This window comes from Thalassospira sp. B30-1 (assembly GCF_015767575.1).
Classification (GTDB): domain Bacteria; phylum Pseudomonadota; class Alphaproteobacteria; order Rhodospirillales; family Thalassospiraceae; genus Thalassospira; species Thalassospira xiamenensis.
The window spans coordinates 3,841,917-3,957,259 of the sequence record NZ_CP065232.1; the positions used below are offsets into that span (position 1 = coordinate 3,841,917).

At 55.9% G+C, this 115,343-nt stretch carries 110 protein-coding genes and 2 tRNA genes (2 of these 112 cut by a window edge); 50 read left to right on the top strand and 62 right to left on the bottom strand.

Annotated features, from left to right (window positions below):
* Together IT971_RS18040 and IT971_RS18045 are read right to left on the bottom strand one after the other, a co-directional pair.
* Window positions 1-827: the 5' portion of a bifunctional riboflavin kinase/FAD synthetase gene (locus IT971_RS18040; protein WP_065701772.1), read on the bottom strand. 130 nt of this gene lie to the left of the window's left edge; 827 of the gene's 957 nt are visible here — the first part of the coding sequence; its start codon is at window positions 825-827; its stop codon lies beyond the left edge, outside the window.
* A 121-nt stretch (window positions 828-948) separates the two neighbouring features.
* The gene (locus tag IT971_RS18045) at window positions 949-1,377 is read right to left on the bottom strand and encodes a MaoC family dehydratase (RefSeq protein ID WP_007090161.1); all 429 of its coding nucleotides are present in this window, start codon (window positions 1,375-1,377) and stop codon (window positions 949-951) included.
* A gap of 242 nt (window positions 1,378-1,619) precedes the next feature.
* On the opposite strand from IT971_RS18045, the gene IT971_RS18050 reads away from it, so the two are divergent.
* The gene (locus tag IT971_RS18050) at window positions 1,620-2,411 is read left to right on the top strand and encodes a class I SAM-dependent methyltransferase (protein WP_065701773.1); all 792 of its coding nucleotides are present in this window, start codon (window positions 1,620-1,622) and stop codon (window positions 2,409-2,411) included.
* 12 nt (window positions 2,412-2,423) lie between these two features.
* Here IT971_RS18050 and IT971_RS18055 read toward each other — a convergent pair whose 3' ends face one another.
* A complete protein-coding gene (locus IT971_RS18055) occupies window positions 2,424-3,230 on the bottom strand; it encodes a sterol desaturase family protein (protein ID WP_065701774.1) in 807 nt (268 codons plus the stop codon).
* A 195-nt stretch (window positions 3,231-3,425) separates the two neighbouring features.
* Between IT971_RS18055 and IT971_RS18060 the strand changes: the two genes are divergently transcribed.
* The 5 genes from IT971_RS18060 to IT971_RS18075 all read left to right on the top strand — a co-directional run bounded on the left by IT971_RS18060 (window position 3,426) and on the right by IT971_RS18075 (window position 6,360).
* Complete coding sequence (locus IT971_RS18060; protein WP_037987483.1) at window positions 3,426-4,454, top strand: M23 family metallopeptidase; 1,029 nt, start codon at window positions 3,426-3,428, stop codon at window positions 4,452-4,454.
* 28 nt (window positions 4,455-4,482) lie between these two features.
* Window positions 4,483-4,665, top strand: coding sequence for a hypothetical protein (locus IT971_RS18065; RefSeq protein WP_110252548.1), 183 nt, complete (start codon window positions 4,483-4,485; stop codon window positions 4,663-4,665).
* Window positions 4,666-4,770: 105 nt separating this feature from the next.
* Window positions 4,771-4,893: a hypothetical protein gene (locus IT971_RS22550; RefSeq protein WP_255414996.1), complete on the top strand. Its 123-nt coding sequence runs from the start codon at window positions 4,771-4,773 to the stop codon at window positions 4,891-4,893.
* A gap of 196 nt (window positions 4,894-5,089) precedes the next feature.
* Entirely contained in the window at window positions 5,090-5,416 is a 327-nt protein-coding gene (locus tag IT971_RS18070; protein WP_007090166.1) for a hypothetical protein, read from the top strand.
* 80 nt (window positions 5,417-5,496) lie between these two features.
* The gene (locus IT971_RS18075; RefSeq protein ID WP_065701775.1) at window positions 5,497-6,360 is read left to right on the top strand and encodes an NUDIX hydrolase family protein; all 864 of its coding nucleotides are present in this window, start codon (window positions 5,497-5,499) and stop codon (window positions 6,358-6,360) included.
* Between the two features lie 38 nt (window positions 6,361-6,398).
* On the opposite strand, the gene IT971_RS18080 is transcribed toward IT971_RS18075, so the two are convergent.
* The 3 genes from IT971_RS18080 to IT971_RS18090 all read right to left on the bottom strand — a co-directional run bounded on the left by IT971_RS18080 (window position 6,399) and on the right by IT971_RS18090 (window position 8,244).
* Complete coding sequence (locus tag IT971_RS18080; RefSeq protein WP_065701776.1) at window positions 6,399-6,878, bottom strand: hypothetical protein; 480 nt, start codon at window positions 6,876-6,878, stop codon at window positions 6,399-6,401.
* A 106-nt stretch (window positions 6,879-6,984) separates the two neighbouring features.
* Window positions 6,985-7,446, bottom strand: a complete 462-nt coding sequence (locus tag IT971_RS18085; RefSeq protein ID WP_065701777.1) for a hypothetical protein — start codon at window positions 7,444-7,446, stop codon at window positions 6,985-6,987.
* A 135-nt stretch (window positions 7,447-7,581) separates the two neighbouring features.
* Window positions 7,582-8,244: an NnrU family protein gene (locus IT971_RS18090; RefSeq protein ID WP_007090170.1), complete on the bottom strand. Its 663-nt coding sequence runs from the start codon at window positions 8,242-8,244 to the stop codon at window positions 7,582-7,584.
* Window positions 8,245-8,468: 224 nt separating this feature from the next.
* Here IT971_RS18090 and IT971_RS18095 point away from each other — a divergent pair, with 224 nt between their 5' ends.
* A complete protein-coding gene (locus IT971_RS18095; RefSeq protein ID WP_007090171.1) occupies window positions 8,469-8,909 on the top strand; it encodes a GcrA family cell cycle regulator in 441 nt (146 codons plus the stop codon).
* Between the two features lie 96 nt (window positions 8,910-9,005).
* Here the strand turns inward: IT971_RS18095 and IT971_RS18100 are convergent, their stop codons facing one another.
* Both IT971_RS18100 and IT971_RS18105 read right to left on the bottom strand, forming a co-directional pair.
* Window positions 9,006-10,988 carry a bifunctional 2',3'-cyclic-nucleotide 2'-phosphodiesterase/3'-nucleotidase gene (locus IT971_RS18100; protein ID WP_065701778.1) on the bottom strand — a complete coding sequence of 661 codons (1,983 nt, stop codon included), beginning with the start codon at window positions 10,986-10,988 and terminating at the stop codon, window positions 9,006-9,008.
* A 170-nt stretch (window positions 10,989-11,158) separates the two neighbouring features.
* Entirely contained in the window at window positions 11,159-12,445 is a 1,287-nt protein-coding gene (locus tag IT971_RS18105; protein ID WP_139189975.1) for an MFS transporter, read from the bottom strand.
* 138 nt (window positions 12,446-12,583) lie between these two features.
* Between IT971_RS18105 and IT971_RS18110 the strand changes: the two genes are divergently transcribed.
* The 3 genes from IT971_RS18110 (at window position 12,584) to IT971_RS18120 (ending at window position 14,898) form a co-directional block, all read left to right on the top strand.
* Window positions 12,584-13,375, top strand: a complete 792-nt coding sequence (locus IT971_RS18110; protein WP_007090174.1) for a helix-turn-helix domain-containing protein — start codon at window positions 12,584-12,586, stop codon at window positions 13,373-13,375.
* A gap of 14 nt (window positions 13,376-13,389) precedes the next feature.
* Window positions 13,390-13,749 carry a GFA family protein gene (locus IT971_RS18115; protein WP_063094715.1) on the top strand — a complete coding sequence of 120 codons (360 nt, stop codon included), beginning with the start codon at window positions 13,390-13,392 and terminating at the stop codon, window positions 13,747-13,749.
* Between the two features lie 219 nt (window positions 13,750-13,968).
* Window positions 13,969-14,898, top strand: coding sequence for a DMT family transporter (locus IT971_RS18120; RefSeq protein ID WP_083195719.1), 930 nt, complete (start codon window positions 13,969-13,971; stop codon window positions 14,896-14,898).
* 37 nt (window positions 14,899-14,935) lie between these two features.
* Here IT971_RS18120 and IT971_RS18125 read toward each other — a convergent pair whose 3' ends face one another.
* From IT971_RS18125 to IT971_RS18160, 8 genes are all read right to left on the bottom strand, one after another.
* Entirely contained in the window at window positions 14,936-15,826 is an 891-nt protein-coding gene (locus IT971_RS18125; protein WP_065701779.1) for a ketopantoate reductase family protein, read from the bottom strand.
* A gap of 93 nt (window positions 15,827-15,919) precedes the next feature.
* Window positions 15,920-16,849, bottom strand: coding sequence for a nitrilase-related carbon-nitrogen hydrolase (locus IT971_RS18130; RefSeq protein ID WP_065702141.1), 930 nt, complete (start codon window positions 16,847-16,849; stop codon window positions 15,920-15,922).
* An 88-nt stretch (window positions 16,850-16,937) separates the two neighbouring features.
* On the bottom strand, window positions 16,938-17,978 hold the full coding sequence (locus IT971_RS18135; RefSeq protein ID WP_065701780.1) for an extracellular solute-binding protein: 1,041 nt from the start codon (window positions 17,976-17,978) through the stop codon (window positions 16,938-16,940).
* A 90-nt stretch (window positions 17,979-18,068) separates the two neighbouring features.
* Window positions 18,069-18,863, bottom strand: a complete 795-nt coding sequence (locus tag IT971_RS18140; RefSeq protein WP_065701781.1) for an ABC transporter permease — start codon at window positions 18,861-18,863, stop codon at window positions 18,069-18,071.
* Entirely contained in the window at window positions 18,860-19,750 is an 891-nt protein-coding gene (locus IT971_RS18145; protein ID WP_065701782.1) for an ABC transporter permease, read from the bottom strand. The genes IT971_RS18140 and IT971_RS18145 overlap by 4 nt, the downstream gene beginning before the upstream one ends.
* Window positions 19,751-19,752: 2 nt before the next feature.
* The gene (locus IT971_RS18150; protein ID WP_065701783.1) at window positions 19,753-20,871 is read right to left on the bottom strand and encodes an ABC transporter ATP-binding protein; all 1,119 of its coding nucleotides are present in this window, start codon (window positions 20,869-20,871) and stop codon (window positions 19,753-19,755) included.
* A gap of 233 nt (window positions 20,872-21,104) precedes the next feature.
* Window positions 21,105-22,328, bottom strand: a complete 1,224-nt coding sequence (locus IT971_RS18155) for a CaiB/BaiF CoA-transferase family protein (RefSeq protein WP_065702142.1) — start codon at window positions 22,326-22,328, stop codon at window positions 21,105-21,107.
* A 75-nt stretch (window positions 22,329-22,403) separates the two neighbouring features.
* Entirely contained in the window at window positions 22,404-23,594 is a 1,191-nt protein-coding gene (locus IT971_RS18160) for an acyl-CoA dehydrogenase (RefSeq protein ID WP_065701784.1), read from the bottom strand.
* 224 nt (window positions 23,595-23,818) lie between these two features.
* Here IT971_RS18160 and gcvA point away from each other — a divergent pair, with 224 nt between their 5' ends.
* On the top strand, window positions 23,819-24,724 hold the full coding sequence (gene gcvA, locus IT971_RS18165) for a transcriptional regulator GcvA (RefSeq protein WP_007090180.1): 906 nt from the start codon (window positions 23,819-23,821) through the stop codon (window positions 24,722-24,724).
* A gap of 9 nt (window positions 24,725-24,733) precedes the next feature.
* On the opposite strand, the gene IT971_RS18170 is transcribed toward gcvA, so the two are convergent.
* The 6 genes from IT971_RS18170 to IT971_RS18195 all read right to left on the bottom strand — a co-directional run bounded on the left by IT971_RS18170 (window position 24,734) and on the right by IT971_RS18195 (window position 31,088).
* Window positions 24,734-26,179 (bottom strand): hypothetical protein, encoded by a 1,446-nt coding sequence (locus tag IT971_RS18170; protein WP_065701785.1) that lies wholly within the window; start codon window positions 26,177-26,179, stop codon window positions 24,734-24,736.
* On the bottom strand, window positions 26,176-27,342 hold the full coding sequence (locus IT971_RS18175) for a hypothetical protein (protein WP_065701786.1): 1,167 nt from the start codon (window positions 27,340-27,342) through the stop codon (window positions 26,176-26,178). Before IT971_RS18175 ends, IT971_RS18170 begins: the two co-directional genes overlap by 4 nt.
* Window positions 27,343-27,638: 296 nt before the next feature.
* Window positions 27,639-28,796 (bottom strand): homogentisate 1,2-dioxygenase, encoded by a 1,158-nt coding sequence (locus IT971_RS18180; protein ID WP_065702143.1) that lies wholly within the window; start codon window positions 28,794-28,796, stop codon window positions 27,639-27,641.
* Between the two features lie 331 nt (window positions 28,797-29,127).
* The gene (locus IT971_RS18185) at window positions 29,128-29,424 is read right to left on the bottom strand and encodes a putative quinol monooxygenase (protein ID WP_065701787.1); all 297 of its coding nucleotides are present in this window, start codon (window positions 29,422-29,424) and stop codon (window positions 29,128-29,130) included.
* Between the two features lie 104 nt (window positions 29,425-29,528).
* Window positions 29,529-30,422: a hydrolase gene (locus IT971_RS18190; protein WP_196871089.1), complete on the bottom strand. Its 894-nt coding sequence runs from the start codon at window positions 30,420-30,422 to the stop codon at window positions 29,529-29,531.
* Window positions 30,423-30,434: 12 nt separating this feature from the next.
* Window positions 30,435-31,088, bottom strand: coding sequence for a hydrolase (locus IT971_RS18195; protein ID WP_065701788.1), 654 nt, complete (start codon window positions 31,086-31,088; stop codon window positions 30,435-30,437).
* A 141-nt stretch (window positions 31,089-31,229) separates the two neighbouring features.
* On the opposite strand from IT971_RS18195, the gene IT971_RS18200 reads away from it, so the two are divergent.
* Both IT971_RS18200 and IT971_RS18205 read left to right on the top strand, forming a co-directional pair.
* Window positions 31,230-32,111 carry a LysR family transcriptional regulator gene (locus IT971_RS18200; protein WP_065701789.1) on the top strand — a complete coding sequence of 294 codons (882 nt, stop codon included), beginning with the start codon at window positions 31,230-31,232 and terminating at the stop codon, window positions 32,109-32,111.
* Between the two features lie 30 nt (window positions 32,112-32,141).
* A complete protein-coding gene (locus tag IT971_RS18205) occupies window positions 32,142-32,534 on the top strand; it encodes a GFA family protein (RefSeq protein WP_007090184.1) in 393 nt (130 codons plus the stop codon).
* 11 nt (window positions 32,535-32,545) lie between these two features.
* On the opposite strand, the gene IT971_RS18210 is transcribed toward IT971_RS18205, so the two are convergent.
* From IT971_RS18210 to IT971_RS18225, 4 genes are all read right to left on the bottom strand, one after another.
* Window positions 32,546-32,622 (bottom strand) — tRNA-Arg (locus IT971_RS18210).
* A 142-nt stretch (window positions 32,623-32,764) separates the two neighbouring features.
* Complete coding sequence (locus IT971_RS18215; RefSeq protein ID WP_007090185.1) at window positions 32,765-33,289, bottom strand: acyloxyacyl hydrolase; 525 nt, start codon at window positions 33,287-33,289, stop codon at window positions 32,765-32,767.
* 83 nt (window positions 33,290-33,372) lie between these two features.
* On the bottom strand, window positions 33,373-34,335 hold the full coding sequence (gene pip, locus IT971_RS18220; RefSeq protein ID WP_139189976.1) for a prolyl aminopeptidase: 963 nt from the start codon (window positions 34,333-34,335) through the stop codon (window positions 33,373-33,375).
* A gap of 73 nt (window positions 34,336-34,408) precedes the next feature.
* Entirely contained in the window at window positions 34,409-35,233 is an 825-nt protein-coding gene (locus IT971_RS18225) for a hypothetical protein (protein WP_065701791.1), read from the bottom strand.
* Window positions 35,234-35,388: 155 nt separating this feature from the next.
* Here IT971_RS18225 and IT971_RS18230 point away from each other — a divergent pair, with 155 nt between their 5' ends.
* Complete coding sequence (locus IT971_RS18230) at window positions 35,389-36,870, top strand: M48 family metalloprotease (protein ID WP_037987239.1); 1,482 nt, start codon at window positions 35,389-35,391, stop codon at window positions 36,868-36,870.
* Window positions 36,871-36,932: 62 nt separating this feature from the next.
* Here IT971_RS18230 and IT971_RS18235 read toward each other — a convergent pair whose 3' ends face one another.
* From IT971_RS18235 to fdxA, 3 genes are all read right to left on the bottom strand, one after another.
* Window positions 36,933-37,739, bottom strand: a complete 807-nt coding sequence (locus IT971_RS18235) for a hypothetical protein (protein ID WP_065701792.1) — start codon at window positions 37,737-37,739, stop codon at window positions 36,933-36,935.
* Between the two features lie 92 nt (window positions 37,740-37,831).
* Window positions 37,832-38,332, bottom strand: a complete 501-nt coding sequence (locus IT971_RS18240) for a CarD family transcriptional regulator (RefSeq protein WP_007090190.1) — start codon at window positions 38,330-38,332, stop codon at window positions 37,832-37,834.
* Between the two features lie 297 nt (window positions 38,333-38,629).
* On the bottom strand, window positions 38,630-38,965 hold the full coding sequence (fdxA, locus tag IT971_RS18245) for a ferredoxin FdxA (RefSeq protein ID WP_007090191.1): 336 nt from the start codon (window positions 38,963-38,965) through the stop codon (window positions 38,630-38,632).
* A gap of 373 nt (window positions 38,966-39,338) precedes the next feature.
* Here fdxA and IT971_RS18250 point away from each other — a divergent pair, with 373 nt between their 5' ends.
* From IT971_RS18250 to IT971_RS18270, 5 genes are all read left to right on the top strand, one after another.
* Window positions 39,339-41,768 (top strand): bifunctional diguanylate cyclase/phosphodiesterase, encoded by a 2,430-nt coding sequence (locus IT971_RS18250; protein WP_065701793.1) that lies wholly within the window; start codon window positions 39,339-39,341, stop codon window positions 41,766-41,768.
* 65 nt (window positions 41,769-41,833) lie between these two features.
* On the top strand, window positions 41,834-42,208 hold the full coding sequence (locus IT971_RS18255; protein WP_007090193.1) for a response regulator transcription factor: 375 nt from the start codon (window positions 41,834-41,836) through the stop codon (window positions 42,206-42,208).
* Entirely contained in the window at window positions 42,205-42,831 is a 627-nt protein-coding gene (locus tag IT971_RS18260; RefSeq protein WP_007090194.1) for a hypothetical protein, read from the top strand. The genes IT971_RS18255 and IT971_RS18260 overlap by 4 nt, the downstream gene beginning before the upstream one ends.
* A gap of 14 nt (window positions 42,832-42,845) precedes the next feature.
* Complete coding sequence (locus IT971_RS18265; RefSeq protein ID WP_065702145.1) at window positions 42,846-44,447, top strand: ATP-binding protein; 1,602 nt, start codon at window positions 42,846-42,848, stop codon at window positions 44,445-44,447.
* A 37-nt stretch (window positions 44,448-44,484) separates the two neighbouring features.
* A complete protein-coding gene (locus tag IT971_RS18270; protein ID WP_065701794.1) occupies window positions 44,485-44,868 on the top strand; it encodes a MerR family DNA-binding transcriptional regulator in 384 nt (127 codons plus the stop codon).
* A gap of 34 nt (window positions 44,869-44,902) precedes the next feature.
* Here IT971_RS18270 and IT971_RS18275 read toward each other — a convergent pair whose 3' ends face one another.
* The gene (locus tag IT971_RS18275; protein WP_037987237.1) at window positions 44,903-45,325 is read right to left on the bottom strand and encodes a YbaN family protein; all 423 of its coding nucleotides are present in this window, start codon (window positions 45,323-45,325) and stop codon (window positions 44,903-44,905) included.
* Between the two features lie 164 nt (window positions 45,326-45,489).
* Here IT971_RS18275 and arfB point away from each other — a divergent pair, with 164 nt between their 5' ends.
* Window positions 45,490-45,906: an alternative ribosome rescue aminoacyl-tRNA hydrolase ArfB gene (arfB, locus tag IT971_RS18280; RefSeq protein ID WP_007090198.1), complete on the top strand. Its 417-nt coding sequence runs from the start codon at window positions 45,490-45,492 to the stop codon at window positions 45,904-45,906.
* A 14-nt stretch (window positions 45,907-45,920) separates the two neighbouring features.
* Here arfB and IT971_RS18285 read toward each other — a convergent pair whose 3' ends face one another.
* The gene (locus IT971_RS18285) at window positions 45,921-46,514 is read right to left on the bottom strand and encodes a TetR/AcrR family transcriptional regulator (protein WP_065701795.1); all 594 of its coding nucleotides are present in this window, start codon (window positions 46,512-46,514) and stop codon (window positions 45,921-45,923) included.
* Window positions 46,515-46,797: 283 nt separating this feature from the next.
* Here IT971_RS18285 and IT971_RS18290 point away from each other — a divergent pair, with 283 nt between their 5' ends.
* Window positions 46,798-47,580 (top strand): acyl-[acyl-carrier-protein] thioesterase, encoded by a 783-nt coding sequence (locus tag IT971_RS18290; protein WP_065701796.1) that lies wholly within the window; start codon window positions 46,798-46,800, stop codon window positions 47,578-47,580.
* Between the two features lie 2 nt (window positions 47,581-47,582).
* On the opposite strand, the gene IT971_RS18295 is transcribed toward IT971_RS18290, so the two are convergent.
* The 16 genes from IT971_RS18295 to IT971_RS18370 all read right to left on the bottom strand — a co-directional run bounded on the left by IT971_RS18295 (window position 47,583) and on the right by IT971_RS18370 (window position 64,794).
* Window positions 47,583-48,197, bottom strand: a complete 615-nt coding sequence (locus IT971_RS18295; protein ID WP_065701797.1) for a ribonuclease HII — start codon at window positions 48,195-48,197, stop codon at window positions 47,583-47,585.
* Between the two features lie 58 nt (window positions 48,198-48,255).
* On the bottom strand, window positions 48,256-48,771 hold the full coding sequence (locus IT971_RS18300) for a GNAT family N-acetyltransferase (RefSeq protein WP_065701798.1): 516 nt from the start codon (window positions 48,769-48,771) through the stop codon (window positions 48,256-48,258).
* Between the two features lie 85 nt (window positions 48,772-48,856).
* Window positions 48,857-49,261, bottom strand: a complete 405-nt coding sequence (locus IT971_RS18305) for a Na+/H+ antiporter subunit G (RefSeq protein ID WP_007090203.1) — start codon at window positions 49,259-49,261, stop codon at window positions 48,857-48,859.
* Between the two features lie 11 nt (window positions 49,262-49,272).
* On the bottom strand, window positions 49,273-49,542 hold the full coding sequence (locus IT971_RS18310; RefSeq protein ID WP_007090204.1) for a K+/H+ antiporter subunit F: 270 nt from the start codon (window positions 49,540-49,542) through the stop codon (window positions 49,273-49,275).
* Window positions 49,539-50,033 (bottom strand): Na+/H+ antiporter subunit E, encoded by a 495-nt coding sequence (locus IT971_RS18315; RefSeq protein ID WP_223304866.1) that lies wholly within the window; start codon window positions 50,031-50,033, stop codon window positions 49,539-49,541. The genes IT971_RS18310 and IT971_RS18315 overlap by 4 nt, the downstream gene beginning before the upstream one ends.
* A gap of 20 nt (window positions 50,034-50,053) precedes the next feature.
* Window positions 50,054-51,586 carry a monovalent cation/H+ antiporter subunit D gene (locus IT971_RS18320; protein ID WP_065701799.1) on the bottom strand — a complete coding sequence of 511 codons (1,533 nt, stop codon included), beginning with the start codon at window positions 51,584-51,586 and terminating at the stop codon, window positions 50,054-50,056.
* Window positions 51,586-51,942 carry a Na+/H+ antiporter subunit C gene (locus tag IT971_RS18325; RefSeq protein ID WP_065701800.1) on the bottom strand — a complete coding sequence of 119 codons (357 nt, stop codon included), beginning with the start codon at window positions 51,940-51,942 and terminating at the stop codon, window positions 51,586-51,588. The genes IT971_RS18320 and IT971_RS18325 overlap by 1 nt, the downstream gene beginning before the upstream one ends.
* Window positions 51,943-51,946: 4 nt before the next feature.
* Window positions 51,947-54,817 carry a monovalent cation/H+ antiporter subunit A gene (locus IT971_RS18330; protein ID WP_007090208.1) on the bottom strand — a complete coding sequence of 957 codons (2,871 nt, stop codon included), beginning with the start codon at window positions 54,815-54,817 and terminating at the stop codon, window positions 51,947-51,949.
* 181 nt (window positions 54,818-54,998) lie between these two features.
* Complete coding sequence (locus IT971_RS18335) at window positions 54,999-56,225, bottom strand: MFS transporter (RefSeq protein WP_223304868.1); 1,227 nt, start codon at window positions 56,223-56,225, stop codon at window positions 54,999-55,001.
* Window positions 56,226-56,414: 189 nt separating this feature from the next.
* A complete protein-coding gene (locus IT971_RS18340; RefSeq protein ID WP_065701801.1) occupies window positions 56,415-57,650 on the bottom strand; it encodes a phenylacetate--CoA ligase family protein in 1,236 nt (411 codons plus the stop codon).
* Window positions 57,651-57,696: 46 nt separating this feature from the next.
* Window positions 57,697-58,518, bottom strand: coding sequence for an ABC transporter ATP-binding protein (locus tag IT971_RS18345; protein WP_139190050.1), 822 nt, complete (start codon window positions 58,516-58,518; stop codon window positions 57,697-57,699).
* Between the two features lie 109 nt (window positions 58,519-58,627).
* Window positions 58,628-59,872 carry an ABC transporter substrate-binding protein gene (locus IT971_RS18350; RefSeq protein ID WP_065701802.1) on the bottom strand — a complete coding sequence of 415 codons (1,245 nt, stop codon included), beginning with the start codon at window positions 59,870-59,872 and terminating at the stop codon, window positions 58,628-58,630.
* Between the two features lie 105 nt (window positions 59,873-59,977).
* On the bottom strand, window positions 59,978-61,051 hold the full coding sequence (locus IT971_RS18355) for a branched-chain amino acid ABC transporter permease (RefSeq protein ID WP_037987222.1): 1,074 nt from the start codon (window positions 61,049-61,051) through the stop codon (window positions 59,978-59,980).
* Window positions 61,052-61,069: 18 nt separating this feature from the next.
* The gene (locus IT971_RS18360) at window positions 61,070-61,963 is read right to left on the bottom strand and encodes a branched-chain amino acid ABC transporter permease (protein ID WP_037987219.1); all 894 of its coding nucleotides are present in this window, start codon (window positions 61,961-61,963) and stop codon (window positions 61,070-61,072) included.
* A gap of 69 nt (window positions 61,964-62,032) precedes the next feature.
* Window positions 62,033-63,982 (bottom strand): long-chain fatty acid--CoA ligase, encoded by a 1,950-nt coding sequence (locus IT971_RS18365; protein WP_065701803.1) that lies wholly within the window; start codon window positions 63,980-63,982, stop codon window positions 62,033-62,035.
* A gap of 2 nt (window positions 63,983-63,984) precedes the next feature.
* Window positions 63,985-64,794 carry an ABC transporter ATP-binding protein gene (locus tag IT971_RS18370; protein WP_065701804.1) on the bottom strand — a complete coding sequence of 270 codons (810 nt, stop codon included), beginning with the start codon at window positions 64,792-64,794 and terminating at the stop codon, window positions 63,985-63,987.
* Between the two features lie 804 nt (window positions 64,795-65,598).
* Here IT971_RS18370 and acnA point away from each other — a divergent pair.
* Complete coding sequence (acnA, locus tag IT971_RS18375) at window positions 65,599-68,286, top strand: aconitate hydratase AcnA (protein ID WP_065701805.1); 2,688 nt, start codon at window positions 65,599-65,601, stop codon at window positions 68,284-68,286.
* A 229-nt stretch (window positions 68,287-68,515) separates the two neighbouring features.
* Window positions 68,516-71,080 carry an EAL domain-containing protein gene (locus IT971_RS18380; RefSeq protein ID WP_065701806.1) on the top strand — a complete coding sequence of 855 codons (2,565 nt, stop codon included), beginning with the start codon at window positions 68,516-68,518 and terminating at the stop codon, window positions 71,078-71,080.
* Between the two features lie 75 nt (window positions 71,081-71,155).
* Here IT971_RS18380 and IT971_RS18385 read toward each other — a convergent pair whose 3' ends face one another.
* Window positions 71,156-72,493 carry a sodium-dependent transporter gene (locus tag IT971_RS18385; RefSeq protein ID WP_007090220.1) on the bottom strand — a complete coding sequence of 446 codons (1,338 nt, stop codon included), beginning with the start codon at window positions 72,491-72,493 and terminating at the stop codon, window positions 71,156-71,158.
* A 281-nt stretch (window positions 72,494-72,774) separates the two neighbouring features.
* Between IT971_RS18385 and IT971_RS18390 the strand changes: the two genes are divergently transcribed.
* From IT971_RS18390 to IT971_RS18435, 10 genes are all read left to right on the top strand, one after another.
* Window positions 72,775-73,518, top strand: coding sequence for a thioredoxin family protein (locus tag IT971_RS18390; protein ID WP_065701807.1), 744 nt, complete (start codon window positions 72,775-72,777; stop codon window positions 73,516-73,518).
* A 179-nt stretch (window positions 73,519-73,697) separates the two neighbouring features.
* Window positions 73,698-74,420, top strand: a complete 723-nt coding sequence (ccmA, locus tag IT971_RS18395) for a heme ABC exporter ATP-binding protein CcmA (RefSeq protein WP_007090222.1) — start codon at window positions 73,698-73,700, stop codon at window positions 74,418-74,420.
* Complete coding sequence (ccmB, locus tag IT971_RS18400) at window positions 74,417-75,082, top strand: heme exporter protein CcmB (RefSeq protein ID WP_007090223.1); 666 nt, start codon at window positions 74,417-74,419, stop codon at window positions 75,080-75,082. Before ccmA ends, ccmB begins: the two co-directional genes overlap by 4 nt.
* 49 nt (window positions 75,083-75,131) lie before the next feature.
* A complete protein-coding gene (locus IT971_RS18405) occupies window positions 75,132-75,923 on the top strand; it encodes a heme ABC transporter permease (RefSeq protein ID WP_037987206.1) in 792 nt (263 codons plus the stop codon).
* Entirely contained in the window at window positions 75,920-76,123 is a 204-nt protein-coding gene (gene ccmD / locus IT971_RS18410; protein WP_007090225.1) for a heme exporter protein CcmD, read from the top strand. The genes IT971_RS18405 and ccmD overlap by 4 nt, the downstream gene beginning before the upstream one ends.
* 31 nt (window positions 76,124-76,154) lie before the next feature.
* On the top strand, window positions 76,155-76,643 hold the full coding sequence (gene ccmE / locus IT971_RS18415; RefSeq protein WP_007090226.1) for a cytochrome c maturation protein CcmE: 489 nt from the start codon (window positions 76,155-76,157) through the stop codon (window positions 76,641-76,643).
* A gap of 141 nt (window positions 76,644-76,784) precedes the next feature.
* Window positions 76,785-78,839, top strand: a complete 2,055-nt coding sequence (locus tag IT971_RS18420) for a heme lyase CcmF/NrfE family subunit (protein WP_065701808.1) — start codon at window positions 76,785-76,787, stop codon at window positions 78,837-78,839.
* The gene (locus IT971_RS18425; protein ID WP_007090228.1) at window positions 78,836-79,372 is read left to right on the top strand and encodes a DsbE family thiol:disulfide interchange protein; all 537 of its coding nucleotides are present in this window, start codon (window positions 78,836-78,838) and stop codon (window positions 79,370-79,372) included. Before IT971_RS18420 ends, IT971_RS18425 begins: the two co-directional genes overlap by 4 nt.
* Window positions 79,369-79,860 (top strand): cytochrome c-type biogenesis protein, encoded by a 492-nt coding sequence (locus IT971_RS18430; RefSeq protein WP_063094197.1) that lies wholly within the window; start codon window positions 79,369-79,371, stop codon window positions 79,858-79,860. The genes IT971_RS18425 and IT971_RS18430 overlap by 4 nt, the downstream gene beginning before the upstream one ends.
* Window positions 79,861-79,912: 52 nt before the next feature.
* Window positions 79,913-80,671 (top strand): cytochrome C biogenesis protein CcmI, encoded by a 759-nt coding sequence (locus IT971_RS18435; protein ID WP_065701809.1) that lies wholly within the window; start codon window positions 79,913-79,915, stop codon window positions 80,669-80,671.
* 18 nt (window positions 80,672-80,689) lie between these two features.
* Here IT971_RS18435 and IT971_RS18440 read toward each other — a convergent pair whose 3' ends face one another.
* A complete protein-coding gene (locus IT971_RS18440) occupies window positions 80,690-81,448 on the bottom strand; it encodes a DeoR/GlpR family DNA-binding transcription regulator (protein WP_007090231.1) in 759 nt (252 codons plus the stop codon).
* Window positions 81,449-81,707: 259 nt separating this feature from the next.
* Between IT971_RS18440 and deoC the strand changes: the two genes are divergently transcribed.
* The 7 genes from deoC to rbsK all read left to right on the top strand — a co-directional run bounded on the left by deoC (window position 81,708) and on the right by rbsK (window position 89,184).
* A complete protein-coding gene (deoC, locus tag IT971_RS18445) occupies window positions 81,708-82,379 on the top strand; it encodes a deoxyribose-phosphate aldolase (protein WP_037987192.1) in 672 nt (223 codons plus the stop codon).
* 136 nt (window positions 82,380-82,515) lie between these two features.
* The gene (locus IT971_RS18450) at window positions 82,516-83,562 is read left to right on the top strand and encodes an autoinducer 2 ABC transporter substrate-binding protein (RefSeq protein ID WP_007090233.1); all 1,047 of its coding nucleotides are present in this window, start codon (window positions 82,516-82,518) and stop codon (window positions 83,560-83,562) included.
* Between the two features lie 86 nt (window positions 83,563-83,648).
* The gene (locus IT971_RS18455; protein ID WP_065702147.1) at window positions 83,649-85,151 is read left to right on the top strand and encodes a sugar ABC transporter ATP-binding protein; all 1,503 of its coding nucleotides are present in this window, start codon (window positions 83,649-83,651) and stop codon (window positions 85,149-85,151) included.
* 11 nt (window positions 85,152-85,162) lie between these two features.
* Window positions 85,163-86,140, top strand: a complete 978-nt coding sequence (locus tag IT971_RS18460; protein ID WP_007090235.1) for an ABC transporter permease — start codon at window positions 85,163-85,165, stop codon at window positions 86,138-86,140.
* 10 nt (window positions 86,141-86,150) lie between these two features.
* Window positions 86,151-87,143, top strand: a complete 993-nt coding sequence (locus IT971_RS18465; protein WP_037987469.1) for an ABC transporter permease — start codon at window positions 86,151-86,153, stop codon at window positions 87,141-87,143.
* A gap of 13 nt (window positions 87,144-87,156) precedes the next feature.
* On the top strand, window positions 87,157-88,242 hold the full coding sequence (locus tag IT971_RS18470; protein WP_065701810.1) for an aldose 1-epimerase family protein: 1,086 nt from the start codon (window positions 87,157-87,159) through the stop codon (window positions 88,240-88,242).
* 15 nt (window positions 88,243-88,257) lie between these two features.
* Window positions 88,258-89,184 carry a ribokinase gene (rbsK, locus tag IT971_RS18475; RefSeq protein ID WP_007090238.1) on the top strand — a complete coding sequence of 309 codons (927 nt, stop codon included), beginning with the start codon at window positions 88,258-88,260 and terminating at the stop codon, window positions 89,182-89,184.
* A gap of 94 nt (window positions 89,185-89,278) precedes the next feature.
* On the opposite strand, the gene IT971_RS18480 is transcribed toward rbsK, so the two are convergent.
* The 3 genes from IT971_RS18480 to IT971_RS18490 all read right to left on the bottom strand — a co-directional run bounded on the left by IT971_RS18480 (window position 89,279) and on the right by IT971_RS18490 (window position 92,538).
* Window positions 89,279-89,551: a hypothetical protein gene (locus tag IT971_RS18480; protein ID WP_007090239.1), complete on the bottom strand. Its 273-nt coding sequence runs from the start codon at window positions 89,549-89,551 to the stop codon at window positions 89,279-89,281.
* Window positions 89,552-89,560: 9 nt separating this feature from the next.
* Window positions 89,561-91,417 carry a lytic transglycosylase domain-containing protein gene (locus tag IT971_RS18485; protein ID WP_065701811.1) on the bottom strand — a complete coding sequence of 619 codons (1,857 nt, stop codon included), beginning with the start codon at window positions 91,415-91,417 and terminating at the stop codon, window positions 89,561-89,563.
* A gap of 227 nt (window positions 91,418-91,644) precedes the next feature.
* A complete protein-coding gene (locus tag IT971_RS18490) occupies window positions 91,645-92,538 on the bottom strand; it encodes a uracil-DNA glycosylase family protein (RefSeq protein ID WP_065701812.1) in 894 nt (297 codons plus the stop codon).
* 245 nt (window positions 92,539-92,783) lie between these two features.
* Between IT971_RS18490 and IT971_RS18495 the strand changes: the two genes are divergently transcribed.
* A complete protein-coding gene (locus tag IT971_RS18495; protein ID WP_065701813.1) occupies window positions 92,784-94,421 on the top strand; it encodes an electron transfer flavoprotein-ubiquinone oxidoreductase in 1,638 nt (545 codons plus the stop codon).
* Window positions 94,422-94,482: 61 nt separating this feature from the next.
* On the opposite strand, the gene IT971_RS18500 is transcribed toward IT971_RS18495, so the two are convergent.
* Window positions 94,483-96,012, bottom strand: a complete 1,530-nt coding sequence (locus IT971_RS18500; RefSeq protein WP_065701814.1) for an aldehyde dehydrogenase family protein — start codon at window positions 96,010-96,012, stop codon at window positions 94,483-94,485.
* Window positions 96,009-96,908 (bottom strand): NAD(P)-dependent oxidoreductase, encoded by a 900-nt coding sequence (locus tag IT971_RS18505; RefSeq protein WP_223304870.1) that lies wholly within the window; start codon window positions 96,906-96,908, stop codon window positions 96,009-96,011. Before IT971_RS18505 ends, IT971_RS18500 begins: the two co-directional genes overlap by 4 nt.
* Window positions 96,909-97,166: 258 nt before the next feature.
* Between IT971_RS18505 and IT971_RS18510 the strand changes: the two genes are divergently transcribed.
* The 4 genes from IT971_RS18510 to IT971_RS18525 all read left to right on the top strand — a co-directional run bounded on the left by IT971_RS18510 (window position 97,167) and on the right by IT971_RS18525 (window position 100,890).
* Window positions 97,167-98,096 (top strand): LysR family transcriptional regulator, encoded by a 930-nt coding sequence (locus IT971_RS18510; RefSeq protein WP_065701816.1) that lies wholly within the window; start codon window positions 97,167-97,169, stop codon window positions 98,094-98,096.
* 222 nt (window positions 98,097-98,318) lie between these two features.
* Window positions 98,319-99,149 (top strand): DUF3100 domain-containing protein, encoded by an 831-nt coding sequence (locus IT971_RS18515; RefSeq protein WP_065702149.1) that lies wholly within the window; start codon window positions 98,319-98,321, stop codon window positions 99,147-99,149.
* A gap of 2 nt (window positions 99,150-99,151) precedes the next feature.
* Window positions 99,152-99,640, top strand: coding sequence for a hypothetical protein (locus IT971_RS18520; RefSeq protein WP_065701817.1), 489 nt, complete (start codon window positions 99,152-99,154; stop codon window positions 99,638-99,640).
* 65 nt (window positions 99,641-99,705) lie between these two features.
* Window positions 99,706-100,890, top strand: coding sequence for a M20 aminoacylase family protein (locus tag IT971_RS18525; protein WP_065702150.1), 1,185 nt, complete (start codon window positions 99,706-99,708; stop codon window positions 100,888-100,890).
* 26 nt (window positions 100,891-100,916) lie between these two features.
* Here IT971_RS18525 and IT971_RS18530 read toward each other — a convergent pair whose 3' ends face one another.
* Both IT971_RS18530 and IT971_RS18535 read right to left on the bottom strand, forming a co-directional pair.
* Window positions 100,917-101,183 (bottom strand): hypothetical protein, encoded by a 267-nt coding sequence (locus IT971_RS18530; protein ID WP_139189977.1) that lies wholly within the window; start codon window positions 101,181-101,183, stop codon window positions 100,917-100,919.
* Window positions 101,184-101,191: 8 nt separating this feature from the next.
* Entirely contained in the window at window positions 101,192-101,542 is a 351-nt protein-coding gene (locus tag IT971_RS18535) for a hypothetical protein (RefSeq protein WP_139189978.1), read from the bottom strand.
* 305 nt (window positions 101,543-101,847) lie between these two features.
* Between IT971_RS18535 and IT971_RS18540 the strand changes: the two genes are divergently transcribed.
* The 5 genes from IT971_RS18540 to IT971_RS18560 all read left to right on the top strand — a co-directional run bounded on the left by IT971_RS18540 (window position 101,848) and on the right by IT971_RS18560 (window position 109,231).
* Window positions 101,848-102,471 carry a DJ-1/PfpI family protein gene (locus IT971_RS18540; protein ID WP_065701820.1) on the top strand — a complete coding sequence of 208 codons (624 nt, stop codon included), beginning with the start codon at window positions 101,848-101,850 and terminating at the stop codon, window positions 102,469-102,471.
* 166 nt (window positions 102,472-102,637) lie between these two features.
* A complete protein-coding gene (locus IT971_RS18545) occupies window positions 102,638-104,404 on the top strand; it encodes a tetratricopeptide repeat protein (RefSeq protein WP_083195720.1) in 1,767 nt (588 codons plus the stop codon).
* A gap of 28 nt (window positions 104,405-104,432) precedes the next feature.
* Entirely contained in the window at window positions 104,433-105,359 is a 927-nt protein-coding gene (locus IT971_RS18550; RefSeq protein WP_065701821.1) for a 4-(cytidine 5'-diphospho)-2-C-methyl-D-erythritol kinase, read from the top strand.
* A gap of 78 nt (window positions 105,360-105,437) precedes the next feature.
* Window positions 105,438-105,512: transfer RNA gene (locus IT971_RS18555), tRNA-Gln, on the top strand.
* A 227-nt stretch (window positions 105,513-105,739) separates the two neighbouring features.
* Window positions 105,740-109,231: a hypothetical protein gene (locus IT971_RS18560; protein ID WP_065701822.1), complete on the top strand. Its 3,492-nt coding sequence runs from the start codon at window positions 105,740-105,742 to the stop codon at window positions 109,229-109,231.
* Between the two features lie 19 nt (window positions 109,232-109,250).
* Here the strand turns inward: IT971_RS18560 and IT971_RS18565 are convergent, their stop codons facing one another.
* From IT971_RS18565 to IT971_RS18590, 6 genes are all read right to left on the bottom strand, one after another.
* Window positions 109,251-109,973, bottom strand: coding sequence for a copper homeostasis protein CutC (locus tag IT971_RS18565; protein ID WP_065701823.1), 723 nt, complete (start codon window positions 109,971-109,973; stop codon window positions 109,251-109,253).
* Entirely contained in the window at window positions 109,970-110,902 is a 933-nt protein-coding gene (locus IT971_RS18570; protein ID WP_065701824.1) for an ROK family protein, read from the bottom strand. The genes IT971_RS18565 and IT971_RS18570 overlap by 4 nt, the downstream gene beginning before the upstream one ends.
* Window positions 110,903-111,022: 120 nt before the next feature.
* Entirely contained in the window at window positions 111,023-112,282 is a 1,260-nt protein-coding gene (locus IT971_RS18575) for a pitrilysin family protein (RefSeq protein ID WP_065701825.1), read from the bottom strand.
* 47 nt (window positions 112,283-112,329) lie between these two features.
* On the bottom strand, window positions 112,330-113,727 hold the full coding sequence (gene thrC, locus IT971_RS18580) for a threonine synthase (RefSeq protein WP_065701826.1): 1,398 nt from the start codon (window positions 113,725-113,727) through the stop codon (window positions 112,330-112,332).
* A 171-nt stretch (window positions 113,728-113,898) separates the two neighbouring features.
* The gene (locus tag IT971_RS18585) at window positions 113,899-114,318 is read right to left on the bottom strand and encodes a cyclic nucleotide-binding domain-containing protein (protein ID WP_063092049.1); all 420 of its coding nucleotides are present in this window, start codon (window positions 114,316-114,318) and stop codon (window positions 113,899-113,901) included.
* A gap of 120 nt (window positions 114,319-114,438) precedes the next feature.
* On the bottom strand, window positions 114,439-115,343 hold the 3' portion of the coding sequence (locus tag IT971_RS18590; RefSeq protein ID WP_065701827.1) for a carboxypeptidase M32. The gene runs 583 nt beyond the window's last position; 905 of the gene's 1,488 nt are visible here — the last part of the coding sequence; its start codon lies beyond the right edge, outside the window — the gene reads right to left on this strand; it ends in the stop codon at window positions 114,439-114,441.

Here is a 115,343-nt window from a genome sequence, read left to right on the forward strand (position 1 = left end):
TAGATGTCCTGATCGAAATCGAACAGGTGGGCTTCAAGCCCGGCATCCGCATCCCCGCCAAAGCTGGGGCGAACACCAATATTTGCGACTCCGTCGATCCAGCGTTCAACGGTTTCGTCATTTGCGTCCGATATCAGGCCAAGCTGAACGGCATAAACACCAAATTTCGGACGCAGATGATTGCCAAGTGCAACATTGGCAGTCGGGAAACCAATCGTCCGGCCGCGCTGATCGCCCTTGATCACCACACCGGCTACTTCCCACGGGCGCCCCAGCAAATGGGTCGCATCCTGCGGGCGGCCATCGCGCAGCGCCTGTCGGATCGCGGTCGAGGAATAGATGATCCCGTTATCATGCGTCACCGCCTCAATCGCCGTCACGCCGAAACCGGACTTTTCGCCAATTGCACGCAGCAGATCGACATTTCCCGCCCGGCCCTTGCCAAAGCAGAAATCCCAGCCAACGACGACATGGCGCACACCAAGCCCGTTCACCAGAATGCGCTCGATGAATTCTTCGGCGCTCATGGCGGCAAAATCGCGGTCAAAGCGGGCTTCGAAAAACAGCTCAATATCCAGATCAGACGCCGCCGTAATCCTGTCATCAGCCGATGTCAGGCGGAATTCCGGTTCGCCCGCCCGGAACAGCATCCGGGGATGGGGCTCAAACGTAAGGATCCCCAGCGGCGCATCCAGATCGCGGGCGATTTCGCGCGCATGATCAAGCAATGTCTGATGGCCTAGGTGAAGGCCGTCAAAATTACCAATCGCAACGACCGCACCGCGTGCGTCATCTGTCAGATTGTCAAAAGATCGAAAAACGCGCATCCGCGCCGGTCTCTCTTTTTTTGCTCGTCATCATGCCGGCAGATCGCATATCCGCACGGTCCAGCGGGCAGCTATAAAGCGCGCAAGCCCGAAGCGTAAAGACTTTTCCGACAAAAGATGCTTATTGGCGTGACGGCACCATCACCATCGCCTCGCCCGCAATCACGCATTTATCGCCGACATAACAATTGGTTTCCAGAACCACACGGCGCTTGGGCGCGATGATTTCGCGCACCGTGACCTTTGCGGTAACGGTATCGCCAATGCGGACCGGTGCCTTGAACTGCAAATTCTGCGACAGGTAAATCGTGCCCGGCCCCGGAAGACGCGTGCCCAGAACGGTTGAAATAAAACCGGCCGACAGCATGCCATGCGCAATGCGGCCTTCAAACATCGTGGTTTCGGCAAATTCCTGATTAAGATGAACCGGATTTGTATCGCCGGACAATCCGGCAAACATCACGATATCGGTTTCGGTGACGGTTTTGGCGTAGCTGCCGACCATGCCGATCTCGATATCCTCAAGATACAGCCCTTCCAGTCCGTTCATCTCTCTCATTTCCTGACTTTCCTTGCCTGTTTTCGATCGCCACGTCTGACTTCTGATTTATTTTTGCGCCGCAGCATTCGCAATATTATTTCGTGTTTTCTTTTTTCGGCAATGGATAATTGGTTGAACAGGGTAATTTAACCGGCTTGCCATATCGGCTATGCCTGCCCAAATGGGAACTTCCGTCACGCCCCGTCACGGTGCAAACTGCCTCTCAGAACAACAAATTGCGGAAAACGTCCATGAATGCGACCACTGCTGACATCTATGAAATCGCCATGGGCCGATGGAGCCGCCGCCTGTCGCGCAGCTTCCTTGATTTCGTTGCCGCCCCATCCTGCGGTGCGCTGATTGATGTCGGTTGCGGTACCGGGAGCCTCACACTTGCCGCCGCCACGCGCTATCCCAAGGCCCGGATTGTCGGGGTGGACCTGATCCCCGATTACCTGTCCGAAGCCCTTCTCAGCGCTGCCGAGAATGTCAGCTTTGAAACCGGCGACGCCAGCAACCTGCCCTTTGCCGATGACAGCTTCGACACCGCCTTTTCGCAATTGCTGTTAAACGATCTGGATGGTCCGGCGGGTGCTGTTTCGGAAATGGTCCGGGTCACGAAACCGGGCGGGCGGATTGCGGCAAGTGTCTGGGACCGTGCCGGGGGATTATCTTTTATCCGGCTGTTTCTGGATGCTGCCGCGGTTGTCGCCTATCCATCAGGCGATGAATTGCGCAGCAGGATTTTTGATATCCCCTATCAAAGCGAAGACGCCCTGTTTGATCTTTGGTCCGATGCGGGTTTGGGCGATGTTGATACCGCAACCTTGTCGATCCGCATGGATTTTCTGGATTTCGAGGATTACTGGCAGTCGCTTCTGGGGGCACACAGCCTGATCCGCGATTTCTTTAACGATCTTGATCCGGAACTGGCCCTGCAGCTGCGCACCGCTACCGAACGGTCCTATCTGGGGGGCAAGGATGATGGCCGCCGGTCGCTGGTCGCATCCGCCATGGTTGTGCGTGGCATCGTCGGGGAATAGGCGACGATTACATCAAGACCGGCGAAACGGCATCCACAATACCGACCAAAGGCTTTGACTGCGTTTGTCGCGAAATTCCTCAAGTCCGATCTGCATGTCATGATCATTGGTTTGCGTGTGATCGACATAGCTGACAAACAGCCGGTCCCAAACTGACAGGATATTTCCGTAATTGCTGTTGGTTTCGCCTATCAGGCTGGAATGATGGACCCGGTGCATATCAGGCGTCACAATCAATCGGCGCAATAACCGGTCAAACCCGCCGGGCAAATGAACATTGCCGTGATTAAACAGCGCAAATCCGCTTAGCATGCTTTCATAAATCACCACCGCCCAAGGGTCGGCCCCCAGCAAAACAACAAACAGCGATTTGTAGATTGCGGATGCCAAAATCTCGAATGGGTGAAACCGCACCGCGGTCGAGACATCAAATTCGATGTCGCAATGATGCACCCTGTGGAACCGCCAGAAAACCGGCACGATATGCGTCAGGCGGTGCTGCCAGTAAACTGCACAATCAAGCGCGACGATTGCAATCAGGCCACTCAGCCACCCGGGCAGGCTCATCAATTCCTCGCCCTGATTGATCACGCCCCAGCCCTGCTGCCCGGCCAGAATGGCCGCGGCAATCATCGCGGCCCCGATGGTGAAACGGGTTAATGCAGCCCCCATCAACAGCAAACCAAAATTGGTCAGCCACCGCCCCGGGTTGCGCAACCCACCCGCCGGACGATAAGGCATTAACGCCTCCCACATTGCCATCACGACAAGGATGGCGGCAAAGATGCCCAATCTTAAAAACCCTGCCTGTTGATCCATCTTGTTCCTGCCAAACACCACGCACTGCAACGACGACTGTGTCTTTATGGTCATAGTCGATGATATTGAAACAATACAGTACCTTGCCCATCGCAAGTCCATCACCATTATGTTAGATGAAGGATGTGTGACGAAGCAGTCCTGCCAAAAACCGTTTCTGAACCGGTTGTCGCGGGGCACCGGCAGGAGGATTTGATGGGTCAGGCGACAGGACGTATTGCGGCAATGCTATTCGGGGTTCTGATCCTCGTGCCGTTCGCGACCATCGCCCGCGCTGATGGCCCGCCTTTTGACCTGCCGGTCGATTGCCTTTATGGCCAGTGCGATGTGGTTCATTATGTCGATCACGATCCCGGCCCTGAAATCCGTGATTTTGCCTGTGGCACCACCACCTATGAAGGCCATCGCGGAACCGATTTTTCCATTCCTGACGAAGCCACCATGATTGGCGGGGTCGAGGTCAATGCAGTTGCCGCCGGAACCGTGATCGCCACCCGCGACGGGGTCGAGGATATCGACGCCGGCCGTCTGGTCGGGGATGCGCTTAAGGGGATCGAATGCGGCAATGGCATTCTGATCAACCATGATGACGGCTGGCAAAGCCAGTATTGCCATCTGCGCCGCGGATCGCTGGCGGTGAAAAAAGGTGATACGGTCGAACGCGGTCAGACAATCGGACTGATCGGCATGTCCGGTCAGGCCACCTTCCCGCATCTTCATTTCAACCTGCGCAAGGATAACCAGCTGGTCGATCCGTTCAGCGGTACTCCGATGGGTGCCGTCACCCCGCAGGATTGCAATGCCAGTAACGCCGTTCTTTGGACCGAGGCCGCCAAGGAACAGATGTCCTATCGCGCCATAACGCTTTATGCGTCGGGATTTTCGTCGGCCAAACCCAATGCCACCGACATTAAACGCGGCTATGGCAAAAGCAGCGAACTCCCCGCCTCAAGCCCCGGCCTGTTTTTCTGGGCTTATCTGATTGGTGCCAGCAACGGCGATATCATCCGATTAAGCATGGATGGCCCGAACGGCATTGGCGGACACCGCGATTTCACCATCAATGTCGAAAACGATAACGGCCCGCGCGCCAAGTGGTTTTACGTCAATATCAACCGCCCCGGTGATCGCTGGCCCGCAGGGGCCTATCGCGGTGAAGTCACCTTTACCCGCCCCGGCCAACCACCCAGGGAAATCGGCATCACCGAGCTTGCCATTCGCTGACAACGCCGCCGATAACGCTGCGGATAACATGGACATTGCCGACGGGTATCGCAGCACAGCATGCCAATATCGCGGGAATCGGCAGCAACTGAGCCACGTGCCAATTCCGATTCTCGCGTTTTTCATGCGCCGCACCATCAACCTTTGGTTATTTGTGACCAAAACAGGTGCAGAAAAGCTGGCCTTTTCCATCAGGTTGAAAGTTTTTTGACGTTTTTATCAGGACAGCACTTGTATCGGGACCATATGCCTGCATATATTTCAGTCGTGCACCGTGTGGTGCATTAAAAGATACCTGTCATAAGACGGAGTAAAAATGATGAATAAGCGCAAAGCCGTTGCTATCGCCATTGCCCGTGAACAGCAGATCGCCCGTTCGATGGAAATCCTGTTTGCTGGCACCATTCTGGCCCTGATTGCATCGCTCCTGATCCTCTGATCTTTATCCAAGCGCTTTGTCATTTTACCGGTCGTTAGCCAATCGGGGATAACGACCCGAAAGTTCAAGAACATCTTCATGAACAACCGCCGCCTTTTCATCGTTGCCATTACGCGAATTACCAGCCCGGTGGTCTGAGGACCCCGGGACGTGTCTTTTCGCCTACTGGATGCAATGAAAATGTGTGTGCATTGTCATGACCGATCATGCCTTTCTCGCGCCGCTTGAAAGCGCGCAGCCGACCAAATCCGTTTATTGTTTCGCCGTTCACGCCGCCGCAGAACCCGATGTTATGCCGCGTGTGCTGGAACTGTTTTCCAAACGCAATCTTGTCCCCGCAAGCTGGCATTCCACCGTCGCCGACAGCCATGCCGGTTTCAGCGAATTGCAGATCGATATCCAGATTCAGCAACTCGAAACCAAAGTTGCCGAACATATCGCGCGTTGCCTGCGTCAGATCGTGCATGTGAATACGGTTCTGACATCGGAAAAGGGTTATTCCAACTCTGCCCTTGGCGCTTAGGCCTTGGACGCTTAGTCTGTCTGGGTCGCGGCACTGCAACATGATCGTGTTGCAGTGCGCCCCAACCGACGGAGCCCGTCTTGACCTATCTTGACCATATCAAAGCCTGCAACAACGCCAATCCATCGCGCTATGTGCCATTCCGCATTGATGGAATGTCTCTGGGTGCCTTGCGTCCGGACTTTGCCACCGCCCTGTCCGCACTTGGCCCGGACTTTGTCCGCGATGAAAATGGCGAATTTTGCTTTGCGTCACATATCGGAACCCTTGATGATCGCAACCGTTCGCTCGATACCGCCACCAAGGCGCTTTGCGATCAGGGCGTCATCCGTCGTCTGCATGGCGAACGGTTCGATATTCGCCCGACACTGGGTCACGATCCCCTGTGTCAGTTGGATCGGTCCGCCATGCCCTATTTCGGGTTCCGGTCCTGGGGGGTGCATATGAACGGCTATGTGCAAAAAGATGATGGCATCCATATGTGGATTGCCCACCGCGCCAAGGACAAACCGACCTATCCCGGCATGCTCGACAATATGGTTGCAGGCGGCCAGCCGACCGGACTTGGTTTTCTTGAAAACATGATCAAGGAATGTGCCGAAGAAGCCGCCATCCCCGAAAACCTCTCCAGAAATTTGAAACCGGTCGGTACCGTTTCCTATCTTTACGAAACCACCGAAGGGCTAAAGCCCGATGTCATGGTCAATTATGATCTGGAATTGCCCGCCGATTTCGTGCCGCGATGTGCGGACGGCGAAGTCGAACGGTTTGAATTGATGCCTTTGGCCGAGGTTGCCGAAATCGTACGCAGCAGTTTTGATTTCAAATTCAATTGCGCGCTGGTGATCATCGATTTCCTGATTCGCCACGGCTTCCTGACCGCCGACAATGAACCGGATTACAGCCAGCTGACCACCGGGCTGCATCGCAATATTTTCCGATAGGGATTTGTTGATTTGTCCCGCGCAAAAGCGCCCCAAACTTACTGTTTGGTCGGCGGACCGCCCATAAGCGCCCCAACCGCCATCAGGGTCAATTTGGCGCGCAATTCCGGATCAAGCTTGTCCAGATCTTCCTGCTTGTTGCGGATGGCAACCAATGCTTCGGAAATCAGTTTGGCGCGCGCATCGTCGGCTGCACTTGGCATCCGGCTTTTCTTTTTGCCGATCTTGGCATCGGCGGCTTCAAGAGCCTTAAGGATCGCGGCCTGCGGATTATCCGACTGTTCTGTCAGGGTCTCGGCCAAGGCCTGTGCGCGGGCCTCCTCAAAGGACATGCCACTTTCCTGATAGGCCATCGCGCGGTCTTCGATCCGGCGTGCCTGTTTGGCCTGGGCAGCACTGCGTGCGGCCAGTTCGGGATCATTGAGTTGAAGGGACTGTGCATCGCCATAGGCCTTAAGGGCCTCCCGTCCGCGTTTTCCTACGAAAACGCGCAGCAGCGTCTCCTTGAGCATTCCCATCAATCGTTCCTGCTATGGTTTGGTTGCCCGCATCACAAGGCAACCATCATGCACCCAAAGGGTTTCAAAATCATTGCCTGCGGCCGGCAAGCAATATCGCAACGCCTTATATATGTTGCGCAACCCGGTCTTCTTCAATCTCAAGAATGTAACCGACCAGCGCCTCGCAATCATCCGTTCCCAGATGTTCAAGATCAAAGACGAAATCAACATTGTCACGCGCCGGGTCATCGGTTTTCCCGACAATGCCGAATTTGATATATTCCGCATCAAGGGCGGCCAGCGACGATATCACATCGGCTACCCCCACCCGGTCTTCAGCCGTCAGCGACAAACGGATCAGAACCAGAATATCGGCATCGCAATCAACCGCCTGACGGGCAATCGATTGTGCGTCGGAATTTTTCGGGGCGATATCAACGTCAAACCCGCCATCGGCAAACAGGGTCGCGACATGCTTGTGATGGGATTCTTCCGCCGACGATGCCGTCGCCAGAAGCAGTCTGGGGTGGCGGCCTTCCATCTCGGCGAAACGGGCAAGATTGGTCGCAAGTTCAGGAGACGTCATAACACCTCACAGAAATAACCTGTCCAGGATGGACATTCTGCGAACCAGTATTCCAATGAAACCTTGGAACTTCAAGCATTGCGGCAAGGTTTTCTGCATCAGACCTCACAACCGCAAAATGCGGTCAATGGTGGTTCAGCCGCCGATTACCGCCGATGGATCAACCCCGATGACATAGGGATGCGCCCAAAGGAGCACGACATAAAGCAGAATTCCCAGCCCGATATCGCGCCAGCCAAGCGCGCCTTTGGCAAGCCCCGCGACATCAAACCGTCGAGTCCCGTCAAGGATTGCCTTGTATTCGGCCACGTCCATGTGGCGGGCGCGGATTTTTTCCATACGCCAGAACCCGGCAATGGCAAAAACCGTCGCCCCGCCGAAGAACATGAAAGCCACCAGATCACCATTGGGCACGATATGCCCAAGTCCCCACAACATCATGCCCAAAAGCAGCGGATGACGGGTCAAACGATTGATCCCCGGTCGCGCCGGATCAAAGCCCTTTTTTCGTCCTATCGACAACGGACAGGGTTGAATAATCGCCGCAGCCCACAAAATACAGGCAGGCAGCATGAAGGTCAGCGTCACATGGTTTTGCCAGATTTCGTAGGGCCACAGCGCGATGAAGTCCGCATGACGCACTTCATAAATCACCCATCCCAGCAGGAACAGCGACGTGACCGAAAACGTTATAATATATGCCGTGTGACCGATCCTTGCCGTGATCGCACCACGCAGAAGACCGGGCACGATATGCCCCGCCATAAACACCGCGACTGAAACGAAAAACCATGTCAAATGACGATCTCCCCTTTACATTGACGCGCTGTCATGCAAATTGCGCATCTTTCCGCGTGCAGCAAACCGGTCGTCAAACTGGTCCCGATTGGTCCAAAATGGCTAAGACCCTTGCGCCGCGTGATATTAGCGGATACGTCTGTATCCCTGTTTGACTTCGGACAATAAGCACCTGCCTATGGATTTTCCACCGGGCAGACAAAGAAACACGGAATATACTCGAAATGAGCTGGACGCCGGAAAAGATTGAACTGCTGACCTCGCTCTGGAATCAGGGCTGGACCACAGCACGCATCGGTGAAGAACTGGGCGTTGGCAAAAACGCCGTCGTTGGCAAGGCGCACCGCCTTGGCCTGCCCAAGCGCCCCTCCCCGATCCAGCGCCGCGCCGAAGAGAGTGAGCCGAAAAAGGCACCGACCCCGAAAGTACAGAGCAAAGGTATCAGCATCTTTGATCTCGGTGCCGGTATGTGCCGCTGGCCGTTCGGTGATCCGGGCGATGAAGACTTCCATTTCTGCGGCAAGAAATCTGTGCCGAGCAAACCTTACTGCGACGAACATTGCGCAGCCGCCTATCTGAACGGCAAAAACCCGCGCGAAGACGGCCCGCGGAATGTTCCGGGTCGCCCGAATGCGCCGCATATGTCGCACGGTCCCAAAAAGTAACAGTCTGGCTGTCGCTGACCTTCACGGTCTTCGCGCACGCCCAATTAAAAAGCCGCCCTCTTCCGATGGGCGGCTTTTTCTGTTTCGGGTCCAGTCCTATTTCGACTGAAGGACATATTGGGCAAAGCCGTTTTCGTCCTCGCCGACAAAGCTGATATTGTCGGGTGCGTTCATTGCAGAGGATGCCTTGGGACTGGTGACAAACGTCACCTTGGATGCCTCCCCGATGGGGGCCAGGCTCCAGTTGCCATCGGCCTTCGGATCGATTTCCTTTTCCTCAAGGATATAGTTCGCCAGAACCGTACGGTTTTCATCGGGTGCTTCGATGATGATGCTTGATCCATCAAGTCCCGGGAAATTGCCCCCGCCACCAGCACGGTAATTATTGGTCGCAACCACGAATTTCTGATCGTCGGCAACCGGCTTGCCATCATAGGTCAGATTGATGACGCGGTGCGCGTCCTTGTTTACCACCTCGCCTGATGCGTTGTATCTGGCCGGTTGGGTTACATCGATCTGGTAATTGACCCCATCAATGACGTCAAAGTTATAGGTCGGGAATGTCTCGTTGATCAGCGGCTGCTCTTCCCGGCTGTTCGGGTCAATCTGATTGAACTGTACGGCCGACATTTCCAACCATTCACGGACCTGCGCACCATCAAGCAGCACCGCCCGCAATGTATTGGGATAGATATAAAGATCGGCAACGTTCTTTAGTGCGATCTTGCCTTCGGGGATGTCGGTGAAATATTCCGGGCCGCCACGGCCACCGGCCTTGAACGGTGCACCCGCCGACAGGATCGGCATCCCGTCATATTCCGAGCCCTTCAGGATACGTTCCAGATACCATTTCTGGGCATTGGTCACGATCTGGATCGACGGATCATCGGCCACCAGTGCAAAGAAGCTGTTGATCGGGGCGACCGTCGTACCGACACCTTCGCGCATATAGGCAATGGTTGCCTCGTGCTCTTCTTTAACCGCCTCTATCACTTCCGGGTCGGCATCGACCAGCGGGGTGATATCACGGCCTTCTCGGTGATAAATCGGACGTGCTTCCGAAAAGCTGTCGGTCACCTTCCATTCCCCGGCATCATTGACCGAAAGTGTCAGGTCAATCACGCCAAGGTGGCTGCCCCAGAAGCCCGGCATAACGGCGGCCACACCATTGATCGTGCCTTTGGCAAGGTCGACACCGTCTATATTTGCATAGGCATCGGACGGGAACACCGTATGGGCATGGCCAAACAGGATGGCATCAATGCCGTCAACCTGGCTCAGATAATAGGTGGCGTTTTCTTCCATACCTTCACGTGCCAGTGTCGACAGGCCCGAATGCGGCACCGCAATCACGATGTCCGCGCCCTTTTCGCGCATTTCCGGCACGTATTTTCTGGCCATTTCGACAATGTCCTTGGTCACGACATTGCCTTCCAGATTGGCCTTGTCCCACTGCATGATCTGCGGCGGGACAAACCCGATCACGCCGACCTTGGCCTTGTGCTTTTTGCCGTCGCCATCGGTAAATTCACGATCAAGGATCACATAGGGCTGGAAATACGGTTTGTCATTTTCGGCATCATTATCGCCGTCATCGGCAAACACATTGGCACTGACATAGGGGAATTTGGCCCCCGAAAGACTTTTGCCCAGGAAATCGAGACCATAGTTGAATTCATGATTGCCGATATTGGCCGCGTCATAACCCAAAAGGTTCATCGCCTTGTAAACCGGATGCACCTCGCCCTCTTTCAGGCCGTGGCGCTTTGCCATGTAATCGCCAAGCGGGTTGCCCTGGATCAGGTCACCATTATCGATCAGGACGACGTTTTCGGCCTCACCGCGCGCGTTTTTCAACAGGGTCGCGACCTTGGCCAGACCGACCGTATCCGACGAACTGTCACGATAATAATCGTAATTGACCAGATGCGTGTGGATATCGGTGGTTTCCAGAATGCGCAACGATACGGCGCTGTCGGCCAATGCCGTGCCGCTGGCAAGCGCGACCGTCAGTGACAAGACTGATCCCGCAACTGCGCGACCAAAAAATGCACGACCGGCCAGACGAAAATATGACATGTGAAAGGGTCCCTGTTGAAGCGATGCTCGTGCCTGACATTATGATTGTTCGTTTGGTCAGGATTTGAAGATTTTGCGAAAATAGCAAGGCAAACACAAATGAAAACGCCCGCAAGATGATCGCGGGCGTTTTCCATATTGAAATTCTGCACCAGTTCAGGCGGCTTTTGTTACTCCGCCGGGCGCAGCATTGGTTGATCGGACTTATATCCCATAACCACCTCTTTCCCCGGCTCCGGGTCATCGGGCACATTCAGCGCCAGAACCAGTGACACCAACGCCATCGCCGCCCCGGCCAAAAACACCGCTGACGGCGAAATCAGCCACAACAACCCGAACGCCACCGGGATGAACACTGCGGCAATATGGTTGATGGTAAAGCTGACACCCGCCGTGGATGAAATGTCGGCCGGATCGGCGATTTTCTGGAAATAGGTTTTGATCGCAATCGCCATCGCAAAGAACAGATGATCGATGACATAAAGCGCCCCGGCCAGCTTGTCGCTTTCGACAAAGGCATAAGACACAAATACAATGAACAACCCTATATATTCAAATGTCAGGGCCTTGCGTTCGCCCCACTTGCCGATCAGCTTCCCGATCTTGGGGGCCATCACCATATTGATCGCATGGTTCAGAAGGAACAGAAGCGTAATGGTGGCGGCATCATAACCAAACTTCTCGACCATCAGGAACCCGGCAAACACCGTGAAAATCTGGCGGCGTGCCCCGCTCATGAAGGTCAGGGCGTAATAAAGCCAGTACCGTTTACGCAGGATCAGTTTTTTGGTCTGCGGGTGGGCATCGGCAAATTTCGGGAAGGCCATCCAGGCAAACAGCGCGGCAATAACCGTCAAGGCCCCGCCAAACAGATAGACATAGCGATATTCGACATCGAGAAGTTCCAGCATCGCCCAGACAATGCCGAACATCACCAGCGACGATAACGATTTCGCCGAAAGCTGTCGGCCCATCACCATCGCGGTGCGGTCCTTTTTCACCCATTGCAACGACAATGCCTGCTGCATGGTTTCAAAATAATGGAACCCGATCGACATCAGAACCGTCGTGCAATAAAGCCCGACGACGGTGGGGAAATAGCCCGAAATCGCCACCCCGATGCCCAGCACCAGAAGCGAGATCAGCGCAAAGGTCTGCTCGCGCAGGATGATCAGCACAAAAATCGCGGTAAAGGCCATAAAACCCGGAATTTCACGTAACGACTGCAAAATCCCGATCTCTCGACCGGTAAAATCCGCCATCTCGACCGAAAAATTGTTTAACAACGCCATCCATGTCGAAAACGACAACGGCATCGCAGCCGCCATGAAAATCAGCAGCACTTCCGGGTTGCGCCATCCCTTATGCGCAACCGCCCCACCCGACAGATCGGGATTGCCCGGCACCTCGATGGGGGCGGCATGGGTGCTTGTTTCCGGTTGTAAATCCTTGGACATGATGTTTCCCCGCACGGAACCGGTGGCAATTGGGGCACGTGCTTTTATCTGTTTGGTTGGAAGGACTTCAAACTAGCGTTGCCGCACACGTCTGTCTTGCGATAATCTGCCATCATATATTGCAAACAGGACATTCTTATGGATGGATCACGGGATATCCCGAAATATCCGCAACATTCCCGTCCCCGGCCCGATCACCTGCCGCGTCCGGTTTATGTCCGCATGAGCGACCTTCCCGCCGGGTACAGCATCGGCGCGCACAGTCACGACTGGCATCAACTGATTTTTGCCATCGAAGGCACCATGACCGTCACCACCAAAGCCGGCATCTGGGTCGTCCCGCCCCAGCGCGCGGTCTGGGTGCCGCCGGGCGTTGAACATGCCGTCAGTCACGCCACCTTCACCCGTGCGCGCCATATCTATATCGATAAAAATGCCCCGGTCGATTTGCCGGATCGCTGCACGGTGCTGGATGTAAGCCCGCTTCTGCGTGAACTGATCCGGGCCGCAACCGAAATCCCGATTGAATATGACGAAGCCGGGGCTGAGGGGCGGCTGATCCGCGTGCTGCTTGATCAGCTTAAACCGCCCAGAGACGATAACCTGCATCTGCCCGCCCCCAAGGATCCGCGCCTGGCGCGCATCTGCGAACAGTTGCAGGCCAATCCGTCTGATAACCGAACCCTTGATAACTGGTCGCGCGATTGCGGTGCATCGTCACGCACGCTGGCCCGCCTGTTTCAACGCGAAACCGGCATGCCGTTTCGCGACTGGCGGCAAAAGCTGCGCCTGCTTTACGCGCTTGAAAAACTGGCCCATCATCGACCGGTCACCGAGGTCGCTCTTGATCTCGGTTATGAAAACACCTCGGCCTTTATCGCGATGTTTCGCAAGGCCACCGGCAAAACGCCGGGTGGGTATTTCCGGTAACGCAGGAGGATGAAATGAGCGAAAAATCATACAATGGCGGCTGCCAGTGCGGTGCGGTGCGTTATCGTGTCGACAAGCTTGATCTGGATAAATCGATCACTTGCAATTGTTCGCGCTGCCAGAAACTCGGATCGGTTCTGGCCTTTACGCCGCGCGATAATTTCGTACTGAAATCCGGCGGGCAGAACCTGACCGAATATCTTTTCAACGATAAAAAGATCAGTCACCAGTTCTGCAAAACCTGCGGCATCCAAAGCTTTGCCTATGGCCAACTGCCCGACGGCAGCAAAATGGCCGCCATCAACGTCAACTGCCTTGACGATGTCGACCCGCGCAGCCTGACCCCGCATCATGTCGATGGCAAAAGCCACTAATTACCCCCCTCACAATCATCATTCCTGCGAAGGCATGAATCCAGACGGGTCCGCGAACAGATGACAAATTGGTGTATCGACTGCGCGCGATCCCTAAAATCGACCACTGAGTTTCGCTCGACCCTGATATGAAAAAATCTCAGTATTTCATACGACTTATTCAGGGTACTGCTTGATAAGCGGGACATCCTTCCCGCCAAATGCAGGGTAATCCCGAAAATGGGCAGTGTATGGTCCGGGATCGGCTTGCGGCTTGCCGCCACCGGTCTGTTTGCAGTGATGAGTTTGTTTGTCCGTCTGGCCTCGTTCGAGGCACCGGTCGGGCAAATCATGTTCTGGCGAAGCTCTGTCGCCCTGATCCCCATCGTCCTGTATCTGATGTGGCGACGCCAGTTTCCGCGCGGCCTTCGCACCGCCCGACCGTTCGGGCACCTGAAACGCAGCACCTTCGGCCTTGTGTCGATGTTCTTTTCGTTTCTGTCGCTCGCCTATCTGCCGCTTGCCCTTGCGACGGCTCTTGGCTTCCTCGCCCCGCTTCTCGTCTTGCCGGTAGCGATGATCATGTTGCGTGAAAAGCCCGGCATGGCGGTCTTTACCGCGACCTTTGCCGGTTTTGGCGGGGTGTTCCTGATGCTGTGGCCAACATTCTCGACACCGGGGATCGATACCGGCGTTCTGATCGGCATCGGGGCGGGTCTTGCCATGGCGGTCACCACCGCCTTTGCCAAGGTGCAGATCAAGGCCCTGACCAGCACGGAATCATCGGGCACCATCGCATTTTATTTTGCCGTGATCTGCTCGCTTGGCGGTTTGCTGACCCTGCCGTTCGGCTGGGCCGATCCGTCGCCTGAAATCCTGATGTGGCTGATCGGAGCGGGTCTTACCGGCGGTCTTGCCCATATCTTCATGACCGAGGCACTGGCACGTGCGCCCGCATCCACATTGGCGGCATTCGAATATACCGCAATGATCTGGGCGTTGTTGCTGGATGTCACGGTATTTGGCCTGCTGCCCGAACCGGTTTCCCTGTTTGGTGCCTTCCTGATCGTGCTGGCCGCCGCCATCGTGATGTTTGGGGACAAGCTCGGTGTGCCCGTTCCCAAACCCGATATCACTGCCGCCCAGGCACAGGGAAAGCCGGGGGAATAGCCCCCGAAATAGCCCCCGGCCCATTACAAAGCCCGGATCAATCCCGGCTTTCGCGCAATTTGGTCATCGCATGCAGGGCAAGATTGGTGGGAGTTGGAATGCCAAGTTCCGCCCCCTTGCGCACGATATAGCCGTTCAGGAAATCGATCTCGCTGGTTTTGCCCCTCGCCAGATCCTGTGCGGTGGATGAATATTGCCCCGGCATGGTTTCGGCGATCTTTTCAATCGCCCCCCAGACATCGCCGGGTACGGTCACCCCGCATCCCTTGGCGACCGCAAGGCATTCATCAACCGCATTGCGCATGACATCCCAAATGCCTTCGCCCTGAACCAGACGGCCATAGGGCATCTGCGATATTGCCGATAACGCGTTATAGGCACAGTTCAAAATCATCTTGACCCAAAGCGCACCTTGGGCATTATCCGAAATCTCGACCGGGATATGCGCCGGGCGCAGCGTTTCGGCAACGGTTGCACTTTGCGCAGACTGCCCGATTACCAGTTCACCGCGACCATGATGTTTGACATGACCTGGCCCCTCCATGCTGGTCGCGACATACACCACGGTCGGGATCACCGGCAATCCAATGACGGCCGATAAACGTTCGGCGTTATCAACCCCGTTCTGAAGACTCATGACGATGGTATCAGGGGCCAGAAACGGCTTGATCTGCGCCCCGGCATCATTGGTATCGGTGGATTTGACGCAAAACAGAACCAGACCGGCACCAGCAATTGCCGCCACGTCGGCGCTGGCATTCATTTCAATATACTGCTGCGTTCCACCAAATTCCAGAAGCAGTCCATCTCGATTGACAGCATCGACATGGGCTGGCCGTCCGATCAGGGTCACATCATGCCCGGCCCGCGCCAGCATCGCCCCGTAATAACAGCCAACAGCCCCTGCCCCCATCACCGCGATTTTCATGTCTGGTATCCTGCATGTGGTTTTACCAATCAAAGCTCTTGCGCCGATCAGATGTCAAACGCGGCATCAATCGACGACACTTTCCGCCACAGATCAAGCCCCCAACGTCACAACCGACACATGATCGGCCTTCCAGCCCCCCGGCCAAACTTCCGCATCCCCGCCGCGAAGCTCGCGGATCAAACCGATAGGAACATCACGCGCCAGCAAAAGCGGCCCGTCACCCCCATCGTCAAAATCCGGCGCGACATGGGCAAAAACCCCGGTATGGCCAAGCTGCGGCTCGCAAGGAGTAAATACCGAACAGCCAGAATAATTCGTCGGGTTCTGGGTGGTCTGGTTGGCGGTTCCCGTCGTGCCGCATACCGCAATGCTGCACATCAATTCAACCGCACGCGCCTTGGCACAGCCAAACACGCGATGATATCCCGATGGCGTTGCCGTCATGGAAGGCACCAGCAATACATCGATATCAAGCGGTGCCAGCAGACATGAAAGCGCTGGCATTTCGATATCAAGGCAAATCAGCACCGCAATCCGCAATCCCCGCCAGTCAAATGTCGCAAACCTGCTGCCCGGTGTCAGGTTCCAGTTATCGGGTTCCTGTTCACCCGGCGTCAAAGACATTTTATCCTGAACAATGCGCGTGCCTTCGGGTGTGAAAATCATCGCGCTGTTGGTCTGGCCCCGTTCCGGTTTTGCCGGATCGACATGATGGGGCATGCTGCCTGCCACCAGAACCATGTCATGCTTTATTGCCAGTTTTGCCGCGTGATCGCAGGCCGCACTGGCATGATCGGCCATCCATGCCATTTCCTGATCGGTGCGCAAGCCGTCGGGCTTGAACGCCAACCACTGTTCTGATGCATATTCCGGCATGACAAAGATATTCGCCCCGTCCGCCTCGGCCATTTTGTGATCGATGTGATCAACCCAGTCCTGCAAACCGTTCAACGGCACCCCCAGATTGGTCGCCCAAAGGGCAATCGAAACGCTATCGCGGTTTGGCATATCGGTCGTCATGTCATCTTGTCCCATTTGTCGCAAATGTCACCGGACCGGCACAAAGCCGCCCGGTGACACATCTTTTCTTAAGGCAGCTGCCTCACCCCTAGTTCTTGAGCTTGGTCCAGACACGGTTGCGCAAATCGCGCGCCTTGGCCGAGCAATTCTGCCCCGGTATCAGAAGGTCGGCATATTCTTCGGGCATATTGACCGCCGGATCATTTTTCAGCGACTCATCCATGAAGGCGTCTGCGCCCCTGATCCCGTTCATGTAACCGGCATAGTTCGACGCGGCGGCGGCGTTTTCCGGCTGCATCATCCAGTTGATAAAGGTTTTCGCATTCTCAAGGTTCGGCGCACCAGTCGGCACGACGAAATGATCCGACCAATAAGTCAGGCCTTCTTTGGGATACACAAACACTGCCTCGGGAATGGTTTCCTTGGTTCGGTGTGCCGCCCCGTTCCACTGCATATGCATCTGCACTTCGCGGGCCGACATGCGGTCAATCGTGCCTTCAGAGCTGTAAACCGCAATATAGGGTTTTTGTTTCAGCAACACGTCGAGAACCTTTTGCGCCTCGGCCGGGTCTTCCGTGCATTTTTTGACCCCGATATAATACGACGCCGCATTATACATTTCGACTTCGTCATTCAGCGCGCCGATCTTGCCCTGAAACTCTTCGCGCGGCTCGAAAAACTCTTTCCAGCTTTGCTCTATCTCGGCATCAGTCCCAGCCGCGTCGTAGGTAAAGCCGGTGGTGCCCCACAAATAGGTCACCGAATATTTCCGGTCCGGGTCGTATTGCATCGTGTCATGCGGTTTGGCGACATTCTTGAAGTTTTCAAGGCTCTTAGCGTCAAATTCGGTCGCAAGCCCGTCTTTGATCATGGTGTCGACCATATAGTCCGATGCCACCGCGATATCATATCCCGATGCCCCAGCCTGCAATTTCGCCAGCATGGTTTCATTGGAATCATAGACATCAAGCGTCACCTTGATCCCGGTATCGGCTTCGAACTTTTCAATCAGTTCCGGCGGAAAATAGTTCGACCAGTTATACAGGAACAACTCGCCGTCGGCCTTCGCCGCCCCGGCAGACAACAACGCAAGTGCCGATGCTCCCAGAAGTACAGAACGTATGTTCATCCTAAGACTCCCTGTTTTGGACGGTCCTATGTTGATTATTTGCGACCGGCCCGTCCGTAAAACGGTCGCGTTCTGGGGAATGGTCCCTCATCAGTAACGAATGCGGTCAATCAGGAACGAAACGCTGACAAACAGGATCGACACGACCAGCATCAGGGCCGAAACCGCGTTTACCTCTGGCGTGATACCAATACGGATCATGCCAAAAATATAGATCGGCAATGTTGTCGCCCCGGCTCCGCCGACAAAATAGGAAATGACGAAATCATCCAGCGAAATGATGAAGGACAACATCGCACCCGACATGATCCCCGGCCACAATAACGGCAATGTCACACGCCGGAACGCTTTCCATTCATTGGCATAAAGATCAGTTGCCGCCTCGACCAGGGATGGGTCCATTCCTTCAAGCCGGGCTCGAATCGGCAGATAGGCAAACGGAATGCAAAACACCGTATGTGCGGCAATCACACTGATCAGGCCAAGCTTTACGCCCAGCGCCACAAAGAATAGCAGGGTCGCAATCGCGGTCACAATTTCGGGCACCAGCAAGGGCAGCGCCAGCATCGCCGCCACGCCGGTTTCGCCGCGAAACCGCCTGCCCGACATGCCCAATGCCGCCAGTGTCGCGGCAAGGGTCGCAACCACGGTTGCCGAAACAGCAATGATCAATGAATTTCGCGCCGCGCGCAACATATCGTCATTGCCAAGTGCCACCACATACCAGTCGGTCGTAAAGCCGGTCCAAATCGTCGCCAGCCGGTTTTCGTTAAACGACAAAACAATCAGCACGACAATCGGCAGATACAGATAGGCAAAGAAAAAGATCGCCATCGGCGTCACGCCGCGAAACCGCCATAACGGGCTGGAGGAATCAACTTTCATGATTTTTCCTCCGGCAGGGATTTGAACTTCATCGAATAGGCCATCATCGCCAGCAACACCACCGCCAGCAGAACAAAGCCAAGCCCCGCCCCAAACGGCCAGTTACGCGCTGATCCGAACTGACTGCCGATCAGATTGGCGATCATCATGAATTTGCCACCGCCCAGAAGCTCCGGCGTGACATAGGCCCCAAGACAGGGCACGAACACCAGAATACATCCGGCAACAATCCCCGGTGCCGCCAATGGCAAGATCACCCGTGTCATCGCGCGCAGCTTGTCCGCGCCCAGATCGAATGCTGCCTCGATCAACCGATGATCAAGCTTTTCCAGACTGGCATAGATCGGCAAAACCATGAATGGCAGATAGGTATATGTAAGCCCGATCGACACGGCATAGGGCGTGTAAAGGATATCAAGCCCTCCGGTTTCCAACCCCAATGCGCCCAGCAGATTGTCAAACAGCCCGCCATTGCGCAGCAACAGGATCCACGCATAGTTGCGCACAAGGATGTTGGTCCAGAACGGAATGGTCACCAGGAAAATCAGAAAATTCCGGCGGCTTTGCGGTTGGATCGAAATGTAGAAGGCGGTGGGAAAACCCAGAACGAGGGCAAAGACCATGGTCATGGCCGAAAGGCCGAACGACCGCGCGAAGACCTGAAGATAATCGGTATTGATCATCAGGTTGTCCATCAGGTCGCGTTCAAAGATGAAACTGATATAGGCATCAAACGAAAAGACGCCCCAGTTCACCCCGCCATATTCCCCGCGTTCAAGGATCGACACATAGGCCATCTGCATCAGCGGCACGGCCATAAAGAACCCGATATAAACAACCGCCGGAGCAATCAGCCAAAATCGTTTACTACGAAACAGATTGCCCATGATCAATCCACCAGCACGCGGGCGGCATCGGCCGGGATAGTCACCGAAACGGGGTCACCCTTGGCAAAATTGCGGGTTTCGGTCTGGGCATCTGCAGTGCCGCCGGAATTCTGCATCCTGACCCGCAAGGATTGCTGCCCGCCGCCCAGTTCAATGTGATAGGCCGTATCTGTCCCGATATAGACCACACCGGAAACCAGGCCTTCCAATCGGCCTTCTTTGGACTCGCCAGCAGGATCAAGGCTTAACCGTTCCGGGCGGATGGATACCGTTACCTGGCCGGATTTCTGCGGCGCGGTTATCGCTTCGCCAAGCGACACGTCCCCGACACCGTCAACCCGCAACATCAGATCGCCCTGCGCCGACGTCAAAAGCTCCCCGGTCAGGAAATTGCTTTCGCCAATGAAATCGGCAACGAAGCGATGGGTCGGTTGTTCGTAAATCTCGCGCGGGGCACCGATCTGTAAAATGTGACCGGCCTGCATCACTGCAATCCGATCAGACATCGCCAACGCTTCTTCCTGATCATGGGTGACAAAGACAAAGGTGATGCCGGTTTCGGTCTGCAATCGTTTCAGTTCGATTTGCATTTCCTTGCGCAATTTCAGATCAAGGGCGGACAATGGCTCGTCCAGCAACAGAACCTTGGGGGCCGGAGCAAGGGCGCGTGCCAGCGCAATCCTTTGCTGCTGCCCGCCAGAAAGCTGGCTTGGACTTCTGTCGCCATATTGTGCAAGCTGCACCAGTTCCAGCATCTCGTCTGCGCGCGCATTGGCCTGCTTGCGATCAATGCCCTTCATCTCAAGCCCGAATGTGATGTTCTGGCGCACGGTCAAATGCGGAAACAGCGCATAGGACTGGAAAACCGTATTGATCGGCCGCTTGTAGGGCGGCAAGTCCTGCAAGGCCGCACCTTCGAGCAGGATTTCACCCGATGTCGCCTGCTCGAACCCGCCGATCAACCGCAGCAAGGTGGTCTTGCCACAACCCGACGGGCCAAGCATCGTAAAAAATTCGTTATGGAATATATCAACAGAGACATCATCAAGCGCCTTGACAGCGCCTGTGCCACTGCCGAAAGACTTGCTGACAGATCGTGCCGCAACAACAATTTCTGGCATATGCACCCCTGATTTGATTTTCTAAAAATCATACAGGAAGGGGGATGTCATGCAACGCTGTGGCGCATATTACCCGCCCGACACAGGCTATTCCGCAGCTTCTGACAAAAATGCGAAGTCAAACCGTCGAATATTCAATCTGAAATCATAAATCCGTGCAATTGTTCCAACCAATTCAGAGGGATATCGCCGAAAAGCAGGTCAAAACGCGAAATTATCAGATCATTTCTTGATCAGATAATTCCACTGGCGCGCAATTTGGCAATCTGCGCGTCGCTCAGATCCGCCACCTGACGCAGGATGTCATCGCTATGCTGGCCCAGCATCGGCGGCGCGGTTTCACCGGCAATTGGCGTTTTGGAAAATTTGATCGGATTGGCAACTGTGGGCACCTTGCCCGCGGTTGGATGATCAAGATATCGCACCGTATCGCGATGTTTGACCTGCGGGTTATCAAACACCCGATCCAGCGTATTGATCGGACCGCATGGTACATTTGCGGTTTCCAGAATGGCGATCCAGTCATCGGTGGTTTTCATCACCATCGCCTGACGAATTTGCGGCACCAGCGTTTCGCGGTTGGCGACCCGGGACCGGTTGGTGGCATATCGTGCGTCATCGGGCAAATGCCCGATCCCGGCAACGTGGCAAAAGCTTCTGAACTGGCTGTCATTGCCGACCGCAAGGATGATGTAACCATCCGCCGTCGGGAAAGCTTCGTAGGGCACGATATTGGGATGCGCATTGCCAAGCCGCCCAGGCGCCTTGCCCGTCGTCAGGTAATTCATCGCCTGATTGGCAAGGATCGCGGTCTGAACATCCAGCAGAGCCAGATCGACATGCTGTCCCTCGCCCGTCGCATCACGGTGGCGAAGGGCGGCAAGGATGCCAATCGTCGCATAAAGCCCGGTAAAGATATCGGCAACCGCCACACCAACCTTCATCGGCTGGCCGCCCGGTTCCTGATCGGGTGCGCCGGTAATGCTCATAAGCCCGCCCATGGCCTGGATCATGAAATCATAACCCGGCCGGTCCTTATAGGGGCCATCCTGCCCAAAACCGGTGATCGAACAATAGACGATCTTTGGATTGATTTCCGACAGTGATGCGTAATCCAGCCGATATTTGGCAAGCCCGCCGACCTTGAAATTCTCGATCACCACGTCGCATTCAGCGGCAAGTTTATGCAGGATTTCCTGCCCCTCGGGCTTGGTCATATCAATCGTCAGCGACTTTTTGCCGCGATTGGCCGACAGGTAATAGGCCGCCTCGCTGGTATCTTTACCTGTAACGTCCTTGGCATAGGGCGGCCCCCAGCCACGCGTGTCGTCGCCCGCACCCGGACGTTCGATCTTGATCACCTCGGCACCCATATCGGCCAGTGTCTGGCTGGCCCAAGGCCCCGCCAAGACACGCGAAAGATCAAGCACACGAAGTCCAGAAAGCGCGCTGGTCATCATTCCATCCCGGGATCGTCATCAAAAAGGAAAAAGGGCGACACCAAAGATCGGTGCCGCCCGTAATCGAAGTCCTCAGCCCTCGGCGCTGAACGCCTGAATGCCGGTCTGGGCACGTCCAAGGATCAGGGCATGCACATCATGCGTACCTTCATAGGTATTGACCGCTTCAAGGTTCATCACATGGCGGATGACATGGAATTCATCGGCAATGCCGTTGCCGCCATGCATGTCACGGGCAACACGCGCGATATCAAGCGCCTTGCCGCAGTTATTACGCTTCATCAGGGAAATGGCTTCCGGTGCGGCTTTTTCTGCATCCAGCAAACGGCCCAGCTGAAGCGCGCCCTGAAGACCAAGGGTGATTTCGGTCTGCATGTTTGCCAGTTTCAGCTGGATCAGCTGATTGGCGGCCAGCGGACGACCGAACTGTTTGCGATCAAGGGTATATTGACGTGCCGCATGCCAGCAGAATTCAGCAGCCCCCATCGCCCCCCATGCAATGCCGTAACGTGCCTTGTTCAGGCAACCGAACGGCCCGCCAAGGCCCTTGGCATTGGGCAACATGTTTTCCGCCGGGACAAAGACGTTATCCATCACGATTTCACCGGTGATCGACGCACGCAGCGAAAACTTGCCTTCGATCTTTGGCGCGCTCAGGCCCTTCATGCCTTTTTCAAGGATGAAACCGCGAATGACACCTTCGTCATCCTTGCCCCAGACGACAAACACATCGGCGATCGGGCTGTTGGTGATCCACATTTTCGATCCCGACAGGGTGAAACCGCCGTCGGCCTTGCGGGCGCGGGTTTTCATGCCGCCCGGATCGGACCCGTGGTCCGGCTCGGTCAAACCAAAACAGCCAACCCATTCACCGGTCGCCAGTTTCGGAAGGTATTTCTTGCGCTGTTCTTCGCTGCCATAGGCATAGATCGGATGCATCACAAGCGAGCTTTGCACCGACATCGCCGAACGATAACCGCTATCGACGCGTTCGACTTCGCGCGCGACAAGGCCATAGGCCACATGGTTGACACCCGGTCCGCCGTATTCTTCGGGGATGGTCGGGCCAAGCAGGCCAAGTTCGCCCATCTCGGTCATGATTTCGCGATGGAAAATCTCGTGCCGGTTGGCTTCGAGAACACGGGTCTGAAGGTTTTCCTGACAATAGGCGCGCGCCGCGTCACGGATCATGCGTTCTTCTTCGCTCAGCTGATCTTCAATCATCAGCGGGTCTTCCCAGTGAAAAGGTGCGCGGCTTGCCATCGTCCTGATCCCTTATGAAATTTTTGAAACCAAAGCAGGGATGACGCCATAGAAGGGCGAGACGGCATCATCCCTGAAAGCTTATCGCTTCTGGGCTAAAGCTAGGGATTGGCAGGCAAGCTTGCAAATGATAAATCGGATATAGTTTATGCGTAAAACTCATAAACTAGCGACAACAAGCCCAGATAAAGCGCAAATATCGCCATATTTCGAGCAATCAGATCATGAGCCGCCGCATCCCGAGCCTTAAAGCGCTGAGTTGTTTTGAGCAGACCGCCCGCTTTGGCAGCGCATCACGCGCCGCCGAGGAGCTTTACCTGACGCAAAGTGCCGTCAGCCGCCAGATACAGGGGCTTGAAGACTGGCTGGGCTGCAAACTGTTTGCCCGCCAGAAGCAGCGCCTCGTCCTGACAGTCGAAGGCGAAAGTTATTTACAGGCAATCCGCCCGGCGCTGGATCAGCTTGAAACCGCCACCCTGACATTCCTGTCTGGCGGAGCCGAGGGCGGGGTTTTGACCATCGCCGCCCCGCCGACTTTCGGGTCGCGCTGCCTGATCCCGTTGCTGCCCGATTTTCGCGGCCGCCATCCCGATATCGTCATCAACTTCATTTCACGGATCGGCATTCCCGATTTTGACCGTGAACAGATCGACATTGCGGTGCTGTTTGGCGATGGAAACTGGCCCGGGCTGGATGCGCATTTGCTGCATGGCGAGGAAATGGTCCCGATCTGCAGCCCGAAGCTGATCGAGAATCTGGATTACTCACCAAAACCAAATAATCTTCGTGATTATTCACTTTTACACATAGCCACCCGCCCCCGCGGATGGAGCGACTGGCTGGCAGCGAGTGACCTTACCGATATTGATGGGGAAAACGGTCCGAAGTTCGAACATTTCACCATGGCGATGCAAGCCGCCATCGCAGGCCTTGGGGTGGCGTTGCTGCCGACATTCGCGATCGAGGATGAATTGGCCAATGGCCGGATCGTTGCCCCCTTTGGCCCGCCACGCGCAAGCCCGTTTCATTATTACGCGACAAGCCCGGTCGGCCGGTCACGCAATCCGAAAATCCGGGCTTTCATGACCTGGCTTGATCAGCGCAAAAAACAGGAAGAACTGACGGCATAAAAGGCAGGCTCAACTTGCCTTTCTGCCTTCAAGCGCGCGCAGTGCATTCATGCCGCGACGGCGCAGAAGATCGGCTTCTTCGGGACCATCGATGATTTCAAGCAGCCGGACAATCGCCATCATGTTGCGCTGGGCATTATCCAGTTCGTCGGCATCAAGCCGCCCCATGCCATCCACCCCGGCACGCCCGATCTGGTTAAGCTTTTTCTTGAGCTCCACCACCGCCTTTGTCGCCGAACTTTGCGCGGCCAGAACATGCGAAATGCGCGCGGTTTCGGCAATCGCCTCGGCTGATTGTTCAGCGGCCAGAACCTTTTCCTCGTCAAAGGGCTGGGCAAAAATCGGGCGCACACCCTGCCGGCCGGACCCCGGGCCCTGCTTGGTTTCGATCTGCGGCAGGGCATCGATGATGCGATCAGGGCTGGCACCAAACATGGTATTGGCCATCGCCTTGGACACCCGACGGCGCGTTTCCAGAAGCTTCTCGCCCCAGCGGCCATCCTTGCGGATGTTAAATTCACGCGTGATGCGGGTAAATTCCGACGCATACCAGCGCGCAAGCGACAGGATGTGATGTTCGCCCTTGCCCGCACCGACCCCCTGTTCGATCTCGATCACGGTTTCCGCCAGAAGATCAATGATCAGATCACCGGTGGTCGCAAGATTGGTGCTGGAAATCGTTCGGTCATCGGCCTTGCTTGATAGCACGCGGATCAGTTTGAAAAGTTCGCTTGGCCGAAGCAGCCGGGCCAGAACAGCCAAAAGGTAAACCGGCTCGTATCCCGGTTTTTCTTCGGAAATCTCAACAAACCGGTCGCGCAGCCAACTGATATCGGCCGTGCCCAGACTTCTGATCGGGGCCGATGGGAACCGTTTGCGCATCGCAGTGATTTCTTCGCCAACATTCAGGATTTTGCCGATCTGCTCGAATGCGGGAAGATGGCTGCGCGAACCAAGCCGCGTTGCCAATGCGCGTTCGGTCTTGACCCCGTTCAGCGAATTTTCGATTTCCTGCGCAATGCACACCGACGCCAGCTTCCACATCCGGCGTTCTGCCTGCTCAAGCATATCCTGATCACGTTTGGCCGCCGCCTTTTCGATATCGGCAATCGCCTTGGTCATTTCAGGGCCGCCCGTGGCCTCGACCACCTTCCAGATCGGCATCAGGGATGAACGGCTGATACGGATACTTTTCTCGACCGGTGGTGCCGAAGTCAGCAGATCTTCGAAAGGATCGCAGAACTGGCGCATCGGCGTCGGATAGCGTTCAGGCTTCAGCGACGCCAGACGCGGGCGCAGGATTTGCAAAATCTGTTCATGCGGCAACGGCAGCTTGGGATCGGCGCGGTCACTTTCGATTGCGCGGGTAAAGCGGGCAATTTCCGAACTGCTCAGCGATTCAAACAGATCACCAAGCTGGGAAACACCCATATTAGCGGCATTTTCAACCTTCACGCCGACTGCCTCCGGAACCGCTCCAGCCGGTCGACCATGTCGGCGTCAATTTCACCACTGCCCAGTTTGCGCAACTCGGACGCCCACAACATCTGGTTAACACGGACATCGACCCAGAATTCATATTCAATTTTCTCTAGTGCCTCGATCGGCAGGACCGGCGCAAAACTTGCGATTTCCTCGACAATTTCACGCTGCCGAACCCGATCATGTTGCGGACGCGACCGCCACAGATCAATCAGCTCCTGCCACCCGTCAAGCACCCACCACAAGCGGTCAATATGCTTTTGCATATCTTCCTTGGCCTTGGCCCAGTCTTGCAGGACCTTGCCCAGTTCATTGTTCCACAAATCAATCTTGCGCAGCAACCGCAAGGCATGGTCCTTGGTGGCACTGGCGGCATTGATCACGCGTGTCGCCATAAAGCGGAAATCGGATTGTTCGGAAATCGACCATTCCTCGACATCGCCGGCAAGTTTCTGCAAACCGAATGTCAAATGACGCAGCGGCCCTTCGCACCCCTCTATCGCAAGGCCTACCGGCGCGCTCAGGATGCTCCAGTCACCCAGGGTATCGATGATCGAATCATTTTCCAAACCGGTCGATGTCGCAAAACGGTTCAGCGCCTTGCGCGCCCTGATCTGACCATCCATGGTCAGCAGGTCTTCGCGCTTCATGTCCTGAACGTCATTACCGCCAAGCTGGCGCAGCGCCTGATAAAGCAGCGTCAGTTGCCCCAGTTCACGTGCGGCCTTTTCGTCCTTGTTGCCGGTAATCCCGGCACGAGCCAGCGCAACACCGCCAACACCAGTCACCGCCACCGCGCGCGCATGCTCGCGCACCATTTCCGGGGTGAATTTTTCAAGTGTGATCAACCGGTCAAACAGCATCCGGTCATGAACCGACAGATCAAAAACCTCGCGCAGGGTTTCAAGCGGCATTTCATAGGTGCCAAGCCCGCCCGAAAGCCCCGGAAGACTGACAAGCGTGCGACCGCTTTGGCCGATCAATACGCGCGAATAGCGCAAGCTTTTGGTCGTGAATGGTGTCCGCACGCCGCGCGACGCAAAAGATGCGGGCAAACAGGACAAGGCATCGGGCTGCCCTGCACCGATTTTGGGGGAACTACCTGCCCCTTTATTTGCAAGCTGCTGTCTGGTCATTCTCGGCTTTGATCAACCCATCCCGACTAATCTATTCTTCGGTCCATCTGCTTTTGGCCTTTCGCGCTCTCAGCTCACGCCATCGGTACCGCTGCCAAGCTTATACTAACGCGCAGGCCAGTCCACGACAAAGGAACCGGTTTTGCGAACTTGCAGGTTACCGGGACAAGCTGATGAAACCCTTAACGCTTCGGATAGGTCAAACAGGCCGGAAGATCAATGCTCAATAACCGCAAAAGTGCAGAAACCCGCCCCAAAACAACTTTTGCCCCCTGCGCCCGGGGTCAGATCGAACATCAAAGTGTTTCCTTCGCCTTTTCCCAGGTATTGACATAAGCCTTCCATTCCGCGCCATCGGGGATGCTTTCATCGATATTGACCATGTCGGCACAGTCGATCATCACCGCCACCTCGTCGGTTTCAACCGGCACCTTGATCATGGTTTTCTGATAGGAACACGGATGCGGACCATGCGGGAAACCGCTGGGGTGGAAGGTTGCCATACCGGGCTTGATATTGCCCCGGCTGTAAAACTCGCCCCGGTGATAGAAGATGAACTCGTCGAAATCCTCGTTCGAGTGATAGAACGGCACGCGAAGCGTCCCTGATTCACCTTCGCCAATTTTCGGCACAAAGGTACTAATGGCAAACCGGTTGGCGACAAAGGTGCTGTGTGCCGCGGGCGGCACTGGCTGATCCGGTTGACGATCCTGTCGCAAGTCGCGCCAGTTCAACCTTACGACACTCAGGTCGCCCTGCCAGCCCACCGCATCCAGCGGATTATAGGGATAGGTCAGGGTCGAAATTGCATTGCGACGCTTGATGTGAATTTCCCAATAGGCTTCGTCCTGCTGGGCACGGAATTTGTCATCAAGTCGCGGCACTTCGAAACTGGTCGGGTTGATCGACGGATGACCTGCCGACTGGGTGTCGTTTGGCAGGCCAAAGGCATCGTTGGTGGCCTCGATAAACAGGAATTCGGACGGATCGGTTGCCTCGAACCGCCAGGCCGTGCCGCGCGGCAGCAGGATGTAATCCCCATCACGATAGGGCATGTGGCCGTAATCGCAATAAAGCGCGCCGCTGCCATTGTGAACAAAAGCAAGCGTATCGCCATCGGCATTGCGCGCCAGCGCATGCATTTTGCCATCCAGCCGCCAATAGCGGACTTCCATCACGGCATTATGCACAATACGGCGCGCCTGCAACGGGCAATCCGGCCCGGCGGCCAACTTGTTCAGATCGAACGCCCGCGGTCGAAGCGGCCCTTCGAAAGAAGCCCAGCCTGCCGGTGGGTGTTTATGATAAATGTGTGCTGATGGCCCAAGGAACCCGTTACGCCCTATTTCGCGTTCATGAACGGTAACGGATGGGGAATTTGTTGAACCTGCGGCATTCTTGGACGCTGCAACGCAATTGCCTTCGCTGTTCGGAAGACGAATCCAGTTCTTCACCTGACACCTCCCGGCCGGATCGGCCATATAAAAGGGCTTGTCGGATTTGCCCGTTATATAAGGATATGTGCAGGTCAGCAGACCTTTTCAAGCCGGGTATACATTTGGAAAAGTACAACTTTCAGATGTGTCCTGCGATATCCGCTGCTTTCCATCAAAAGGGGAAACATCAATTCCCCCGTTCCGATATCCAAACCGGGTGGCAGCGAAGGCAATGATGAAAGCAGCCAGGCGCTGTCCGACGGAATATTGACGTCGTTGATGTGGCAACAACGTCAAATGCACGATGCTTTCACCCCTGTTGCCACCATTCGGACGGGGCAAAGTGGTATCAGACGACCCGTTTTAACAGGCGTGCGAATTCCGTTTTTTCGACATTGCGCACACCATTGGCGTGAAAGTGCTGAATGTGGGGACCCTGTTCGTGATGTTTGCTACGTGCTTCCATCGACTCCCATTCTTCAACGAACACAAAGCATCCGGGCTCGTCCCGATCTTCAAACAGGTCATAGCGGATATTGCCGTCTTCTTTGCGCGATGGTTCGACGACTTCCGCCAGATCGCGACGCAGTTCGTCCTCTTTTCCCGCCTTGGCCTTCAGCCCGACGACGATAAACAGGTTGCTCATTTACTGATTTTCTCCTTGATCGAATGGCGACGAACAGGTTTCTGGTCGCCGCCATCGTTTGCCAACCGTTTTTGACAGATGCCTTAACAGACGCTTTGGCCTATTTATTTCTCGGTCGCCTTTTCGACGTTGAAACCGTCAAAATTGTCAAAAACGCCCATGAAACCGGGAACCGTTGCCTCGCGCGCCCAGTCCCGCTGGAGTTCGCAATACATTTGCACACGGCTGATAAGCTTCACCCCGGCCTGCTCCATACGACGAAGTGCAGCTTCGTGGGCGGCAAGCGACGTACCGCCAACCGCATCAACCGGTACATAGATTTCATAACCTTCCTGAATGGCATCAAGTGCCGGAAAGGTCAGGCAGGCCTCGGTCCAAAGGGCGGTCATGATCAGTTTAGGACGCCCGATTTCCTTGACGGCTTCCTTGAACCCTGTGTCCTCCCAGCTGTTGATCGAGGTACGATCATAGGTCGGCAAATGCCCAAGCACGTCCTGAAGTTCCTGAATCGGTGGCTTGTTGCGACCGGTTTCGACATTGACGGTCGAATGAACGATCGGCAGGTCGTAATTGACCGCAGCCTTGGCAACACTGGTGATGTTGAAGACCAGTTCTTCGCGGGGCATCGAACGGATCGAAGACACCTGGATCGGCTGATAATCAATGACGATCAGGGCCGAATTTTGCGGCGTCAGAAGTTGGTCGGTATGGGGATTACGGATTTTCTCGCTTGCCATCTGGCAGGTCCTTTCCTTGGTTAAAAACGCGCTTCTGTTTGGGCAAAGCCCGCTTTTGGTGAATGGGGTAGCGCGCAGCCCCTTCACGATTTCGGCAGATTGCAGCCATGACTGCGGGCGTGGTCCTGCCAATCGATGGCCAGCGGAATGAAGTTCGATGCGTCGGCAATGCCCGTTAAACTGATCACCGGTCAGGCGGCGGAAACAAAAGTGGGGATGACGAAACAGGCCAAAAGCCAGCTTTGCGGGGGCATTCGTCATCCCCGCCCCGGATCAGCCCCGGGTGTCTGTTACCGGCGTGTTAAGCAATTGCTGTTCCCACAGGAAAGCACTACCGCTTGCGCCGGCGTGGTCCTTGAGTATCTCTGCCAGCTCGACAATATGTTCGGTCCGGGCCCAGTCGCGTTGCCATTCGGATGCAACGGCCAGCCAGGTCATCATATTTGCCCCGGCAGCAATCATGCGCTGGATCGCGACCTGATGCGCCTCGACCGAAACACCGCCACAGGCATCGGTCACCACAGTCACATCCCAGCCTTCGCCAAGCGCCTGTATGGTTGGCATCGCGACACAGACTTCGGTCCAAAGACCGGCAATGATCAGCTGCCTGCGCCCGGTTTCCTTGACCGCATCGACCACTTTCTGGTCCTGCCAAGTGTTGATCAATGTCCGATCAATGATTTCTTGCCCGGGGAAGACATCGGTAATCTGCGGGAAAAGACGACCGCCTTGGGCGGCAATCACGGTTGTCAGGATGGTTGGCACACCAAACGCCTTGGCAACCTTTGACAACCCTGCTGTATTGTTGATCACCATATGGGGATCGTGACTGTTCAGGTTTGCAAGCTGATAGGGCTGGTGATCGATAAGAACGAGCACCGAATCTTCGGGGCGAAGAAGCGAATCGAGGCCATTGCGAAAAGTCATGACGATCCTTTGCTGCCATATTGAAGGTGGTTTACCGAAAGGCTTCTTTTCGGTTGCTGCACTGCCAAAACTGTCATACCGGTCAGGGTTGCACTACCGACCAAGTTTGCTACGCAGTGTCGCAAAATCAGGGACGCTAAATTGGATTTAGATGATTTACAGACTTTTGTAGAAGTTGCTGATGCTGGTGGTGTTTCACCTGCCGCACGGCGGCTTGGCGTGTCCAAATCCGTCGTTAGTCGGCGGCTGATCCGGCTTGAAGCCGAACTGGGTATCCAGCTTCTGACGCGCACAACACGCGGGGCTTCTTTGACCGAGGCCGGGGCCATGTTCCGGGACCATGCGGCCAAAGCCTGCGCCGAGATTAATTCGGCCAGAGAAGTGCTATTACCCTCGGGTCAGCTATGTGGCGTGCTGCGCGTTTCGGTGCCGCTTTCCTTTGGGCCAGATCACTTTGCTCCGGTGCTGGCGGAATTGGCTGTGCGCCATCCGCTGCTTCATCTCCATACGTGTTACAGCGATCAGGTCGTCGATCTCATATCGGGAGGATTTGACTGCGCGATACGCCTCGGATTTCTTGAAGATTCAAACCTGATCGCACGGCGTGTTGGCCCGATTTACGGAACGGTTGTCGCAAGCCCGGCCTATATCAAAGAACATGGCGCGCCCGATACGCCGGAAGAATTGCAATCCCATCAGGCTCTTATGAAGGGAAATGAGGCATGGCAGCTTATGGATGGTGACAAGGTCATCACGGTTCGCCCGCAGGGGCGCTTCAAAGCAGACAACGGAACCGCACTTGTCGCCGCAGCCCTTGCCGGACTTGGCGTCGCCTACCTTCCGGATGGCCTTATCGCCGGACATATTGCATCGGGGGCGCTGGTTCGCGTGATGCAACGTTATCCTATTCCAATGGCGGGAATGTACGTTGTCCGCCCGCCATCACAGCATCCCGACCGGAAAGTCCGCGCATTGACCGAATTGCTGATCGAACATTTCGGATCAGTCTCGTGCATCGCCTGAATGCAACAGCTCGCAGCAAGGGAGAAACCTATGGATAAAATCACCGGTGGCTGCCTATGCGGCAAAGTCCGGCTTGTGGCAACGGGAAAGCCGTACCGGGTTGGCCTGTGTCATTGCCTTGATTGCCGGAAACACCATGGCACGCTTTTTCACGCGTCGGCGGTTTATCCAAAGAACGCGGTAACGGTCGAAGGCGACGTGCGTGATTATCAGGGGCGCTATTTCTGCCCGACCTGCGGATCATCGGTTTTCGGCCATAGCGGGGACGAGATCGAAGTGAATATCGGGTCGCTCGACGCGCCCGATCAGTTAAAGCCCACCTACGAGCTTTGGACCATTCGCCGCGAGGGGTGGCTGCCGGAATTTCCGCTTGCGAAACACTATGAGCGGGACCGGGAAGGCACGGATCGTTCGGAGGAATAGGGGAACAGAAATGGTGCGCCCGACAGGATTCGAACCTGTGGCCCCCAGATTAGGAATCTGGTGCTCTATCCTGCTGAGCTACGGGCGCACTTTATCGGCAAGAGGCATTCAATTAGCAGCTTCGATAGCTGCGATCAATCCGCCAGCGCCGCAAATATGTCGTACCATGGCCAGAAAAGCAAAAAGCCCCGCAAAATGCAGGGCTTGAAGCGGCGTTCCGGAACGTCGGATCACTCAAAGATCGCGTCGATCGGAATGGCATAGGTCAGAGACAGGATTTCCGTGCCCGGGTTTTCGTCGCCGATGCTGGCGTTCGAAATGTGGGCGATACCGAGGCTCAGACGTTCGCGGCTGTCAAAGCGGAAGCCGAGCTCAAGACCGGAACGGAATTCGATCCAGTGACCAAGGTCTTCGCCGTCACCCTGATGGTAGGCTCCGACCGAGGTATAGATGCTGGAAACGAAGTGATCGCCCCACAGCACATCCATCGCCAGACCGCCATAACCGTGTGCTGCCTTGTCGCTGGTGACCATCACGCCGGTGATCGGGCGCAGAACGCCAAACATCGCGTGCTGGAAACGGTAATCAAGACGGAATTCAGCGGCTTCTTCATCCTGCGTGATATCGACCATACCGGTCGAGAATTCCAGCAGGCCGCTGTCATTGTTATTGCCAAGAAACTGCTGCGCGTTTGCCGCACCTGCAAATCCTGCGACCAAAAGCAGGGCCAGGATTTTCCCCAAAACCAACCGCATTAACCTAAGTCCCCTCTAGGATAAATTTGGGCATATACTACCCAACCGTATGATATAAACAACAAAACAATGACACGACTGTTTTAATTTTTATCAAAGCCGGTGCCATTAAAGGAATTCGTGGCACGCACAAGTTCGCGCACGATCCCCGGTTCACTTGCCGCGTGACCGGCATCCTCAACGATATTCATTTCAGCACCCGGCCATTGCGCGTGCAGCTCAAACGCGGAAACCGGCGGACAGACAACGTCATAGCGGCCCTGAACAATGCGGGCCGGCAGATGACGGATTCGATCCATATTCCGAAGAAGCTGGTCAGGGGCAAAGAACCCCTTATTGACGAAATAATGATGTTCAAGCCGCGCCAGCGCCAATGCGATCCCGTCACCTTCGAAATCCGCGACCAAGCCATCATCGGGCAGCAACGTGCAGCAGGTCGCCTCGAACCCGGACCATGCGCGCGCCGCTGCAACCGCGGCAGCTTCGCCGTCCCTGCCGGCAAAGACATCGCCATAGCGATCCAGCAGGGCAGCACTTCCGGGGTTGCGATCAAACCCGACAGCGGCGAGGAATTTTTTCTCGGCCTCGGCAAAGAATTTGCCCATGCCATCCATGAACCAGTCGATTTCCCGATCCCGGCACAGGAATATCCCGCGCAGAACAAAACCAAGCACCTGTTCCGGGTGGGCCTGCCCATAGGCAAGCGCCAGCGTTGACCCCCATGACCCGCCAAACACCAGCCATTTATCAATGCCGCGATCCTGACGGAGCGCTTCGATATCGCCAATCAGATGGTCGGTGGTATTGTTTTCAAGGCTGCCGAACGGGCGGGATTTACCGGCACCGCGCTGGTCATGCAGGATCACCCGGTATTTTTCGGGATCAAAGAAGCGGCGCGACTTGGGCGATATCCCACCGCCGGGCCCGCCATGCAGGAAAATCACCGGAATGCCGTCGGGATTGCCGACTTCCTCCCAATAGATCGCATGCCCGTCGGGCCGTTCCAGCCAGCCGGAATAAGCAGGTTCGATCTCGGGATAAAGCATTGGGGAGCCTCTTGGAATCTAGCGGTTCATTCTTCTACACGTCCAGAGTGTAATTGGACAAGTCCAAAGCCGTTTACGGTTGACCGACAGACTGTTCCACACATAGGGACGCCGGATTGGTCAGTTCCAGGTACGGTCCGCCGCGATCTTCGATCATGCCGCGCACACGGATTTTATCGCCAATCCAGTCTTCCATATGCTGTCCGGCCGTTTTGATCGCATCGCGCAGATCGCGATCGACCATCACGGTGAAATCGTTGCGCCAGTCGGAACCAAAATTAAGGTAGCTGCGCCATTCGCGGTCTTCGATGCGTTGAAGGATGCCATCAATTACGGCAAATCTTCCGACGGCCCGCGCCGCATCGGGAAGATCACCATCAATTTCCGAGGACCCGGCATAATGATAAGCCGGGCTCTGGCCCGGTGCCCAAAGCCCGATTTGCTGCGACATGGCCGATTGCTCGGCCGCAAGCCAAGCATCAATCGGACGGCCTGTTTCGGGCAAAAGCATCACAAGCCCTGTTTCAAGCAGCTTTTCCTGCCAGAGTTTACCAAAACCATCCCGCATATCGGCCAGATGCCGCCCGGCGAAATCGGGCGTTTGATCATAGGCAACAAGATCGGTGATGGCAGAAGACCCGTTTTGCATGGCACTTAAAGCCGCATCCTCGAATTCAGGAACAAAGGCGACATCGGCCAGCCGCCAAAGGATATCTGGCCGGGAGGTCGCAATCAGCGCATCGACGGTTTCGGGCTTTGCCAACCGGATCGGTATCGACCTGACATCACTTCCACGAGCATTGACGGAACCAAAGGACGGCCCGCACAGCCATTGATCCGCCTTTGCCGGGATGCCAAAGGCCAGAATTCCGGCAATCAGACACAAAAACAGCGACATACGGCAGATCGCCGCAAAATTTCCCGATTTTTGCGAATAGGTTTGATTGTTGCGAGATATTGATTGGCAAGCCAACACGCGCTACCACATCGTAAGGGATAAAATTGCGGTTCCGGCAAAGGATACGCATCGCGGGCACAAGAGGAAAGACTTCAATGAGCTGGCTTTTTCATCGCAAGACAAGACGATTGGCAACCGCCCTTGGCGCGCTGGGTCTGGTGGCAACCCTTGCGGGCTGTTCGACCAACCGCGCGACCGGCGAGGACAGCTTTACCGCCTTTATGTCCCCCGATCAGGAAAAACAGGTCGGCGCGGAAGAACATCCGAAAATCGTGCGCGAATTTGGCGGCGATTATGACGAGAAGAATATAGAGGCCTATGTGACCGAAATCGGCAACAAGCTGGTGGCGGTTTCCGAAGCCCCCGACGAGAAGTTTACCTTCACCGTCCTTGATTCACCCGTGATCAACGCCTTTGCCTTACCGGGCGGCTATGTTTACATCACGCGCGGACTGGCTTCGCTTGCCTCGAACGAGGCGGAGCTTGCCGGGGTTCTCGCCCATGAAATCGGCCATGTCGTTGCACGCCATTCCGCCCAGCGTTACAGCCGCGGTGTCCTGACCCAGATTCTGGCCGGTGGCCTTTCGGCGGCCCTTGGCAATGGGGCCGGCGATATCGTCGGTGTCGGCGCGAACGCCTATCTGAAGTCGTTTTCGCGCGAACATGAATTCGAAGCCGACATGCTGGGCGTGCGTTACATCACGCGCGCCGGATACGACCCCGAAGGCATGGCGTCATTCCTGAAAAAACTGCGCGCCCATTCGCGCCTTCAGGCAAAACTGGCAGGCCGGTCGCCCGATGAAATCGATCAGTTTGATTTCATGGCCACCCACCCGCGCACCGTTGACCGCATCGAACAGGCCCACAAGGCCGCCAATGTTACACCGGTCGCAAATCCCGAAGTCGGCAGTGTCCGCTATATGCGCGCCATTGACGGGATTATTTACGGTGACGGCCCTGATAACGGTTATGTCCGTGGAACGTCGTTTATCCATGTGCCGCTTGATTTCCGGTTCGAGGTGCCCGACGGATTTTCGATGATCAACCAGCCCGATGCGGTGATTGCACAGGATGAGGGCGGCGCACAGATCGTGTTTGAAGGCGCACCAAAGGCCAAGGGTGTCGCGCTTGATCAATATCTGGCGCGCGGTTTTTCCAGCAAGATCGCCATCACCAATATCGAAAAAATCGATATCAACGGTCAGGAAGCCGCCACCGGATATGCCGATGTCAACCTGAATTCCGGTGGCAAGGCGCGCCTTCGGGTGGTTGTCATCCGGCACGGCGATAACGCCTATCAGTTCCTGTTCATCATGCCGCTTGATCAGGTTGATGCCTATAACGTTGCACTTCGCCGCACAACATACAGCTTTCGCCCACTGACCCGCGAAGAGCAGCAGAAATACCATCCGCTGCGCATCAAGGTGCGCGCCGTGAACCCGGAATATGATCTTTCGACCTTTGTCGGCCAGATGGCGGTATCACGTGAACCGGCCGAAACCTTTGCCGTACTGAACGGGCTTGAACCCGGGCAGCCACCGGCAACCAATTCGATGGTCAAGGTTGTCATCGACTAACCAGAACAAAGGGGCAGCAAATCCGGTTTGCTGCCCCTTTTGGTATCGAATACCCTGAAAAATCAGCTTTCGATCTGATCGACAATCCTGCCGTCGCGCCCGATCGCAACCGCGATCAATGGGCCACCGCGCCCTGCCCCGCCGTCAATCGACAGGGTAAATTCGCGTTCCTGAAGGCCAAGATTGGCCAAGGCAGATCCCCGCACGATCCGGCGGCAATCGTAATAACGATCCGTGATGCTTTCAAACATCGACCCGCCCCACCAGAAGGTATCGGTCTGTCCGGTCAGCGGACGCGACGCATCAAGCCCGGCATGCACAAAGATCAACGAGCCATCCGTGGCATAGGCCGCGTGCTTCAGGTCCGACAAAAGCGAACTGTGACCAGGCCTGCGACGAAATGCTTCGCCAAACTGGCCGGTCCATTGCGAAATCGCATGCGCCCCCTGCCGCATCAGCGATTGGGTATGCGACGGATCAAAGCCATAGGCGCGCAGCGTCCCGGCAATACCGCGCGACAGCATCCAGTCGAATACCTCGCCCGGGTTCGGGGCAAAGTGAATCTGTTGCAGTTTGCTCAGCATTTCTTCGGTGGAACCGCGCAAAAAGGCGATATCGGCAATATCAACGCCTTCTTTCGCCAGGAAGTAACGCCGGAACAGCAGTAATTCATTGATAGCACCCGATACGGCCTCGGCCGTGCCATCGCCCCAGTAATTGCCAAGATAGATCAGGCGATCACCGGCTGTGATTTTGCCCCGAAGCTTGCCATGAACGGCTTGCAGCGCGGCAAGATCGCCATTGATCGCCCCGACGGTCCATATTTTGTCCGCCGGTTTTATCGGTGCCAGAACTGCGCTCATCGCCATAACGTGCCCAAAATAAACAAAACCGGCCCAAGATTACCTTGTAGGCCGGTTTTTAAAAAGAGGTCTCTGTATAACAAAGCTGTACAGGCGTATCAGGCAGCTTTCTGCAACAGTTTTTCAAGCTTGCCCGAAGCCTTGTCCTTGTCGATCTTTTCGATCGCGGCCAGTTCATCAACAAGGCGTTCAAACGCTGCTTCGTAAATCTGGCGTTCGGAGAACGACTGTTCAGGCTGGGTGGCGGTGCGGTGCAGGTCACGAACCACTTCGGCGATCGAAACCGGGTCACCGGAATTGATCTTTGCCTCATATTCCTGCGCACGGCGCGACCACATGGTGCGTTTGACGCGCGCACGGCCTTTAAGGGTGATAAGCGCCGAGTCCATCTGTTTTTTCGAGGACAGCTTGCGCAGCCCGGAGTTACCCACCTTGTTGACCGGCACGCGCAAGGTCATGCGGCTCGAATCAAAAGTGATGATGTAAAGGCGTAATTCCTGACCCGCGATTTCCTGGGTCTCCAGGCCATCAACACGGCCAACACCGTGTGCGGGGTAAACAACGTAATCGCCAACAGCAAAGGGCAACTTATCCGACATCAAGCTTCCTTCCGGCCCAAACAGGCCTGGTCATTCAACTGTAACACTATAGACCCAGCGACACGAAGAGCTGCACACGACGATGCTTTTGGCGAAGTCGCGGTTTTTGACAGGATATAATAGCGGAGATCCGACTGCGCGGAGCGAGCCTGCCGAGCCCTTGAACGCGAGTTGCCCACAATAACACAAAGAGCCGGCCTATCACAGATTTTTTCCGTGCGACCGGCTCAATGCAGCCATGCGCCAATAAAATCAGGGTGCAAAAACAGTGGTTTTACAAGCGTTTAACGCGTTTTATCAATCACCGGTTCCCGGTGCTTCGCTGAGCAATTCAGTCTTGCCCGACTTGCCATTCCATTCGTCGGCATCGGCCGGTGCATCACCCTTGCGCGTAATATTCGGCCAGACTTCCGCGAATTTGCGGTTGATCTCAAGCCAGTTATCCAGATTCGGTTCCGTATCGGGAATAATGGCCTCGGCCGGACATTCAGGTTCGCAGACACCGCAATCAATGCATTCGTCCGGGTGAATAACCAGGAAGTTTTCACCTTCATAGAAGCAATCGACGGGGCAAACCTCGACGCAGTCCTGATACTTACACTTGATGCAGTTTTCTGTCACCACATAGGTCATGGTGTAACTCCGTTCAGGTTGCGAGGCCGTGATGCGGCTGCGCCCGCGCTCGGCCTTGTTCTCTCTCGGGGCATTGGGTTATCACGCAGTGCGGTTGTGTGCAACTCCAATAAAATCCCATTTTTTTTAGTAGTATTGCCGTTTCGGTGCATTGCGATATCGCAGTTAAACAGACCGCATCGGACGTTCAAACCGGCTTTGGCGGGAAAATACATAAATCCCGGCAATTTTCCAGTATTAGAACCCGCGCAACAATTGCTTTTGCGGTGCCAAGCACATAGTCTGGACTGTGAAACATGGTCATAGAGCCATGCAGGGGTGTGGATTGGCGGAGGGTAGCCTGAAAACACAACGGCTCAGATGGCGTGACCGCTTGTCTGTCAAACAGGCACGTGCCGCTGTCGTTATCACCCTTCTGATTGGCCTGTTTTTCAGCGTCGTACAGATTGTCTGGGATCTTTATGAAGAACGCAGCCTGATTGACCGAACCGTTAATCAGGTTTTGTCGACGTTGCGCGAATCCGCAACACAGGCGGCCTATGGCCTTGACGAAACGCTTGCCGCACGCGTGGTGTCGGGCCTGTTTGAATATGAACCGGTTTACAGCGCGACGCTGCGCGACAATTTCGGAAATGTTCTGGCGCAAAAATCGCGCGCCCCCTCATCATCGGGGCGATCCGCATTTAGCGAAGTGATGTTTGGCAACAACCAGCAATATAACGTGCCGTTGCTGACCGGTGAAAGCCGTGATCTTGTCGGCCATCTGATCGTTCGGATCGATACCGACCTGATTGCCGATGGTTTCATCAATCGCGCCACCCGCATCCTGACGTCGGGCATTTTGCGCAACTTCCTGCTGGGGCTTGCGCTGGTTGTATTCTTTTACCTGACACTCACCAAACCGCTTTTGCGCATTTCACAGGCCGTCACCGGCATTGATCCAGACAGTCCCGATGCAACGGGGCTGACCGTTCCCCGTCATCATCAACGCGATGAACTGGGCCTTTTGTCTCGGTCCGTTGCCACACTGGTCGAAGGGATTGCATCAACACTTGGCAAATTGCGCCAGGCCGAACAGCAGATGCGTGATAACGAGTCCCGCCTGCGCGCGATTGTTCAGAACGTGGCCGATGGCATTCTGACCATCACGCCGAACGGCACCATTGTTGAGTTTAACAATGCATCCTATCCCCTGCTGGGCCTGAAAGAAGGTGAAACGCCAAAGGGACGGTCGCTTCTCGAATTTATCGCCCCGCGCGCCATTCCGAATTTCGAGGAAAGCCTTGCCGAGCTCTCGGGTCTGGACCTGCGTCATCATATCGCAGAGCAGCGCCTGACGCTGCCGCTGGTACGGATGGACAAGACCGAGATCGAAGTAAGCGCCGCGTTTCGCCCGATCCCCGATGCGCAAACACCGCTGATTACGGTTGTTCTTCACGATATCACCGCGCGCAAACGCTATGAGGAACAACTGGTCTATATGGCCAATCACGATGCGCTGACCAACCTGCCCAATCGCAGCATGCTGGAATACAGCCTTAAATCAGCGCTTGAGAATCACAAACGTGATGCCGCCAGCCCGCATGACCGGGCAACCGCGATCCTGTTTATCGATCTGGACCGGTTCAAGCTGATCAATGACAGCCTTGGTCACAATGTCGGTGATTTACTGCTTAAGGCCGTGGCGGACCGTTTGCGCCGGGTGATCAGCCGACAGGAAATCATCGGCCGACTGGGCGGGGACGAGTTCCTGATTATCATCCCGCGGCTGCGCGAAACGCAGGATGCCGCCACACTTTCGCAGGCGGTTCTGGATGCGCTGGCCCCGGCCTTTGACATTCAGGGGCGGCACTTGTTCATCACACCGTCAATCGGCATCGCCCTTTGCCCGGCGGATGGCGATGATTTCCCGACCCTGATGCGCAATGCCGATACGGCGATGTATAGTGCAAAGGCCCGTGGCGGCGGGACCTATCACTTCTTTACCAAGACGATGAATGAAAGTGCGGTTGCGCGGCTTGCCATTGAAAATGACCTGCGCGAAGCCCTGAAAGAGGGACAGTTCGAACTTTATTACCAGCCAAAGATCGAACTGCTATCAGGCAAGCTTGCCGGGCTTGAGGCCTTGATCCGCTGGAACCAGCCGGGGCGTGGCTTTATATCACCAATGCAGTTCATCCCGGTGGCCGAGGAAACCGGACTGATTGGCAAGATCGGCGAATGGGTATTGCGCCGGGTCTGTGATCAGATCCGCGAATGGGATCTGCTGGGTCTGCCGCCGGTCAGCATTGCGGTCAATCTGTCCCCCAGACAATTGATCGAAGGCCGCATTACCGAAACGATTTCGCGCATCCTTGATGAAACCGCAACACCGGCATCACGCATCGTTCTTGAAATCACTGAAACCGTGATGATGCATGAAATCAAACGATCGGCATCCATCCTTGATGAATTGCGCAAGCTTGGCCTGCAGATCGCAATTGACGATTTCGGGACGGGTTATTCGTCGCTGGCCTATCTGAAACGATTGCCGATCAATTCGATCAAGATCGACCGGTCGTTTGTCCGCGATGTGACGACCGATCCCGACGATGCGGCGATCACCAACACGATTATCATCATGGGGCACAATCTTGGCCTGAAGGTGGTTGCAGAAGGGGTTGAAACACAGGAACAGCTTGAATTCCTTCGCGAACATGGCTGCGACGAAATCCAGGGCTTCCTGATTTCCGAACCACGACCGGCCAATATCACAGCCAGACAGATCGAACAGCTTTCGCGCACGGTTGCGTCTATTCTATAATCGGCCCTATCCTTGCGGATGATGCCTGATACAACAAGAACACAAACCGAAAATCAGAGAAAAACATGTCCCAGAATCGATCCGTCCTGCTTGTCGATGACAGCAAATTTGCCAGACTGCTGGTAAAGGCCTTTATCACCAGCAACTATGCCGACTGGCGGGTGGACGAGGCCGAAGAAGCCGAAAAAGCCCAGGCAATGGCCGCCGAGCATGCCTATGATTACCTTTTGATCGATTTCAACATGCCGGGCATGAACGGGCTCGAATTGGGGGAAAAGCTGCGCGCGGCTTATCCCGATGCTGCAATTGCGCTTCTGACGGCCAATATACAGAAGGAAATCCAGAACAAGGCCCACGGGCTTGGCATGGACTTTCTGGCAAAACCGCCAACCGAAGAAAAGATTTGCGATTATCTGAAGGGCAAGGAAGCCGGGCGATGATCGACCTTAGCGAGCTTGAACACGACACAATCAGCGAATTGATCAATATCGGGGTCGGCCGTGCTGCCGCGTCCCTGTCGGAAATGGTTGATCAGCCGGTGGAACTGACAGTTCCGACGATCACCTTTGTCGAAAGGTTTTCCGATTCAAACCTGACATCTTCGCCCGAAGAAGTGGTTTCCGCCGTCAGCCAGTCATTCGATGGCCCGTTCAAGGGCGAGGCGATGCTGGTTTTCCCGGAAAAGCGCAGCCTTGAACTGGTGCGGCGGTTGCTTAAGGTCGATGTGCCGCTCGATACCCTGACCGATCTTGAACAGGAAGCCCTGATGGAGGTCGGCAACATCATCCTCAATGCCTGCCTTGGCAGCATTGCCAACGTGCTGGGCGAGCCGATCAATTGTTCGATGCCGACATTTCGCAAACGCGAAACCCGTGCATTGTTAAATGAAGACACCGCATTTGATGCCGCGTCTGGCAAGATGCCGGTTCTGATGATCCTGCATGTGCAATTCATGCTGCGCCAGAACGATATTGATGGCTATGTGCTGTTTGTCATGGATCTTGACTCCATCCAAACCCTGAAGGAACTGGTACGACGCTTCCTTGAAAACGCACTTGGTTGACGGGCAGCGCCAAGATGACAAACCCTACCCCCCCGATTGTCGATATCAAGAATGCCGCCGAGGCCGCCGACCTATACAGCAATCTGCTTGATACTGCCGATGTCGGATTGGTGGTGATCGGGTCGGATCATGCCATCTGTCACTGGAACCAGTGGATGCAAAGCCGGTCGGGTATTCCGGCCGATCAGGCAATTGGCAAACGGCTGAGTGCGGTTTTCACCGAAACACGTTTGGGGCGGCTCTGCCAAGCAATCAAGGATTGCCTGGAATTCGGCATGCCTGCGGTAATTTCGCCGTCACTTAATCAAGGTGCGCTGCCGCTTCGCCCATTGCCACAATTTGCCGCAACATTTGACCGCATGGAACAATCCATTCGCGTTCATCCGATTACGACATCGCGCGGCGAAAAGCTGTGTTCACTGACCGTGCGCGATGTGACCCTTGCGGTGCAGCGTGACCGGCTTTTGCGCCAACAGGCTGCCGAACTGGCCGAACTGGTCACCCAGACCCGACGCAGCGAAGACCGCACGCGCGCGATTTTGCAAAACACCATTGATGCCATTCTGGTCGCATCTGATGACGGCAACATAGAACCGCTGAATGCCCGCGCACAGGAACTTTGCGGCCCGGAAGGCGACCCGGAACTCAGCAACATTATCCGGTTTCTGCTGCCTGATAGCGAACATACCCCACCACAACGCCCGACAGCCGACAGGTTACTGACCGATCTGGGGACCGGCGTGATCGAGGTTCTGGCATGCACCCCAAATGGCCGCAACGTGCCGCTTGAAGTTGCGATCAGTCATTTTTCGGCAGACGGACGCTATCATTACATCATCACGCTTCGCGATATTTCCCAGCGCAAACGCCATGAAATGGAAATCCAGCGCACCATGGCGGAACTGGAACGTTCCAACAGCGAACTTGAACAATTCGCCTATGCCGCGTCCCACGATTTGCAGGAACCGCTTCGCATGGTGTCAAGCTATACACAGCTGATTGCGCGGCGATACAAGGATCAGCTTGACGAAACCGCAGATGAATTCATCCATTATGCGGTTGATGGCACCCAGCGCATGCAGCGCATGATCGACGACCTTCTGACCCTGTCGCGGGTCGGACGGCATGGCAAACCGTTCAATGCGGTCCCCCTTGATAGTCTGTTTGATGCGATTGCCGCCAATTTCCGGCGCGCAGGCCTTGGCCCGGCGGGCAATATCGTGCGTGACGGCTTCCTGCCAACCGTAACCGGGGATGCCAGCCAGCTTTTGCTGCTGTTTCAGAATCTTGTTTCGAATGGCCTTAAATACAGCGACCCTGACAAGGGTGAAGTCCGGATTTATGCCACCGAAACCGATGAAAGCTGGAAGGTTTTCGTTGCCGATAACGGCATCGGGATCGAACCGCAATATCACGCAACAATCTTTGAAATCTTCAAACGCCTGCACGGTTATGGTGAATATGCCGGGACAGGGATCGGTCTTGCGATCTGCAAAAAGATCGTCGACCGGCATGGCGGAACGATTTCGGTAGAAAGTGAACCGGGCAAAGGCAGCACGTTCTGCGTTGAATTGCCGAAAGAATTGCCGATTGTGATCCCGCCAGAAAGCATGTAGCTTTCGTTTACGTAAGCGTAAACCTGAACGGGATGTCATGAGCGACAATTATTCCATCACCGACCTTGCCCGCGAGTTCGACGTCACGACCCGTACCATCCGTTTTTACGAGGATCAGGAACTGATCGCCCCGGCTCGTCAGGGGCAGACCCGCATTTACAGCCATCGCGACCGGGTGCGCCTGCGCCTGATCATGCGGGGCAAGCGGCTTGGCTTTTCGCTTAAGGAAATCCGCGATCTGCTTGATCTTTATGACACCGACCGCAGCGAAATCATGCAGTTGACCATCCTTGTCGGCAAGATCAATGAACGCCGCGACACGCTGCGCAAACAGCGTCAGGATATCGATGCGACACTTGATGAGCTCGATAAGCTTGAAGAAACCTGTCAGGAAGAATTGACCCGCAAATCGGGGAACTGATCTGCACTGTTGTGTGCCTTGACGTGGTCAGGAATCAGGAGCCTGCACCCGGCTCCCCGCCCTGCGTCTGTACCTGCGCCATCGGCATCGATGCGGGCAGACGCGACGGGCGCGACAGGATAAAACAGCTGACCGGGATCGCGACAAGCAACTGGATCATCACCACCCAGCGGTTTTCGACAAAGATCAGGGATGCGGCAATCACCACGACAAAGGCCGACATCGCCATGATCTTGGCCCGGCGATGGATCACGCCATGTTCGTTCCAGTGCCGGATCGACGGACCAAAATGCGGATGATTGTAAATCCACGCATGCAGGCGCGGTGACCCTTTGCTAAACAGCCAGGCGGCCAGCAGCATGAAGGGGGTGGTCGGCAGAATTGGCAGAAATGCGCCAACAATTCCAAGCCCTACCGAAAGCCAGCCCAAGGCCAGATAAAGATACGATACCTGCACGTCTTATTTCCTGTTTACAGCCCTGCCCGCCCCTGACAGGGTAAGTGCCTTCAATGTAGGTGGAATGCCATTGTTTTTCAATCAACAGCACCCACCGGCTTTCGGGCTTCTGCCGTGCGGGATCGCCGCACAACTTGCCGCCCCTATTACTTAGACGATCCGCCATGCTCGAAATCTCAAATGATCTTTATCTTGATGAACGCCATCTGCAATTCCAGTTCGTGCGCGCATCCGGACCGGGCGGCCAGAACGTCAACAAAGTATCGACCGCGGTACAGATGCGCGTGCGTATTGATGACCTGACGGAATTGCCGCAACGCGTGCGTGATCGCCTGCGTGAACTGGCGGGCAGCAGGCTGACCAATGACGGGGAAATCATCTTTGACGCGCAGCGTTATCGCACCCAGGAACGGAATAAACAGGATGCCATCGAACGGCTTCTGGCCCTGTTGCGCAAGGCCGCAGAACGCAAGAAATTCCGCGTCAAAACCCGCCCGTCTCTATCGGCCAAACGCAAACGGGTCGACACGAAAAAGAAACGCGGCGACGTAAAGAAAATGCGCCAGCGACCGATGGATTAGGCCGCAGATACCGGTCAGGACAACGGGCATTTATGCAGCCAGTCGTCCATCAAGGCGGCCATTTCCGAGTTTTCCACACCCGCCTGTGACAGCGATTGCCAGGTCGAAAACTGCACCGCATGTCGCGCAACCGCTTGGCACATCTTGCCCTTGCGTCGTTCGGCAGGCAGGCTTGCCAGTGCATCGGCAGACAACATGTCGAGATAGCCATCAAAGCCCTTCATCTGTTCATGAAGGGCTGGGACATTTTCCCGATCACGATAGCAATGATCCCACATATAAGCCGTTTCACCATAATAGTGATAAAGCATGCTCAGTATCGCGAGGCCCCAGTCACCCTCTGCTACCGACTCGCGCCATGATGCGGGATCGGGTGGCGGGTTAAGGCTCAGCCAATGTGACGAGCACGCATCAAGCAATTCATTTTCTTCGGGAAAATGCCGATAGACCGTCAGGCGCTGCACCCCGGCGCGGTCTGCAATCGCGCTGATGGTTGTGCGTGCCGGGCCGACTTCGCCATGCAATTTCATCGCAGCTTCGAGAATCTTGAGGCGCGTTTCGTCTTCTTTTTCCGCGCGTAACGTCTTGTTGTATTTTCGTTTTTCCATTTAATAAAACATCACTGTTCTTTTAAATTTAAACCAAAGGAACTGCGTTCTTCATTTTAAATGAACACATGTGATCATTCACTTTCTTGGTAGTTCCCCAAAGAGCCACAAAATACACATGATGCAGCCCAACCCTGAATTTAACCATCATCACCAGCTTTGCCGAAATGAGCAAGATGAACCTTCGGGACATCCCGGTTCGTATTGCGGATTTCCAATCCGGATTTGCACACAGCCAACCGGGTTTCTATAACTGTCATGGAATGACACAGGATTTGCCAACATGACAATCCAATGGAACGAAATCGCCAAGCCCGCCCTGCCCGCCAATTGCGGATGGCGCGGCATCTACCGGGTGCGTTATTCGGAAATTGGCGATAACGGCCTTGCGATGTTGCCGGCCCTGGCCGATTACATGCAAGACGCCGCTGGTTGGGGGGCACGCATCCTGAAACTCGCCTATGACGACACGGTTGATAAAGGCATGGCATGGGTGCTGGCGCGGATGGTCATTCATGTCCGACGCTATCCCGGCAATGGCGAGGAAATCATTGTCGAAACATGGCCATCGGGCGTTGCAAGGCGTGTGGCCACCCGCGATTTCCGTCTGATCGACGGCAAGGGTGATGTAATTGCGGTCGCGCAAAGCTTCTGGGTGATGTTTGACCTGCTGGAACGCCGTGCCGCAAGCTGGCCGGACTGGATCGAAGAACGGCTGCCAAAACCGCCCGGCCCGAAACTGATCGAACCACCATTCCGGCCGCCCTTCACCACCGACCCGTTACCCGAAATCGACAGCATAAAGGCCCGCCCATCCGATCTTGACCTGTATGGGCATGTCAATAATGTGCGCCTGATGCAGTGGGTGCTTGGCGCAACCGGTGCGGATGCAAAACCGGACTTCCAACCCGAAAGCATCGATATCCAGTTCCGCACCGAATGCCGGGTTCACGAACGGGTAAAGGTTCGCCAGACGAACGGGTTTTCCGCGATTACGCGCGATGGCGACGGGGTTGATCTTGTCCGTGCCCATGTGGTGGCACGAAACCAGACCGCTCTGGCCTAGGATCAGGACAGAATTCCGAGCAGTTCGGCAATCGGTCTGAAACTGCGGCGGTGATGCAGGGTCGGCCCGACAATGCCAAGCCCCTCCATATGCTTTTTCACGCCATATCCCGCATTGCCATCCCATCCGAAATGCGGATAGCGCGCGGCAAGGCGGGTCATGGCGCGGTCGCGCACGACCTTGGCAACGATGGATGCCGCCGCGATGGATAATGATCTGCCATCGCCCTTGATGACCGTTTCCACCGCGCACGGCAGCCCCGGGTCACGATTGCCATCCACCAGCGCCTGATCAGGGCATTGCGGCAAACGCGCCACTGCACGGCGCATCGCAACATAGGTCGCCTGAAGGATATTGATCCGGTCGATTTCACGGACCGATGCCGCGCCAATACCAACCTCGGCACATCCCATGATCAGGTCAAACAACAGATCGCGTTTCTTGACCGACAGCTTTTTGGAATCGTTGAGTTCCGCCAGAAGGATTTCAGGCAGCCGTTCATCACGCGGCAGGATCACGGCCGCGGCAACCACCGGCCCGGCAAGCGGCCCGCGGCCGACCTCGTCGATCCCGGCAATGCGTCCGCGATATTGATCCTCGATGCTGAAATCCGGCATGTAAAACCTGTCCCTCCTGCCTTGTCCTCATAGCAAGGATGTGGGGCGGTCGACAATGTCATCTGTGATGACGTCTGGCAAAATCATCCGCCGTGATGGCATATCGCACGCCATCACTATCGGTCTTGTGATGGCGCATGCCGATCTTTCGTGCGACCGCAAGTGACCCGATATTGCGTGCATCGATACAGGCAATGAAACTGTCCAGTTTCATTTTTTCAAACCCGTGCGATAACACGGCGTTGGCGGCCTCGGATGCATATCCCCGCCCCCAGAAAGCCGGTTTCAGACGCCAGCCGATTTCGATTTCGGGTCCAACGGCGTCCTCGGGGATCAGCAGAACCCAGCCAATGAAACTGTCCGGTTCCGTTTTTCGAAACAGCGACCAATATCCCAGCCCCGGCCCGTAATCCATGGTGATGCGATCATGGATAAAGGCGCGATGTTCGGTTTCATCGGCCCAAGGCCCCTGAACGAAATCGGTTACGCCGGGTTCGCGATCCATCGCAAAACAATCGTCAAGATCATCCAATGTCCGCGGGCGCAGCCATAGACGTTCGGTTTCCAGTATCATTCGGTTTTCCTGCTATTCGAGCACCGCAACAGCATAACAAAACGGCACCGCTTGAACGGTGCCGTTTTAAGGTTTGCAAACCCGGCTATTTTTCGTCGGGTTTATATTCTTCGCTGGGGTCATAGCCATCCGGGCCAACCGGATCAAAGGTCGCCCAACCTTCGTCCCGACCACTTTCCGGAAGGTCCTTATGCGGGTCAACATGACGCAGCAAATAGGCCTTGGCGATCAGGTTCGCGGTGATCGGTGCCGTCAGGAACAGGAACAGCGTGATCAGCAATTCATGAATGGTGAAATGCCCGCGTTCGATCCAGAAGAACAGCATCGAAGCAATCAGAATGGCACCAACACCCACGGTGGTTGCCTTGGTCGGCGCATGGAGCCGCGGCAGCAATTCACGCAGCTTGATCATCCCGAACGACCCGACCAGCAGGAAAATCCCGCCAATCACGATCAGAACAGAAATGACGATTTCAGCAATAAACGGCATCCTGTCTCTCCCTATTCGATGATGTCGCCACGCAAGACGAACTTGCAATAGGCAACGGTGGAGACAAAGCCGAACATGGCAAACAGAAGCGCGCCTTCGAAATACATCGAGGTCGCGCGGCTGATCCCGTACAGCACCAGAAGGGCAATGGCGTTGATCGCCATGGTATCAACCGCCAGAACACGATCAGCAATGGTCGGCCCCTTGGCCAAACGCCACAGATTCATCAACAGGGCCACCGCCACACAGATAAAGCCGAAATTCAGTGCATATTCGATCATTCGAAAATCTCCTTCAGACGGCCTTCGTAGCGGGTCTTGATATCATCAACCACGCCCTGCGGGTCCGGCGCATGCAGGCAATGCACCAGAAGGCTTTTGGCATCCGCACTCAGATCGATGGTCACCGTGCCCGGCGTCATGGTGATCGTCCCGGCAAGGGTCGTGATCGCCTCGGGCGAGGTCAGATCAAGCGGCACAACCACGCTTTTGGATTCAAGGCTTTCGGTCTTGCGAAACAGGATCAGTCCGGCAACCACAACATTGGCGACCAGAATGTCCCACAACACGATCAACCCGTATTCGCAGATGGCATAGGCATTGCCGACCTTTGGGCGCGCGGGCCAGAAGTTTGACGTGATCAGCGGGATGGCAATCGCCAGGATCGCACCAAAGACCACGGCACCAGCCGATATTTCATTGACCAGCAACACCCAGACAACCAGCAGGGCCAGCGAGAGCAGCGGGTGGGGAAGACAACGTTTCAACATCATCACTATCCTTTCATCACCGCTTACTGGCCAGACTGTGTGGCGGGTATTTCACCCAGCACAGCCCGGATGTAATCCGTGGTGTCAAACAATTGCGCCGCCGTTCCCTGCAGGTAATCCGTGATCGGGGCGGCAAAGACCGTCAGCACAACCAGCGCACCAAGCATGCCGCAGGCGGCAATGATCGGAAGAACCGGCCAATTGGCGCCTTCGACCTCAATCACGCCTTCGGCAGACGCGCTTTTCCAGAACAGCACACTGCCAGCCCGACCGAAACCGACAATCCCCATCAACGACGTCACAAGGATCACCGCCCAGATCCAGACGCCGAACGCGCTATCGCGCGCAGCATCAAGGATAAGAAGCTTGCCGATAAAGCCACTAAGCGGCGGCATCCCGGCCATGGCGATGGCGGCAATAAAGAACAGAACCGCCAGCAATCCGGACTGATGGAAAACCGGCGCGGTGTTCAGGCGATCGCCATACTGGCCACGGCGCGATGCCACAAGATCACCGATCAGGAACAGGGCCGCACCGGCAAAGGTCGAATGCAGCAGATAATAAAGACCGGCCGAAATGCTTTCGGGCGTAAACAGCGCGATGGAAATCAAAAGCGTTCCCATCGATCCGATCACGGAAAAGGCAATCAGACCATTAAGCCGCTTGGCCGCCAGAACCCCGATCATGCCAATCGCCAGTGTCACAATCGCGGCTGGCAGGATATAGGGCTGTGCGAGCCACGCCATATCACCGGCATTTTCACCAAAGCCCAGCGAATAGACGCGCAGGATCGAATAGGCCCCGACCTTCGTCATGATGGCAAACAGCGCCGCCACCGGGGCCGGTGCATTTGCATAGGTGCCCGGTAGCCAGAAATGAACCGGCACAAGGGCCGCCTTCACACAGAACACCAAAAGCAGGATCAACGCCCCGGCACGCAGCAGCGCGGCATCACCAGCCGCCACCAGCGGCACCTGAACGGCAAGATCAGCCATGTTCAGCGTACCGGTAACGGCGTAGATCATGCCGACCCCGACAAGGAACAGCGACGACCCCGTCAGGTTGATGACGATATATTGCATGCCCGCCTTAAGGCGTTCCGCCCCGGCCCCATGCAGCATCAGACCATAGGATGCGATCAGCAGGACTTCGAAGAAGACAAACAGGTTGAACACATCCCCCGTCAGGAAGGCACCATTGACCCCCATCAGCTGGAACTGGAACAGGGCATGGAAATGCTGGCCGCGCTTGTCCCATTCGCTGGATGCAAACAGGATGACGCCAAGACCAAGGATCGAGGTCAGAAAGATCATCATCGCCGACAGACGATCCAATACGATCACGATCCCGAACGGTGCCGGCCAATCGCCAAGCGCGTACATTTCCGGGTTGTTGTTATTGGCAAAAATCACCAGCGACAGGGTAACCGCCACAAGGGCGACGGTCGCGGTGATCGAGAATATGCGCTGCAAGACAATGTCGTGACGCACCGCCAGAACAATCAGGGCGGCCATCACGGCAGGCAGCAAAATGGGGACGACAATCCAGTGACCCATCAGTTTTCATCTCCTGCTTCGGATGGTGCGCCTTCCGGGCGACCGTCAACATGGTCATTACCGATTTCAAGATAGGCCCGGATTGACAGCACAACGATCAGTGCGGTCATCCCGAACGAAATCACGATCGCTGTCAGGACAAGCGCCTGGGGCAGCGGATCGGTATATTCGGTAACACCATCACGCAGGATGGGCGGCATATCGATGGTCAGGCGTCCCATGGCGAACAGGAACACGTTCACCGCATAGGACAACATCGCCAAACCGATCACCACCGGGAAAGTACGACCGCGCAGCAACATATATGTCCCGCACATGGTCAGAAGCCCGATACTGCTTGCTACAAGAAACTCCATGATATCAGGCCTCTTTCTCAGCTGTCGCGACCTTCGCGGTCGCGGCGGACGGATCATGGTCCATCGGCTCGGGATTGATGTCGACATGTTCGGCCATGCGTTCCACCTGCGACAGTTTGGCAAGCGCAAGGGTCACCGCCCCCACCACCGTCAGGAACACACCAAGATCAAAGCCCATGGCAGATGCCAGCTCAAATTCGCCGACAATCGGCAGATGAACATGGACAAAGCCACTGGTCAGGAACGGCAGCCCCGCCACCCAGGCCGAAAGCCCCGTAATGGCCGCGGCAATCACGCCAAGCCCGATCATGCCGTGGTAATTGGCCTTCATGCGATTCTGGGTCCAGCCAAAGCCCGACGCCATATATTGCATGACCAAGGCAACCGAAACGACCAGACCGGCAATAAAGCCACCACCTGGCTCGTTATGACCGCGCAGGAAGATGTAAACCCCCACCAGAAGCGACAGCGGCAGCATCACGCGCGTTGCAATGACCATCATCATCGGATGACGGTCTGCCGACCGGCGATTATCGACCACCCAGCTTGCAAGGCGTTTGGCGGCCTCGCCCTGGGTGACGGTTTCAATCAGGGCAAAGATCGACAATGCGGCAATGCCAAGAACAATGATCTCGCCAAAGGTATCAAAACCACGGAAGTCAACGAGGATCACGTTGACCACGTTGGTGCCGCCACCTTCGGTTTTCGAATTGGCCAGATGAAACGCCGAAATCGAATTGGGCAGTTCACGGGTCATGATCGCCCAGACAGCCCCACCCATGCCAAGACCGGCCGCGATTGAAATCACCCAGTCGCGGAATTTGCGCCCCGGCTGGCTTTCTTTCGGGGTTTCCTTTGGCAGGATGTTCAACGCCAGCAACATCAGGATGACCGTTACCACCTCGACCGAGATTTGGGTCAGGGCAAGGTCAGGTGCCGACAGATAGATGAAGCCAAGCGAGACAATCAAACCGATGACCCCCACCAGAAGAAGGGTCAGAAGCCGGTTATGATGCATCGCGACCGCCGCGATACAGGTCCCGACCAGAAGCACCCAACCAATGGCGGCAGGCGGCGAAACGGCCAGAAGTTCGCGCGTACCAGCGGTGTGATCGGGTTCGGCATAGAAACCCGAAAGCCCGATGGCTATGGCGGCAAAGATCATGATCGCCAGATAACGTTGCAGCGATCCGTTCTGAAGATTGTCGGAAATCACGCGACTAAGCGCCACGACCTTGACGATCAGACAATCAAACATTGCCTTTGCATCCGGCCGCGACAGGTTGGAGGTTACCGACATCAGGCCGCCATGACGCAGAAGAATAAGCGCACCGGCAATCAGGGCAATCACGCTCATGCCAAGTGCCGGGGTCAGGCCGTGCCAAAGTGCCAGATGATATTCCGGAAGGTTCCCCCCCGTGACCGCATTGGCCGTGGCCGCAACCAGCGGTCCGGCAATGGCCGCCGGGAACAGACCGATCAGAACCACCAGAACCGTCAGAAATGCGGGCGGTGCCCACATGCCAAACGGCGGGTCATGGGGATGATGGGGCAGTTCGTCACGGGTTTTGCCAAACCAGACATGGAAGATAAAGCGCAACGAATAGGCGACCGAGAACACCGCACCAATCGTTGCCAGCAACGGTACAAGCCAGTTCTGATCGAACCAGACGGTATGCCATGCTTCTTCCAGCATCATTTCCTTGGACAGGAACCCGTTCAGCGGAATGATCCCGGCCATCGATGCCGCCGAAATGATCCCGATGGTCCCGGCAATCGGCATCAGGTTCAGCAACCCGCCCAGACGGCGGATATCGCGCGTTCCGGTCTCATGGTCAATGATCCCGGCGGTCATGAACAGGGCCGCCTTGAAGGTTGCATGGTTGATGATATGAAACACGCCCGCAACGGCGGCCATCGGCGTTCCGAAACCAAACAGCATGGTCACAAGACCAAGATGGCTGACGGTGGAGTACGCCAGAAGCCCCTTAAGGTCATGTTTGAAAATCGCAATCCAGGCGCCCAGCACCATGGTCACGAGGCCCGCACTCGCCACGATATAGAACCATTCCTCCGTTCCCGAAAGAACCGGCCACATGCGCGCCATCAGGAAGATACCCGCCTTGACCATGGTCGCCGAATGCAGATAGGCCGAAACTGGGGTCGGTGCGGCCATGGCATGCGGCAGCCAGAAATGGAACGGGAACTGTGCCGATTTGGTAAAGCAGCCCAGCAGGATCAGAACAAGGGCTGGCACATAAAGCGGCGACGCCTGGATCAGGTCGGCATTTTGCAGGATCACCGTCAGATCATAGGACCCGACGATATTTCCAAGGATCAGCATCCCGGCAATCATCGCAAGTCCGCCTGCCCCGGTCACGGTCAGCGCCATACGCGCGCCCTGACGACCTTCGGGCAGATGCTTCCAGTAACCGATCAGAAGGAAGGATGACAGCGACGTCAGTTCCCAGAAAATCAGCAGAAGCAGGATGTTGTCGGACAGAACAATACCGACCATCGCGCCCTGGAACAGCAGCAGGAACACATAAAACCGCCCCATCGGATCGTCTTTCGACAGATAGAACCGGGCGTAAATGATGATTAGCAAACCAATCCCGAGGATCAGGGTCGCAAACAGCAAACCCAGACCATCAAGAAAGAAGGTCACGTTCAATCCAAGATCGGTCAGCCAGTCATAGCGGACCTGAAACACTTCGCCGCCAATGACGGCGGGTGCCTTGGCGATAAGCAGGATCAAGGCAAGCAGCGTGACCGAGCCGGTAGCTGTGGCGCACGCATTGCGCCCGGCCCTGATCATGACGGCGGGTAACACCGCCCCAAGGAAGGGAAGCAAAACAATGAGGGTGAGACTCATGAAAGACCCTTATTTTTGGAAAACGCCGCAGCGCCCCCAATTTGCGCAACAGCAAGAAAATTCTGGCAGAAAGTAATATTTGTACTGAAAATGGTCAAGAAAACCCAACCGGCGCAGTTTTTTACCTTCCGGTTGTCAAGTGAAGCGGATCACCGCCCATTTTCATTGTTTCAGTTCAAAATTATCGCCGCCCCCCTGCCAGACGGATCGCTTCGGGCATGTTGCGCAACCGGCCCATGGCAATGAAACCCAGTAACGGCCCCACCGCCAGCATGGCAAACGCCCCCCACCAGCCAGACGCGTCGGCAATCACCGGCACCAGATGGATGGATCCCAGTGCAATGATAAAGCCGATGGCATTTTGCAGGGTCAACGCTGTTCCGACCTGATGGGGATCGGCCAGCTCGATCACGCAGGATGAAAATTGCGCAGAATCGGCAATCACCGAAATGCCCCAGACGATACAGACAACAATCAGGATCGGGATCGACGCATCGCCAAGCGCACCGGCAACAAGTGCGCAGATGCCACTGATGGCCATCGCCGCCATGGTCACCGTCGTCCGGCCGATCCGGTCGGCCAGCAAACCGCCCGCAAGGCTTCCGAACGCGCCGATACCAACAATCGCAAATGTCAGAAGAGCCGCCCAGATACCGGGATTATCAAATTCCCGCCCGGAAAGCGCCCCATACAGGAACAACCCGATCCAGCCCCACATGGCATACAGTTCCCACATATGCCCGAAATAGCCATAGCACGCATGACGCAATGGTTTGTTCGCCCAGATGTGCCCGACCATACGCGGATCAAATCGCGGGGATTTGCACGGTGTCCCGCCCAGTTTGACAAACAGGATCGCCACACCCGCGATATAGGCCGAAATACTAGCTGCCACGATCACCATGCGCCAATCGAGTGGCACCGCCACCGCAAACAGATGCGGCAGAGCCGACCCCATGGTCAATGCCCCAACCAGCAAGCCGACCAGAAACCCGGTATCACCGCGAGACCAGGTAGCGACCATTTTCATGCCAATGGGGTAAATCCCTGCCATGCAGATACCGGTAATCAGGCGAAGCCCGATCACAACAACCCCGTCGACGGGCACAGCAAGGATCAGGATATTGGCCGTCGCGGCAATGAATGCCGATGCCGCCCAGAAATGCCGCGCTTCGACCCGGTCGGCCAGACCGAAAAAGGCGCTGATCAAAGTCCCCAATACAAACCCCAGCAAGACCGAACTGGTAAACAGGGATGATTGAATGGCACCAAGGTCAAACTCGGCGCGCAATTGCGGCAATACCGCCGTTGCTGAAAACCACAGCGAAAGCGCCATCAACTGGCAAATCGTAATCATGCCAACGGCAAATGGCTTGCCTGCCTGCGCCATGCTTTCCCCTGTAATCATTCAAACTTATGCGCCATCATACATTCCCAAAGGGCGATGAACAGTGTCCCCATGCACAAAACAAAAAAATGCCGCCCGAACGAAGCCGGACGGCATCAAGTTTCCCGAGCGGGAATGAAAAATATCGAAGCCCTCTTGACGGGTCCGGTCCCGTGACGGGACAGCGTCAAAAAGGGTTCTGGCGCTTGCTCAGGAATAGTCGCGCTGGTCGTCGATCACCTTGCCATCATTGGGCAAGCTGCCCGGTGTTGCGATTTCGACCTTGCCGCGCAGCTTGCAGATCGAATGCAGGCTATCCATCACCGCATCGGCACTGAACCCGGCGGCATCGGTTTCACAGGCCAGCGTCATGACATCGACATCATTTTCACGGGTCACGATCAGGCGCGCCTTGCCGATATCAGCATGTCGTTTGACGACCTCCGCAATCTGATGCGGATGAACAAACATGCCTTTGACCTTGGTAGTCTGATCGGCACGGCCCATCCAGCCTTTGATACGCATATTGGTCCGCCCGCACGGGCTTGGTCCGCTTGCAATCGCCGAAAGATCACCGGTGGCAAACCGGATCAGCGGATAATCCATATTAAGGCTGGTAACGACAACCTCGCCCACCTCGCCCTCGGCCACCGGGTCGCCGGTGCCGGGCCGCACGATTTCAAGGATGATGTCCTCGGCAACGATCATGCCGCTTTTGGCATCGCTTTCATAAGCAATCAGCCCCAGATCCGCACTGGCGTAACATTGCAGCATGGCAACACCGCGTTCGGCAAACCAGTCGCGCAACGACGGTGGCAATGCTTCGCCTGAAACAAGTGCACGGGTGATGGATGAAACATCCCCGCCCAGTTCGTCGGCCTTTTCCATCAGGATTTTCAGGAACGACGGCGTCCCTGAATAACCGGTCGGTTTCAGGTCGCTGATCGCCTTGATCTGGGCTTCGGTCTGGCCAACACCGGCTGGGATCACCGCACAGCCACACGCACGTGCGCCGCTGTCAAAAATAAAGCCCCCCGGCGTCAGGTGATAGGATAGGCAGTTATGGATGATATCGCCCGGCCGGAACCCGGCAGCAAAAAACGCGCGCCCCATCCGCCACCAGTCATCCCCCTTGCCTTCGGGATCATAAATCGGGCCCGGACTTTGGAAAATACGGCCAAGGGCCGGAACCGGTGTTGCATTCAACCCGGCAAAGGGCGGGTTTTCCGCCTGCATGGTGATCAGATCGGATTTGCGCGTCACCGGCAATTTTGCCAGTGCCTCGCGACTGTTGATCGTCTGCGGATCAACACCTTCAAGGATACGGCCAAACCCGGCGGCCTTGCTTTTTGCGTGATGAATAACCCGCGGCAATGCCGCCATCAAACCGGTTTCACGGTCTTTGGGGCTTCGGGTTTCACTGGCATCGAAGAAGGTATTGAGCATGATGGCCGGGTCCGTTTTCTGGTCATTGAAAGGCGGCGAACACGTGTTAAAGCCAGCGTTTGCGGCGCTTGTATGATTTGATGTTCTTGAAGCTTTTGCGTTCTTCCGAACCACCGCCAAGATAGAATTCCTTGACGTCTTCGTTGTTCAGAAGTTCGTCACGGGTACCATCCAGAACCACCTTGCCGCTTTCCATGATGTAACCGTAATCGGCAACCTTCAGCGCAAAATTGGCATTCTGTTCCACGATCAGCATGGTAATGCCCTGTTCGCGGTTGATCTTTTCGATGATCCCGAACACTTCTTTCACCAGCAAGGGTGACAGACCCATCGACGGTTCATCAAGCAAAATCATTTTCGGGCGGGCCATCAAGGCCCGGCCGATTGCCAGCATCTGCTGCTCCCCGCCCGAAAGGTAACCTGCAAGTCCGGTCCGTTCGCGTAGGCGCGGGAAATATTCAAACACCATGTCGATATCGTCCTTAACGCCCTTGTCCTTGCGGGTATAGGCGCCAAGCCGAAGGTTTTCGACACAGGTCATGTCTTCGATGATGCGGCGGCCTTCCATGACCTGAAACAGGCCGGAACGCACGATATCCTCGGGATTGCCATTGGCAATCTGCTGCCCCATGAAATTGATATCGCCGCGGGTCACCTTGCCATCCTCGGTCTTGAGCAAACCGGAAATAGCCTTCAGCGTCGTCGATTTCCCCGCACCGTTCGGGCCCAGAAGGGTCACGATCTTGCCTTGCGGGACTTCAAGCGACACCCCGCGCAGGACAAGGATCACCTCGTCATACACGACTTCGATATTATTGACCGACAGCAACGATTCTGCGGTTTCGGTTTTGCGGACCGGCTCTGCCATGGTGTCCCCTTCGATCACGTTCTGATTACATCCCCCGGTGCCGGGGCGGGCGCGCTTTTCGCCACCCCGCCCCGGCACCATCGGGAGACATCCGTCTTCTGACTACGACTTAATAGCCAAGCCAGTCGTCACGGCGCGGCAGGGTCACGGTTGCCGCCTTGGTTACGGTCGGCTCACCGCCTTTGGCACTGCCGTTATAGATATTAACGGTGTTGATGCCGCGATGGTCTTCGGCAGTCCAGGTTGCAGGCATGCAAACGCCTTCAAGACCGGCAGGCACCCAATCCGTACGGGCATACATGCCGGCCTTGATGTTTTCGCCGGTGATGCCGCCATTGGCCTTGGCCCATTCCATGGCTTCTTTCATGTAATAGGCCGAGCAAATGCCGCGGATATAGTGATGGGTGCGGAACTGTTCGCCCGAACTATCGGACATTTTCGAAATTTCGCGCACAAGATCCATGCCCGGTACGCCCTCGTCGGTCCAGAAGCTGGTCATGGCCGGGAAGACATAGTTTTCAACATCACCGATGGTTTTCAGCGTTTCGTAGTCACCTGCCCAGATATTGGCCAGCCATTTCGGGCTTGCACCAACCGTATCGCAGGATTTGACCAGCGAAACGACCGACGGGCCGAGGTTGCCAAGGTAACCATAATTGGTTCCGGCTTCCTTGATCGTCAGGCACTGCGCCTTGAAGTCGCCCGGCTTCATCGAAACGACGACCGGCTCGGTCACGTCAAAGCCAAGTTCGGTTGCGTATTCGGCACAGGCTTCTTTCGGTGCATTCGGATAGGGATGGTTATCCCCGATATGCGAGAAGACCGGTTTGCCCGAACCACCCGATGCTTTCCAATCCTCGGCGGCCCACTGAACCAATGCACGGCAGGCGTCGGAATAGGATGCGCCATAGAAGAAGTTATAAGGTGCCGGTTTCGCGGTTTTCGGGTTTTTGCCGGTCGGGTCGGTCAGATGGCCGGAATAGGACGCGGAATAAACCGGGACCTTGTCCTGGGCCACAAAGCTGATCAGGGCTTCGGTGTCGCCCGTGCCCCAGCCCTGCATGGCGACCATGTTGTTGCGCGAACGCCATTTTTTGTAGTTCGCAATCGCCTGCGGAACCTTATAGGCGTAATCGACCGATTCTGAATCCAGAACCGTCCCGTCAATGCCACCGTGGGTATTGATATACATAAGCGCGTCACGGACACCATCGGCATAGAATTTGCCAATGAACCCGGTCGCCCCGGTGATGTCCATCAGATGACCGACAAAAACCATGTCGTCATCTGCTTTGGCTGCCGAAACCGACAGGCCGGTTGCAACAATCGCTGTCGCAGCAATCAGTCTTTTCATCACGACGTCTCCCTTGGACGTTTTTCTAAACAAAGTAGCCTCCCGGCCTTCGCCGATTTTCGTCCCGATCTTTGTTTTTAAGCGACCGGGTTTCGGCGATATTGATCAGTACGAGAAGGGATAAAGCTTCCAGTACGCCCTGATCTGCTGCCAGCGGTGCGCGAGCCCATCCGGTTCGAAGATCAGGAAAAGGATGATGGCCAGACCGATCGCCATCTCCTTGATATAGGCCAGCCCGTCGGTCACAGCCGTCGAATTGGCCCAGTCGAAAACACTTAAAAGCCCGACACCGTTTTCCATGACTTCGGGCAGCAGAACCATAAAGATGGTCCCCATCAGCGTGCCCTTGACCGAGCCAAGACCGCCAATGATGATCATGCCCAGAAACTGGATCGACAGCAGGATGGTAAAGCCCTCGGCGGAAACGAAGCCAAGGTAATGGCCATACATTGCCCCGCCGATCCCGGCATAGAAGGATGAAATCGCAAAGCTCATCAGACGGTATTTCGTCAGATTGATGCCCATGATTTCCGCCGACAGATAATGATCCCGTACCGCAACAAAGGCGCGTCCGTCACGGGTCCGCATCAGGTTGGTGCCCAGCAAGTACATGATCACTAGGAAGAACAGGCAGACATAGAAGAAGCTGAAATCATCGAGCACTTCATAGCCAAACACATTGACCGGATTTGCCGCCGCCCCATAAGACCCGCCGGTAAACCAGTCAGCCCGGGCAAAAAAATCTTCCAGAATGAACTGGGCGGCCAATGTTGCAATCGCCAGATAAAGGCCCTTGATCCGGGCCGCAGGCAGACCGAACAAAAGCCCGACAGCCGCCGTCATCAGACCGGCCAGCGGGATCGACAGCAAAACCGGAATGCCGGTCGTGTTGTTGATCCAGGCCGATGCAAAGGCACCAAACCCAAAGAATGCCGCATGACCCAATGAAATCTGCCCGGTGAAGCCGACCAGAATATTCAGACCAAGGGCGGCGATGGCAAAGTACGAGATCTGAATGAACAGGTTAACGTAATAGCCGTCCAGAACAAACGGGATCAGCGCGGTTGCGATCACACCCAAAATCGCGGCATTGCGGACAAAGGTGGTATCAAAAATCCGCGTATCCTGTCGGTAGGTGGTGCGAAAATCACCGCAGGGACGCATCGAAAATCCAGCCATAACCTATTACTCCGCCCCTTAGATGCGTTCGATGTCTTTGGTGCCAAACAGACCGTATGGCTTGATGCAAAGAATGATGATCAGCACATAGAACGGTGCGATCGAAAACAGGTTGCCCCAGTGCAGGTACTGACCGTCGACAAACTCGGCGGTGTTTTCCAGAAGTCCGATGATCACACCCCCGACAATCGCACCGATGATTGAATCAAGCCCGCCCAGAATAACCGCCGGGAACACCTTGATCCCGATCACCGAAAGCGCGGATGAAACCCCGTTGACCATCCCGATCACGATACCGGCAACCCCCGATACCAGGGCCGAAATCGCCCAGGACATCGCAAACACGGTTTTCACCGAAATACCAAGGCTTTGCGCGACCTGCTGATCAAAGGCCGTGGCCCGCATCGCAAGGCCCAGCTTGGAATATTTGAAGAACCAGTAGAACGCCGCCATGATCACCAGCGAGATCACGAAACTCATGATATAGGCGGTTTCGATCTGCATCCCCATCAGGTTGACCGACCGTGTTTCAAACACCTGCGGATAGGTCGCCGTGGTCGCACCGAATATCCATTTGGTCGCCGCCTGGAAGAAAATCGAAAGCCCGATCGTCACCATGATCACCGAAATGATCGGCTCGCCAATCATCGGGCGCAGAACCACCATTTGCAAAATGATGCCAAACGCCATCATGAACAGTAATGTAAAGATAAAGCCCAGCCAGAACGGCATATGCATTTCGACAAGGAATGCGTAACAGACCCACGCCCCGATCAACAGGAACTCGCCCTGTGCGAAGTTCACGATCTGGGTCGATTTGTAGATCAGCACGAAACACATGGCGACGACGCCATACAATGTTCCGACAATCAGCCCGTTAAGCAGAAGCTGAAACAGAAGTTCGAAATTCATGTTGCCATCCCTGTAATGGCGGCCCCGCTGCCGATCAGGCAATCGGGGCGCACAGTTTTTATCGCTGCCTTACTCGGCGGCTTTGGGTGCCGTCTTTGCGGCATTGTTCCCGTCCAGATCGACAACCCTGACACTGGTCTGGATGCGGGTTTTTGACCCGTCCTGGAAGGTGATCATGGTGTCGATATCAACCTTGTCATTGCCGGCATAAACCGCATCGATAATGTCGGCATATTTTTCGGCAACCACACTGCGGCGTACTTTGCGCGTGCGGGTCAATTCGCCGTCATCGGCATCAAGTTCTTTATACAGCAGCAGGAAACGCTTGATCCGCTGGGCCTCGGGCAGGGTTTCATTCACCTGCCGAATTTCATCAACGATCATGTCATAAACCTGCGGCTGGGCCGACAGATTGGTATAGTTGGTAAAGGCAATCCCGCGCTGCTCGGCCCATTTGGCCATGATCGAATACCGGATACAGATCATGGTCGACAGGAACGGCAATCCCTTGCCAAGGATGACGGCCTCGGCGATGAATGGCGAGAATTTCAGTTTGTTTTCAATAAATTGCGGCGAGTACCGCACCCCGGTCGATGTTTCCGCCAGATCTTTAAGACGGTCAATCACCACAAGGTGCTGATTGCCTTCCTTAAAGTACCCGGCATCCCCGGTATGCATCCAGCCGTCATGGACATCCTCGTCATAGGACGCCTGATTTTTATAATAGCTGGTGAACATGCCCGATGTCCGGGCAACGATTTCGCCAACCCCGTTTTCATCGGCATTGATGACCCGGATTTCCGAATTATCAAACGCCTTGCCGACCGTATCAAAATCAATGTCGTCGGGCTGATGGATGGTATAGGCCCCGCACAGCTCGGTCTGACCGTAAAGCTGGCGCAACGGAACGCCCATGGCATGAAAGAACTTGAAGGTTTCCGGCCCCATGGCCGCCCCGCCGGTCGCCGCCGAGCGCAAATTGGAAAAGCCCAGCCGGTCCTTAAGCGCATTCATCAGGATCACATCGGCAAATTTCGAATGCCCGCCGTTATCAAGCGCGGTCCGGGCCAAGGCCATGCCGAAATCATACATTTTCTGTTTGAACAGGGTTGAATCCATCATCCGTGCCCGCACATCGGCCGCGATGGATTCCCATACACGCGGCGCCAGCAGGACAAAGTTCGGTCCGATCTCGCGAAGATCGGCCATCATGGTTTCCTGTTCTTCAACAAAATTCACGATCTGGCGGCTGATCAGCGACTGACCGACCACATAAACCTGTTCCATGATCCATGGCAGCGGCAGAACCGAAACATAATCATCCCCGGGATATTTCGGGTCAGCGCGCAAATAGGCTGCGCAATGATCCAAAAAATCACCGGCATTGAGCATCGCCATTTTCGGTTTGGACGTCGTGCCCGATGTGGTGCACAGAATGGCGCATTCATCACCGCGCGTATCAGCCACCATCGCATCATAGGCACCGGGGTCCCTGGCCTCGATCGACCGGCCCAGTTCATAAAGTTTTTCGACATCCATCAACCGCGGATCATCGTATTTCCGCATACCGCGCGGATCGCAGTAAACAATATGCTCAACCGTCGGAATCTGGTCGGCCAGCTCAATCAGCTTGTCACATTGTTCTTCGTCTTCAGCGATCAGAACCCGTGCGCCGGAATAGGTGATCAGATAGGCAACCTCTTCGTGCAGGCTGTCCTGATACAGCCCGACCGACATGGCGCGCAGGGCATGGGCGGCAACTTCGCCCCAAACCCATTCCGGGCGGTTTTCACCGATCAGGCCGATCACATCGCCGGGTTTGATGCCCATGTCGCGCAGGCCAAGCGACATCCACTTGACCCGGTCATTGTAATCTTTCCAGCTAAATTCCTGCCAGATGCCGAATTCCTTTTCGCGCATCGCAACTTCATCGCCCCAATGGCGCGCATTATAGGCCAGCACTTTTGGAAAGGTATCGAGCGCCTGGACATCGGCATATTCCGGGGTATTGCTGCTCATCTTCAGGCCACCTGCTCGTCTTCGTCGGTCACGTCGTCGTCTTCGCCCAGATAGGCTTTTTTGACATGGGCATTGGCCATGACTTCGTCAGGCAACCCTTCGGCAATCTTGCGCCCGAAATCCAGAACCATGACCCGGTTGGAGATATCCATCACAACCCCCATGTCATGCTCGATCATCACCACCGTCATGCCCCATTCTTCATTGAGGTCGATGATAAAGCGCGCCATGTCCTCTTTTTCTTCAAGGTTCATGCCTGCCATCGGTTCATCCAGCAGGATCAGATCAGGGCGCAGCGCCACCGCACGCGCCAGTTCGACCCGTTTGCGAAGGCCATAGGACAGCGTGCCCGCCGTCGCCTTGCGAATATGGGAAATTTCCAGAAAATCAATCACATCCTCGCAGAAACGACGATGTTCAAGCTCTTCCTTCTGCGCCCCGGAAAACCAGTAAAGCGGCCCGGTCAGAAAATTGTTCTTAAGCAGGTGATGCCGCCCGACCATGATATTGTCCAGAACGTTCATATGGCCAAACAGCGCCAGATTCTGGAAGGTACGGCCAACGCCAAGCTCGGCCCGGTCATTGGGCTTAAGCCCCGTGACATCCTGCCCCTTGAAGGACACTGACCCGGTGGTTGGCTGATACCGACCCGAAATGCAGTTCAGCATCGATGTCTTGCCGGCCCCGTTCGGGCCAATGATTGAAAACAGCTCGCCGGGCTGGACGGAAAAGCTGACGTCGCTTAGCGCGCGCACGCCGCCAAACACAAGCGATACGTCGCTGATCTGCAAAATGGGACCCTGTGACGTCATAACGTCGCTTATCCTCCCTGACTTGGGCCGCAGGCACCCCTTTTTCCGGTTGACCGGATTTTAAGGTGGATACCCCGTGCCTCTTGTTCAGTTTCCCTGATGATGTACCGGTTTTTATCTGACCCGGACCTTACGGAAACCGGGCTTGGCACATTTAATACGTATTTAAGTACCAATTTCAGCAAATGACGTCAACGTGTTGCACAGCAACGGATTGACACTTTTCACAAATTCGCGCCGCACAATTTTTGCGTTCTGGTCTGATGAATGCACTTCTACCTATAATTCCGTAAGGTCATCACGACACAACCCGCATACTGAAAGGCTGAAAATTATTGCATCGCAACATTCAGGTTCCTGTTCGCGCTGCACCAACTGTGTTCTGACAAATGCCGAAATTGTCCCCTGTTGCATTCAGGCGATCACCCGATTCGTTCCCCTTCGGACAGGATTTCCCCCAATAGTACAGGCCATCCTCTACATTCGAGTCTTTCCAGATATGGCGGTGATCCTGTGGACTCGCGAATGATCTCCGGGCGGATTTACGGTGTTTTTCACCCGAATCAGATACCTTCTGATTGCCATTACGCGCCAACCATTCACCAATTCGTTGTTATCGCAGGGATTTCAAGAATGACCCTTTTGCGGGTCTGGACTTTCAGGGGGAATTGTGGTGTAACCCCGTGGCACATACATATGTAGCCGTGACCCGCGTCACGAGATACAGATAGCCCACCGCTCGGCGCTCCGACGGTCGGGGTGTCTTGTCACGACAAGCCCTTTAACCACCTTGAGGAGGGTCTGATGTCCATTTGTGGCAAAGACAACCTGCAAACGCGCCGCACGCTGAATGTCGGGGACAAGTCCTACGACTATTACAGCCTTAAAGTTGCTTCCGAAAAAATCGGCGACGTTTCCAAGCTTCCGTTTACGCTGAAGGTCGTTCTGGAAAACCTTCTGCGCTACGAAGACGATTTCACTGTCAAAACCGACGATGTCAAAGCTGTTGTCGAGTGGCTCAAATCCCGTTCGAGCTCGCACGAGATCAACTATCGTCCGGCCCGCGTCCTGATGCAGGACTTCACCGGCGTTCCTGCCGTTGTTGACCTTGCCGCGATGCGCGATGCCGTCGTCAAGATGGGCGGCGACGCCCAGAAGGTGAACCCGCTTTCACCTGTTGACCTCGTCATTGACCACTCGGTCATGATCGACTTCTTTGGCACCGACGACGCACTCGACAAAAACATGGAAGTCGAGTTCGAACGTAACGGCGAACGCTACGAGTTCCTGCGCTGGGGCCAGAATGCGTTCAACAATTTCCGCATCGTTCCGCCGGGGGCTGGCATCTGCCACCAGGTGAACGTCGAACATCTCGCCAAGGTCGTATGGACCGGCAAGGATGATAACGGCAAAACCGTTGCCTACCCCGATACGCTGGTTGGTACCGATTCCCACACCACCATGGTCAACGGCCTTGCCGTTCTGGGCTGGGGTGTTGGCGGTCTCGAAGCCGAAGCAGCCATGCTCGGCCAGCCGATCTCGATGCTGATCCCCGAAGTCGTCGGTTTCAAACTGACCGGCTCGATGAAAGAAGGCATCACCGCAACCGACCTCGTGCTGCGCGTCGTTCAGATGCTCCGCGAGAAGGGCGTTGTTGGCAAGTTCGTCGAATTCTATGGCGACGCGCTGGATCATATGAGCCTGCCGGATCGTGCGACCATCGGTAACATGGCACCGGAATACGGTGCGACCTGTGGCTTCTTCCCGATTGACGATGAAACGCTGAACTATATGCGTAACACCGGTCGTTCCGAAGAACAGATCGCACTGGTCGAAGCATATGCCAAAGAACAGGGCATGTGGCGCGACCCGAGCTTCGAAGCCGAATATACCTCGACCCTTGAACTCGACATCTCGACCGTTGAACCGGCTCTGTCCGGTCCGAAACGTCCGCAGGACCGCGTTCTGCTCAAAGATGCCGTTTCAAGCTTCACCAAGACCTTTGCCGACATGGCACCGGGTGTTGATGCGGATCGTTCTGTTCCGGTTTCGAACGAAAACTTCGCAATGAAAGACGGTAACGTCGTTATTGCCGCCATCACGTCCTGCACCAACACCTCGAACCCGAGCGTGCTGATCGCAGCCGGCCTGCTGGCGAAAAAAGCGGTTGAACTCGGCCTTAAAAGCAAACCGTGGGTGAAAACCTCGCTTGCACCGGGCTCGCTGGTTGTTGCCGACTATCTCGAAAAAGCCGGTCTTCAGACCTATCTCGACAAGCTCGGCTTTAACGTTGCCGGTTTCGGTTGCACCACCTGTATCGGGAACTCCGGTCCGCTGGCCGACCCGATCATCGAGGCAATTGACGGCAACGACATGCTCGTGACCGCCGTTCTGTCGGGCAACCGTAACTTCGAAGGTCGTATCAGCCCGCAGGTCAAGGCAAACTATCTTGCCTCCCCGCCGCTGGTTGTTGCCTATGCCCTTGCCGGTAACCTGAAGGTCGATCTGAACAAAGACCCGATCGGCACCGACAAAGATGGCAAAGACGTCTTCATGAAAGACATCTGGCCGACCAACAAGGAAATCGCGGACACCATCGCATCCTCGATCTCTGCTTCGATGTACAAAGATCGTTATGACAACATCTTTGCCGGCCCGAAACCGTGGCAGGAAATCGAAGTCACCGAAGGCGAAACCTTCGAATGGGATGGCAAATCGACCTACGTCCAGAACCCGCCCTACTTCGTCAATATGGCGAAAGAACCGGGTGCGTTCTCGGAAGTTCATGGTGCACGTCCGCTCCTGATCCTTGCTGACTCCGTGACCACCGACCACATTTCTCCGGCCGGTTCGATCAAGGAAGAAAGCCCGGCAGGTGAATACCTCAAGGCGCACGGCGTTGCGGTTCGTGACTTCAACTCCTATGGCGCACGCCGCGGGAACCACGAAGTCATGATGCGCGGCACCTTTGCCAACATCCGTATCCGCAACGAAATGGCACCGGGCACCGAAGGCGGTGTTTCGGTTCATTACCCGTCCGGCGAACAGGGCTGGGTCTATGATGTTGCCATGCGTTACCAGGCCGAGGGCACCCCGCTGGTTGTCATCGCCGGTAAGGAATACGGCACCGGTTCGTCCCGTGACTGGGCAGCCAAAGGCACCAACCTGCTTGGCGTCAAAGCTGTTCTGGCCGAAAGCTTCGAACGTATCCACCGCACCAACCTGGTCTGCATGGGCGTCCTGCCGTTGCAGTTCAAGAATGGTGAAGGTCGTGCGACTTACAAGCTCGACGGCACCGAAGTCTTCGACGTTCTGGGTATCGGCAACGGTATCAACCCGATGCAGGACGTTACGGTTCGTATCACGCGCAAGGATGGCTCCACCGAAGAGGTCATTGCCACCTGCCGTATCGATACCGAAAACGAAGTCCTTTACTACCAGAACGGCGGCATTCTGCAGTTCGTTCTGCGTAACATGATGAAAGCTGCCTGATTTCGCCTGAAATCAGAAGCCTGCTGAATGCGAAACACCCCCGTCTGTCAAGGACGGGGGTGTTTTTGCGTGGAACGCATCTTTAAATTGCGACAAACCCAAACCACATATATCCATTGATTTATAACAAGTCAGCCGTCCCGACGATTTGATAGGGATGGGTCCTGACTCTAACCAATAATGCCCGCAAACCGGGCACCTGACAGGATTTGGACAGCAACAGGTTATCATGACGCGCCCCAGTTTTGCCGATGGCAATACCACCCACCTGACTGTAGGTACGATTTCCCCCGGCATCGTGTTGCGTTGCGGGCCGGAAACCGCGATTGGTCAGGCCATCGACATGATGCGCGAAGCCAATTGCAGCTCCATCATCGTGACACAGGATCACCTGCCGATCGGAATCTGGACGGAAAAGGATTGCCTGTCCCTGCCCGCCGACTGCGAAGCCACCCTGAACGAGCCGATATCGAAATGGATGTCGGCCCCGGTTCACAGCATATCGGTCCATGCCACGCCCGAGGCCGCCATCATCCGTATGCGCGAACGCCATGTCCGTCATCTGGTCAGCGTGGATGCGGAAAACCGCCTTGCCGGAATCATCAGCCAGTCTGACCTGATCCGCCAACAGGGCAGTTGGCGCAAACTGGGCGATGGGGATGTCGGGGCCGCCATCCGCCGCACGACAATCTTTGTCGATGGCGATATCCCGATGTCGGAACTGCGCGCGCGCATGCATGATGCCAAATGCGATTGTGCGATTGTCTATGATCCGTCGGTCGCGACCGACCCGGTTTCGATGCTTGATCACACCGGGATCATTACCGAACGCGATATCCTGCGCAATCTTGCCAATGGCGATCACGCAACACCGGCCATCGAAATTGCCAGCCGTCCGCTGCGTGTCATTTCCGCCAAGTCCAGCCTGAACAACGCCCGCGACACGATGCTGGCCCAACATATCCGCCATCTTGCGGTCATTGATGAAACCGGCAATGTCATCGGTGTTCTGTCATTCGCCGATCTGCTGGAATTCATCGAACAGGATTACTTCGCCCATCTCAGGTCCGTGATGGAGGGCCGCGATGTCGAACTGACCAAGGCCCGCCGGTCGCTGTTTCTGGCAGACAAGATCATTGAAACATCGCCGGACGGGATCATGGTCTGTGCCGCCGATGGCACGATCGAACTGGTCAATCCGGCCTTCACCCGGGTCACGGGTTACAACGCATCGGACGTGATCGGCAAAAACCCCAATATCCTGCAATCGGGTCGTCAGTCTCGCGAATTTTACACCTCGATGTGGCGCGATATTCAACAGCACGGCAAATGGGAAGGCGAAATCTGGAACCGCCGCAAATCCGGCGAAATTTATCCCGAATGGCTGTCGATCATCGCGATCCGTGATGCCGATGGCCAGATCAGCCAGTATGCCTCGATCTTTACCGACATCAGCGAACGCAAGAAAAACCGCGAAGACATTCTGCGGCTTGCCCATATTGACGAACTGACCGGCTATCCCAATCGCCGCCGGTTCCTTGAACTGCTGGCCCACGGCATCGGCGAGTCCCGCCGCAAGGGAACCCGCCTGACGATCCTGCTGCTCGATATCGATAATTTCCAGCGGGTGAACAACACACTGGGACACAGTGACGGTGACGACGTTCTGGTCGAAGTTGCCCGTCGGCTGCATCGCCGTCTGGATCAGGGGGGTGTTCTGGCGCGTGTTGGTGCGGATGAATATGCCATTCTGCTTTCGGGGGGGACTTCCGCCGATGATGATGCCGCACTGGCCGATGATCTTTTAAAAGCGTTAAACCAACCGCACCTGACCAGCAAGGGACAGGAAATCTATATTTCGGCCAGCATCGGCATCGCATCCTTCCCGCACGACGCCAACGATACCGCCAATCTTTTGCGCAATGCCGAAATTGCGATGATGCATTCCAAGGAACAGGGCCGAAACCGGTTCAGCCGCTATAACCGCGCCAGTCATTCACGCAGCGATGCCGACCTTGCCCTTGAAAGTGCCCTGCGTCAGGCGCTGGATCGCGATGAATTTCATCTGGTCTATCAACCGCAATTCGAAGCCCGCACCGGCAACCTGCACGGCGTCGAAGCCCTGTTGCGCTGGAACCATCCGCAACGGGGGGCGATCCCCCCCTCGGTCTTTGTTCCGGTAGCCGAGGAAATGGGCGTGATCGGCGAACTGGGGCGCTGGGTATTGCGTCACGCCTGCCGTCAGGCGGTCGCATGGCGTGAAAAGGGCCTGCACAACGTCACGATGGCGGTGAATGTCTCGGTCCAGCAATTCTATGGCACCATTGATCTTGCCGAACAGATCAGAACCATTCTGGTCGAAAAGGGCATGGCGGCAGACCGGCTGGAAATAGAAATCACCGAAAGCCTGTTCATGCAGAATATCGAAGAAATGCGCGCCAACATGCAGCGCATTCGCGATCTGGGCGTCAAAATCGCACTCGATGATTTTGGCACCGGTTTTTCCAGTCTCAGCTACCTGCGCAAACTGCCGTTTGACACGATCAAGATGGATCGCAGTTTTGTCGACGACATCAATCAGGGACGCGAAGGCAGTGCGCTTGCGATCACCATCCTGAATATGGCGCAGAACCTGCACAAAAAATGCGTCGCCGAAGGTGTCGAAACCAACGCGCAGCTCAAACTGCTGCGCGATGCCGGATGCGATTACATACAGGGATACCTTCTGGGCAAACCGATGTGCGCTGATGAAATCCTCACCCTGTCTCAGCAAAGACCGGCCGAAGCCTCCTGATCCGGTTTGATCCCCAGCAAAAAGGGCGGGGAAATTCCCCGCCCTTCGCATGTCTTCTGCTGTGAAAAAAGCGGCCTAAAGCACGCCAAGTCCCTTCAGCAGAATGAAGGCAATCGCAAGCGGTGCGATGAACTTCACGATAATGCCCCAGCCATTGATCCAGAACGGCACCACGCCATTATGGGCGGCAATATCTTCCTTGGCCTTGCCCCAGACAACCCAGCCGACAAACAGCGAGATGAACAGGCCACCAATCGGCAGCAGCAATTTCGAGCTGACATAATCCATCAGATCAAAGAAGCCGAGGCCAAAGATCTTGAACTCGCCCATAAGCCCCATCGACAGCGAGGACGGAATCCCCAGCAGGAAGATGATCACCCCCACCGTGATCGATGCCCATTTGCGGCTGATGCCACGGTCATCAACGAAATAGGCAACAACCACCTCAAGGATCGAAACCGCCGACGTCAATGCCGCAATACCCAGCAACAGGAAGAACATGAACGCAAAGATCGACCCCATCGGCATATGCGCAAACACCGCTGGCAACGTAATAAAGGTCAGCCCCGGACCGGCACTTGGATCAAAGCCGAATGCAAACACGGCTGGCAGGATCAAAAGACCGGCCATGACCGCAACCGACGTATCAAGCAGCGTCACCCAACCGGCCGAACTGGCGATATTTTCCTTTTTGCTCAGATACGAGCCATAGGTAATCATCGCCCCCATCCCAAGCGAAAGCGAGAAGAACGCCTGCGAAAGCGCTTCCGATACCGTTGCCCATGTCACTTTGGAAAAGTCCGGCGACAGCAGGAAGGCAATGCCTTCGCCCGCACCCGGCAGGGTCACGGAACGCACGATCAGCACCAGCAACAACGCAAACAGGGCCGGCATCAAAATCTTTGACGCACGTTCAATACCCGAACCAACACCCGCCAGGACGACAAAAACCGTCAACGCCATGAAGATCGCATGATAGATCAGCGGCGAAACCGGATCGGCAATGAACCCGCCAAAGATGCTGCCCAATGCGGCCGGATCTTCAATCGCCAGCGCCCCGGTGATCGATTTGACCATATAGGAAATCGTCCAGCCGGCGACGACACTGTAAAATGACAGGATGATAAAGGCAGCCGCAACACCACAAAGCCCCACCAGCGGCCATGCACCGCCCTTGAGCTTTGCAAACGCGCCAATGGCGTTCTTTGCCGTCATCCGGCCAATGACCATTTCAGCCAGCATGACCGACAGGCCAATGGTGAAAACCAGCGCCAGATAAATCAGCAAGAAGGCACCACCGCCATTCTCGCCCGCCATATAGGGAAACTTCCAGATGTTGCCCAGCCCCACCGCCGACCCAGCAGCCGCCAGGATAAAGCCGAGGCGTGACCCCCAATGCTCTCGTTTAATCATTGCCTGCAAACCTTTCTTGGACTGGCATCCGCGGTAAGTCGCTCCCGCCGCAGTGCCGGTTCCTCATTTTTCTCTATAAACGCAAAGGTGATTTCACCTCACGCATTCCGTGAAGACCTTTTGCCTCCTTTCGGAATTGACCGGAGCTAATAACACCGATCTCCCGAAATCTCCTGTCTAAATTGCCGTGTTTTGCGCAAAAATCGGTCGTTTTGGCGCAAACGGACCTTTCAACGCCTTGTGATTGGTGGTTGATAGGCATTTTGGGGCATCATCCATCCATGAAACAGCTTCGCCCCATTATCTTCATGCTTGGAACCGCGTTCATGGGTGGTTTATCGCTGGCACATGCTGGCGAGTCCACGTCACCCCGCGCCGTGATCGAGCTTTACACATCCGAAGGATGCAATTCCTGCCCTCCGGCGGATCGTGTTCTTTACGAATTAAATCAGGAACATGGTGACCTTCTTGCCCTGTCGTTTCATGTCGATTACTGGAACTATCTGGGCTGGGAAGATCCGTTTTCCAGTGCGGCCAATACCGAACGGCAACGCGAATATGCTGGTCGCATGCGTGAACGCTATGTCTATACCCCGCAGGTCGTGATCAACGGCGATCAGGTCGTTCGCGCCACCGACAAAGGCCGAATCGTCACCACCAGCAATGAAACGACCCCGCTTCGGGAATGGGCGGAACTGGCCCTGCTATCAGATAATCGAACCAGCCCCGCCAGTGGCAAATTAAAGCTCGGCATGCTCAATACCCCGCCTGCCGGGCAGTCCTATCAGCTTTGGCTGATCGGGTTTGATCGCGAACAGGCACGCGATGTCCGGTCTGGCGAAAATGCCGGGCGGCGTCTGGTTCATGCCAATGTCGTGCGCGAAATGATCGATCTTGGGCAGTGGGACGGCAAGCCGCGCGAACTTGATTTCGCCCTGAACCAGCCTTGCGACGGTGGTGTCGCGGTCCTTGTGCAGGAAGGCCGCGGCGGCCCGGTTCGAAGTGCCTCGGTCATCCGCTTCTGATCTGCTATCGCTTTGCCCGCGCCGCAGCCGATTTTTGATCGCTGCGGCGTTTCGCGTCTTTTTGGATTGATTTGAAACAATGTCATCACATCCAATGTCGGATAAAGCATGATTAATGACGTCGGGCGCGGTATAGAAAAAGCGCATCCGGCATGAATTCCGACAGTCAAACGAGTTAGATGACAGTTTTTACCGGTTCTGATCTGACCTGTCTGCGTGGCGAACGTCTGGTCTTTGGCGATCTTTCCTTTAGCGCCAATACCGGCGATGCCGTGATGCTGCGCGGTCGCAATGGTGCAGGAAAATCAAGCCTTTTGCGCCTGATGGCGGGCCTCATGGCCCCGCGCCGCGGCACCATCCGCTGGCAGGGTGACGATATCGCCGATGATAAAATCGGCCATCGCGCGCGCCTGCATTACCTTGGTCATCAGGACGCGATCAAACCGGTCCTGACCGTTCGCGATAATCTGCGCCTGTGGGCCGAACTGCGCGGTATTTCCGATATTGATGCCGAAATCGATCAGGCGCTTCGCGCCCTTGATATTCATCACCTTGGCAAAACCGCCGGGCGATATCTTTCAAGTGGTCAAAAACGCCGCACCGCCCTTGCCCGTATCCTGCTGGGCCAAAGCGACCTTTGGCTGCTCGACGAGCCGACCGTTGGCCTTGATCGCGAAAGCTGTGCCGAACTGGCGCGTCTGATCGCCGAATTCCGGGCCAAAGGCGGCATCGTGATTTATTCCACCCATGTCGATCTGGATATCGCGGCACCGATCATCCTTGATCTTGATCCGTTTGCCATCCCGATGATGGAATGGCTGATCGAACATGATGATGAAGATGCCAACCAGCATCTCTCACTCGACATGGATCAAGGCAGAACGACGGAGGCCGCGATATGAATGCCTTTGTCGCCATCCTGCGTCGTGATTTGCGATTGGCCCTGCGTCAGGGTGCGGATTCCGTGATGGTGGTTGCCTTCTTTATCGTAACCACCACCCTGTTTCCGTTCGGTGTCGGCCCCGAAGCCAATATTCTGGCGCGCATTGCATCGGGTGTGATCTGGGTCTCGGCCCTGCTGGCGGCCATGCTGTCACTCGAACGTGTCTTTCAGACCGATTACGAGGATGGCACGCTGGAATTGCTGACCCTGTCGCCTGCACCGCTGGAATTGCTGGTTCTGGGCAAGGTGTGCGCCCATTGGCTGACGACCGGCCTGCCGCTGATTATTGCGGCACCCGTGATGGCCGTGATGCTCAATATGGATCAGGATGGCTTTGGCACCCTGATGATCGCCATGCTGATCGGCACACCGGCACTCAGCCTGATCGGGGCGATTGGTGCGGCACTGATTTTGGGGGCACGACGCGGCGGTGTGCTGGTGTCATTGCTGGTCCTGCCACTATATATACCGGTACTGATTTTCGGTGCCGGTGCGGTCGAGGCCGCATTGCTTGGCATTTCCGCCCAGGCACAGTTACAGATCATGGGGGCGATCCTGTTACTGTCTTTGGCTGCCGCCCCGTTTGCCACGGCCCATGCCATCCGGCAGGCCGTGGAATAACTTAAAACAGACGACCTTCGGCGGCATCGCCGCAAACGGACGAGAGAAAATGCATCGTTTCGCCAAACCAAGCGTGTTTCTGAAACTGACCGGGGCCATGATGCCCTGGGTGGTCGCGCTGACCGTCATTCTGACCGCCGCCGGGCTTTATCTGGCCCTGATCGGATCGCCGGTTGACTATCAGCAGGGCAACACCGTCCGCATCATGTATATCCACGTGCCCGCGGCATGGATGGGACTGTTCTGTTATGTCGGCATGGCTCTTTGCGGGGCCATGAGCCTGATCTGGAAACATCCGCTTGCCGATATCTGCGCGCGCGCCACCGCACCGGTTGGCGCAACATTCACCGCCCTTACGCTTGTTACCGGGTCGCTTTGGGGCGAACCGATGTGGGGAACATGGTGGGTGTGGGATGCGCGTCTGACATCAATGCTGATCCTGCTGTTCCTCTATCTTGGCTATATCGCGCTTGTGAATGCCTTTGACGATCCCGAACGCGGATCAAAGGCCGGATCGGCCCTGGCACTGGTGGGCGCGATCAATGTGCCGATCGTCAAATTTTCCGTCGACTGGTGGAATACCCTGCATCAACCGGCATCGGTTGCCCGCATGGGCGGGCCCAGCATCGATCCCAGCATGCTCGCCCCGCTTCTGATCATGGCCTTTGCCTTCACCGGTTATTATTTCATCGTTCTGGTGCTGCGCGTTCGCCTTGAACTCAACCAGCGGCGCATCCGTGCGCTTCAACTCAGCGGCCTGTTTGACGAACGCCCCGTTGCCAGCGGCGATCATGACGAACTCGCCTATGATCAGGGTCACAACGCCGGAGCCAGCAAATGAACGAATTCTTCTCAATGGGCGGCTATGGCAGCTATATCTGGGCCAGTTACGGTATCGCAGCCCTTGCGATGATCATTCTTCTGATCATGACCCTGCGTGGCCTTCGTCAAAGCCAGACCGAACTTGATCAGCTTGAAACTGTTCTGAAAGCTCGCCGTCCCAGACGTGCCCGCACAACAGACCAGTCCCCGACTTCCTGAGCCCAAGCCTTCCTGAGCGGAGAATATCAAAGTGTCTCTTTCGCGTGCCAAATCCCGCAAACGTCAACGCATGTATATCGTCATGGCTGCCCTTCTGGCGGTCGGGGCGGCGGCTGCCTTGGCCCTTACGGCATTTGAAGATTCGGTTGTGTTCTTCTTCAGCCCGACCGAAATCGCCGAAAAATCGCCGATTGATCCCGATCAGCGCCTGCGCGTCGGCGGCCTCGTCGAAGAAGGATCGCTTAAAAAACTCGGCGGCGGTGAAACCGTCACCTTTATCGTCACCGACATGGCAAATGCGGTCACCATTTCCTATACCGGCATCCTTCCCGACCTGTTCCGCGAAGGCCAGGGCGTCGTCGCCGAGGGCCATATGGGTTCCGAGGGCCAGTTCATCGCATCCGAAGTTCTGGCCAAGCATGATGAAAACTACATGCCGCCCGAGGTCGCTGACTCATTGAAAAAAAGCGGTTATTGGGAAGAAATCGAAGCCCGCAACGCCGAAGAGATGCGTAATTAAGCCACATTCTGCCATCATAAAAACCTCATATTGAAGCCATCAAAGCGGCATTAAACTGGGTGGATGCCTTGCTGTTTGACAGCAGGGGCTGAGTGGTGTTCGTTTGGTGAACACCACATATCGGGGAAATCTGAAGAACGCATGATCGCAGAGTTTGGACATTTTGCCCTTATCCTGATTCTTGCATTGGGAACCTGTCAGGCCGTCCTGTTCTGTCCGGCCCTGTTTCGCGCAAGCTATCGCGCGCTCGGCCCGACAACGACAATGACACCGGCAATTGCCGGCGGAACCTTGCCAGATGGACTGACCGGCAATATCCGGACTTCCGAAAATGTCGGTTTCGGTGTCTGGCCCCTGCCCTTTGCCATGTGCGTTCTGGCAATCATTGCCGAAGCCGCCCTGATCCATTCCTTTATTGTCAGTGATTTTACCCTGCCCGTGGTGGCCGATTACAGTCATTCATCTACCCCGATGATTTACCGTATCGGTGCCTCCGTCATCTCCGATAGCGGCGCCATGCTGTTCTGGGTTGCGACCAGCACACTGGCGACACTGATATACGCGCTGCAAAGCATTGCGCGCGGCGTTACCGAACAGGATCGTGTCGCCCTTGGTATCCTTGGCATCATTGTCGCCCTTCTGGCGGCGGTAACAATCATTGACGCCGATCCGTTTATCCGGTCGGGCATCGCACCGCTTGACGGCAACGGTCTTGATCCGGAATTGCAGGACCTTGCCGGTATGGCACGCGGGCCGATCCTGTATGCCGGTCTTGCCGGATTATCGGTGATTTTCGCGGTGACCTTTGCCGCACTGCCGGGTGCGAAGCTTGACCGTGCATGGTCGGAACAACTGCGCCCGTGGACGATGATTTCCTGGACATTGCTGGGCGGTGCCATCGCCATCAACGCCTACCGTGCTTATACCGAACAGGCATGGGGCAACTGGTGGTACTGGGATACATCCGAAAATGCATTATTGCTACCCTGGCTGTTGACCACGGCATTCCTGCATTGTCGGGCCGTTCTTGAAAAAACCGAAACCCTGAAACCCTGGACGGCTCTTTTGGCGCTGTCGGCCTTTGCTGCCGGCTGGTTCGGGACATTCCTCGTACGCTCCGATCTATTGGGTCCGTTGCCAACCGCCCTGCTCAGCAGCGGCGACGCTGTTGCCCTTCTGGTTGCCTTCTGCGTTCTGTTTGGCGGGGCCTATTTCATGTTCTGGCGGTGCGCGACCGACATGATCGATGACAAGGACTTCTCGCTGGTATCGCGCGAAAGCGGCATGTTCCTCAACAGTGTGATGCTCTCGGTTGCGGCGGCCACCGTTCTGATCGGCACCATTTATCCGCTGTTCCTGCGCTGGCTGGGCGGCGATATCATCACGGTTGGCCCACCGTTCTTTGTTCAGGCCCTGATCCCGATCGGTTTGCCGCTTCTGTTTCTGATGGGCTTTGCCCCGACGCTGCGCTGGCGCAAGGACGAGGCATGGCAGATCGGGCGGCGGATGAAGCTGGCCGCCATGATGTCGCTGATCGTGATCCTGTTTGTCTGGATGCGCTTTATCGATGCGTCTCCCCTGCCATTGCTCGGGATCGGTCTTGCGGCCTGGGTCTTTACCGCCGCCCTTGGTGATCTTTGGGAACGCCTGTGGCGTCAACCCGACCACGGCGAAGGCAAATACCGCAATCTCCAGCTTCTTGGCCCCCGCTATCTCAGCATGACCTTTGCCCATATCGGGATCGCCATCCTGATCGCCGGGGGATCGGCCAGTGCCATCTGGGAACAGCAGATATCGCTTTCGGCGCGCACCGGACAAAGTATTCAGATCGGCCCCTATAACCTGCAATACGAAGGTGTGGCGCTGCTGCCCGGTGAAAACTTCGCCACCCGCAAGGCGACCTTCATCATCTATCGCAACGCCCAGCCGGTCGCCGAACTGTTCCCCGAAGTCCGCTATTATCCGATCCGCGGCATCGAAACCAAGGAAGCCGATATCTGGCATGGACGCGATGGGGATTTGCATGTTTCCGTTGGCGAACGGGCCGAAGATGGCGGGCGTGTCGTGACCGTCCGGTTCCTGCCAATGATGCCCTGGGTTTGGGGCGGAATGTTACTGATGCTGATCGGCGGTGCTATCAGTATCTGTACGCGCATTATCCTGCGCTATAAGAAAAACGGAGTTCCCGCTTCATGAGATTCTGGATCGCAGTCATCCCGCTGGTACTCTTTGCTGCTCTTGCCGGTGTCTTTCTGACGAATATTGGTAAAGATACATCTGTTGTGCCGTCGGCCTTGCTGGGTAAACCGGCACCCGATTTCCAGTTGCCCCCATTGCCAGGCCGTGACCGCGGATTGTCACGCGCCGATATATCCAAGGGCGAGGTGTCGGTTCTGAACGTGTTCGCCAGCTGGTGCATTCCATGTCGTGCGGAACATCCGCTCATCAAGCGCCTCGCGCGTGAGGCTGACGTTCCGGTTTATGGCCTGAACTACAAGGAAAAAGACCCGCAGGACGGTGTCAACTGGCTGGATGAACTTGGCGATCCCTATGCCGCGGTCGGGATGGATTTATCCGGGCGAACCGGTATTGATTTCGGGGTCTATGGCGTGCCGGAAACCTTTATTATCGATGGCACCGGTCAGATCCGGTACAAACATGTCGGGCCCATCTCAAATCAGGTTCTTGAAGAAGTCTTGCTGCCAAAGATTGCGGAGTTAAAAGGATGATCCGTCGAAATTGTTCACTGTTCGCGGCCCTTGTCATTCTGCTGGGCCTGCATACGGCCCCGGCTCTTGCCGTCAATCCCGACGAGATGCTGACCAATCCCAAGCTTGAAGAACGCGCGCGCGACATCAGTCAGGGCTTGCGCTGTCTGGTCTGTCAAAACCAGTCTATTGACGATTCCGATGCCGATCTGGCCCGTGATCTGCGCATTCTGGTGCGCGAACGTCTGGTGGCTGGCGACAGCAACGAAGAAGTCGTTGATTACATCGTCGAACGCTATGGCGATTATGTTCTGCTGAACCCGCCGCTGAAACCCGAAACCTACATCCTGTGGATCAGCCCGGCCGTTCTGGCATTTCTGGCCCTGATTGCGGTGATCGCCTTTTACCGCCGCAAACAGCGCGAAGACGGTGCAGGCCCGAAATCGCTTTCCAATCAGGAACAGAAGCGGCTTGATGAAATCCTTGGCACGTCACAGGATCGCTCTTAACGATGCAGTTTGGCCGCCCCGCATATAGTATTCTCCCGTCGCGAGGTTCCTTTTGATCTGGCTTGGCCTTGTCATACTTGCCGCGTTTGGCGGGCTTGCAATCTATGCCAGCCTGCCGCGTCGGCCTGCGGGGGTGGATAACCACAATACACCCGATGCCCGCCGCGCCTTTGGCCCGATGGCGCGGATCGGCTTTTCAACCCTGCCCGTGATTGCCGCAGTTATTTTGTATAGCGCGATCGGCATGCCACAAATTCCGTCGCGTCCCTATTCCGAACGGGCGGGCGAACGCAATCTTGCCGCCGCTGCGGCCGCGGCAAACGATGTGACCGATCCAGACTTTCAGACCGATCAGCAAATCCGCCGGCTGCTCAGCCAGATCGTCCTGTCGCTCGAAGCCAATCCCCGCAATTTGCAGGGCTGGGTCGTTCTGGCGCGTGGGTCATTGCGTCTGGGCGATATCGAGCGGGCGGTTGCCGCCTTTGCGCGTGCCTATGCGCTTTCCGGTCATAATCCGTTACTCGCTATCGAATATGCCGATACACGCATTACCGCCCAACAAGGCCAGATTGACAAGGTGTCACGCGATCTGATCCTGCATGCGCTTGGCCAGATGCCAAACCATCAGCTCAGCCGCTATTACTATGGCATGATGCTCAAACAGCAGGACAAGTATCAGCAGGCCCTGAATGTCTTTACCGATCTCTACCGTGACATTCCAAAGGACGACCCGCTCAGCGGTGCGACCGAGGCGGAAATACAATTGCTGAACGCAGAAATCGCCGACGCAACACAGGCCGAACCGAACTAAAGCGTTTTGTGCCCTTCGCTATTGCGTAATCAGGGGACAACCGGTTTTGGTTGCCAGTTCCGGATCACATTTCGGATCGGTACAGATCATGTCGAACTGCTCCAGCTTGGCAAAAAGCATCGGCTTGATGACATTGAACTTTGTTGAATCGACAACAAGGATCTTGTTGGCCGCGGTCTCAAGAACCGCCTGTTTGATATCAACCTCATGGGGGTTGGAACAACTGACACCCCGGCTGATATTGACCCCGCCCGCCGACATGAAGGCGGTATTGATATTCAGGTTCAGAATGGCATTCACGCTGTTGCTATCGGCAAAGGATGCCGAAGACGCGTGATACATCCCGCCCAGCATGATGACCCGAAGGCCCGGCTTTTTGCACAGGATTTCGGCAACATTGATCGAATAGCAGATCGCCGTGATATCCCGATTTTCTGGTAACGCATTGGCGAGATAGGGAATGGTCGTCCCGCAATCAAGAAATATGGTATCGCCCGGTTTGACATAACGCGCGGCAATCTGACAGGCTGTGCGTTTGAGATCGGTATGCGAACCGCGTTCACGGTCCAAGATGTATCCAAGGCCACCGGCTGCTGGCGACTTGAGCGTGATGTACCCCCCCATATATGTGAAAATATTTTCACAATTGGCGACATCACGGCGGACCGTCATTTCCGAAACGCCCAGCAGATCGGCGGCATCCTTCAACCGAATGACATTGCTGACCTCCAGATTGCGGGTCAGGGCTTCTATCCGGTCCTGCGATTTGATCGACATTCAGACTCCGTTCACTGCCGATATACTGGCTGACAGGCCACAGACACACCTGAAATGATGTCGATAGCCACTCAGCACAACCATAAATTTCATCCTAAAACCCCTGATTATAGCGAGACGGGCAGCAACTCAATCAAGTTCTGTTCTGATATGTTTTTGGCTTGACCGGATGTTAACCCGATGACAGGATCATTTCAATAAATGTTAAAAATTTAACAAAACGGCGATAGCAACCCGTTATCGTCGAGGGAAACGTTACATGTCGAATGCTCCACTTCCCGCCGTTGCAGGCGATCTTGCCGCTTATATTGATCACACCCTTCTGGCGGCCGATGCCACCCCCGATCAGATTGTCTCGCTGTGCGCCGATGCGCGAAAACACGCTTTCAAGGCGGTCTGTGTCAATCCGATCTATATCCCGCTGGTCGTGCGCGAACTGGCCGATACCAATGTTCTGGCATGCTCGGTGGTGTGTTTCCCGTTCGGGGCCGATCCGGTTTCCGCCAAGGTTTCCGAAACCCGCTGGGTGGTTGAACAGGGTGCCCGCGAAGTCGATATGGTCATAGCACTTGGCCTGCTCAAGGCTGGCGATACCGATGCCGTTCGCGCCGATATTGCCGCGGTAAAAGAAGCCTGTGGCGATGCCACCCTCAAGGTCATCATCGAAACAGCCCTGCTCACCGACGAACAGAAAGTCCTTGCCTGCGAACTGTCCAGACAGGCCGGTGCTGATTTCGTCAAAACCTCGACCGGTTTCGCCGGCGGTGGTGCCACTGCCGAAGACATCGCCCTGATGCGCAAAACCGTTGGCCCGGATATCGGGGTCAAGGCGTCGGGTGGGGTTCGCACCACCGAAGACGCATTCAAGATGATTGCAGCCGGGGCATCACGCATCGGTGCCAGCGCCAGCATTAAGATTATCGGTCAGTAAACGGTGCCGGTGGCCGCATCCCGGCCACCGGAAAATTGCTGTTTTCGGAACGAACCGCATGAAAAGCCTTGGCTTTCATGCCAATAAGACGCAGAAAACTGCCAGCTAAAAAAACGATTTCAATTTGGAGGTAACAATGAACAAGCTTCTTTCATCGCTTGTCGTCGCCGGTTCCCTGCTTGCAGGTGCGGCCCATGCAGACGAAGCGGTCAAAACGCCGGACATCATTTCGAAATTCACATCCGAAACCACCGGCAAGGAATATTCCATCGCCACCGTGGTCAAGGTTGACGGTATCGCATGGTTTGACCGTATGCGCGAAGGTGTCGAACAGTTCGGCGCAGACACCGGTCACGATACCTGGATGGTCGGACCGAGTGCCGCGGACGCTGCCGCACAGGTGCAGCTGATTGAAAACCTGATCGCACAGGGCGTTGATGCCATCAACATCGTGCCGTTCTCGGTCGAAGCCGTCGAACCGGTTCTGAAAAAGGCCCGTGACCGCGGTATCATCGTGATCGCCCACGAAGCATCAAACCTGAAAAACGCCGACTACATCCTCGAAGCGTTTGATAACAAGGCATATGGCGCGAAGCTGATGGAAGTCCTCGGGACCTCCATGGGTGGCAAGGGCAAATATGCCGCCACCGTCGGCAGCCTGACCTCCAAATCCCAGAATGAATGGATCGACGGTGCCGTCGAATACCAGAAAGAACATTTCCCGGACATGGAACTGGCGACCGAGCGTCTCGAAACCTATGACGACGCCAACACCGACTACACCAAACTCAAAGAAACCCTGACCACCTACCCGGACCTTCAGGGTATCGTTGGCGGCCCGATGCCGACCTCGGCAGGTGCCGGTCGTCTGATCGCCGAACGCGGTCTTCAGGGTAAACTGCACTTCGCAGGGACCGGTCTGGTGTCGGTTGCCGGTGAATATCTGGCAAATGGCGACATCGAATACATCCAGTTCTGGGATCCGGCGGTTGCTGGCTATGCCATGAACATGCTGGCCATTATGGCGCTCGACGGCAAAGGCGACCAGATCAAGGCTGGTCTCGACCTTGGCCTTCCGGGTTACACCAATCTCAGCACCCCGGAAGGCAGCAATGCCAACCTGGTTTATGGCCAGGGCTGGGTCGGTGTGACCAAGGAAAACATGGACAAGTATAACTTCTGATTTCATCCTTTGGTGAAGGCGTCCATTAAGGACGCCTTCATTTTATTATGAGATCAGGCCCTTTGTTTCACGTTGACGGGCTTGTCATGTCTGAAAATTTCATTGAATTGCGAAACGTCCGGAAAGAATTTGCCGGCGTTGTTGCGCTTAAGGATCTTTCGCTGACGATCCGAAAAGGCGAAATCCACTGTCTTGCCGGTGAAAACGGTTCGGGCAAATCGACCCTGATCAAGATCATGTCCGGTGTATATCAGCCAAATGCCGGCGAGATTTACATTGATGGCAACAAGGTTGAAAGCCTGTCTCCCATGGCATCCATCGAACATGGGGTGCAGGTGATCTATCAGGACTTCTCCCTGTTCGGGAACCTGACCGTGGCCGAAAACCTTGCCATGAATGTGCAGCTTCGCGAACAGCGTCAGGTTCTGAACTGGCGCAAGGTCCGCGAGATTGCCAAGGAAGCGGTCAAACGTCTCGGGGTTGATCTTGACCTTGATACCGATGTCGAAAAACTGTCCACGGCGGGCAAACAGCTTGTCGCGATTGCCCGTGCGCTGATGTCAGATGCCCGTCTGATCATCATGGACGAACCGACAACCGCCCTGACCGGCAAGGAAATCGAAACGCTTTTTCGCATCGTCAAGGATATCCAGTCGCGCGGGATTGCCATTTTGTTTGTCAGTCACAAAATGCGCGAAATGCTGGAAATCAGCGAACATATCACCGTCATCCGTAACGGTCAGAAAGTGGCCGACGGCCCGACCGGTGATTTTGACGAAGCCCTGATCACCCGTCACATGACCGGGTCTGATATCATTTCCGAACCCTATATCTGGGACCAGCAGAAATATGGTTCGATGCCGCCGCGCATTGAAACCAAAAACCTGACCCACGGAAACGATCTCGACAATATCAACCTCGCGATCAAACCGGGCGAGATTGTCGGTGTTTCCGGCCTGCTTGGATCGGGTCGTACCGAACTGGCCCTGTCCCTGTTTGGCATGATGCCCGGTTACAACGGCACCATTTCGATCAACGGCACGCAAACCGTGCTCGATACGCCGCAAAAGGCGATCAGGGCCGGGGTTGCCTATGTTCCCGAAGACCGTCTCAGCGAAGGACTGTTTCTAACCCAGGGCATTGATCGCAACATGCTTGCGACCAGTTACGAAAAACTGGCCCCCGGCCTGCTGATTGATCAGAACAAGGCCGAAGAATGGGTTGAAACCATGATCCGCGACATGCAGATCGCAACCCCCACCGGCAAAAAGCTGGTCAAGGAACTCTCTGGCGGCAACCAGCAACGTGTGGTGATTGCCCGCTGGCTTCTGACCAATGCCAAATTCCTGATCCTGAACGGCCCGACCGTCGGGGTGGATGTCGGATCGAAGGCGGAAATTCACCGGATCATTCGCGAACTGGCCCAAAAAGAAGGGCTGGCCGTGCTGATGATTTCCGACGACGTGCCGGAACTGGTCCATAACTGTAACCGTATTGTCCTGATGCATCGCGGAGCCTTTGTCGAGGAAATGGCATCTGCCGATACCTCCGAAGACCAGATCAGCGACAAGCTCAAGAATTTAACGTAAGGAAAAACTCGATGGCCTGGTTTCAAAAATCAGAGGTGGTCATCGCGGGCATTCTTGTGCTTGCCATGATCCTGATCGGGCTGGTCAACCCCGCCTTCTGGAGCCTGGACAACATGTTCAGTCTTCTGCGCAGCAACGTGATCATCGGCATCATGGCGCTTGGCGTTTTGCTGGTGATGATTTCCGGCGGGATTGATGTTTCGTTCCCGGCATTCGCTGTTGCCGCGATGTATCTGACCATCAAGGGCATGCTGTATTTCAATTATGACGGTGTTGTCCTGCCCTTCGTTGCCGCGGCGACCATGGGGGCGCTGTTTGGCTGTCTGAATGCGTTCTTTGTTTATAAATTCCGCATGATCCCGCTGATCGTGACCTTGGGTACGGGCAGCATGGTGCGCGGGTTCCTGCTGGGTGTTGTTGGCACCAGCATGATCAACATCAACAAAATGCCCGATGCCCTGATTGATTTCGGAAAGTCCGATATCATCAGCATGGTCAAACCCGATGGCACAACCTATGGCCTGACCGCGATGGTTGCTGTCTATGTCGTTCTGGCCGTGGCCCTGCATATTGTGCTGCGTTATACCATGATCGGCCGCGGGGTTTATGCCATGGGCGGCGATCCCGAAGCCGCCAGCCGCGTTGGCTTCAACATCCGCAAGATCACCTTCTTCATCTATTGTGTGGCCGGGGCCCTGGCCGGGTTTGCCGGCCTCCTGCACAGCGGCATGATCTGGCTTGCCAACCCGCGTGATTTCGTCGGTCTTGAACTGGACGTCATCGCGGCTGTGGTTCTGGGCGGTGCTTCCATCTTTGGGGGGCGCGGTTCCGTTCTGGGAACCATGCTGGGTGTGTTCATGCTGGTGATGGTGAAAAACAGCCTGATCATCATGAAGATCGACACGACGTGGCAGCGCGTTGTTGTCGGCGTCATCATTGTAATTGCCACCGCCATTACGGCATGGCGTGACCGCCGTGCGAATGCGTGAGGGGGCCGATATGAAACGTGAACTCGATTTCCGCAACCTTCTGAACAAGGACAACAATATCGTTCAGCTGATCGCCATGACGATCCTGATCTTTGTTGTCATGACCGCCCTTAGCCCGGATAAATTCCTGCGCTATTACAATTTTGAATCCATCACCTACACCTTCCCGGAACTCGGCCTTCTGTCGATTGCGATGATGATTGCCATGCTGACCGGCGGCATTGACCTTTCGGTGATCGGCATTGCCAACCTGTCGGGGATCTTTGCCGGGGTGATGTTCAAGAAATTCGCTACCGACGCCGGTGTTGCCGATACCGGTTTTGGCATTGTTCTGCTGGGTGGCGTTGTCGCCCTTGGCACCGGGCTTGTCGCCGGGGCTTTGAACGGTCTGTTGATTACCCGGTTAAAAATCACGCCCATTCTGGCGACCCTTGGCACCGGGCAGGTCTTTACCGGCCTTGCCATTGTCATGACCGGCGGCCCGGCAATTGTCGGCTTCCCCGAAGCCTGGGCCTTTATCGGCAATGGCAAGATCTTTGGGCTGGCAACGCCGTTTGTCCTGTTCGTGGTTCTGGCCTGCCTGATCGCCTTCATGTTGCGCCGCACGACCTTTGGCATCAATCTGATGCTGATCGGTACCAACCCGAAGGCCGCCCTGTTTGCCGGTCTGAAACGCGAAAAGATGGTCCTGCTCAGCTACATGCTGACCGGGGTGATGGCGTCCATCGCCGGAATCATTCTTTCGGGGCGTACCAATGCGGCAAAGTCGGATTACGGCACATCCTATCTGCTTCAGGCGGTTCTGATTGCGGTTCTGGGCGGCACCAACCCGGCCGGTGGCCGTGGCACGGTGCTCGGTGTGTCGATCGCGGTTGCGGCCCTGATGCTGCTGTCAAGCGGCTTCCAGATTCTGCGGTTTTCCAACCATCTGATCGATTTTATCTGGGGCGTGTTCCTTCTGCTGGTGATTGCGCTCAACGCCTATAAAAACCGTTCGCGTTAAACGAGGTGACTTCATGACTGCGTCAACCAAGGTTAACCTGCGCAAAACCTTCTTCGGCGACGCCGAACATGTCATCGCATCGCATGGTGGCATGACGGCCAGCCTGTTTCGCTATGAAACCGGCATCGAAGCAGTCCGGCTGAAAAACGAACGCGGCTATCTGGTCATTCTGCCCTTCATGGGGCAGATGATCTGGGATGCGGTGTTTGATGGCGTGGATCTGACCATGGAAAACATGTTCAGCATGCCGCGCCCGGCCAACGTCATTGTCGAAACCTATGGCTGTTTTGCGTTCCATTCGGGGCTGCTGACCAATGGCTGCCCCGGTCCGACCGATACCCATCCGCTGCATGGCGAAATGCCCTGTGCCGAAATGGACAGTGCCGCCATTGAATTTGGCCATGACGACGACGGTGCCTTTATGGCGATCAGTGGCACCCGCGAATATGTCATGGGCTTCGGGGCGCATTACATGGCGCGGCCCCGTGTGGTTCTGCGCCCGGATGCGACGCTTTTCGATATTCAGATGAATGTCGAAAACCTGTCGGGTGCGGCAATGGACCTGATGTATATGTGCCACGTCAATTTCGCGTTCTGTGATGGCGCACAAATCATCCAGCCCGCCGGTTTCACTCCCACCGACACCATCGTTCGCACCGAAGTCCCGGCCCATGTGCCGCGCAACCCGGATTACGATGCGTTTCTTGAAACGCTGGCGCAAAATCCGGCGGCGATGGAAACCCTCGACGAACCGCATCGCTATGATCCCGAACAGGTGTTTTACATCCGCAACGCCAAAACCGATGCGCATGGCAACACTGCCTGTATGATGCGCCGCGTCGAAGGCGATGCGTTTCACATTGCCTATAACACCAATGATTTTCCCAAAACGGTCCGCTGGATACTGGCCAATCAGGATCAGAAGGTCGCGGCCTTTGCCCTGCCATCCACCTGCGAACCCGAAGGCTTCAACGCCGAAAAAGCCAAGGGACATGTCATTTCCCTGCGATCTGGCGAAAGCCGGAATTTCTCGGTAAGGCTGGGCTATATGACGCAGGCCGAAAGTGACACGGCCGAACAGGCGATCCGTTCGCTGTAAATCAGGAGAATGAATATGGCAGGCAAAATTGCCATTGTCGGAAGCAACATGGTCGATCTGATCACCTATACGGATCGTATGCCGTTGCCCGGCGAAACCATCGAAGCACCACGTTTCGAAATGGGATGTGGCGGCAAGGGGGCCAATCAGGCCATCGCGGCTGCACGTCTTGGCGCCGATGTCATGATGGTCACCAAGGTCGGCGACGATATCTTTGCCGATAACACCATCCGCAATTTCGAAACATCGGGCATTGATACCCGCTTTGTCGAACGGGTACCGGGCACCTCAAGCGGCGTCGCCCCGATCTTTGTCGAACCGTCAGGCGAAAACTGCATCCTGATTGTCAAAGGGGCCAATGCACAACTGTCCCCGGCCGATGTCGACCGTGCTGCCGATGCGCTCAAGGAATGCGACCTGATTTTGATGCAGCTCGAAATTCCGCTGGAAACGGTGTATCACACCGTCGCCTTTGGTGCCGAACATGGCATTGAAACGCTGGTTAATCCGGCCCCGGCCCCGGCTGACCTCGACAGCACCAAAATCGAAAAGGCCACATTCCTCGTCCCGAACCAGACGGAACTTGCGACGATTTCGGGTATGGCCGTGAATTCATTGGCCGATGCCGAAGCCGCCGCAAGAAGCCTGATCGCACGTGGTGTCAAAACCGTAATTGTGACACTGGGCGGTGATGGCGCGCTTCTGATCAATGGGAACGATGCGGCGGTTCATATTGATCCGGTATCGGTCAAACCGGTTGATACGACCGGTGCTGGCGATGCCTTTATCGGCAGCTTTGCGCGCTACTATGCCGAAAACCGTGACGTCAAAGCCGCCCTTGAAATGGCCGTGCGGTATGCGGCTGACAGCATCACCCGTCCCGGCACGCAGAAATCATATGCAACCGTGCAGGATTTCGAAAAGTTCTGCCAATCGCTGTAATCAGGTCTGATCTTCGGACAACAAAAAAACGGGTGCAGGAGACTGCGCCCGTTTTTTATGTGGTCCGACGACACGGCACAGATTGCACCGTCCCCTAGGAACCAATCAGATACAGCACACCCAGCAAAGCCGCGACAATAAGAATGAAAGTTCCCGCGACCGCCACAAATCGCATCACCGGATGCAGTTTGGCAAGTTCCGTGGTTTCATCGCTCTGTGATTTATGGCCGCCTGCTTCGCGTTCCTTGTGAAACCGGCGAAGCGCCTCATCGCCACTCATCGGTGGCATCTGCATCCGGTCGAGAACCGTTCCCTGATCACGACGATCAGATGCCGGTTCACCATTGCGATTATTGTCTGCGGTCATCAATCCCGGTCAGCGTTCGGCGGTCAGGCCGTCATCACCAGCACCAAGGTCCTGCGACTGGTAAACCGGCCACTTCCCCGCAGCAAGACGATCAAGCGACGGGCTGTCCTGTCCCAGACGCGAACGATACATCCAAAGGTTCGCCATCACACGCTCGATAAACAGGCGCGTTTCACGCGACGGAATGCTTTCGATGAAATAAAGCGGATCTTCGTTATCCTTCAGCGCCTTCTGCCAGCGCCCCAGATTGCCGATCCCGCCATTATAAGCCGCCATCAACTGCAAGAAGCCGTTATCGACCCCGTTCTGCCCCAGAAGATGATCGACATATTTCTGACCCAGCGACAGGTTGACTTCCGGCTCGTAAAGTTCTGCACGCTTTTCACCGCGATAACGGGTATTGCCGATATAGCTTGCGGTTGCGGGCATCAGCTGCATCAAACCACGCGCCCCGGCGTGGCTCCGCGCCTCGGCATTGAAGCCGGATTCCTGACGCATCAACGCATAAATCAGCGCCCGGTCGACTTCATAACCGCCTTCCGGTGCCCATGGCGGAATCGGATAAAGCGCATTGACGATGACCTCGCCGGTTTTCTGCGCGATATAACCGCCCAGACGCATGGTCAGCGACGCAAAATTGGCACTATCGGCAAGCGCCAGGGCCGCACGGCGCAGCTTGGCATCGTCGCTGGCTGCAGCCTTGCGCAATTCCTGTTCGGCCTCTTCACGCCTGTCGATCTGGATCAGGGCAAGGGCACGACGGCCATGCGGATCCAGTTTCAGCTTGTTGGCGCGATTTTCATCAAGCGCCAGACTGTCCCAGTCAAACACGTCATCCCGGCCAAGCGACCGCAACGCCAGAAGCCCATAAAACGACCGCGGATATTCCGCGGCCATCTGCAACAATTTGTCGGCTTCAACAAAACGCCCGGCGGCCAGATCAATACGTGCGGCCCAGAACGCCCCGGCCGACCGCGTCCAGCTTGACGCATAGTCGTTCTTGGTCAGGGCCACAAAATGGTCATGCGCCTGATCCATCTTGCCCAGCCGCCACGCCGTCAGACCCGCCGTCCAATGCGCCTGCGGCAGATATTTGCCCGACCGCTTTGCGGCTTCGGCGGCATGGCGCAAAGCCAGATCGGGCTTGCCGAAATAATAATATCCCGATGCAATCGATGTTCTGGATTCGTCCTGCTCATAGGCATCAAACAAACGCTTGGTTTCCAGTGCCTCAAGAACCTCAAGCGCGCCTGTCGGCCAACCGCCGCCGATCCGCTGGCGAATGCGGCGTTTCAGAACCGAAACGCGCGAACGCTGTGCCGATGAAAGGCTTTTGGTCGATTTGTGGTAATAGGGACGGATATCTTCGTAATCATATCCGGCACCGTTGACATACCCGCCAACCGGTTTCTTCGGATAGGTGGCATTGCCACGACGTTGCAACGCCAGTTTATAGATGGTCGGCGCTTCGGGCAGATCGGCATAAAGTGCCAGCCAGTCCTTCAATTCCTTGTAGCGCGACCGATACGCCGTCGGATGCAGATAGCGCTGTGCTTGGACATGCCCCATCAGCAGGTCATCGGACAGACGCGAAATCAGGTTGTCCGCATCCTTCCAGCGGCCCTGCTCCTGCACGACAAAAATCTGTTCATAAAGTTCTGCATCACGCTTGGACAGCACAGTCGGTGTTTTGACCGAGCCCGCATCATCACTGGCCGCAGGCGCACTAAGGGCGGCCTGTTCCTTGGTCGCCTGGGCGTCGGTTACAGGCAGCGCCAATGCAATGGCACCCAGTGCGGTAATGAAAACGGTGCGCCGAAATGCCGATATGGCACGCGGCAGGCTTGTTTGTAGTGCTTCGATCAAAACCAGTCTTTCCCCTACGAGACTCCGGCAAAGCCGTGTTTGTATCCCGAAGCAGTTTCTCGTCGCAACCTGTAGAGTGCGGTGTCCCCCCGCATTTGGCAAAGATATATACCAGCAAAAGCCGGTGCCGCGAAATGATTTCTCCGAAATCAACCACTTGGCGGGGGTGGCCGCACATTGCCTGCCCGCTGCATATCGGCCATGCATCGTGCGTTTCGTAAGGTAATTTACGACAATTTCTGCGCCACGGCCCGCAAATCGCGCCACGCCATCCGTTTCTGTTCCGGTGTCCGAAGCAGATAGGCCGGATGGAACATGGCCGTCACATCGGCAACACTGGCAGCCCCTAGCGCCATTTCTTTCCACGTGCCGCGCAACCGGGTGATGCCGCGGTCTTCTTCCATCAGGGTCTTGGCCGCACTGCCGCCAAGGCAGATAACAACCTTTGGCCCGATCAGTTCAAGATGACGGCGGACAAATGGTTCGCACACCGCGATTTCGGCGGTGGTCGGCTGCCGGTTTCCCGGCGGACGCCAGGGCAGGATATTGGTGATATAGACTTCCTCGCGCGCAAAGCCGATGGATCGCAACATCGCATCAAGCAACTTGCCGCTCGGTCCGACAAAGGGTTCGCCCTGCCGGTCCTCTTCCGCCCCCGGTGCTTCACCCACCAGCACCAGCCGTGCTTCCGGGTTCCCCACGCCAAAGACGGTATTGCTGGCCGATTTCTTAAGTGCGCAGCCTTCGAACTTTTCGACCGCTTCCTTAAGATCGGCCAGATTTGTTGCCGCCGCGGCAAGGTCACGGGCCGATTGGCGGGCTTCATGTGGCGTATCGGATAACAGGAACCCTGCCCCCGGTGGCATGGGCGGCGGCGGGGTCATCGGGGTTGCACCACCGGCGGGCCGTGGCATCGCCGGGCGGGCAGCCGCGCCACCATTGGGCGGCAATGAAGCACGGCCGGGCTGGCCTGCTGCCTGTCGGCTCAGGCTTTCGGATGCCTTGAAACGGTCCAGCGGCTCGTCGGCAATCGCCTCGTCCGCGCCCATTTCAAACTGCCAGATCAATGCCTGCAGCGGGTCCAGGTTATTTACATCAAAATCTGTAATTGGTTTGCTCATCTACACAGGAACGGTGTATGTTGCGGCGCACTCTTTGGAATGGCGCATGGATTTCAATCGACTTTAACGATTTTGGATCACTTGCACCATATACAAACGTGACTCAAATCGGTACACCTATACCGATTAAACAATGAATGTGAGAAATCAGGGCTTGGGCGAGACTCTGATCGGTGAATACCGGCTTGTGACCCATACGGGCGAAAACAGTCCGAAACGGTCGGCAGCCAAAGGAGAGAGGCCATATGGAACGCGAATCCATGGAATTTGACGTGGTTGTCGTCGGTGCCGGTGTATCCGGTCTGTCGGCTGCCATTCGACTGATGCAACTCGCCCAGGAACATGAAAAAGAAATCACCGTATGTGTGGTGGAAAAAGGTTCCGAGGTCGGCGCGCATACGCTTTCGGGTGCGGTGATGGAACCGCGTTCGATGAACGAACTTTTCCCCGACTGGAAAGAACGCGGCGCACCGCTGAATGTCCCCGCTGGCAAGGACGAGTTCCTGATGCTGAGCGAAACCGGCGGTATCAAGCTCCCCACCCCACCGCAGATGCATAACAAGGGCAACTATATCGTCAGCCTCGGCAATGTCTGCCGCTGGCTTGGTGAACAGGCCGAAGCCATGGGGATCGAAGTTTATCCCGGCTTTGCCGCCGCCGAAGTCCTGTTTAACGAGGACGGTTCGGTCAAGGGGATCGCGACCGGCGATATGGGCATCCAACGCGATGGCACACCCGGCCCGAACCACGAACCGGGCATGGAACTGCATGCGAAATACACCTTCTTTGCCGAAGGCTGCCGTGGCTCGCTGTCCGAACAGCTGATCAAAAAATTCGACCTTCGCAAAAATTCCGATCCGCAAACCTATGGCATCGGGATCAAGGAACTGTGGGAAGTTGATCCCGAAGTTCACGAAGAAGGCAAAATCACCCATACCACCGGCTGGCCGCTTGATAAAAACACCTATGGCGGATCGTTCCTGTATCACCTTGATAACAATCAGGTCGTGGTCGGTTTTGTCATCGGGCTTGATTACGAAAACCCGCATCTCAGCCCGTTTGACGAATTCCAGCGGTTCAAAACCCATCCGAAAGTCCGCAAGATTTTCGAAAAGGGCCGCCGCATTTCTTACGGTGCGCGTGCGCTGAACGAAGGCGGTTTTCAATCGATCCCCGATCTGGTCTTCCCCGGTGGCTGCCTGATCGGTTGTTCGGCTGGCTTCATGAATGTCCCGAAAATCAAGGGTTCGCACACCGCGATGAAGACCGGCATGCTCGCCGCCGAGGCCGCGTTCGAGGCGCTAACTGCCGAAACGCCACCCGCCTCGATGGAAAGCTACCCGGAAAAACTTAAAAACAGCTGGGTCTATCCCGAACTGCACAAGGTCCGCAACATCCGCCCAAGCTTCGCCAAATGGGGCTTCTGGGGCGGCATGGCCTATAGTGCGGTTGATACCTATCTGTTGGGCGGCAAGGCCCCCTGGACCTTCAAGAACCATGCGGACCATACCTGCCTGAAACCGGCTACCGACATGCCGAAAATCGACTATCCGAAACCGGATGGCGTGGTCAGCTTCGACAAACTCTCGTCGGTGTTCCTGTCAAACACCAATCACGAAGAAGACCAGCCGATCCACCTGACGCTCAAGGATGCCAGCGTGCCGGTCGACGTCAACCTTGCGGTTTATGACGGGCCCGAAGCCCGCTTCTGCCCGGCTGGCGTTTACGAATTTGTCGCGGACGAGGACAAAGGCGGCAAACGCCTGCAAATCAACGCGCAGAACTGCGTGCATTGCAAGACGTGTGACATCAAGGACCCGACCCAGAACATCGTCTGGGTGGTGCCCGAAGGCGGCGGTGGCCCGAACTATCCCAATATGTAATGCTTGAAAAAGGGCCGCGTCGTGCGGCCCTTTTTCGTAATGTCGATGATCGATATGCGCCCTATTCCGGGGCATATCCGAATGCGGCGGGCGGATTGGCCGCCGTTTCGGTCCAGACACTTTTGGGCTGCATATATTCCATCAACCCTTCCTTGCCGCTCGACCTTCCATACCCACTGGCACCAAATCCGCCAAACGGCGACATGACATTGATCGTCTTGTAACTGTTGATCCAGAACGTCCCGGCACGGACATTCGCCGCCACCCGGTGCGCCCGGTCCACCGATTGCGTCCACACCGCCCCGGCCAGACCAAACTTGCTGTCATTGGCAATCGCAACCGCCTCGGCCTCATCGTCAAACGGGATGACGGAAACCACCGGGCCAAAGATTTCCTCGCGCGCAATCGCCATGTCATTGCGCACATTGCCCAACACCGTCGGACGCAGGAAATAACCCTCGTCATACCCTTCCGGGCGAATACCACCGGCCAGCAATTCCGCGCCTTCTTTCTGGCCTGCTGCCACCAACCGGCGCACGGTCTGATATTGTGCGTCATTGTTGATCGGGCCGATCTGGGTTGCGCTATCCATCGGATCACCAACCGGAATGCGATTGGCCCCATCGACCAGCATATCAAGGAAACGGTCAACCACATTACGCTGCACCAGCAACCGCGATCCCGCGACACAGCTTTGCCCCGCCCCGCTGAATATCGCGGCCTGCGCACCCAGCACCGCACGTTTAAGGTCGGCATCACCAAACACGATATTGGCCGATTTCCCGCCAAGCTCCAGCACGCAGGGCACGATATTCTGGGCCGCCTGTGCGGCGATAATTGCCCCGGTGCGCGGCGATCCGACAAACACCACCTTGCGCGTCACATCATGGGTGGTCGCCGCAACCCCGGTCGTGGTGCCAAGCCCGGTCAGAACCGTAATCACCCCATCGGGCAATCCGGCCTTTTTCGATAAAACCCCAAGGGCCAACGAGGTCAACGGCGTCATTTCCGATGGCTTCAACACCGCAGCATTCCCGGTGCAAAGGGCCGGGGCCAACTGCCATCCGGCGGTAAAGATCGGCGCGTTCCACGGCGTAATCTGTGTCACCACGCCATACGGCTCGGGCCGGGTATAGTTCAGATGGCTGGTCGGCACCGGGATCACATCACCATGCAACTTGTCGGCCCAACCGGCGTAATATTCAAACATCTCGGCAACTTTAAGCACCTCGACCTTGGTATCGCGGATCGGCTTGCCCGCGCTCACGGTTTCCAGCAACGCCAACTGATCAAGGTGATCACGCACCTGCTGCCCGATCCGCCAAAGGATGCGGCCACGTTCGGCCGCCGTCATGCCCCACCAGACTTTCTGCCCGGCACTGGCCGCCTTCATCGCGGCATCCACGACGTCCGCCCCGGCATCCTTAAGGGCCAAAAACGCTTTGCCGGTCGCCGGATCGATCAGGTCGAACATATCACCGCGTCCGGGCATCATCGCCCCATTGACCCAGCTTCCGATCTCATCGCTGCCAAAAAACGGCGCCATCGCCTTGTGATAGTCACGTGCCATCAGTTTGCTATCGCTGCTCATGATTTGGCTCCTTTGTGGGTCGGGTCGCATTCGGTGATACGGTTGAAATCGGCATTGTCAGACAGCAGTTCCTCGCTCGCCGCCCAGATCTGCCCCGCCAGTTCCGAAACCGGCATCGCAACACTCTTGTCCTTGGCCAACGCCATGGCAAGGCGCACGTCCTTTCGCATCAATCCCATGGTAAAGCCGCTGTCAAAGGCCCCATTCATCACCCATTTCGGATAATTGACCTCGCTGATCGCACTGCGGCCCGATCCGGCATTCAGCGCCGCAATCAGGTTTTCGGTGGTTACCCCCGCCGCGTTGCCCAAACGCACCGCCTCGCTCATGGTCAGAAGGTGGCTTGCCACCAGCATGTTATTGACGATCTTGACCGCATGCCCCGCCCCCACCGGCCCGACATGGGTGATCTTGCCACCCAACGAGCTTAGAACCGGCATCGCACGCGCCACATCGGCATCCCCGCCGCCAACCATCATGGTCAGATTGCCGCTATTGGCACCGGCTGGTCCGCCGCTGACCGGGGCATCAATCAGGATATGCCCCTGCATGCGCAGCACCGTATCAAGTTCGCGGGTCACATCGGGCTCGGACGTGGTGGTATCAATCACCAATCGCGGATCGATATCGCGTCCGCCAAGGCCCTCATCACCGCCAAGAACCTTGCGCACATGGTTTGCCGTCGGCAATGACAGGATGATCGTCGGGCACGCCTCAAACAATTCGGACAGTCCGGCGACAATCGTCACCCCCGACGCGGCGGCCTTGGCCTGACATTCCATCGAAACATCAAACCCGATGACCGAAAAACCATCCCGCAACAGGGTGCGCGCCATGCCCAGCCCCATATTGCCAAGACCAACGACACCAATGGTGCCGGTTTCTGGATTACTCACGATATTTGCCTCTTTGCTTTCAGACAGCCGGGCTCAGCCGGTGAAGGCACGCGCCTTCCCGTCACGGCACCGATGCGGTCCGATGTGATTTTTTGATTTTGCCCCCGAACTTTCCGGTGGATATCGGGCGAACTCAAGATCAATTGCCGGAACATGTTGTTGCCGAAACAGCAACACATATGCTCTGATTACGTGATCAGCTTCACAAGCACCAGACATCAACCACCCAATCAGGCACCCCAAACAGGCACGAACACCATGAAGATCGACGACAAGCCACTGCGTTATTTCCTTGCCGTGTTCGAGGCCGGATCCATCCGAACCGCGGCCGAAAATCTGCGCATCGCCCCATCCGCCATCAGCCGCCAGATCGCATCCCTCGAAGCCCATCTTGAAACGCTTCTGATGGAACGTACCAAACGCGGCATCATCTTTACGGAATCGGGCCATATGGTCGCCGCCCATGCCAGACGCCGCTTTGAAATGGACGAGGCCTTTTCGGTGGATCTGGCGGCTGCGCGCGGTGCCATCGCCGGAAAGGTGCGCATCGCCACGGGCGAGGGCTTTGTGGTCGACCTGGTCAATCACGTTGTCCGCCCGCTTCGCGATGAATTCCCTGATATCCGCCTTGAAATCGATGTCGCGGGCACCGAAAAAATCACCCACGGCATCCTGCGCGATGATTACGATATGGGGCTTGTCTTCAACCCGCCGCGCAATCCCGATCTGGAACTGCTGGCCGAGGATCACGCACCGCTTTGCGCCCTTGTCCCGCCGGGATTTGATCTGGCGAAAAAGGAAAGCTGCACGCTTTCCGATACGCTGAATTACCCGGCGGCCTTGCTGAACCCGCATTTTGGCGTTGCCAAACTTCTGGCCAATGTCGATCAGGGCAACCGGCTGGCCCGCGATGCGTTCCTGACCGCCGATTCGATCAATGTCGCGGTGCATTTCGTCCTGTCAGGCGGCGGCATCACCTTTCTTCCGGCCTTTGCCGTATCGCGACAATTACGCAGGGGCGAGGTGGTTGCGATCCCGATGACCGACCCTTTTCTCGCCCGTGTTCCATCCCATCTTCTGGTGCGCAAGGGACGCCCGAAAACCGCCGCTGTTCGGGCGGTTACCGGCATGATCCGCGACCGGATGGAAGCCTTCGGCTCCGCCTGGTATCCCGAAGAACACGCATAGCATCAAGGCACCTGTTGCCGTTCTGGCAACACAAGCATCCCAAAATGGCACTTGCTCCACCCCGGTCGAGTTTTCATTGTCGGACAAAATCCCCGGCGCCAAAAATGGCAGAATTGTGAAATATGCCAATGCCGGGATACCGCAGGGATGATGCAACAGTTCTGGCCTTTTTTGACCGTGGCCATGGTTGCGTCGAACACGCCACGTCAAGGAGACTGGGAAATGAACGCGCTTCGGGGACAATTGGAGCTCTGGCGGCTCCACCTCGCCGTTATCGTACTCGGCGCCATCGCCGAACTGATCGGCATTCAGAAAATTCCATTTGGCATCGGCGCGATTTTGCTGCTGCCGCTGCTTTATGCCTTCGTCATGGCGGCATTGATGAACCCCAATATCATGCCGAAATTCGGGAAATTCATCCGCCAGAAGGAAGTCAAGGCCGCATCGCCGCTGATCGTGATTGCGATCATGCCGTTTATTGCGAAATTCGGCACCACCATTGGCCCGGCAATCCAGACCATCATTGATGCCGGTCCGGCCCTTCTGTTGCAGGAACTGGGCAACCTTGGCACCATCGTTCTGGCCTTCCCGCTGGCGGTCTGGGGCCTGAAAATGGGCCGCGAGGCGATTGGTGCGACCTTCTCGATTGCACGTGAACCCAACCTTGCGATCATCGCCGACCGCTATACCCTCAAAAGCCCCGAGGGCACGGGTGTGATGGGCGTTTACGTGATCGGCACCCTGTTCGGGACCTTCATCTTTGCCATTCTGGCGTCCCTTTTCGCCAGTGCGGACATCTTTGATCCGCGCGCCCTTGCCATGGCATGTGGCATCGGCAGTGGCTCGATGATGGCGGCCTGCACCGGTGCGCTGACCGAAGTCATCCCGACCATGAAGGACGAAATCCTTGCCCTTGCCGGGGCCAGCAACCTTCTGACCTATGCGACCGGGCTGTATGCCGGCCTGTTCATCGCCCTTCCGATTGTTGAAAAACTCTATAACGCGACCGCTGGCAAAAACGATATCGCCACCGCAAACAAGAAGGAGGCCTGATCATGTCCGAGAATGCAATTGCAATGGAACGTACCCGTCCGAACATTGATCTGACAGATCACGCCGTTACCCTTGTCATCGTCTGCCTTGTCGGGCTGGTGATGAATACGGTCGGCCCGGCCATCCCGCTTGCCGATGGCTTTGTCGGCATGGTGGTGATCTATCTGATCACCATGGCCGGCCTGCTTCTGACCCGCTTTGCACCGTTCTATCTGCCAAGTGTCGCATGGATTTCGCTGGTCGGTATTCTTGCAACCCTGCCCTGGACCCCGGGGTCGGAATGGATCGTCGCACAGGCCAAATCGGTCAATTTCCTGGCCCTTGCCACCCCGGCCCTTGCCTATGCCGGTTTTGCGATTGCCAAAAAGGAAATCGAAGTCGCCAAGCATTCCGGCTGGAAACTGGCACTGGTTGCCTGCCTTGTCTTTCTTGGCACCTATGCCGGTTCGGTTCTGGTTGCCGAACTGATCCTGCGCCTGCAAGGCGTCTGATCCAACACCATATAAACGGGGGCCATCACGCCCCCGTTCTTTATGACACGCAACAGAGTATGCAGATGACTGTCACCCAATCCTCCCTTCATCCTCGCGCCACCGAACTCGTTGATGAATTCACCCAATGGCGACACCATCTGCATGCCCATCCCGAAACCGCGTTCGAGGAAAAGCTGACCAGCGCCTTTATCGCGCAAAAGCTTCAATCCTTCGGGCTTGATGTCAAAACCGGCATCGCCAGAACCGGCGTGGTCGCCACCCTTCACGGCAAAAAGGGTTCGGGCAAACGCATCGGCCTTCGCGCCGACATGGATGCGCTTGATATCCATGAAACCACCAATTTACCTTATGCCTCGAAACATCCGGGCAAAATGCATGCCTGCGGTCATGATGGCCATATGACGATGCTGCTGGGGGCTGCCAAAATTCTCGCTGAAAATCCCGATTTCACCGGCACGGTCGATTTCATCTTTCAGCCCGCCGAAGAAAACGAAGGCGGCGGGCGCGAAATGGTCGAAGAAGGCCTGTTTGACAGCCACCCGGCCGATGCGGTTTACGGCATGCATAACTGGCCCGGCCGTGATGTCGGCACCATGGCGATGAAGCCAGGCCCAATGATGGCCAGCTACGATATTTTTGAAATCATTGTGGATGGCCGCGGCTGCCATGCCGCCATGCCCCATCTGGGCCGCGATCCGATTACCGCCGCCGGTCAGGTGCTGCTGGCCCTGCAAACCATTACCGCGCGCAATGTCAATCCGCTGCAAAGTGCGGTGATCTCGCCGACCCAGATTTTCGCGGGCGACACATGGAATGTCATCCCCGACACCGCCACCATCCGCGGCACCGTGCGCACCTTCGCACCCGACATTCAGGATCTGGTCGAAGACCGCCTTAAAACCGTGGCCGATGCCACCGCGCGCGCATTCGGTTGCACCGCGCGCGTGATGTATCAGCGCCGCTACCCCGCCACGATCAACAGCGAAGCCGAAACCGCCATCGCCTTTGCCGCCGCATCGCGCGTCGTCGGGGCCGATCAGATCGACCAGACCCCCGAACCCTCGATGGCGAGCGAGGATTTCGCCTTCATGCTCAATGCAAAACCCGGAAGCTATGTCTGGCTTGGCAATGGCCCGACCGATGGCAATTGCCTGCTGCATAACGCTGCCTACGATTTCAACGACGATGCCATTCCATATGGTGTGAGTTACTGGATATCACTGGTCGAGGAATGCCTCTCAGAGTGATTGTTCAAGCTTTCAGTCAGTTTACCTTAATTCGCTGGAACGCAGCTTAAATGTTCCTTGCTGTAAGTCTTACGATAGACCTCAATCATTTCATCACAAACAAGCTTGTTGTCTCCGTATCCAAAGATCAAGCCTACCTTGTATTGCTGATCTGAATAGAAATCTCCCCGCTTATATATCCAGTAGTCTCCACCACTACTGATTGGTTCTTCAACTGCTTTTTCTAGACGACGCACACGATCATCATAGTCGCTCTCGCCACAGGCTGTTAGAATAGTAGCAAATAAAAGCACTATCAGCCTCATCTTCCGCTCGCCTTCTTTTTCAATGCGGCGTCAAGTAGCGCCTTTCTCTTTTCCAAGTTTTCATCCTCAGTCAATATTTGCCGGACTTCATGACTAACTGGATGCCCTTCGCCATATAAAATGGCTGATTGCACAGCGTTTTCTATCACATTCCGTAAGTCTTCCGGGTGTCTCTTGAAACCATATATATCAAAAAAACACCGGCAAACTGCATCACCAATGGAATAGGCATCGATTTTCCATTGTTTTCCTTTGAGAACATAGCAATCTCTGATCCCAGAATTAGAGATGCTTGCCGCTGTTGATCGAGTGGCATTCTTTTCTTGAATATCTGCAACATCCCTCACCTCAGTTCGCCTCGCCCTATTTCTTGCGTCATTGGCCTCACAACATCAAGGTAGCAACACACCGAACTTATTTATTGATATTTTATTTTTCCATTTCAACCCAAGGGCATTCACTCCAATCGGATCATATGTCGGTTCGGAATTTTCAATGACGATGCCATCCCTTGCGGCGTCAGTTACGGGATATCACTGGTCGAGGAATACCTATCAGTGTGATTTTCTGACGGAAATATCGCATTTTCCTTGTCTAATCCCCAATCTGCGCGTTCAATGTCCGCCCTTTTTTGACTGGCGATGGATGTGTGATGGAGATCGCGATTGTAACGCTTGATGGTTTTAACGAGATCGACAGCTTTGTCGCCCTCTCGATCCTGAACCGGGCCAGGGGCAATGGCCTTCGTGCGGTCATTACCGGGCCCGGCCCATCCGTGACCTCGATGAACGGGGTCGAAGTCAGGATACAGGAACCGTTATCCTTCACCGCGACGGCCGATGTCGTCCTGTTTGGCAGCGGCATCCACACCCGCGATCATATCAATGATCCCGATCTGATGGCGCAAATCCAACTTGATCCGTCGCGCCAGATGATCGGCGCGCAATGTTCGGGTGTGCTGTTCCTGCACAAACTGGGCCTTCTGCCCGCGACCATCACGACCGATACCAAAACCCGATCCCTTCTGGTGCGCACCGATACCGTGCTTGAAGACCGCCCGCTGGTCGCACAGGGCAATATCGTCACCAGCGGCGGCTGCCTGTCATCACACTATCTGGCGGGGTGGGTTCTCGCACGTGCGCTTGGCACCGACAAGGCGATGGCCATTCTGGAATATGTCGCCCCGGTCGGCCAGAAATCGCATTTTGCCAAACAGGCGCGTGACATCATCGTGCCCCAGCTTGATGTTCCCGCCAAACGCCCGCTTTACTGCTAGCTATATCCTCATCACGGGAACGTTTTTGGCTTTGCGCAACCACCTGTGGGAAGTTGCCGTACAATCACATATGCTGCGCCCGGTAGATACCAAGCTAAATGGCAAATGCTTTGCCTTATATTTGCCGACTGGTTAGGGTTAGCTCCATAAAAGTTAGTGGCCCGCATTGAGCGCAGAAAATGCGGCCGGTTGGGAATTGCAGACGCAGGACAAGTTTTTGAAACGCCATCTGTTAAACATCGTCATTCCGATGACGGCTCTTGCCCTTTCGGCCTGCGGCACCATGTCGCAGCCCGCTGATCGTGCCGAGTTCGAATATCCGCAAAGCAACAGCTTCTCGGGCAATTTCCTTGCCGGCAAGGCCGCCCAGATCGAAAACCGCACCGATTATGCCGCGCGCTATCTGTTGCGCGCCCATGAAATCGACCCGGAAAATGATGATTTGCGCCGCCGCGCCTTTCTGGCCCTGATCGCCGAAGGCCGCATTGCCGATGCAGAACCGGTTGCGCGCGTGCTCGTCGATGAAAATCCCGAAGACCTGTTTGCCATCATGACGGTGATGGATGCCGAAATCCGCGATCAGGATTATCAGGCCGCCCTTGATGCCGTATCGACCCTGCCGCAACGCGGGATCACCTCCCTGATCGTGCCGCTGGCCAAGGCATGGATTTATACCGGCCTTGATCAGCCACAAAACGCCATGGCCGCCCTTAACGAATTGCAGGGCAACGGCTCGCTCAATCCGCTGTCGGAATATCATCGCGGTCTGATCCTGGCCTATTTCGATGACCTGAACGCCGCCGAAGTCGCCCTTGCCAGCGCCTATGGCGACCCGGCAGATGCGCCGCTGCGCGCGGCCGAAGCATTGGGGTCGGTCTATGAACGCAAAGGCCAGACGCAAAAGGCATCCCTTCTCTATGAAAGCTATATGGACCGCCACCCGCAGTCGCTGGCGATGCCCTATCACCTTGACCGTCTGGCAAAGGGGGAGCCCCCCACCAGCGTCATCCTGACCCCGGCATCGGGTCTGGCGGAGGCCTATCTTGATATCGCGACCCTGCTTAGCCAGGAAAACGCGGTTGATCCGGCCCTGCTCATGGCGCGTTATTCGCTGTCACTGCGCCCCGGTGATGACATCACCCGCCTTCTGGTCGGCGAGATCATGGAAATCCAGCAACGCTTTGACGCAGCCGTCATTGTCTATCAATCGATCCCCAAAGACTCCCCGCATAGCTGGAACGCGCGCCTGCGTGCTGCGGCAAGCTATGAACAGCTTGGCAAGACCGACGATGCGATTGCCCTGCTCGAAACCATGGTCAATGAACGCAGCGACCGTCCCGATGCCCTGATCCAGCTTGGCGATATCCTGCGCATCGATCAGGACTTTGCCGGGGCGGCCAATGCCTATGACCGGGCGATTGAACGTCTGGGCGGCACGGATGCTGTCGGCTGGCGTCTGCTCTATCGGCGCGGCATTGCCTATGAGCGCGCCGGAAACTGGCCAAAGGCCGAGGCCGACTTCCTCAAGGCGCTCGAACTTGAACCCGATCAGCCCTATGTCATGAACTATCTTGGCTATAGCTGGGTCGATATGGGCAAAAACTTCGATCAGGCCGAAGACATGCTCAAACGTGCCGTCGAACTGCAACCCGATGACGGTTACATCATCGATAGCCTTGGCTGGGTCTATTACAAGCTCGGCCGTTATGATGATGCCGTCGAACAGCTCGAAAAGGCGGTTGAACTCAAACCCGATGATCCGACCATCAACGATCATCTGGGCGATGCCTACTGGCAGATCGGCCGCTTCCACGAGGCCCGCTTCCAGTGGCACCGTGCGCTTTCGTTCAATCCGACCGACGAACTGCGCGCAGATGTCCAGGCCAAGCTTGACGGCAAAACACCCCATGCCGGTGACGTTGCCGCAAACTGATTGATCGGGGATAAAGGGCATCCGCATCATGTCTTCGACCCATACCGAACCGGCCCCGGCCAAGCTCAACCTGTTCCTGCATGTCACCGGCAGGCGCGATGACGGCTATCACCTGCTCGATAGCCTCGTCTGCTTTGCCGATTGCGGCGACGTGATCACCGCAACCGCGCGCGATGATAGTGAACTGACCCTTGCGATCACCGGCCCGATGGCGGGTGATCTTGGCCATGGCAATATCGAAGACAACCTGATCCTGCGTGCCGCCCGCCTGCTCCGGGCCGAAGGCGCGGTAACGCAGGGTGCCGACCTCACACTTGAAAAAAACCTGCCCGTCGCATCGGGCATCGGCGGCGGATCGGCCGATGCGGCCGCGACCCTTCGCGTGCTCTGCCGGGTCTGGCAACTTGATATCCCGACCGACGCCCTTGAAAAACTCGCCCTTAAACTCGGTGCCGATGTACCGGTTTGTCTGCATGGCAAGACCGTCCTGATGCAGGGCATCGGCGAAAAACTCATTGATCTGCCGGAATTGCCCAGCCTGTCACTGGTGCTGGTCAATCCGGGCAAGGCGGTTTCAACCCCTGAAATCTTTGCTGCGCGCGATGCCGGTTTTACTGATGAAAATCTATGGGATCGCACGGCACGGTTTCAAAGTGCCGCCACCCTTGCCGCCGCCCTTCAGGACTGCCGCAACGACCTCACCCTTCCGGCATCGGGCATTTTGCCCGAAATCTGTGATGTGCTCAATGCGCTGGCCCGCGAAGACGGCTGTTTACTCGCCCGCATGTCAGGCAGCGGGGCGACCTGCCTTGCGATTTACGACACCGAAAATCAGGCGGAACGTGCCGCAAACGCGATTGCCGAAAGCCAGCCCGACTGGTGGGTACAGGCCACCGGAATTCAAACAATGCAGGATCGCGCCCGCGCGCAAATCGGCGCATCCTTCCCGACCTAAATCCCCGGCAAAAAAAGGTTCAAATAGAGGGTTGCACTCCGGCGCGGGGAACGCTATTTTCCGCGCCACACACGCTGATGGGGCGTGGCCAAGTGGTAAGGCATCGGTTTTTGGTATCGTGTACCGTAGGTTCGAATCCTACCGCCCCAGCCAAGACAAACCGCTTTGAGGTTTTCCTCAAAGCGGTTTTCTTTTTTCTGCTTCAAAACGACCGATAGCAGCGATTTTACGCCTCGCCATCTGCCAGTGCGCCACCGCTTTCCAAGAACCTGACATGACGCGAAAAATTACGACGCCCACCGTAATTGCGGTTTTTATCTGGTATCGACAACCCTGCATTGTATAGTCCTAATAAACCGTCAGGAATATGAGGATCATCCGTGTCAGATACCCAGACAGAAAGCGCCACGGCAAATCAATCAGATGGCGCCTCCGATGCCAACGACATCAAAGAAAAACTGGCAAAATCCGGTTTACTGTCCGGTCTTCTGGCTGATGAACACATAAAGAAAACCTTACTTGCCGAACTGCGCGATTTGGGCTTCAAGCCCCCACTTCATCATCTTGCCTTTCGACTGATCACTTCGACTGCTTCCAAGTCTGAATCCTTTATTGGCAAGTCAATCACCTCTCGCCTTGCCGCCTTCATTGACCGGCAACCAAAACTTGCAGGCTTGCTGCAACGCCTGATCAATATTCAGCATGGCGAAAAAACCAAAGACGCCCTCAAAAACAGCGTTCTTACCGCCATTACAGACGGCCGCACGGTTGATACCTCCGATATCAATATCGATTCGGCAACCTCACTTGAAACCATGCTGGCACTGTATAACGTCCAAGGTCAGGACAAAATCCTGAACGCGATAGACGATCAAACAAGCACTTTGATTGAGACTTTTCGTCAGGACATCACAAATGCGTTTCAGAGTGACTACGCTCCTGTTCTTTCTTGGCCGGAAACTGCACACAGGCCCCAAAACCTTGGTGCTTTTGACCGGGTGAAATATACTTCTGGCCTTGATGAATTGTATGGCCGCAACGACGAAATCACCCTTCTGCACCAATTCGTTGGCGATCTATCGCTGTGCGGACCGATATTCAATTTTCGCTGGATGCTGCTCACGGGTGATGGTGGGACCGGCAAGACACGACTGGCCTATGATTTCACCCAAAAGAAATTAAACTCGGCAATTTGGGATGCTGGCCGACTGTCGATAAAGGACCTGCAATCTGCCAGCAACATTGCAAAATGGCGGCCACAAAAACCGACTTTCATTGTGATTGACTATGTCGCGAGCCAACCGAAAGAAACCGGCAATCTTCTGCGCAATTTCGCCAGTCAGGCCAAACATTATGATTTTCCAGTCCGCGTCCTTTTGCTCGAACGCAAAGCGGACGAAAACTGGCTAAACCAAATGATCCCCCCGAACGGCGACGACATAATGATATTGAATCATGTGTTTGGTCATGAAGACAAAAATGGGTTTCCCATCCCACCGGTGGATGAAACCGCCATTATCCAGATGATGCGTGGTCGTTTCATTAAAGACGGAAAAACCCCGCCGGATGATGAAACCCTTTTATCTGCTGCAAAAAAGGTCGATACACGTCCAAATGATTCTGGTCTTCCTCGTCCGCTTTTCGCCTTGGCCACCGCAGATGCCCTCATGGCCGAAGCCGATGAAGATTCCCAATCAAATACCGAACAGATTGTCGTCCAACTGACCCAAGAAGACGTCCTTGAAGGCATGCTCAAGCGCGAAGAATATATGCACTGGCGACCAGCAGCCAAGGATGAAAAAGGCGTATTGCAGCGCTATAAACTGGCTTTGGCCCTTGCAACTCTCCAACAAGAAGTATTGGACTTTAACGATCTCGCTTCCAAAGAAGCGGACTATGGGGCCACACTTGCGCGATATCTTCCTGATCCCCCACCCGATGAAAACACCCATCTTATCTTGGCACTGAGCGGCACCGGAACGTTCTTGCCACCGCTTGAACCCGATATCATGGGCGAATATTTTCTGGCCAAAACCCTGATGGAAGATATTCCCAAACACCGGCATACCTTTCTCAATGCAGTCTTGGAAAAAGGTAAAGTCGGCTCCGTGATCACTCTTTTGCGAATGCAACAAGACTTCCCACAAAAAATCGCAGAAATTGATCTCCCGTCCGCCATGCAAATCTGCAACACCGAACAGGCTGCTTATACTTATTCATTTCTGGCACCGAACTATACAACACACTACCTGAGATCAAATGCCATTCCAGCCGCAAACAACTTCTTAAATGGTATCCAAGGCCTGACTAATAAATTCCCCGAAAGCAACCGTATAACTTTGCAAGAAGCTAAGGCTGTATTCAACGCCACCAACGCCGCTCTTAAAAACGGCGACTGGGTCAGAGTTGACGACATGCTGGCCCGACTGGATACCCTTCGCAGCCAATTCAGCGATCATCCTGAAATCGCTTTGCCTGAGGCACGGGCCGCCCTCAATGTCATTAACGCTGCTGGAGAAAAGGACGACTGGGTCAGGGTTGACGACATGCTGGCCCGACTGGATACCCTTCGCAGCCAATTCAGCGATCATCCTGAAATCGCTTTGCATGAGGCACGGGCCGCCCTCAATGTCATTAACGCTGCTGGAGAAAAGGGCGAATGGGTCAGGATTGACGACATGCTGGCCCGACTGGATACCCTTCGCAGCCAATTCAGCGATCATCCTGAAATCGCTGTGGAAAAAGCAAGGGCCGCTGTCAATATCATCAACGCTGCTGGAGAAAAGGGCGACGGGGTCAGGGTTGACGACATGCTGGCCCGATTGGATGCCCTTCGCAACCAATTCAGCGACCATCCTGAAATCGCTTTGCGTGAGGCAATGGCCGCCGTCAATGTCATCAATACTGCTGGAGAAAAGGGCGACTGGGTCAGGGTTGACGACATGCTGACCCGACTGGATGCGCTTCGCAACCAATTCAGCGATCATCCTGAAATCGCTTTGTATGAGGCAATGGCCGCCGTAAACGTCACTAGCGACGCTGGAGAAAAGGGCGAGTGGGTGAGGGTTGACGACATGCTGGCCCGACTGGATACTCTGTGCAACCAATTCAACGACCATCCAGAAATCGCTTTGTATGAGGCAATGGCCGCCGTAAACGTCACTAGCGACGCTAGAGAAAAGGGCGGCTGGGTCAGGGTTGACGACATGCTGGCCCGGCTGGATGTCCTTCGCAACCAATTCAGCGATCATCCCGAAATCGCTTTTCATGAGGCAATGGCCGCTTTCAACATCATCAACGCTGCTGAAGAAAAGAGCGAATGGGTGAGGATTGACGACATGCTGACCCGACTGGATGCCCTTCGCAACCAATTCAGCGATCATCCTGAAATCGCTTTGCAACAGGCAATGGCCGCCGTAAACGTCATAAACGCTGCTGGAGAAAAGGGCGACCGAGTCAGGGTTGACGACATGCTGGCCCGACTGGATGCCCTTCGTAACCAATTCAGCGATCATCCTGAAATCGCTTTGCAACAGGCAATGGCCGCCGTAAACGTCATAAACGCTGCTGGAGAAAAGGGCGACCGAGTCAGGGTTGACGACATGCTGGCCCGACTGGATGCCCTTCGTAACCAATTCAGCGATCATCCTGAAATCGCTGTGGAAGAAGTAAGGGCCGCTGTCAACCTCACTAACGCTGCCGGAAAAAATAGCGACTGGGATCGCGTTGGGGCAATGCTGGAACGATTAAATACCTTAGCAGACAAATTTGGAACAGAACTCGTTCTTTCCGAGACGAACGACGACCAAACTCTCACTTTGGAAGATATGATTTCTTATGTGACGGGTATCCTTAGCCTCAAGCCCGAATAGAACCTTGTGCACACATGCATTACGGTGCAACTAACCCCGCCATCACCGCCACAAGCGCCCGGATCGCATCCCCATCGGTCTCCACCCGTCCGGCGGCATAACCGACCCCCGCCGGAATGGCTTTCTTGCACGATGCGTGCAGCTCCACCGCCCCAGTTTTGCGCAACAATACCGCCGCATTTTCCGGTGTAATACCGCATCCCGGCAGGATCGTGATCCGTCCGTCTGCCTGCGTGATCAGGCGCGCAATCATGTCCGCCCCCTGTTCGGCGGTCGGCTGCTGGCCCGATGTCAGGATGCGGTCAAAGCCAAGATCGATGGCACCTTCAAGCGCGTCAAACGGATCGGGCACTGCGTCAAACACCCGATGCAATGTCGCCCCAAGCCCGCCCGCCACGGACAGAAGATCGGCCAGCATATCCCGATCAAGCCGCCCGTCTCGCATCGCCGCCCCAATCACGACCCCCTCTGCCCCGTGGTCGCGGGCAAGGGCGATGTCATGTTTCATCATAGCCACGTCAGACGCGCCATAGATGAAATCGCCGGGCCTTGGCCGGATCATCACCCGGCAGGGCACGGGAATATCGCGCAAACGGGCCATCGCCCCGGCACTTGGCGTCACCCCGCCGACCGCAAGGGCCGCGCAATATTCAATGCGATCCGCCCCGGCACGCGCGGCCACCATCGCATCGTCAAAACTTTCAACACAGATTTCCAGAAGCGGTTTGATCCCGGCTGTCATACACCCGCCCCGCCATCCAGAAGATGCAGCATCGCCGCCCCGCGAAGCCCGCCATCGCGGCTATGCTGCCCCGGCACCACCAAGGGCGCGTCATAACGGCCCAGAACCCGTTTGCGGACCGCGTCATCGATCATCGCAATCAGGCGGCTTTCGGATGCCAGCCCGCCGCCGACCGGCACGCAATCGGGGTCAAGCACATTGACCATCAATGCAAGCTCCCCCGCGATAAGATCGACAAAAATCTCCACCGCGCGGCCTGCCATCGCGTCCCCGCCCTGCCAGCCGTCGGTGATCTCGTAACTTGGCCGTTCCTGTCGGGGGGAAAGTCCGGCAATCTGCGCGTAAATCCGTTCAAGCCCCCGCGCCCCGCCCCAGGCATCAAGGCACCCGGTCCGGCCACAGCCGCACACCACCGGCGCAAGCCCATGACGGATCAGCGCACCCGACACATCATTGCCATGCCCCCATTCGCCGCGAATGCCACTGCGCCCGCCAATGAACTGCCCATCCACCACAATGCCGCCGCCCACCCCGGTGCCAAGGATGATGGCAAAAACCGTCCGCGCGCCCTTGGCCGCCCCGCTGCGTGCCTCGGCAAGTGCAAAGCAATCGGCATCATTGGCAACCCGCACATCGCGGTTCAGGATTCTGGAAAGTTCCGGGCCAAACGGCCATCCCTTGATCGCCGGAATATTGGCCGAAATCACCGCCCCGGTCTGCGGGTCAAGCCCCCCGGCAAAGCTGATGCCGATATCGGCATTCTCGCCAAATTCACCGTCCGCATCGGCAATCAGCCCGGCAATCGCCGCAACAAAGGCATCGCGATCCTGTGCGGGTGTCGGCACCTTGATCTGGGACCGGATATCGCCCCCGCCATCAAACACCCCGAATTCGATTTTCGATCCGCCAATATCAAATGCGTACTGCATGCCAGCCTGCCCAAAACCCCGTGATCTTTCCTATCGGATATACCACAGGACCGCCGCCCGCAAAAACAAACGGCGTCCGCCACATGTGCGAACGCCGTTCCATATCGACAATCAGATTGATCAGGCGCGCAGCCGTGCCGCCAGATCGTCATAACCCGGCATGCCCTTGACCGGCCCAAGCGCTGTCACCGTCGGCGTCCCGCCCAGAAGCGACTTGCCCGCCGCACGCACCCGTTCAAGGTCAACCGCCTCGACCTTGGCAATGATTTCTTCCATGGTCTGCGGACCACCAAAAATCTGGATCTGGCGCGCAAGCGTTTCGCAACGACCGGAATTGCTTTCCATGCCCATCACGACCGATGCCTTAAGCTGTGCGCGCGCCCGGTTCACTTCTTCCTCGGTCAAATCGACCGTGGCGCGCACCAGTTCGTCACACATCACCGGCATCAATTCGCCAATGTCATTCGGCCCGGTTCCGGCATAAATCGAAAACAGCCCGCCATCGACATAATGTGACGAGAAGCTATAGACCGAATAGACAAGCCCGCGCTTTTCACGGATTTCCTGGAACAGCCGCGAAGACATGCCGCCACCCAGAAGCGTGTTGAACACCTGCAGATCATAGAAACTGTCATCGGTATAAGACACCGTCGGCAGACCGAAAATCACATGCACCTGTTCAAGGTCGCGCTGCTCGATCCGGCTGCCGCCCTCATAGCGAAGGGCTTCCATTTCATGATCTTCATGCGCCGGAAGGTTATCGAACTTTTCCGATACCAGATCGACAATCTGCTGATGATCAACCTTGCCCGATGCCGAAAACACCATGCGTTTCGGGCTGTAACGCCGCGACATGAAATCAAACAGATCATCGCGTGACAGCGACGATACATTTTCCGGACTGCCCAGGATCGACCGGCCAAGCGCCTGATCGGGCAGGGCCGTTTCCTGGAAATAGTCGAAAATGATGTCATCGGGCGTGTCATTGGCCTGCCCGATTTCCTGCAAAATCACCTGACGTTCGCGTTCAAGTTCCTTCGCATCAAGGGTCGAGTTCTGCAAAATGTCGGCAATCACATCAATCGCCAGTTCCTGATCTTCATGCAGGACCTTGCAGTAATAGGCCGTATTCTCGCGCGAGGTATAGGCATTCATCTGCCCGCCAACATTCTCGATTTCCTCGGAAATCTGAAGCGCGCTGCGACGCCGCGTTCCCTTGAACGCCATATGTTCAAGCATATGGGAAATGCCGTTGATATCGGGTGTTTCGTTGCGCGCACCCACATCAACCCACGCGCCAAGCGCTACGGATTGAACATGTTCAAGGCGGTCGGTCGCAACGATCATCCCGTTGTCAAGCCGGGTGAGCTCGACTGTCATATAGCTTTACTCCTGTGTTTCATTTCATGCCCTCGTATTACTGTATTTCAGGCCGCACGTCGCCTGTCGCGAACATGCGCCATCAATGCACCAACATCATTGGACATGGGCTCGACCTTCTCAGGCCGGTCATATAGGTCAGACAGCCGTTCGGGCAAGTCCGGGTAAATCCCCGATGCCTGTTTGACCGCATCCGGGAACTTCGCCGGGTGTGCTGTCGCCAGGGCCACCATCGGCACCGATTTATCGCGATTGCATTTGCGCCCGGCGACAATACCGATCACCGAATGCGGATCAACAAGCTCGCCACTGGTCGCCAGCACATCCCTGATCGCCGCCCGGGTTTCATCATCGCTTAGCCGATAACCGTCAAAATGTTCCCGCGCCCGGGCAAACTGCCCTTGCGACATTTCCATGATCCCGGTTTCGCGGAACTTCGTCAGCATCCCGGCAATCGCAAGGCCATCACGATCATAAAGATCAAACATCAACCGTTCAAAGTTCGAACTGACCTGAATATCCATCGATGGGCTGATGGACGGCTCGACACCTTCCATCTTCATCACCCCACTTTCGAAAAAGCGGGCGAGAATGTCGTTGCGATTGGCCCCGACCACAAACTGTTTGATCGGAAGCCCCATCTGCATCGCGGCATATCCGGCATAGACATTGCCGAAATTGCCCGACGGCACGGAAAACGATATTTCGCGTTCCGGCGATCCAAGCTGCGCCCCCGCCCAGAAATAATAGGCGATCTGGCACATGATGCGCGCCCAGTTGATCGAATTGACCGCCGAAAGGCCGACCTCGTCGCGAAACGCATGATCATTGAACAATGCCTTCACCAGGTCCTGACAATCATCAAACGATCCCTCGACCGCGATGTTATGCACATTGTCCGACAGGATGGTCGTCATCTGGCGGCGCTGGACTTCGGAAACGCGCCCCTTCGGATGCAGGATGAAAATATCGATATTTTCCCGATCCCGGCAGGCTTCAATCGCGGCTGACCCGGTATCGCCCGACGTCGCCCCGACAATCGTGATCCGTTCGCCGCGCTTGGCCAGAACATGGTCAAACAGCCGCCCGACCACCTGCAACGCATAATCCTTGAACGCCAGGGTCGGACCATGAAAAAGCTCCATCACCCAGTCATTGGCACCAAGCTGCTTAAGCGGTGCGACCGCTTCGTGATCAAACCCGGCATAGGTTTCTTCAAGGATGGTTTTAAGCGCCGCATCATCGACCGATCCGGTCGTAAAGGGCTGGATCACCTTATAGGCAACCTCGGCATAAGTCAGGGTCCGCAGCGCACGAATGTCATCGGCAGTAAAAGTCGGCCAGCTTTCAGGCACATACAATCCACCATCACGGGCCAGACCGGCCAAAAGGACATCATCAAACTGCAAAACCGGCGCGGTTCCCCGCGTGCTGACATAACGCAACGACCTATGCTCCTGAACTGGGCTTTCACAACATTCAGGCACCCCTGCCCCAAACGGGCAAAGACACTCCAAACCGAAAGTTAGTGAGGGGAACAGCCGCCATAGTCAAGGGTCAATCCGGAAGATCAGGCGTGCTTTGCGCAATATCGCGTAACGCCGCGTGATCGCTGCCTATTTATCAAGCTCGATCCCGTGTTCCTTGAGCTTGGCTTCCGCCACCGCGGCACGGCGCACCACCGTGCGGTAGTTATTCAGAAGAATCCGCAGGATCGCCTTGATGAAGCGATCGGACGCCGCCATTTTCTGCTCAAACGTCTGGCGATTGATCGCAATCAGGACCGTGCGTTCACGCGCCCGCGCCGATGCCATCCGCGGCTGGTTGTCCACCAATGCCAGTTCACCGAAAAGCCCCCCGGCTTCGATGGTGCCAAGGATGACTTCTTCGTTGCCATTCATGGTCTTGAAGATTTCAACCCGGCCTTCCTGCACGACAAAGGCTGCACTGCCGGGTTTTCCTTCCCGGAAGATCACCTGATCGGCGGCATATACCTGCCGATCCATCACTTTCTTGTTGCCGTCGGTTATCCCCATGACACTTCCGGGAAAATGGACATTAAATCAGAATATCCTGATGTGGGGCTATTTGCCTGCCGTCACCTGTGCCGGAAGGACGAGTGATGCTAGCAGATACCTATCGCCAATCAATCAGTTTCACCCGCCATATCTGTTTTCCATATGCGCCTTGAAGGCCGCCACGCCAAGCGGTTGACCGGTTGCCTCGATCAGAATCTCGTCGGTTGATTTGCTCGATGCCTTGCCGTGGATATTTTCGCCAAGCCACCCCATCAACGGGCTGAAATCGCCCCGTGCCAATGCGCCTGGAATTTCCGGCTTGGCCTTTTTCGCTGCGGCAAAAATCTGGGCCGCTGCCATCGCGCCCAGCGTATAGGTCGGGAAATATCCCCACGCACCTGATGGCCAATGGATATCCTGCATGCAGCCATCCCTGTCATCGGGCGGCGTAATGCCCAGCAACTTGCCCATCATTTCGTTCCACGCCCCGGGCAGATCAGCAAGCTTCATGTCGCCTTCGATCAGGGCGCGCTCCAGCCGATAGCGCAGGATCACATGCGCCGGATACGTCACCTCATCGGCATCCACGCGGATCAGGCCCGGCTCGACCCGTGTATAAAGCCGATGCAGGTTGCCTGCATTCCAAGCCGCGTCATCGCCACCAAACGCCGTCTTGAAGACCGGCCCGGCATAGGTCAGGAATTCTTCCGACCGGCTGGCCTGCATTTCCACCAGAAGCGACTGGCTTTCATGCAGGGTCATGCCGCGCGCCTTGCCTACCGGCTGATTGCGCCACGCGCCGGGCAATCCGCGTTCATACATCGCATGGCCGGTTTCATGCAGAACCCCCATGATCGCCGATGTGAAATCATTCTCGTCATAGCGCGTCGTAATGCGCACATCATCGGGAATGCCGCCACAGAACGGATGATGCGAAATATCCAGACGGCCATGCTCGAAATCAAAACCGACCGCCTGCATCAGATCAAGGCCGACCCTGTTCTGAACCGAAACCGGGAACGGCCCGGCCGGGCTGATCGGGG

What these genes read in the sequence shown, in the direction of transcription:
- IT971_RS18085 (WP_065701777.1), bottom strand. Translation starts at nt 7,446, where the DNA reads ATGACGTCTCCTGAACTTGCGACCAATCTTGCCCGTTTCGCCGAGATG.
- IT971_RS18570 (WP_065701824.1), bottom strand. Translation starts at nt 110,902, where the DNA reads ATGCAGTACGCATTTGATATTGGCGGATCGAAAATCGAATTCGGGGTG.
- fdxA (WP_007090191.1), bottom strand. Translation starts at nt 38,965, where the DNA reads ATGACCTATGTGGTGACAGAAAACTGCATCAAGTGTAAGTATCAGGAC.
- IT971_RS18520 (WP_065701817.1), top strand. Translation starts at nt 99,152, where the DNA reads ATGTCCGAGAATGCAATTGCAATGGAACGTACCCGTCCGAACATTGAT.
- IT971_RS18330 (WP_007090208.1), bottom strand. Translation starts at nt 54,817, where the DNA reads ATGAGTCTCACCCTCATTGTTTTGCTTCCCTTCCTTGGGGCGGTGTTA.
- IT971_RS18325 (WP_065701800.1), bottom strand. Translation starts at nt 51,942, where the DNA reads ATGGAGTTTCTTGTAGCAAGCAGTATCGGGCTTCTGACCATGTGCGGG.
- IT971_RS18380 (WP_065701806.1), top strand. Translation starts at nt 68,516, where the DNA reads ATGACGCGCCCCAGTTTTGCCGATGGCAATACCACCCACCTGACTGTA.
- IT971_RS18290 (WP_065701796.1), top strand. Translation starts at nt 46,798, where the DNA reads ATGACAATCCAATGGAACGAAATCGCCAAGCCCGCCCTGCCCGCCAAT.
- IT971_RS18495 (WP_065701813.1), top strand. Translation starts at nt 92,784, where the DNA reads ATGGAACGCGAATCCATGGAATTTGACGTGGTTGTCGTCGGTGCCGGT.
- IT971_RS18050 (WP_065701773.1), top strand. Translation starts at nt 1,620, where the DNA reads ATGAATGCGACCACTGCTGACATCTATGAAATCGCCATGGGCCGATGG.
- IT971_RS18100 (WP_065701778.1), bottom strand. Translation starts at nt 10,988, where the DNA reads ATGTCATATTTTCGTCTGGCCGGTCGTGCATTTTTTGGTCGCGCAGTT.
- IT971_RS18345 (WP_139190050.1), bottom strand. Translation starts at nt 58,518, where the DNA reads ATGGCAGAGCCGGTCCGCAAAACCGAAACCGCAGAATCGTTGCTGTCG.
- IT971_RS18370 (WP_065701804.1), bottom strand. Translation starts at nt 64,794, where the DNA reads ATGACGTCACAGGGTCCCATTTTGCAGATCAGCGACGTATCGCTTGTG.
- IT971_RS18465 (WP_037987469.1), top strand. Translation starts at nt 86,151, where the DNA reads ATGAAACGTGAACTCGATTTCCGCAACCTTCTGAACAAGGACAACAAT.
- IT971_RS18340 (WP_065701801.1), bottom strand. Translation starts at nt 57,650, where the DNA reads ATGCTCAATACCTTCTTCGATGCCAGTGAAACCCGAAGCCCCAAAGAC.
- IT971_RS18105 (WP_139189975.1), bottom strand. Translation starts at nt 12,445, where the DNA reads ATGTCCAAGGATTTACAACCGGAAACAAGCACCCATGCCGCCCCCATC.
- IT971_RS18385 (WP_007090220.1), bottom strand. Translation starts at nt 72,493, where the DNA reads ATGATTAAACGAGAGCATTGGGGGTCACGCCTCGGCTTTATCCTGGCG.
- IT971_RS18110 (WP_007090174.1), top strand. Translation starts at nt 12,584, where the DNA reads ATGGATGGATCACGGGATATCCCGAAATATCCGCAACATTCCCGTCCC.
- IT971_RS18160 (WP_065701784.1), bottom strand. Translation starts at nt 23,594, where the DNA reads ATGGCAAGCCGCGCACCTTTTCACTGGGAAGACCCGCTGATGATTGAA.
- ccmB (WP_007090223.1), top strand. Translation starts at nt 74,417, where the DNA reads ATGAATGCCTTTGTCGCCATCCTGCGTCGTGATTTGCGATTGGCCCTG.
- IT971_RS18070 (WP_007090166.1), top strand. Translation starts at nt 5,090, where the DNA reads ATGACCGATCATGCCTTTCTCGCGCCGCTTGAAAGCGCGCAGCCGACC.
- IT971_RS18355 (WP_037987222.1), bottom strand. Translation starts at nt 61,051, where the DNA reads ATGGCTGGATTTTCGATGCGTCCCTGCGGTGATTTTCGCACCACCTAC.
- IT971_RS18390 (WP_065701807.1), top strand. Translation starts at nt 72,775, where the DNA reads ATGAAACAGCTTCGCCCCATTATCTTCATGCTTGGAACCGCGTTCATG.
- IT971_RS18460 (WP_007090235.1), top strand. Translation starts at nt 85,163, where the DNA reads ATGGCCTGGTTTCAAAAATCAGAGGTGGTCATCGCGGGCATTCTTGTG.
- IT971_RS18285 (WP_065701795.1), bottom strand. Translation starts at nt 46,514, where the DNA reads ATGGAAAAACGAAAATACAACAAGACGTTACGCGCGGAAAAAGAAGAC.
- IT971_RS18430 (WP_063094197.1), top strand. Translation starts at nt 79,369, where the DNA reads ATGATCCGTCGAAATTGTTCACTGTTCGCGGCCCTTGTCATTCTGCTG.
- IT971_RS18120 (WP_083195719.1), top strand. Translation starts at nt 13,969, where the DNA reads ATGGGCAGTGTATGGTCCGGGATCGGCTTGCGGCTTGCCGCCACCGGT.
- IT971_RS18335 (WP_223304868.1), bottom strand. Translation starts at nt 56,225, where the DNA reads ATGATTACAGGGGAAAGCATGGCGCAGGCAGGCAAGCCATTTGCCGTT.
- IT971_RS18510 (WP_065701816.1), top strand. Translation starts at nt 97,167, where the DNA reads ATGAAGATCGACGACAAGCCACTGCGTTATTTCCTTGCCGTGTTCGAG.
- IT971_RS18515 (WP_065702149.1), top strand. Translation starts at nt 98,319, where the DNA reads ATGAACGCGCTTCGGGGACAATTGGAGCTCTGGCGGCTCCACCTCGCC.
- IT971_RS18140 (WP_065701781.1), bottom strand. Translation starts at nt 18,863, where the DNA reads ATGAAAGTTGATTCCTCCAGCCCGTTATGGCGGTTTCGCGGCGTGACG.
- IT971_RS18115 (WP_063094715.1), top strand. Translation starts at nt 13,390, where the DNA reads ATGAGCGAAAAATCATACAATGGCGGCTGCCAGTGCGGTGCGGTGCGT.
- pip (WP_139189976.1), bottom strand. Translation starts at nt 34,335, where the DNA reads ATGCTTTATCCCGAGATCGAACCTGCTTATTCCGGCTGGCTGGAACGG.
- IT971_RS18470 (WP_065701810.1), top strand. Translation starts at nt 87,157, where the DNA reads ATGACTGCGTCAACCAAGGTTAACCTGCGCAAAACCTTCTTCGGCGAC.
- IT971_RS18065 (WP_110252548.1), top strand. Translation starts at nt 4,483, where the DNA reads ATGGACATTGCCGACGGGTATCGCAGCACAGCATGCCAATATCGCGGG.
- IT971_RS18150 (WP_065701783.1), bottom strand. Translation starts at nt 20,871, where the DNA reads ATGCCAGAAATTGTTGTTGCGGCACGATCTGTCAGCAAGTCTTTCGGC.
- IT971_RS18550 (WP_065701821.1), top strand. Translation starts at nt 104,433, where the DNA reads ATGTCTTCGACCCATACCGAACCGGCCCCGGCCAAGCTCAACCTGTTC.
- IT971_RS18300 (WP_065701798.1), bottom strand. Translation starts at nt 48,771, where the DNA reads ATGATACTGGAAACCGAACGTCTATGGCTGCGCCCGCGGACATTGGAT.
- IT971_RS18420 (WP_065701808.1), top strand. Translation starts at nt 76,785, where the DNA reads ATGATCGCAGAGTTTGGACATTTTGCCCTTATCCTGATTCTTGCATTG.
- IT971_RS18080 (WP_065701776.1), bottom strand. Translation starts at nt 6,878, where the DNA reads ATGGGAATGCTCAAGGAGACGCTGCTGCGCGTTTTCGTAGGAAAACGC.
- IT971_RS18540 (WP_065701820.1), top strand. Translation starts at nt 101,848, where the DNA reads ATGGAGATCGCGATTGTAACGCTTGATGGTTTTAACGAGATCGACAGC.
- IT971_RS18055 (WP_065701774.1), bottom strand. Translation starts at nt 3,230, where the DNA reads ATGGATCAACAGGCAGGGTTTTTAAGATTGGGCATCTTTGCCGCCATC.
- IT971_RS18350 (WP_065701802.1), bottom strand. Translation starts at nt 59,872, where the DNA reads ATGAAAAGACTGATTGCTGCGACAGCGATTGTTGCAACCGGCCTGTCG.
- IT971_RS18255 (WP_007090193.1), top strand. Translation starts at nt 41,834, where the DNA reads ATGTCCCAGAATCGATCCGTCCTGCTTGTCGATGACAGCAAATTTGCC.
- IT971_RS18425 (WP_007090228.1), top strand. Translation starts at nt 78,836, where the DNA reads ATGAGATTCTGGATCGCAGTCATCCCGCTGGTACTCTTTGCTGCTCTT.
- ccmD (WP_007090225.1), top strand. Translation starts at nt 75,920, where the DNA reads ATGAACGAATTCTTCTCAATGGGCGGCTATGGCAGCTATATCTGGGCC.
- IT971_RS18045 (WP_007090161.1), bottom strand. Translation starts at nt 1,377, where the DNA reads ATGAACGGACTGGAAGGGCTGTATCTTGAGGATATCGAGATCGGCATG.
- IT971_RS18125 (WP_065701779.1), bottom strand. Translation starts at nt 15,826, where the DNA reads ATGAAAATCGCGGTGATGGGGGCAGGGGCTGTTGGCTGTTATTACGGG.
- IT971_RS18240 (WP_007090190.1), bottom strand. Translation starts at nt 38,332, where the DNA reads ATGTCGGATAAGTTGCCCTTTGCTGTTGGCGATTACGTTGTTTACCCC.
- IT971_RS18265 (WP_065702145.1), top strand. Translation starts at nt 42,846, where the DNA reads ATGACAAACCCTACCCCCCCGATTGTCGATATCAAGAATGCCGCCGAG.
- IT971_RS18135 (WP_065701780.1), bottom strand. Translation starts at nt 17,978, where the DNA reads ATGAACATACGTTCTGTACTTCTGGGAGCATCGGCACTTGCGTTGTTG.
- IT971_RS18145 (WP_065701782.1), bottom strand. Translation starts at nt 19,750, where the DNA reads ATGGGCAATCTGTTTCGTAGTAAACGATTTTGGCTGATTGCTCCGGCG.
- IT971_RS18155 (WP_065702142.1), bottom strand. Translation starts at nt 22,328, where the DNA reads ATGACCAGCGCGCTTTCTGGACTTCGTGTGCTTGATCTTTCGCGTGTC.
- IT971_RS18500 (WP_065701814.1), bottom strand. Translation starts at nt 96,012, where the DNA reads ATGAGCAGCGATAGCAAACTGATGGCACGTGACTATCACAAGGCGATG.
- IT971_RS18270 (WP_065701794.1), top strand. Translation starts at nt 44,485, where the DNA reads ATGAGCGACAATTATTCCATCACCGACCTTGCCCGCGAGTTCGACGTC.
- IT971_RS18320 (WP_065701799.1), bottom strand. Translation starts at nt 51,586, where the DNA reads ATGGGTCACTGGATTGTCGTCCCCATTTTGCTGCCTGCCGTGATGGCC.
- IT971_RS18230 (WP_037987239.1), top strand. Translation starts at nt 35,389, where the DNA reads ATGAGCTGGCTTTTTCATCGCAAGACAAGACGATTGGCAACCGCCCTT.
- IT971_RS18455 (WP_065702147.1), top strand. Translation starts at nt 83,649, where the DNA reads ATGTCTGAAAATTTCATTGAATTGCGAAACGTCCGGAAAGAATTTGCC.
- IT971_RS22550 (WP_255414996.1), top strand. Translation starts at nt 4,771, where the DNA reads ATGATGAATAAGCGCAAAGCCGTTGCTATCGCCATTGCCCGTGAACAG.
- IT971_RS18215 (WP_007090185.1), bottom strand. Translation starts at nt 33,289, where the DNA reads ATGCGGTTGGTTTTGGGGAAAATCCTGGCCCTGCTTTTGGTCGCAGGA.
- IT971_RS18130 (WP_065702141.1), bottom strand. Translation starts at nt 16,849, where the DNA reads ATGACGACCGATATGCCAAACCGCGATAGCGTTTCGATTGCCCTTTGG.
- IT971_RS18095 (WP_007090171.1), top strand. Translation starts at nt 8,469, where the DNA reads ATGAGCTGGACGCCGGAAAAGATTGAACTGCTGACCTCGCTCTGGAAT.
- IT971_RS18060 (WP_037987483.1), top strand. Translation starts at nt 3,426, where the DNA reads ATGGGTCAGGCGACAGGACGTATTGCGGCAATGCTATTCGGGGTTCTG.
- IT971_RS18490 (WP_065701812.1), bottom strand. Translation starts at nt 92,538, where the DNA reads ATGAGCAAACCAATTACAGATTTTGATGTAAATAACCTGGACCCGCTG.
- rbsK (WP_007090238.1), top strand. Translation starts at nt 88,258, where the DNA reads ATGGCAGGCAAAATTGCCATTGTCGGAAGCAACATGGTCGATCTGATC.
- deoC (WP_037987192.1), top strand. Translation starts at nt 81,708, where the DNA reads ATGTCGAATGCTCCACTTCCCGCCGTTGCAGGCGATCTTGCCGCTTAT.
- IT971_RS18305 (WP_007090203.1), bottom strand. Translation starts at nt 49,261, where the DNA reads ATGCCGTTTATTGCTGAAATCGTCATTTCTGTTCTGATCGTGATTGGC.
- IT971_RS18195 (WP_065701788.1), bottom strand. Translation starts at nt 31,088, where the DNA reads ATGACTTTTCGCAATGGCCTCGATTCGCTTCTTCGCCCCGAAGATTCG.
- IT971_RS18525 (WP_065702150.1), top strand. Translation starts at nt 99,706, where the DNA reads ATGACTGTCACCCAATCCTCCCTTCATCCTCGCGCCACCGAACTCGTT.
- IT971_RS18190 (WP_196871089.1), bottom strand. Translation starts at nt 30,422, where the DNA reads ATGACGAATGCCCCCGCAAAGCTGGCTTTTGGCCTGTTTCGTCATCCC.
- arfB (WP_007090198.1), top strand. Translation starts at nt 45,490, where the DNA reads ATGCTCGAAATCTCAAATGATCTTTATCTTGATGAACGCCATCTGCAA.
- IT971_RS18185 (WP_065701787.1), bottom strand. Translation starts at nt 29,424, where the DNA reads ATGAGCAACCTGTTTATCGTCGTCGGGCTGAAGGCCAAGGCGGGAAAA.
- IT971_RS18175 (WP_065701786.1), bottom strand. Translation starts at nt 27,342, where the DNA reads ATGACCAGACAGCAGCTTGCAAATAAAGGGGCAGGTAGTTCCCCCAAA.
- IT971_RS18360 (WP_037987219.1), bottom strand. Translation starts at nt 61,963, where the DNA reads ATGAATTTCGAACTTCTGTTTCAGCTTCTGCTTAACGGGCTGATTGTC.
- IT971_RS18310 (WP_007090204.1), bottom strand. Translation starts at nt 49,542, where the DNA reads ATGATCGAATATGCACTGAATTTCGGCTTTATCTGTGTGGCGGTGGCC.
- IT971_RS18405 (WP_037987206.1), top strand. Translation starts at nt 75,132, where the DNA reads ATGCATCGTTTCGCCAAACCAAGCGTGTTTCTGAAACTGACCGGGGCC.
- IT971_RS18235 (WP_065701792.1), bottom strand. Translation starts at nt 37,739, where the DNA reads ATGGCGATGAGCGCAGTTCTGGCACCGATAAAACCGGCGGACAAAATA.
- IT971_RS18450 (WP_007090233.1), top strand. Translation starts at nt 82,516, where the DNA reads ATGAACAAGCTTCTTTCATCGCTTGTCGTCGCCGGTTCCCTGCTTGCA.
- IT971_RS18365 (WP_065701803.1), bottom strand. Translation starts at nt 63,982, where the DNA reads ATGAGCAGCAATACCCCGGAATATGCCGATGTCCAGGCGCTCGATACC.
- IT971_RS18480 (WP_007090239.1), bottom strand. Translation starts at nt 89,551, where the DNA reads ATGACCGCAGACAATAATCGCAATGGTGAACCGGCATCTGATCGTCGT.
- IT971_RS18565 (WP_065701823.1), bottom strand. Translation starts at nt 109,973, where the DNA reads ATGACAGCCGGGATCAAACCGCTTCTGGAAATCTGTGTTGAAAGTTTT.
- IT971_RS18260 (WP_007090194.1), top strand. Translation starts at nt 42,205, where the DNA reads ATGATCGACCTTAGCGAGCTTGAACACGACACAATCAGCGAATTGATC.
- IT971_RS18585 (WP_063092049.1), bottom strand. Translation starts at nt 114,318, where the DNA reads ATGGGGATAACCGACGGCAACAAGAAAGTGATGGATCGGCAGGTATAT.
- gcvA (WP_007090180.1), top strand. Translation starts at nt 23,819, where the DNA reads ATGAGCCGCCGCATCCCGAGCCTTAAAGCGCTGAGTTGTTTTGAGCAG.
- IT971_RS18440 (WP_007090231.1), bottom strand. Translation starts at nt 81,448, where the DNA reads ATGTCGATCAAATCGCAGGACCGGATAGAAGCCCTGACCCGCAATCTG.
- IT971_RS18315 (WP_223304866.1), bottom strand. Translation starts at nt 50,033, where the DNA reads ATGATGTTGAAACGTTGTCTTCCCCACCCGCTGCTCTCGCTGGCCCTG.
- ccmA (WP_007090222.1), top strand. Translation starts at nt 73,698, where the DNA reads ATGACAGTTTTTACCGGTTCTGATCTGACCTGTCTGCGTGGCGAACGT.
- IT971_RS18575 (WP_065701825.1), bottom strand. Translation starts at nt 112,282, where the DNA reads ATGACAGTCGAGCTCACCCGGCTTGACAACGGGATGATCGTTGCGACC.
- IT971_RS18205 (WP_007090184.1), top strand. Translation starts at nt 32,142, where the DNA reads ATGGATAAAATCACCGGTGGCTGCCTATGCGGCAAAGTCCGGCTTGTG.
- acnA (WP_065701805.1), top strand. Translation starts at nt 65,599, where the DNA reads ATGTCCATTTGTGGCAAAGACAACCTGCAAACGCGCCGCACGCTGAAT.
- IT971_RS18295 (WP_065701797.1), bottom strand. Translation starts at nt 48,197, where the DNA reads ATGCCGGATTTCAGCATCGAGGATCAATATCGCGGACGCATTGCCGGG.
- IT971_RS18225 (WP_065701791.1), bottom strand. Translation starts at nt 35,233, where the DNA reads ATGTCGCTGTTTTTGTGTCTGATTGCCGGAATTCTGGCCTTTGGCATC.